Raw genomic sequence first — 114213 nt, forward strand, 5'->3', positions numbered from 1 at the left:
CTGTATGTGCGTTATTTGCATGATCTGTCATTTGGCCTTCATGCAGAATGCCTGTATTTTCCAAGACCTCGATGCAAACGCCTGAGCCGTCATGAACCCCGAAAAACTCGAACTGCTGATCACCCGCGAAATGCCCTTCGGCAAGTACAAGGGACGGATCATCGCCGACCTGCCCGGCCCCTACCTGAACTGGTTCGCCCGCGAAGGTTTCCCCCACGGTGAGCTGGGCGGGTTGCTGGCATTGATGCAGGAAATCGACCACAACGGCCTGTCTGAACTGCTGGAACCACTGCGCGCCAAGCACGGCAAACCCGCGCCTCGTCACTAGGAACCCGCACCATGCCATGCAATGCAGCCAACGAAGCGCACTGGCAGGCCATCGCCGACCGCTATGCACTGGAGCCAGGCCCGATCAACCTGGAAAACGGCTACTTCGGGCGCATGAGCCGCGTGGTGCAAGCGCAGTACCTCGAGCACGTCGCGTTTATCAACCGCAGTAACGCGGTGCATGTGCGCCAGCGTTTCGAGCAGGGCGAAAACGTCGAGATCCGCCGCCAACTGGCCGAACTGATCGACGCCGACCCCGAATCGGTCGCCTTCACCCGCAACGCCACCGAAGCCTTGCAGTCGCTGATCCGCAACTACAACCTGTTTACCACTACCCGCAGTGGAGCGGCGTTCGGCACCTGTATCCGGGTGACACCGGGGTTGGCGACATCAACCGCAGATATCCATGCACTGATCAACGCCATCACCGCACTCAGCGCGGACTGAAAAATGTGGGAGGGGGCTTGCTCCCGATTGCAGAGTGTCAGTCAGCGAAAATATCGGCTGATACACCGTTATCGGGAGCAAGCTCCCTCCCACATTTGAAGATGTGTGGGTCTCAAGGTTTTGCGCAGGCAAAAAAAAGCGGTCCGCCGACCAAGCGCACCGCAAAAATGCCGTTAAGCACAGCAACAACGATTCGATGAATCAGCTCAGTCCAGCAGCGCCAGTGCCTCGGCGGTGACTTCCTGGATACGCGCCCAGTCGCCGTTCTTGACCCATTCCGGGTCGAGCATCCAGCTACCGCCCACGCACATCACGTTTTTCAACGCCATGTAGCTCTTGATATTGGCCGGGCCGACGCCGCCGGTCGGGCAGAATTTCACTTCGCCAAACGGGCCGCCCAGGGCTTTGATGGCTGCGACGCCGCCGCTGACTTCGGCCGGGAACAGTTTGAAGCGGCGATAACCCAGGCTATAGCCTTCCATGATTCCGGAGGCATTGCTGATGCCCGGCAGCAGTGGGATCGGGCTGTGGACCGAAGCTTCAAGCAGGTCGCGGGTAATGCCGGGGGTGACGATAAATTGCGAGCCGGCAACCTCCGCGGCTTCGAGCATATGCCGATCGAGCACGGTGCCGGCGCCGGTACACAACTCCGGGCGTTGCTCGCGCAGGACCTGAATGGCCTTGAGGCCGAACTCGGAACGCAGGGTCACTTCCAATGCGGTCAAACCACCGGCTGCCAGGGCGTCGGCCAGTGGCAGGATGTCTTGTTCACGGGCGATGGTGATCACCGGCAGGATCCGCGCCTTGGCGCAGAGGCTGTCGATCAGGGCAACTTTATCCGCCATGGACACGGTCGATTGAGGGCTTTTCATAGCGGCTGATCCTTGGCTCATGGGCACCAGTAAATCTCTAATGTAGGTTGCAAAAATGCGCGAATCGGCATGGCAGCAACGTCGTTGCTGGCCAGCGCGGCGCTCAACGTGGTCAATTTCGAACTGCCGGAGATCGACAGTACGGTGTAGTTCGCCGTAGCCAGCAGCGCGCGACTCATGGTCAGGCGCTGGCGTGGCACGGTCGGCGCGAGCATCGGCCAGCAACGGCGGGTACCGTCGGCCTGCAGGGCTTCGCTCAGGTTCGGACTGTTGGGGAACAACGACGCGGTGTGGCCGTCGTCGCCCATGCCCAGTACCAGCACATCAATGGCTGGCAGTTCGGCCAGCAGGCGATCGGCCTGCTCGGCGGCATCTTCAAGATTGGCGGCGGCGCTGTACAGGCTGAGGAACTTGGCCTTGGCTGCCGGGCCTTGCAACAGGTACTTCTTCAACAGGCCGGCATTGCTGTCGACGTGCTCCACCGGCACCCAGCGCTCATCGGCCAGGCTGACGGTGACCTTGGACCAGTCCAGACCCTGCTTGGCCAGGTTCTGGAAAAACGCCACGGGGCTGCGGCCGCCGGACACCACCAGGGTCGCTTCGCCACGGGCACTGATGGCCGCGCGCAGTTGTTCGGCCACGTCGTTGGCCAGGCCATCGGCCAGCAACGCCGGCGAACGGTACTCATGGGCAGTGACGCCCTGAGGCAGTTTCAATTCAGATATCGCCATACCACGACCTCCCATCCCGCGTGATCAGTGCAATCGAGCTCATCGGCCCCCAGGAACCCGCCGCATACGGCTTGGGCGCATCACCGGATTTTTTCCACCCGGCGATCAACTGGTCACACCACTTCCACGCGGCTTCGATTTCATCTTTGCGAACAAACAGATTCTGATTGCCGCGCATCACTTCCAGCAACAACCGCTCGTAGGCATCGGGAATCCGCGCGCTGCGATAGGTGTCGGAAAAATTCAGTTGCAGCGGACCGCTGCGCAGTTGCATGCCCTTGTCCAGGCCCTGCTCCTTGGTCATCACGCGCAAGGAAATACCTTCGTCCGGTTGCAGGCGGATAATCAGTTTGTTGCTGATCTGCAAGCGCTGCTCGGGGGCGAAGATGTAGTGGGACGGTTCCTTGAAGTGGATGACGATCTGCGACAGCTTTTGCGGCATGCGCTTGCCGGTGCGCAGGTAGAACGGCACCCCAGCCCAGCGCCAGTTGCGGATATCGGCGCGCAGGGCGACGAAGGTTTCGGTATCGCTCTGGGTGTTGGAATTCTCTTCTTCCAGGTAACCCGGCACCGGCTTGCCGGCGCTGTAGCCGGCGATGTACTGGCCGCGTACCACCTGGGTGGTCAGGCCGTCCGGAGTGATCGGCGCCAGGGCCTTGAGCACCTTGACCTTCTCGTCGCGGATGCTGTCGGCGGACAGGTCGGCCGGCGGGTCCATGGCGATCAGGCACAGCAGCTGCAGCAGGTGATTCTGGATCATGTCCCGCAGTTGCCCGGCCTTGTCGAAGTAACCCCAGCGGCCTTCGATGCCGACCTGCTCGGCCACGGTGATTTCCACGTGGGAAATGTAGTTCTGGTTCCACTGGGTCTCGAACAGGCTGTTGGCGAAACGCAGGGCGATCAGGTTCTGAACGGTTTCTTTGCCCAGGTAATGGTCGATGCGGTACGTGCGGTTTTCCGGGAAAAACTGTGCGACAGCGTCGTTGACCTTGCGCGAAGATTCCAGGTCCGAGCCGATGGGTTTTTCCAGCACCACGCGGGTATTGTCCGCCAGGCCGACCTTGGACAGGTTTTCGCAGATCGCCCCGTACACCGCCGCAGGCGTGGCGAAGTAGGCGATCAGGCGCTGCCCGGTGCCGGCTTTTTCAGCCAGGACCACGTAGTCATCGGCGTTCATGAAATCGACGTGAACATACGTCAGGCGCGCCAGGAAACGCTGGGCGATGGCTTCGTCCAGTTCCTTGCCGACGTATTTGCGCAGTTCTGTTTCAATATGCGCCAGGTGCTGTTGCTCGGAACCGGCTTCGCGGGCCAGGGCCAGGATGCGCGTGTCGTCGTGCAAGAGCCCGGCACCATCGAGTTGATAGAGGGCAGGAAATAACTTGCGCAGCGCCAGATCACCCAACGCGCCAAACAGGGCAAAGGTGCAGGGTTCTACCGTTATCGAAGGCATGATGTTTGTTCTTTTATCAAGTTAAGCTACAAATACCTTTTTTCAAGGCATCACTCAAGGAAAAATGTAGTAATAACCACAACATTTTCCCGAAATACGCATTCCGAGTGGTGGTGTTCAGCTACCCTAAGTAGGATAGGCCACCGCAAAGGGCCACTCGTCGATTGGTGACCACCCTTTATTTGCATCGTCGCCCCAAGGAAACACTGTATGGACCGCGTGCGAAATCTTCTGGAACAGATCCGGAACCGCCTCGAAGAATTGAACAAGGCCGAGAAAAAAGTCGCCGAGGTCATCCTGCTCAACCCACAGCAGGCGACCCGCTTCTCGATCGCAGCCCTCGCCCAAGCCGCCTCGGTCAGTGAACCGACGGTCAACCGTTTCTGCCGTTCGTTCGGCGTCAGCGGTTACCCTGAACTCAAATTGCAACTGGCGCAAAGCCTGGCCAGCGGCGCGGCGTATGTCAGCCGTGCGGTGGAGGCCGATGATGACCCCGAGGCCTACACCCAAAAGATCTTCGGCAGCGCCATTGCCTCTCTGGACAGCGCCTGCCAGGCCCTCGACCCGAACCTGATCAGCAAGGCCGTGGACCTGTTGATCCAGGCGCGCCAGATCCACTTCTTCGGCCTCGGCGCGTCCGCCCCGGTGGCCATGGATGCGTTGCACAAGTTTTTCCGCTTCAACCTGTCGGTGACCGCCCATGCCGACGTGCTGATGCAGCGCATGATTGCTTCGGTGGCGCACACCGGCGAGCTGTTCGTGATCATCTCCTACACCGGGCGTACCCGCGAGCTGGTGGAAGTGGCGCGGATTGCCCGGGAAAACGGCGCATCGGTGCTGGGTGTGACCGCCGAGAACTCGCCGCTGGCCAAGGTCAGCACCGTGAGCCTGAACATTCCGCTGCCGGAAGACACCGACATCTATATGCCGATGACCTCGCGGATCATCCAACTGACGGTGCTGGATGTACTGGCAACCGGCATGACCTTGCGCCGTGGCGTGGACTTCCAGCCGCACCTGCGCAAGATCAAAGAGAGCTTGAATGACAGCCGGTATCCGGTTGGCGACGAGTTCAACTGAGGCAGACAATGCCTCCAGCAGTCCCGGCCTCTTCGCGAGCCAGCCCGCGCCCACATTTTGACGAGTCCTACCTTGGAATACGCTTCAAATGTGGGAGCGGGCTGGCTCGCGAAGACGGTATCAGCAACAGCGCTAAACCCCAGCCCTGGCCTGCAAACTCAGATGCGCCCGCTCCCCCGGCGCCAGGCTGGCCCCGGCCATCGCCGACTCCACGCATACAAACCCCGACGCCTCATTAAAACTGACGCCCAACAGCGGCCGGCTGCCCGGGTGCCACACCACGGTGTCGGCGCTGTCGCCGGTGTCGATGCACAATTCGCGCTGCCAGGCGTGGTCCTTGAGGTGTAGCTCGCCCTCATGCTGGAACACGCGCTGACACCCGCCTTCCACGCGCAACTCGCCTTCCTGCTGGCAAGCCTGGCGATTGAGCTGGTCATAACCTTGCGCCCCGTCGAGCCCAGACAGCGCTATCTCACCGACATTGCCAATCCGCCAGTAAGCGTGCAACGCATGGCTCAGTTGGCACGGCAGCTCATCCTGATGCTCGGTACACAAGCGCAACTCCAGGGTTTCGCCCAGGTGCGCGTGCAAGTCCACCTGCCAGTCGCACAACTGCAACTGCCAGTGCAGGCGCACGCCGTCGTCGTCGGTGTTGCTGTCGAGCAGTTTCCAATCGATCAGCCGCGCCCAGCCATGGGACGGCCACGCATTCTCGCTGGGATGCCGGCCATACCACGGCCAGCACACCGGCACGCCGCCGCGAATGGCACCGACTTGTGGCCATTTGGCTGCGCACCACAACCAGGGTTTCTGCCCACGGGGCTGAAAATGCAGCAATTGCGCGCCCTGGCGGCTGAATACCGCCTGGCACAACGGATGGTCGATCACCAACACATCGCGCGTCTGGAAGCGCTCCCAGGCGAACACCGGACGCTCGCGCAGGGATTTGAAAAAGCGTTGCAGCGGATGCTCATGCATGTGCCACGGTCCTGAATATCTTCACAGTGCAACCCAAAAAAAAGCGGATAGCCATGGCTACCCGCAAATGCGCACAGAGAGAAGGAGCTTATCGCAACAGCGTTAGAACACCGACTGAATTTTCAGACCGGCCACCAGCGCGTTGTCGACTTTATCCACGCCGCCCGGGTGGACGACGTATTGCAGGTTGGGACGCACGGTCAGCCAGTTGGTGACGTGGAAACCGTAGTTGATTTCGTAGTTGTACTCGGTGCTGCGCAGCGGTGCGTACAGTGGGTTGTCGTAGTCGCTCACGCCATTGGCAACGTTGAGCAGCTCGGCGTTTTTCTTCACGTCATCGTTGACGTGCAGACGAGCGGCACCAATCCCCACATCGTCTTTTGGACGTGCGTCGAAAGGCCCTTTGTACACCAACATGATCGACTGGTAGTTATCGACGGTGTTGGTGTCCTTGTCGTGGAACGTGGCGTTGGCCGCGATGTTCAGACCACGGGACGCGTCGCCGTTATGGGTAGTGAGTTGCTGTTGTGCAACGAACCAATAGCCTTTTTTGCTGCTGTGGGTACGGTAGGCCGCGCCGGTGGTGGCAGCATCGTTGCCGTTGACGTCTTCACGGACGTCGCTGGCGTCGGCGGCGCTCTTGTAGTAACCCACACGGTATTCGCCCGGCAGGTTATTGACCTTCGGCGACCAGACCAATTCCACCGGGATCACGGTGCCCTTGGTGCCACTGCCGCTGAGTTTGAAGCCGTTGCCGTGCTCCAACTGCGACGGGTTCTGGTTGTACGCACCGATCTGCGCATACAGCTCAGGCGTGATGTGGTACTTCACGCGGATCGCGGCCTGGGCGACCGGCCAGTTGTACCAGGTGCTGACGTAGTTGCCGACCTGGGAGCCGCAGAACGACAGGTTCTGGAAGTCGCACGGGAAGGTGTTGAAGTCTTCGCCTTCACCGAAGTAACCGAGCTTCACGTCCAGCTTGTTGTCGAACATCTGGTGCTGAATCCAGAACTGGGTCAGACGCACCATGTGGCCACGGCCGTACACTTCTTGAGACGAGCTCAAGGTGCCGGCACGCGGATCACCGATACGGTCGTTGGAGATGTTCTGGCCGTTACGGTTGGTCAGCTGGATCTTGGCCTGGGTGTTATCCCAGCCCCACAACTTTTGCAGATCCAATGCCACGCCCAGACCGAACTGGTCAGCGTAACGCGCCGTTTTGTCGTTGTTGTAGCCGCCGCTCAGGTTGCCACCGACTTCGCCGACGTAGTCAGCCTTGATATCGATACCTTGCTCGATCAGCTTGGTCCGCTCGCCGCCCCAATCGCCGGTCATCCATTTGGAATCGGCGCTGAACGCGTCGTCCGCCATCGCATTGGCGGACAGGACCAGGGCTGCCACTGCTGACAATTGGCAGATCAGCCGGGTGTTGTTGTGTTGCTTTTTCATCCCTACATCCTCGTCTTTATTGTTATTAAACTGTTTTTATCTAACGCGGGTTACATTTTTTTTAATAAAAACAACAACTTACCTAATTCAGCGACCCTTGAACTGGGCCACGTTGTCGGCACGATCCTGTGCCGGCAGCGACGCAGCGGTGCCCAGGCGCTCGCCGGTCTTGGCATCGAACAGCAACACTTTGGCCGGATCGAATTGCAGGGTCAGGGTCTCGCCCACCTGCGGCGCCACATCGGGCGCCAGGCGGCAGCAGACCTTGGTGTCATTGAGCTGCACGAACACCAGGGTGTCCGGGCCGGTCGGCTCGGTGACCTGGACTTCGGCACGAATACTCGACGAACCGTTGCCCTCCCCCGTCGCCAGCACGATTTGCTCCGGGCGCAGGCCGAGGATCACGTCACGGTCTTCCAGGCCGGCGTTGCTCATGCTCAGCGGCAGCTCGCAACGCGCCTGGCCGCTGTCGAGCAGCGCTACCAGGCCGCCGTCCTTGCGCTGCAGGCGTAGAGGAATGAAGTTCATCGGCGGCGAACCGATAAAGCTCGCCACGAACAGGTGGGCCGGATCGTTGTAGATCTCTTTCGGCGTGCCGAACTGCTGGATGATGCCGTCCTTCATCACCGCCACTTTGTCGCCCAGGGTCATCGCTTCGATCTGGTCGTGGGTGACGTAGACGGTGGTGGTTTTCAGACGCTGGTGCATCAGTTTCATTTCGGTACGCATCTCGACGCGCAGCTTGGCGTCGAGGTTGGACAGCGGTTCGTCGAACAGGTAGATCTTCGGCCGACGCGCCAGGGCCCGGCCCATGGCCACGCGCTGTTGCTGGCCGCCGGAGAGTTGGCCCGGCTTGCGGTTGAGCAGGTGTTCGATCTGCAGCAGCTTGGCCACCCGCGCCACTTCGGCGTCGATATCGGCCTGGGGCATCTTGCGAATCTTCAGGCCGAACTCGATGTTTTCACGCACGCTCATGGTCGGGTACAGCGCGTAGGACTGGAACACCATGGCGATGTCACGATCCTTGGGGCTCATGCCGCTGACGTCCTGGTCGCCGATCATGATCGCGCCGCCGGTGATGGTCTCAAGGCCCGCGATGCAGTTCATCAGCGTGGACTTGCCGCACCCCGACGGGCCGACCAGGATCAGGAACTCGCCTTCCTTGATCGACAGTTCGATGTTCTTCAAGGTGTCGGGCAGGCCGGCGCCATAGGTCTTGTTTACATTGCGAAGTTCAAGCGTAGCCATGATTACCCCTTGACCGCGCCGGCCGTGAGGCCGCGCACGAAATACTTGCCTGCGATCACATAGACCAGCAGGGTCGGCAGCCCGGCGATCATCGCCGCCGCCATATCCACGTTATATTCCTTGGCCCCGGTGCTGGTGTTGACCAGGTTGTTCAGCGCCACCGTGATGGGCTGCGAGTCGCCGCTGGAGAACACCACGCCGAACAGGAAGTCGTTCCAGATCTGAGTGAACTGCCAGATCAGGCAGACCATGATGATCGGGGTCGACATCGGCAGGATGATCAGACGGAAGATGGTGAAGAAACCTGCACCGTCCAGGCGCGCCGCCTTGATCAACGCATCCGGAATGCTCACGTAGTAGTTACGGAAAAACAGCGTAGTGAACGCCAGGCCGTAGACCACATGGATAAACACCAGGCCGGTGGTGGTGCTGGCCAGGCCCATCTTGCCGAGGGTGAACGACGCGGGCAGCAGCACGGTCTGGAACGGCAGGAAGCAGCCGAACAGCAACAGGCCGAAGAACAACTGCGAACCACGGAAGCGCCAGAACGACAGCACATAGCCGTTCAACGCACCGATGGCGGTGGAAATCAGCACGGCCGGCACGGTGATCTTGATCGAGTTCCAGAAGTAGCCATCCACCGTGGCCCAGGCCTTGACCCAGCCGATGCCGGTGACCACGGTCGGCCAGCTCAACAGGTTGCCGGTGCTGATGTCTTCCGGGGTCTTGAAGCTGGTGAGCAACATCACCACCAGCGGCACCAGGTACAGCAGCACCGCTAAGATCAGCACCGCGTAGATCGCGATGCGGCTCAGGCTGATGGCAGGTTTTGCGGCAAGACTAGTCATTACGCTTGGTCCTCAGCTCGGAGTACAGGTACGGCACGATGATCGCGAGGATCGCACCGAGCATCAGGATTGCACTGGCCGAACCCATGCCCATCTGGCCGCGACTGAAGGTGAACGAGTACATGAACATCGCCGGCAGGTCGGACGAGTAGCCCGGTCCGCCAGCGGTCATCGCCGCCACCAGGTCGAAGCTCTTGATCGCGATGTGCGCCAGGATCATCACCGCACTGAAGAACACCGGGCGCAGGCTCGGCAGCACCACGCTCCAGTAGATGCGCGGCAGGCTTGCGCCGTCGATCTGCGCGGCACGGATGATCGATTGATCGACGCCACGCAGGCCGGCCAGGAACATCGCCATGATGAAACCGGAGGCTTGCCACACGGCAGCGATCACCAGGCAATAGACCACGCGGTCCGGGTCGATCAGCCAGTCGAGACGGAAGCCTTGCCAGCCCCAGTCCCGCAGAAGTTTGTCCAGGCCCATGCCCGGGTTGAGCAGCCATTTCCAGGCCGTACCGGTGACGATCATCGAGAGCGCCATCGGGTACAGGTAAATGGTGCGGATAAAGCCTTCACGACGGATTTTCTGGTCGAGGAAAATCGCCAGCGTCACACCGATCACCAGGGTGATACCGATGAACATCCCGCCGAACAGCGCCAGGTTCTTGCTCGCGACCCACCAGCGATCGTTGTCGAACAACCGCTCGTACTGCGCAAGGCCCGCCCATTTGTAGCTCGGCAGGAACGTCGACGTGGTGAACGACAGCACAAACGTCCACAGGATGTAACCGTAGAAGCCCACCAACACGATGAACATGCTTGGCGCCAGCACCAGTTTGGGTAGCCAGCGCTGCAGGGCATCGAACGGCGAGGCTTTGCTGAACACAGCAACAGAGCTCATGGGAAAATCCAATACAGAGGAAAAGGACTACAGGAACGTGCCGGATGGGGGCCAGGGCTCCCCCATCCGGTCAACCGTTACTTGGCCGACTTGATCGCAGCGCCGAGTTTCTTGGCGGTGTCGGCCGGATCGGCTTTCGGGTCGTTGATGTAGTTGGTCACGACGTCAAAGAACGCACCTTGCACGGCCAGCGTGGTGGCCATGTTGTGCGCCATGCTTGGCTGCAGGCCGCCGCTCTTGGCGTCAGCCAGGAAGTCTTTGGCCGCGGTCTGGGCGCAGGAGTCGAAACCGTAGGATTCCATTTTGTTCAGCATGTCGTTGCGCACAGGGATCGAACCCTTGTTGATGCTGAACACTTTCTGGAAGTTTTCACCCAGCACGACTCTGGCGATGTCCTGCTGACCGGCTGCAGTGCCTTTGTCTTTCTGCTTGAACACCGCCAGGGAGTCGATGTTGTAGGTGAAGGCTTTGTCGGTGCCCGGGAAGGCTACGCACTCGTAGTCTTTGCCGGCGACTTTCTTCGCGGCGGTCCACTCGGACTTGGCCCAGTCACCCATGATCTGCATACCGGCCTTGCCGTTGATGACTTTGCCGGCTTCGAGGTTCCAGTCCTGGCCTTTGCCGTCGACGTCCATGTAGGTCGCGACTTTCTTCAGCTCGGTCAGCGCCTTGACCATTTGCGGGCCAGTCAGCGCGCCGTTGTCCAGGTCAACCAGGGCTTTCTTGTAGCCATCGGCGCCCATCACCGACAGAACGACCGCTTCGAACACGGTGCTGTCCTGCCAAGGCTGGCCACCATGGGCGAGCGCGATGAAGCCAGCGGCCTTGAGCTTGTCGCCGGCGGCGTAGAATTCTTCGAGGGTGGTCGGGTTCTTGGTGATACCGGCTTTCTTGAAGACTTCCGGGTTGATCCACAGCCAGTTCACGCGGTGGATATTCACCGGAACGGCAACGTAGTCACCGTCGTACTTCACGGTATCGGAGACTTTCTTGTCGAGCAGGGAGTCCCATTTTTCTTCTTTGGCCACGTCTTTGAGGACGTCGGTGTCGAGCAAGCCGGTGGATGCCCATTCCTGGATGTCCGGGCCTTTGATCTGGGCTACGCCGGGTGGGTTGCCGGCGACCGCGCGGCTTTTCAGCACGGTCATGGCCGTGGCGCCACCGCCACCTGCGACAGCACCGTCTTTCCAGGTGAAGCCGTCTTTTTCAACTTGGGCCTTCAGGACATCTACAGCCGCTTTTTCACCGCCCGAGGTCCACCAATGCACAACTTCAACCGTCCCTTTCGAGTCGGCGGCAAATGCACTGAGGGGAAACAACGAGGCAATGGAAATAGCGACGGCGAGGCGATTAATCGCGTTCATCTGAGTACCTTTTCTTGTTGTTATGCATGCAAGTCTGGAGCTTGCGCTGCACGGAGTTTAAACAGGGAATTTTTAAGCGCAGGTAACAAAGGGATGCACAAATGTCACCACTTGGTGACATAGCACCCGGAACCCAACGCACTGGCCATGCTCGGCGCCAACGGCAGCGCCGGCAGCAGGACCGCTTGCCAGGCATGGTACAGGTCCGGTTTGCCGCCCCAGATCTTGCTGCTGGGCTGGTTGTGCGGACTGAGTTCGTGGTGCCAGCTGCCGTGGGTACGGTCGATGAAATGGCTGTCGCAAAACTCCCAGAAGCGCCGGTACCAGGTTTCGTAATGCGGCTCGAAGGTGCGTTTGAGCAAGGCCTGCGCGGCGGCGCTGGCTTCGGCGTGGGTCCAGTGCAGGCGTTCGCGCACTACCGGGCGCTGGTTCCAGTCCAGGGTGTAGACGATGCCGGGGGCGCCATCCACGGCCCAGGCGCTGTCGCAGGCGCTGGCGAACAGGCCTTTGGCGTCGGTCACCAGCCAGTCCGGCGTGGCCAGCCCGGCCCGCAGGCGCGCAGCCTCCAGGTGCAATAGCAGCCGCGCCCACTCGAAGCCGTGGCCGGGGGTCACGCCATAGGGGCGGAAGCCGTCGGCGGGGTTGTCTTCGTTGTAACCGCGCAAGGGTGTCCACTGGGCGTCGAAGTGCTCGATCACCATGAACTGGTTGCCGGCGGCGTGGGTGTGGATCACGCGCTCGACGATGCGCAGCGCGCGGTCCAGCCAGCGTGTGTCGGCGGTGACGTCGGCCAGGGCGAGGAACGCTTCCGTCGCGTGCATGTTGCTGTTGGCGCCGCGATAGGCTTCGACGCCGCTCCAGTCCTGGGCAAAGGATTCGAGCATGACGCCCTCCTCCTCGCTCCAGAAAAACTGCTCGATGATCTGGATCGCGTCGTTCAACAGGGCTTGTGCGCCGGGTGCGCCCGCGACCAGCGCAGAACTGGCGGCCAGGGCGACAAAAGCGTGCAGGTAGGCAGCCTTGCCGGTATTGCCATCCACAGCGTGGGGCGCGGCGAACCAGCCACCGTGCGCGTTATCGCGCAGCGCGCCGCTGAGGGCGGCCACCCCATGCTCGACCAGCCCGGCATAACCGGGCAACCCCATCGCGTGAGCCATGGCGAAGCTATGGGTCATGCGCGCGGTGTTCATGGTCTCGGCAACGGCATCGGCCGGCAACTGGCCTTTATCGTCCAGGTTGCCGAACCCGTCGGGCAGGCGCGAAGCCTTGGCGAATGACAGCAGGCGCTGGCCTTCGCTGGCGAGCCAGGCGTGGTGGGCAGGTGCGTTCAGCCAACTGCTGGCAGGCAGTGGTTGGGTGGTCATGGGGAGCCCTTATTATTGTTTGTGGGATGACCGGAGTCTAAACAAGGGCGAGGTGAGCACATGTAACGAAGGACCAGGGAAATGTCACCAGATAGTGACATTTGCCCAAACCCTTTACTGACCGATCGGCGTGACCGCGGCCGGCGCATTGAGGCGCTGGTTCAGGTTCTGCATCTGGCTCTGCAAGGTGGTGATATTGCGGGTGGTCTGGATGCGAAACACATCGAACTCTTTATTGGTCGGCGCGTCGCTATTGCCCGGCTGGTTGTCCTGCGCGCTCTTTAGCACCACCAGGTCTTGTTCAAGACGGGCGATGGCTGCACTCGGGTTGCCCTGTTTCTTCAGGGCCGCCACGTCGGCGACCAGTTCCCTGATCTCGGCATCGCGCTTGGCGGCCTCACCTTGTGCCGCCTTGAGGCTGGCCACGGCGTCGGTCAACGCCTGCACCTGGCCTTGCAGCTTGGCGTTGGCGTTGGACAGGTCGGTGGTGCTGGCGGTCATCTGGGCCAGGCGCTTATCCAGTTCGGTGGCCTGGCCGGCCACGCCGACTTGCTGCTTGCCCTGCTCCAGCAACTGGGTTTCCAGCTGCTTGATCTGCAGTTTCAGCGCTTCGCTGCCGTTGTTCACGCTGGCCTCACTGGCCACGAACTTGCCGGAAATATCCTGCAGGCGCCCCGCCGCTTCTTCGCTGATGCGTGCAAAACTTTCCTGGGTGGCAACCAGTTGCTGGCCCATCAGGGAGATCTGCTGGAAGCTCCACCAGGCCAGGCCGGCAAAGGCGATCAGCAGCGCGCCGACCAAGGCCCACAGCGGCCCGGTACTGGCGCTCTTGACCTTGACCACAGGGGTATTGCGCGAACGCACGGAGGTGGCGGCGGTCGGCACGAAATCATCATCGTCCAAGGAGTCGGCCCGCAGGCTGGGAACATTGTCGAAATCGTCGTTGGCATCGTTACGCATGAATCAACCCTGAATCGGTGAGATAGCTATCTGAAAAGCCGAGCGGCGGCAGTATAAACCGCTGTCCTACCGCACTGATCGACCTGGAACCCTGAATTCGGTTCCCGATGTGTTGCTGCTTGTGAGCTTACTTCAGCCCCGGTTCCTGGGCCTTCCACCAGCTGCAGAACTCGTCGAGCGCGGTCCACAGGCTGACCTTGGGGTCATAGTCTAGATAATGCCTTGCGCGGCTGATGTCGAGGGTGAAATCTTTGTTCATCACCTGCATGCCCAGGCGCGACAACGCCGGCTCCGGGCGCCCGGGCCACAGCGCGCAGAATGCCTCGTTCAACGCGGCGATACTGTAGGACAAACCGTAGGACCGATACCGCGTCACCTGGGGCAAGTCCATCTGGCGCATCACGTAGTTCACCACATCCCACACCGGCACCGGGGTGCCGTTGCTGATGTTGTAGGCTTTGCCCAGCGCCGAGCCGGTGGCGAGCAGACTGCTGAGCAGCGCTTCGTTGAGGTTGTGGACGCTGGTGAAGTCGACCTTGTTCAGGCCGTCGCCGACGATGGCCAGGCGGTTCTTGCGCTGCATTTTCAGCAGACGCGGGAAGATGCTCATGTCGCCGGCGCCGGTGACAAAACGCGGGCGCAGGGCCAGGACTTCGAGGCCGAATTCCTGGGCACCGAACACCTTTTGCTCGGCCAGGTACTTGGTGGCGGCATAAGGATGCTTGAAGCGCTTGGGCACTTGGTCCTCGGTCAGCCCCAGGTGGTCGCGGCCGTCGAAATAGATCGACGGCGACGACAAGTGAACCAGGCGCCCGACCCGTTGCTTGAGGCAGGCTTCGACAACGTTCTCGGTCACCAGCACATTGCCTCGATGGAAATCCTGAGCGCGCGCCCACAGCCCGACAGCGCCGGCGCAATGCACCACGGCTTCGACATCGCGGCACAGTTCGCGCACCAGGTCGGCATCATTCAAATCACCCTGGATAAACTCGGCACCGCGCCGTACCAGGTGTTCCACACCTTCGGCGCGCCGCCCGTTGACCCGCACGTCCAGGCCCTGCTCCAGGGCGAAACGCGCAAAGCGCCCGCCGATGAAGCCGCTTGCGCCGGTGACCAGAATCTTCATGTATTACTCCGTGTTCTTTCGTTTTTCATCGCTGTTGCCTTGACGCCCGCCATCAGTCCAACGGCACCAACCATTGACCACAGGCCTGGGCCAGATGGTCGGTCAACAAACCCAACAGTTGCCCGCCACTGCGCCAATGATGCCAGTACAGCGGCACATCGATGGGCTTATCTGGCAATAACTCGACCAATACGCCTCTTTGCAGCTGGTCGCCGACCTGCAGTTCGGGCACCAGGCCCCAACCGAGCCCAGCTTCCGCCAAGCGGATAAACCCTTCGGACGACGGGCACAAATGGTGCTCGAAACCGCCGTCCACCCCGAGCGCGGCCAGGTAGCGGTGTTGCAGGAAATCGTCCGGGCCGAATACCAAGGCCGGCGTGCGCGCCAGTTGATCGGCGCGCACACCGTTGGGGAAGTACCGTGCGATAAACGCCGGACTCGCCAGCGCCCGATAGCGCATGGCGCCCAGCAACAGGCTGCGCGCCCCGGCCACCGGGCGTTCACTGGCGCAGATACAGGCCGCCACTTCACCGGCGCGCATGCGCTTGAGGCCGACGGTCTGGTCTTCCACCACCAGGTCCAGCAGCAAATGCTGCTCGGCGCAAAAGTCGCTGACGGCCTCGGCCCACCAGGTGGCGAGGCTGTCGGCATTCAACGCGATGCGCAGGCGTTCGGGCATGCCTTCTTCATCCAGCGCCGGCACCTGGCTTTGCAAGTCGCGCTCCAGCAGCCGTACCTGTTGCACATGGTTGAGCAGGCGCCGGCCGATATCGGTCGGCGTCGGCGGTGTGGCCCGCACCAGCACCGGCTGGCCGATCCGTGCTTCCAGCAGCTTGATACGCTGGGAGATCGCCGATTGCGACAACCCCAGCACCTGGGCACCGCGCTCGAAGCCGGCTTGTTCCACCACCGCCGCCAGGGCGGAGAGCAATTTATAGTCGAACATCAGTTTCTCTAATGAGCGATCAGCAATATTGGTTTTTCTTATACAGCTATGCCAGGGAAGATAGCCAGCATCGTTTCGGCTTGAGCAAGGATCTTCAACTATGTGGCAAAGCTATATGAACGGCCTGCTGGTCGCGTTGGGGCTGATCATGGCCATCGGCAGCCAGAACGCCTTTGTGCTCGCGCAAAGCCTGCGTCGTGAACACCACCTGCCGGTGGCGGCCCTGTGTGTGGTCTGCGATGCGCTGCTGGTGGCCGCCGGGGTATTCGGCCTGGCGACGATACTGGCGCAAAGCCCGATCCTGCTGGGGATTGCCCGCTGGGGCGGTGCCGCGTTCCTGCTGTGGTACGGCGCCTGCGCGCTGCGGCGGGCCTGTTCGAAACAGAGCCTCGACCAAGGCGACGCCCTCAAGGTGCGCTCATTGCGCGCCGTGTTGCTCAGCGCGTTGGCGGTGACGTTGCTCAACCCCCACGTTTACTTGGACACCGTGCTGCTGATTGGCTCGCTGGGCGCCCAGCAGACCGAACCCGGCGCCTATGTGGCCGGCGCGGCCAGCGCTTCGTTCCTGTGGTTCGCCACGCTGGCGCTCGGCGCCGCCTGGTTGGCCCCGTGGCTAGCACGTCCGGCGACGTGGCGTCTGCTCGACCTTCTGGTGGCGGGGATGATGTTCAGCGTGGCCTATCAATTGATCAGTGCATGATGAATATTCCAAAACGCTCTGGAACCTCTATCCCACACAGTTGTTGCGTGGTTTTGCCACACCCCGAGTGCTATGATCCGGACCCGGCGCCGCAAAGAGTACAAACTCCCCGGCGCTTGTTTGGCCGCCCGTGATCGGCCTTGCGCTCACCGCAACTGACCTGATTAGGAGAATCATCATGGCTTTCGAATTGCCGCCGCTGCCCTACGCACACGATGCCCTGCAGCCGCACATTTCCAAGGAAACCTTGGAATACCACCACGACAAGCACCACAACACCTATGTCGTGAACCTGAACAACCTGGTGCCTGGCACCGAGTTCGAAGGCAAGACCCTGGAAGAAATCGTCAAGTCTTCTTCGGGCGGCATCTTCAACAACGCCGCTCAGGTCTGGAACCACACCTTCTACTGGAACTGCCTGGCGCCAAACGCCGGCGGTCAACCGACCGGCGCACTGGCTGAGGCCATCAACGCTGCGTTCGGCTCGTTCGACAAGTTCAAAGAAGAATTCACCAAGACCTCCGTCGGCACCTTCGGTTCCGGTTGGGGCTGGCTGGTGAAAAAGGCTGACGGTTCCCTGGCCCTGGCCAGCACCATCGGCGCCGGCAACCCGCTGACCAGCGGCGACACCCCGCTGCTGACCTGCGACGTCTGGGAACACGCTTACTACATCGACTACCGCAACGCCCGTCCAAAATATGTGGAAGCGTTCTGGAACCTGGTCAACTGGAAGTTCGTGGCTGAGCAGTTCGAAGGCAAGGCCTTCACTGCCTAAGCACCCCTTGCAGTAAAAAGAGCCCGGCGATTGCCGGGCTTTTTTTGTGCGTTCGACGGCGGCGCCAGCCGGGCATGACGGAACCAACTGCGCGGAAATTGCCACCCAGGCAGTGAGAGGAATGTCCCTTTCATTCAATGTCGGAGAATTAACTTATGATCGCAGGCGCAGCAGGATTAGGAGCAGCAGCCTCCGCAGCCGCAGCACTCGCCCCCGTGCTAATGCCGTTGGCTGAACAGGCCGCCGGTATGGCCATGAATGTCGCAAAAGACCTTCTGAAAAACGCAACGAGTGCTGCCGGCAGCGCAACGAATCAACAGCAGCAAATCAAATTCTGATTGGGAAAGCGTGAACGGTGGCGGAGCAAAATCAGTCCGCCATCACTTGAATTCCCCCCTCGCCTGACGACCCCGCCTGCAACAGACCGGCCCACCATGGCGTCATGGAGCATCGCGCCGCAATGTTCCTTTGACTGCCATCACCAGATTGCCAATACTCATGGCATATTGAAGGCCACCCGCATGAGACAAGGAATGCCCCTTTGAAGCTGGAACTCAAAAACAGCTTGTCGGTGAAGTTGCTACGGGTTGTGCTGCTGTCGGCATTGATCGTGGGCGTGGCGCTGAGCGTGGCGCAGATCGTTTTCGATGCCTACAAGACGCGCCAGGCCGTGGCCGATGATGCCCAGCGCATCCTCGACATGTTTCGCGACCCCTCGACCCAGGCCGTCTACAGCCTGGACCGCGAGATGGGCATGCAGGTGATCGAAGGTCTGTTTCAGGACGACGCGGTCCGCATGGCCTCCATCGGCCATCCCAACGAAACCATGCTCGCGGAAAAAAACCGCGCCTTGCAGCAATCCTCCAGCCGCTGGTTGACCGACCTGATTCTCGGCCAGGAGCGCACGTTCACCACCGCCCTGGTCGGCAAAGGCCCCTATAGCGAGTATTACGGCGACCTGAGCATCACGCTCGACACGGCCACCTACGGCAAGGGTTTCATTGTCAGCTCGGTGATCATTTTTATTTCCGGGGTGCTGCGCGCACTGGCCATGGGCCTGGTGCTGTACCTGGTGTATCACTGGCTGCTGACCAAGCCGCTGTCGCGGATTATCGAGCACCTGACCTCGATCAACCCCGACCGCCCCAGCGAACACAAGATCCCCCAGCTCAAGGGCCACGAACGCAATGAACTGGGGCTGTGGATCAATACGGCCAACCAGTTGCTCGAATCCATCGAACGCAACACCCACCTGCGCCATGAAGCGGAATCCAGCCTGCTGCGCATGGCCCAGTACGACTTTCTCACCGGCCTGCCGAACCGCCAGAAACTGCAGGAGCAACTGGACAAGATCTTGATCGACGCCGGCCGTCGGCAGCGCCGCGTCGCCGTGTTGTGCGTGGGCCTGGATGACTTCAAAAGCGTCAACGAGCAGTTCACCTACCAGGCCGGCGACAAACTGCTGCTGGCCCTGGCCGATCGCCTGCGCGCCCACAGCGGCCGCCTCGGCGCCCTCGCCCGCCTCGGCGGCGACCAGTTCGCCCTGGTGCAGGCCGATATCGACCAGCCCTACGAAGCCGCCGAGCTGGCGCAAAGCATCCTCGATGACCTGGAAGCGGAGTTTGCCCTCGACAGCGAGCAGATTCGCCTGCGCGCCACCATCGGCATCACCTTGTTCCCGGAAGACGGCGACAGCACCGAGAAACTGCTGCAAAAAGCCGAACAGACCATGACCCTGGCCAAGAGCCGCTCGCGCAACCGCTATCAGTTCTATATCGCCAGTGTCGACAGTGAAATGCGCCGACGCCGCGAACTGGAGAAAGACCTGCGCGACGCCTTGAGCCGCAACCAGTTTTACCTGGTGTACCAACCGCAGATCAGCTACCGCGACCACCGTGTGGTCGGCGTCGAAGCGTTGATCCGTTGGCAGCACCCGGAACACGGCCTGGTGCCGCCAGACTTGTTCATCCCCCTGGCGGAACAGAACGGCACGATTATCGCGATCGGTGAATGGGTGCTCGACCAGGCCTGTCGACAATTGCGCGAATGGCACGACCAAGGCTTCACCGAGCTGCGCATGGCGGTCAACCTGTCCACCGTGCAACTGCACCACACCGAATTGCCACGGGTGGTGAATAACCTGATGCAGATCTATCGCTTGCCACCGCGCAGCCTGGAACTGGAAGTGACCGAGACCGGCCTGATGGAAGACATCAGCACCGCCGCCCAGCACCTGCTGAGCCTGCGCCGCTCCGGTGCGCTGATCGCCATCGATGACTTCGGCACCGGCTATTCATCCTTGAGCTATCTGAAAAGCCTGCCACTGGACAAGATCAAGATCGACAAGAGCTTCGTGCAGGACCTGCTCGACGATGACGACGACGCCACCATCGTGCGCGCGATTATCCAATTGGGTAAAAGCCTGGGCATGCAGGTGATCGCCGAAGGCGTGGAAACCGCGGAACAGGAGGCTTACATCATCTCCGAGGGCTGCCATGAAGGTCAGGGCTACCACTACAGCAAACCGTTGCCGGCACGGGAATTGGCGGCGTATTTGAAGCAGGCCGAACGCAATAACGCAGCCATTCTCTGACACGACCAAACGATAGTTGAGATTTCCCTCGTATAACCCTTTACAGAAAATGCAAATCTTTCGCATTATGTTGCAGTTTTGCGCGGCCCCCGCGCGCCCTATCAACGACCGATGCAGGATGTTCGCCATGATTCGTATGCCCCTGGCCACCGCCAGTCTGTTGGCCATTGCCATTTCGCTCGCCGGTTGCGGCGAAGGTAAAGACAAGGCCGCCGCGCCCCAGGCGCCGACCCCGGCCACCAGCACTGCCGCTCCGGCGGCTGCCACCCCTGCCGGCCAGGTCGACGAAACCGCCGCCAAGGCCGTGGTCGCGCATTACGCTGACATGGTGTTCGCGGTGTACAGCGATGCCGAGTCCACCGCGAAAACCCTGCAAACCGCGATCGACACCTTCCTCGCCAACCCGAACGACGAGACCCTCAAAGCCGCCCGTACCGCCTGGGTCGCCGCGCGCGTGCCGTACCTGCAGAGCGAAGTGTTCCGCTTCGGCAACACCATCATCGACGACTGGGAAGGCCAAGTGAACGCCTGGCCCCTGGACGAAGGCCTGATCGACTACACCGACAAATCCTACGAGCACGCGCTAGGCAACCCTGGCGCCACGGCCAACATCATCGCCAACACCGAGATCCAGGTCGGCGAAGACAAGGTCGACGTCAAGGACATCACCGCGGAAAAACTCGCCAGCCTCAATGAGCTGGGCGGTTCCGAAGCCAACGTCGCCACCGGCTACCACGCCATCGAATTTCTGCTGTGGGGCCAGGACCTGAACGGCACTGGCCCGGGCGCCGGCAACCGTCCTGCGTCGGACTACATGACCGGCGACGGTGCCACCGGTGGCCACAACGAGCGCCGCCGCACGTACCTGCGCGCCGTGACGCAGTTGCTGGTCAGCGACCTGGAAGAAATGGTCGGCAACTGGAAACCCAACGTCGAAGACAACTACCGCGCCACCCTGGAGGCCGAACCGGCCACCGACGGCCTGCGCAAAATGCTGTTCGGCATGGGCAGCCTGTCGCTCGGCGAACTGGCCGGTGAGCGCATGAAGGTGTCCCTGGAAGCCAACTCGCCGGAAGACGAGCAGGACTGTTTCAGCGACAACACCCACAACTCGCACTTCTACGACGCCAAGGGCATCCGCAACGTCTACCTGGGCGAATACACCCGCACTGACGGCAGCAAAATGACCGGCGCCAGCCTGTCATCCCTGGTGGCCAAGGCCGACCCGGCCGCCGACGCCGCGTTGAAAGCGGACCTGGCGGCGACCGAAGCGAAGATCCAGGTCATGGTTGACCACGCCAACAAGGGTGAGCACTACGACCAGTTGATCGCTGCGGGTAACGACGCGGGCAACCAGGTCGTGCGGGACGCCATCGCCGCACTGGTCAAGCAGACCGGCTCGATCGAAGCGGCTGCCGGCAAGCTGGGGATCAGTGACCTGAACCCGGATAGCGCTGATCACGAGTTCTGATCACTGCCGACGCCTAAGTGCCATAAAGAATGCCCCGACTCGCTCGGGGCATTTTTTTACGCCCGCAGTCGAAGGCATTACACCCGAATGATAAAAATCTGCGGCGACGCGATGGGCGTCGTCAGTTGGATGCCGCCGATCAGCGGTACCAGGTTATGACTGGCCTCAGCCTGGGCGACCAGGGTTCGCGTCGGCTCATCCATCAAGCTGCGGTAGGGCGCAACCTGCGCGTCGGCGGCAATCCGCTCACCGACCACACGCCGCGTTCTCAACCAATACAGCCTGACATCCCCCGCACGCCGGAACAGCAGCTCGCCGGCAACGTCATAGCCGCCAAGCACGCCGTAGCGACAGCGGCTCACCACCTCGCTCATCAAGCTCCGCAACCAGCCGGCCGAGCCGGGCGGGAGCGCGTTGAACAGCGGCACCGCGACGGGCTCCGGACGAAAGTCCAGGCGGCGGTAATGCCCGGGCGCGGTCGGTAACAGCCAACTGCCGTCGCTGAGCGTGTGGGTGGGCGGCAGCAACGAAAACGGATCGGCCAACCGCCCCTGCGCCGTGGGCAGCCAGAACTGCCAGTCCCGCAGGGTGCGTATCAGCGAGCGTAGGCCCAGTTGGGTCAAGCCCCCCGGGTTGGCCCGATTGAACAGGATCTGGGCGAGTTCGACTTGGCTGCGGGTGGTCAACAGCGCAAACGCCTCGCGCACATAGGCGGTGACCAGTTTTTTCAAGGGCACGCCACTGGCGACGACCCACAGCCCGTCACCGGTGGCAAACTTCACCTGTCGGGGCTGATTGTAAATGCCGGAGAGCAGCAGGTTTTCCAGATCCAGGAAATGCATGGCCGGCCGCCTCGGGTCACGAATCAATACGTCGTTGGGCGCGCTGGGGTCGCGGGGCAAAATCGCGAAATAGCGCTGGTCCATCTTGATGTATTCCTGCCCCAGCCACTGCGGATCACCGGCAACCCGCCGATAGATGCCCCGCGTCGCATCCACCACCTCGAGTTCGGCCACGTCGAGGGTTCTGCCCCACTCGATGAATTGTTCGTTTGCAGGACGCACCACCGTGGCCTCGGGCGCCGCGACACGGGTACTGGCGCGTGGTGGCGTCGGTAGGCTCGGTGGCAGCTCGGCGGGCGGCGGATGGCGGGTCGCCACCACCGGTAGGTCTGGCAGATCAATCCCGTCCAGACGCCACTGAAACCGCAGAAGCGGTACGTTCAGATAGGTCTCGAAGGCCGCCGTGGAGAGCCTCAGCCGCAGGTTTTCGACCAGGGCCAGCCGATATTCGATTTCGCGCCCCGCCGGGAAGTTGAACGACTCAAACACGCGTCTGGCCTGCACCTCATCCAGCCGAGGGTAAAGGTCCCTGAGGGCACGCTCCGGCGCGTTGCCGCCCTTGAGTCCGGCTAGCGGATGGGAACCTATTTCCCACTGCCCCGACGCATTCCGCCGAATCGGCGCGTAGTGATATTGCGTCAGCTTGCGTGCGTCCCTGAGCCGCCAGGCGGCTTTGTCGCCGTCATCGAGGATCGAGTACCAACGCCCACCGTCATTGAGGAAGTAGTGCTGGGCACCCGCGGCGTTCGAGGGCGCGTGATACACGCCCTGGCCTTCCCATCCGGCCAACGGCGCCACGCCGTCGGGCTTTTTCCCCAGCGCCATCTCCGCCGGCAACGCCCTTGGCCGGGAGCCCGCCACCGGTGCGCGGGCGCCGACCGCGCCGTCCACCAGCGCACCGACCAGCTCGCCCAGCGAGCGCACGAACGACTGTGCGGCACCGGCGCGGTCGCCCAGGTCCAGCGCCTCGACAGCGTTGAACACCGAAAACAGGCTGCGCGCCAAGCCGATCGGCAACATGATCCTGACCGGCAGCACCATGGACAGCACGTCGAAGGCCACGGTGGCGACGTTCAGGCCGGTTTCGATGTCGACTTGCCGGGTGCTCTTCGCTTGCGCCGCGGCGTCGTTGATCACGCAGTTCGCTTCAGCCTCATAAGCCTCCTCGAAGAAGTCGTCGGCAATCCGGCTCAGGCTCACCATCGACACGTCGCCGCGGCCCCTGAGCACGGCGCGGACGTGAGGCTCGAAGGCCCGCTCCACGCGCCCCAGCAGGTAGGCGCGCCAGCTGCTGTTGATGATGAAGTCGCTCATCAGGCGGTCTTTGGCGTACTCGTGGAACACGCGACCGTCAGGCGCCTGCGGGGTGTACACCACGATCGAGCCGACCCCGGCGGCGGCCGTGCCGAACAGCAGTACCCCGCGCACGCGCTGACCGCGCAGTTTCAAGTGCTGCACGAGAATCCGATGCCCGTCGACGCGCTCGCGCCGATCACTGTCGACGGGGGCATCGAGCACCGCCCGCACCCAATTGAAGCCACGGGCCAGACGGTCCGGGAGGAAGTCGCCGTGGATCTTGGCCTCGATGGCGTCGAGACGCAGTTGCCGCCGCATGACTTGGCCATACGTGTGTTTTTGCGCGAGCGCAGCCGGCGAGGTGATAAGGCGGTCCTTCAGAAAGGCGTCGTAGCCTTGTCCGACATTGACCGCGCGCACCAGATCCTTGACCTGTTGCAGGGTCAGCCCGTCATAGGCCGGGGCCGCTTCCAGATCTTCGGGGAGCAGTGCTTCATCAGGCTTTTTGCGCGTGTTTTCACTGAGCCTGGAAAAGTGCGTGAAGTTGAAATCCAGCCCGCCGAGATTCTCCAGGGCCAGTTCGGTCAGCGTGCGGCTTCGCTGCCGGAACAACGCTGTACCGGGCTCGCGCGGCGCCGGAGCAGGCGCGCCCGGAACCACGACAGTCGCCGGCACGAACGGTTCTTTGGTGTGTACGCGGACAGTGTCGGGGTCGATGTCCAGTGCATAGTCAGCCTTGAGGCGAATGCGCAGCTGTTGGTTGGCGTATGCCAGCAGCGTCGGTTTATCACTGAATTGCGCCAGCGACGGCAAGCCCTCGGCGTCCGGCAGACGCGACAGCAGCTCGTAATAATCGGCCATCGCGGCGCGCCACGCCTGTTTATCGGCGGGGGATGCGTCGTGCAGAAAGGTTCGGAGCTGCGCCTGCCCGCGCTTGATTTCGCGGCCCCACAACACCCCGCCGGCACTGAAAAGGCGAGCGGGGTCCGTGACCCGGTCCAGCACCTGCGGCAGCTCGGCCACTTCGATGGCGTCGACCGGTGACGGGTAGCGCGACAGGGTTGAGGTGAAGTTGTCGAGCATCAACCGGCATTGCGCCTCGACACTCTCAACGAACGGCGACTCGAGCTGTTCATGGTAGACCACCTGCCCCGTGGCCTTGAGCTGACGATGCAGGGCCAAGCCTTGCGCCTGGTCCGCCACCGCCAGGCCAGCGAGCACCGCGGCGAATTCGACGGGGTGGTTCAAACGCCGATGCAGCTCCCGATCCAGGCTGGCCAGGGAGTCAAACGCTTCAAGCCCGGAGTCCGGCAGAAACAGCAGCAGCGTGCCGACGTTCATGCTTGGGTCCACGGGGCGCACCCGAGCCGGCTCGACCGCCTCCTGCGCCCTCACCACGGCTTGTTCCGGGTCTCTGGAGGTCAGCACAAAGGCGCCGCGCAAGGTCAGGTCCGCAGCGCCGGGAGCTCCCTTGAGGGCAACCGCGTAGACACACGGCCGGTCAGCGCGCAGCGCCTGTCGTGCCTGGGCGTGCGGGTGACGCAGCACCAGGGCGAACAGGTCCTGGTCGGCAGGGCTGAGCAGGCGGTCGGCAGCCAGTAGCGCCACTTCGGTTTTCAGCAGTTCGATACGGTTTTGCACCAACCATTGTTTCTGCGTGCGCGCATCGGTCAGGCTGCGCGCGCGCGTCCAGAAGGCTTGCACGAAAGCGCTGTAAGAAGCGCTCAGCCCGGCGGCCAGGCGGTCGAGGAATTTATCCAGCCCGGCCGGAGTGATACCGCTCAAGGGCAGCAGCGCTTCGCCCGTCGCCGGCAGCCGATGCAGGGTCGCCATGCGCCCCGCATAACTCGCTGGCTGGCCAGCGGTGATACGTTGCACCACCGCATCGAACAGCGTGGGCAGCAACTCGGCCTCGGTGGGCGGTTGCGCCTCTGACGTCGCTGGCGGGATGGGCGTCTCCGGCAGTCGGATGAAGGCGTGGCGCACATCGAGGCTGGGCGTCAAGGTCGGGAATGCTTGCTCGAACGCATGCTGCACAAATGAATGGAACGTCGGTGGCGACTGAAACTGCTCGGCGATCTGGCGGTCGAGCGCCATTAACTGTTCGCGCAACGCAACCTGTTGCGGTGCGTCCTTGACAGTTGGCGGTGCAGATAACAATAAATCAGACGGCATGGTGGCCTCTCGAATAGGAAACATACCGACCCATCGTGCCTAAGCCCCCCCTGAACCATGCGCTACATAGCTACGCGCCGCCGATCGGCGGCCAAGGTTTACATGCCCTGCACCCCAGGTAGAATGGCGCCCTTCCCCTGTCACCCGAGCAGACTTCATGGCGTTGCCGACCCTTCGCATCATTGGCTTCATCATCGGCATCTTCCTGATCACCCTCGCGATCGCCATGGTCGTTCCGATGGTCATCCTGGTGATCTTCGAACGCACCAGCGACCTGCCGTCGTTCCTGTGGGCCAGCCTGATTACCTTTATCGCCGGCCTGGCCCTGGTGATTCCCGGTCGCCCGGAACATATCCACCTGCGTCCCAGGGACATGTACCTGCTGACGGTGAGCAGTTGGGTGGTGGTGTGCATCTTCGCCGCGCTGCCGTTTTTCCTGACGCAGAACATCAGCTACACCGACTCGTTTTTTGAAAGCATGTCCGGCATCACCGCCACCGGTTCCACGGTGTTGAGCGGGCTGGACACCATGTCGCCCGGCATTTTGATGTGGCGTTCGCTGCTGCACTGGCTCGGCGGGATCGGCTTTATCGGCATGGCGGTGGCGATCCTGCCGCTGCTGCGCATCGGTGGCATGCGCCTGTTCCAGACCGAGTCCTCGGACCGCTCGGAAAAGGTCATGCCGCGTTCGCACATGGTGGCGCGGCTGATCGTGGCGGCGTATGTGGGCATCACCATCCTCGGCAGCCTGGCGTTCTGGTGGGCCGGGATGGGCTTGTTCGATGCGATCAACCATGCGATGTCGGCGATTTCCACCGGCGGGTTTTCCACCTCCGATGAGTCCCTGGCGCACTGGAAACAACCGGCGGTGCATTGGGTAGCGGTGGTGGTGATGATCCTCGGCAGCCTGCCGTTCACCCTGTACGTCGCCACGTTGCGCGGCAACCGTCGGGCGTTGATCAAGGATCAGCAGGTGCAGGGTTTGCTCGCCTTGCTGTTGATGACCTGGCTGGTGCTCGGCACCTGGTACTGGTGGACCACCAACCTGCACTGGCTGGATGCGCTGCGCCATGTGGCCCTGAACGTGACGTCGGTGGTGACGACGACCGGTTTTGCACTGGGGGACTACAGCCTGTGGGGCAATTTCTCACTGATGCTGTTTTTCTACCTGGGTTTTATCGGCGGTTGCTCGGGGTCAACGGCGGGCGGGATCAAGATCTTCCGCTTCCAAGTCGCCTATATCCTGCTCAAGGCCAACTTGAACCAGTTGATTCACCCGCGCGCGGTGATCAAGCAGAAGTACAACGGCCACCGCCTCGACGAAGAGATCGTGCGTTCGATCCTGACCTTCTCGTTTTTCTTCGCCATCACCATTTGCATGATCGCCCTGGCCTTGTCGCTGCTCGGCCTGGACTGGATGACCGCGCTGACCGGCGCCGCCAGCACGGTGTCCGGGGTCGGCCCGGGCCTGGGCGAAACCATCGGCCCGGCCGGCAACTTCGCCAGCCTGCCGGACGCGGCCAAGTGGATCCTGGCGCTGGGCATGCTGCTCGGCCGGCTGGAAATCATTACAGTCTTTGTTCTGTGCATCCCGGCGTTCTGGCGTCACTGACCGTCGACGTATCCAGCAACCGCGCGCGGTACTCGCCGGGCGTGGCGTCGAACCAGCGGCGGAAGGCGCGGAAGAAGTTGCTCGGGTCGGCAAAGCCCAGCAGGTAGGCGATCTCCAGCAGGGTCATGCTCGGCTGCGCCAGGTATTGCTCGGCCAGTTCGCGGCGGGTGTCGTCCAGCAGGGTCTGGAAACTGGTGCCCTCTTCCTGCAGACGCCGCTGCAACGTGCGTTGGGACAGGTGCAGGGTCTGGGCCACCACTTCGCGCTTGGGTTCGCCCTGGGGCAACAGGCGGCACAGCACCTGCCGCGCCTTGTGGGTCACGCGGCTTTCGGAGAAGCGCGCCAGGTATTCACCGGCAAACCGGTCGTGCAGCAGCGCCATTGCCTCATTGGCGGTGGGCAGCGGCGCCTCCATGTCGGCGCGCTCGAAAATCAGCGCGTCATAGGCCGCGTTGAATTCCAGGGGCGCATGGAACGCCTGTTTGTAGGGCGCGAGGTCGGCGGGTTGCTCACCTTGCAGCAGCACCTTGCGCGGTTGCAGGGTACGCCCGGTCAACCAGCCGCACAGCGCCAGCGCACAGGCCAGCGAGGCTTCGGCGCTTTGCCGGGTGGGCGGCAGGTGATCGCCATGTACTGTCAGAATCAGCGCATAGCCTTCGGGTAATAATTGGAAACTCAGGTCAGCGCTTTCGGCGATGATCCGCTGGTAGCGCACCAGGCGCATAAAGCCTTCCGCCAATGTGTTGCTGGACATCAGCGCGTAACCGGTCACGTGAAACGACGCCGGGCGCACCACTTTGCCCATGTTCAGGCCAATCGCGGGGTTGCCCGACAATTCCACGGCACGCTGCCACAGCCGCGTCATGGAGTCTTGCGGAAAGCGCGCATCGGGGTCGTTGAGGGCGGCATAGTCCAGGCCCAATTGTTTGAACAACACCTGGCAATCCAGGCCGTCCATTTCCAGTGCCTTGACTATCCCCATCGCCCAGCTTGCAGAAGTTGTTCGTTCGCTCATGGCGTCTTCTTAATAAAGCAGGCTGAAACCGCAGCCAGGAAGGCAAGGATACTAAAGTGGCATCTAATGTCACTGGCTGTTACCACTGATCACTCTAGACTTAAATAAGCTCCCCGCCGAACAACTGTTCGACGGCATAACAATCAGAGGGCCGACCACCGTGGGAAATACCAAGCAATTCAATAGCTTCGCCGAGTTTTACCCGTATTACCTGAAAGAACACGGCAACAGCACCTGCCGGCGCCTGCACTTTATCGGCACCACGCTGGTGATTGGGCTTCTGGCGTATGTGCTGGGCAAAGGCGCCCTCGGCCTGCTGATTGCGGTGCCCATCGCCGGCTACGGCTTCGCCTGGGTGGGCCACTTCTTCTTCGAAAAGAACCGCCCGGCGACCTTCCAGCATCCGTTCTACAGCCTGCTCGGGGATTTCGTGATGTACCGCGACATGATCCTGGGCAAAGTGCCGTTCTAGCCGTGCGACGTCTGGTCACTTGTGCTTTAACGATGACGCTTTGTCCGTCCGTCGATATAAAAGTCTTTTTGTCATTTACAGTGCTGTATCCTGCCAAGGCTTTTTGAGAGCGCGGAATCACCTGCGATTGAAAAAACAGACTTTGCGAGGAGCGACGACGATGCACGAGATACCTAATCTCCCCTTCCCAAGCCTGCACCCAACAGAGCAGCCAACACCGCAGCAGGCCGGCGACAAGCAGCCTGAGGCCAAAGAAGCAAAACCAGTCGACCGCGAAAGCCAGGACTGACGCCGTACCAGACCGTGTGGAAAGCGCACCTTTGAGCGCTTTCCACACTGCCTGAAATTCCCGAGATACCCGCCATGACCGACAACCACTCCGATAGCCCCAACGCCGCCATACTCGACACTGCCCTGCAGATGGTCGACGTATGGAACCGTCTCAACGCGGACAAACAGGCCCTGCTGCTCAAGCGCTTCGGCACCCAGGAAAACGCCTTGGCCGCCCTGGTCACCACGCAATTGCTCGCCCCTGCCCGGTCCTGACGCGGTTTAGACCGACGTTTTGGCTTTTTACTGCCCTGCGCGGGCCAAAGCATCGGTATCATTAGCAGCCTATCTTTACCTGCTGCGACAGTGGACCCTTCCCATGCCAGATACCCAGCGCCCCATGGCGGTCACGCTGCAAGTTGTTTCCATCGTGTTGTTCACCTTTATCGGCTACCTGAATATCGGCATTCCCCTGGCCGTGTTGCCGGGCTATGTCCACAGTGAGCTGGGCTTTGGCGCGGTGATCGCCGGGCTGGTGATCAGTGTGCAATACCTCGCCACCCTGCTGAGCCGGCCGTATGCCGGGCGCGTCATCGATAACCTGGGCAGCAAGCGCGCTGTGCTGATCGGCCTGGCGGGCTGCGGCCTGAGCGGCGTGTTCATGTTGCTCGCGGCGTGGTTTTCCAGCCTGCCGGCGCTGAGCCTGGGCAGCCTGCTCATCGGCCGCCTGGTGCTGGGCAGTGCCGAAAGCCTGGTAGGTTCGGGCGCCATCGGCTGGGGCATTGGCCGGGTGGGGGCGGCGAACACGGCGAAGGTCATCTCGTGGAACGGCATCGCCAGCTATGGCGCCCTGGCGGTCGGCGCGCCGTTGGGGGTGCTGCTGGTGCGTCACCTCGGCTTGTGGAGCATGGGCGTGAGTATCCTGCTGCTGGCGGCGGTGGGCCTGCTGCTGGCGTGGCGCAAAGAGCCGGCACCAATTGTCGCCGGGGTGCGCCTGCCTTTCATGAATGTGCTGGGCCGGGTATTGCCCCACGGTTGCGCACTGGCGCTGGGCTCCATCGGCTTTGGCACCATCGCCACCTTCATCACCTTGTATTACACCACCCAGCATTGGGATAACGCGGTGTGGGCACTGAGCCTGTTCGGCGCCAGTTTTATCGGCGCGCGCCTGTTGTTCGGCAATTTGATCAACCGCATCGGCGGCTTTCGCGTGGCGATCGCCTGCCTGTCGGTGGAGGTGCTGGGCTTGCTGTTGCTGTGGCTGGCGCCGGATGCGCCGTGGGCACTGGCGGGCGCGGCGTTGAGCGGCTTCGGTTTTTCTTTGGTGTTTCCGGCGCTGGGAGTGGAGGCGGTCAATCTGGTGCCTGCGTCCAGCCGGGGTTCGGCGGTGGGCGCGTACTCGCTGTTCATCGACCTGTCGCTGGGGATCACCGGCCCGCTGGCCGGGGCCGTGGCGGCCGGCTTTGGCTTTGCGTCGATCTTCCTGTTCGCCGCCCTCGCCGCTTTGGTCGGGTTGCTGCTGAGTGTCTACCTGTACCGGCAAGCCCCCAAGGCCCGCGAGGCGCGCGACGCCTAGAAGTCGACCTTGCCGCGCCCGGCCTTGATGCTGCCGCGCTTGGTCTTGGATTCGAGGCGGCGTTTCTTCGAGCCCAGGGTCGGTTTGGTCGGGCGGCGTTTCTTCTCCACCTTGGTGGCGCTGAGGATCAACTCCACCAGGCGCTCCAGCGCATCGGCGCGGTTCTGTTCCTGGGTGCGGTATTGCTGGGCCTTGAGCACCAGCACGCCGTCGCTGGTAATCCGACTGTCGCGCAGTGCCAGCAAGCGCTCCTTATAGAATTCCGGCAACGACGAGGCCGGAATATCAAAGCGCAGATGCACCGCGCTCGACACCTTGTTGACGTTCTGCCCGCCGGCGCCCTGGGCGCGAATGGCGGTCAGCTCGATCTCGGCGTCGGGCAAGTGGACGTTGTTGGAAATCACCAGCATGAGCAACGGGTTCCTCTAAGGGGAGCCCAAGGATACGCGAATGCGCCCCGCCCATCCCTTCAAACGACAAACCCGGCACGCGGCCGGGTTTGCTCAACAGCATCGAAGGGTTACTCCAGCGCGGCCATCGCCAGACGCTGATCCGCGCGGCGCTTGTTCTTGATCCAGTAACACAGCCCCATGAACGCCACCCACACCGGGATCGCATACACCGAGACCTGAATCCCCGGAATCATCAGCATGATCACCAGGATAAACACCACGAACGCCAGGCACAGGTAATTACCATACGGATACCACAGCGCCTTGAACAACGGCACCTGGCCGGTGCGGTTCATGTGCTGGCGGAACTTGAAGTGGGAGAAGCTGATCATCGCCCAGTTGATCACCAGCGTGGCCACCACCAGCGACATCAGCAGTTCCAGCGCGTGTTGCGGGATCAGGTAATTCATCAGCACCGCCACCAGGGTGATCGCCGCCGAGGCGAGGATCGAGCGCACCGGCACACCGCGCTTGTCGATCTTCGCCAACACCCGCGGCGCGTCGCCCTGCTCGGCCATGCCCAGCAGCATGCGGCTGTTGCAGTAGGTGCCGCTGTTGTACACCGACAGCGCGGCGGTCAGCACCACAAAGTTGAGGATATGCGCGGCAGTGTTGCTGCCGAGCATCGAGAACACCTGCACGAATGGGCTGCCGCTATAGGCATCGCCGGACGCATTGAGGGTCGCCAGCAGGCTGTCCCACGGCGTCAGCGACAACAGCACCACCAGGGCGCCGATGTAGAAGATCAGGATGCGGTAGATCACCTGATTGATCGCCTTGGGGATCACGGTGCGTGGCTGGTCGGCTTCGGCCGCGGTAAAGCCGAGCATTTCCAGGCCGCCGAAAGAGAACATGATGAGCGCCATGGCCATCACCAACCCACCGACACCATGGGGGAAGAAGCCGCCGTGTTCCCACAGATTACTCACCGAGGCTTGCGGGCCGCCGCTGCCGCTGACCAGCAGGTAGCTGCCCAGGGCGATCATGCCGACGATGGCCACCACCTTGATGATGGCGAACCAGAACTCAGCCTCGCCGAAGACTTTGACGTTGGCCAGGTTGATCAGGTTGATCAACACGAAAAACGCCGCCGCCGACACCCAGGTCGGAATCTCCGGCCACCAGTAATGCACATATTTGCCGACAGCCGTCAGCTCCGACATACCCACCAGGATGTACAGAATCCAGCAGTTCCAGCCCGACAGGAAGCCAGCGAAACCGCCCCAGTATTTGTGGGCAAAGTGGCTGAAGGAGCCGGCTACCGGCTCTTCGACGATCATTTCGCCGAGTTGGCGCATGATCATGAAGGCAATGAAGCCGCAGATGGCATAGCCCAGGATCATCGACGGGCCGGCGGATTTGAGCACCCCGGCCGAGCCCAGGAACAGGCCGGTGCCGATGGCGCCACCGAGGGCGATCAACTGGATATGACGGTTTTTCAGGCCACGTTTCAGTTCGCCTGAAGAGGAATCGGGTCCACTCATGAAAAGGCTCTCACGCAAGGTTTGATGATGTTGAATGCAGGTTGCTGCCTTGTTGTTCGACTCAAGCAGCGCCGCTCAAACCCCAGCGCAGGCACCAGGAATACAGCGTCGTTCTATCGGTCATGCGTCACCTGTTTGTTTTTATCTGTGACGAAATCGAACCCGTCTGGCTCGTGGCCAGGCGGAGTGATCAGGGTGGATTAACCCTGAGGTCTTGGCCTTTTGCGCGGTTACGCAAGGGGGTCACAGTAAAACGCGGCGCATTGTACACCGCTCGACCGCTTGCGGACGGCCCTCGCGAGCCTCCGCGACAATCTGTCAGGTATTCCTTACAGCACGGTGCTGGCCCGATACCGCAGGCCTTTTGCGTAAATCAATCGTTACAACGCGGAAAATCGGCGTTACACCCAGCCAGTATCTGTCAGTTCACAAAAAATTGGCGGTAGGACATATCCGAACACTCGCCTGCCCCAGTGCGCTGTTTTGCATGGGGAAAAAATGGCGCGCTAAAAACAGAACAAAAAATCCAAATGAGACCGTGTCAATAAAATTTTTGCATTCCGAAACACTCTCACCTAGGTTCTTTCACTTGCCCAGCGAAGCCCGCGGGTAAGCCGTTCTCAAACAACGTCCTCTAGGAGATACACCATGCAAGCACTGGAAAACGACCTGGAAACCGAACTGCAACTCGACGATTGGTTTGAAGCGCCGACCCATGAGGCCGCCGTTGAAATGATGCAAGCCGATGCCGTGGTGCCTTTTGGCACCGCGATATGGCCGTTCTAACCCCCGGCAGGCATCCGGCAGGCGCAGTGCGCTGCGCCTGCCCCCTTACCCAAGGCACACAAGGACACCCGTCATGGACAAGGCCCGCGCCGTCGAACACTTTCTCTACTACCTCGCCCACCATCCGGCCCTCAGCGGCTTGAGCCGGCCGACTGTGCTGCTGGGCCATACCGAACGCTACGAGGCGATTGCCCAGGCGATCAGCCTCGGCAGCGCCGCCCGCTTCAACTTCCAGGTGCAGCGCCTGGACCTGGCCGCCAGCGACACCCTGGCCGAAGCCATCGAAACCTGCGACCTGTACCTGTTTTTCTACGACGCCTCGACCCTGCCCAACCCCCGCGCCGAAGGCCCGGACTTTATCCGCGCCTTGCATGGCGTAATGGCCGAGCACTGGAAAAAATCCCTGCTGTTCAAGGACTACGGCGACTACTTCTACGACACCTTCAGCGTCGAGCCGCAACGCATCGCCGACCTCAACGCCACGCTGATCCGGAGCATGTCCCAGGCCTCGGTGCTGAGCTTCAGCGATCGGCACGGCTCACGCCTGCGAGCACCGCTGAGCAGCATCAAGAAGTGGACCAATATCAACGGCATCGGCAACCACGACCTGGCCCCCGGCGAGATCGCCACCCACAGCGAAGCCATCAACGGCCAGGTGCGGTTTGTCGGCACCTTCCTCAGCACGATCCCCTTCGCCCGTAAATATGGCGTGCTGCAATCACCGCTGGAGCTGTGGATCGAAAACTCGACCATCTGCAGTGTCGCCAGCGACGTCCCGGGGCTGGCGGACGATTTCAACAAGTACCTGAACGCCAACCCATCGAACCGCCGCGTGGAGGAACTGGGGATCGGTACCAATGAAGGGGTCAAGGATCTGTATGCGCGCAACGCCGGGTTCGAAGAGCGTCACTGCGGCCTGCACCTTGGGTTGGGTGGCGGGCAGAAAGGCAGTCATCACCTGGATTTGATCTTCGCCAGCGGGGTGTTGGCGCTGGATGACAAGCCGGTGTTCGATGGTACCTTTGCGTTCTGATCAGATCCAACTGTGGGAGGGGCTTGCTCCCTCCCACAGTTGATGGCATTGCAAATGCAGATCCAAAAAAAACGCCAACCCGAGGGTTGGCGTTTTTATGCAGCCGTTACATCACTGCGGTTTCTTGCGACCAAAACCCGGGCGTTGACCGGAACCGGCCGGCGCGCCACGGCGCTTGCCCGAGGGCTCGTCCGCCACCAGTTTCAGGCCTGGGCGCTTGTTCGGCGCGGGCTTGGCTGGGCGCTTGGTGCTGGCGTTGTCGGCCGGGCGACCTGCGGGCGCACCGCGACCGGCTTCACCGCGATTACCGCGACCACCGCTTGGCGCTTCGCCACGGCCGGCAGGACGCGGCGTGCGTGGCGCACGTTCGCCTTCCTGACGCGATGGCGCGGTTGGACGACGCTCGCCTTCAATGTGCGGCTCACGGGAAATCCGCCCGCCGGTAGCCGGTGCATCCAGCGCTGGGCGCAGGGTGCGGGCAACGCGTTCGGTGCGGGCCACCGGGCGCGACGATTTACGCTGCATGCGTTCGAGCTTGTCTTTGCTCTTGGCGTTCATCTGCGGCATCGCGACCGGCGTCAGGCCGACTTCGGCGCTGAGGATGTCGACTTCGTACTGGCTCATTTCGCGCCAGCGGCCCATCGGCAGGTCGGAGTTGAGAAACACCGGACCGAAGCGCACGCGCTTCAGGCGGCTGACCACCAGGCCCTGGGATTCCCACAGGCGACGCACTTCACGGTTGCGACCTTCCATCACCACGCAGTGGTACCAGTGGTTGAAACCTTCGCCGCCGGGTGCTTGCTTGATGTCGGTGAACTTGGCCGGGCCGTCTTCGAGGACGACGCCCGCTTTCAAGCGTTCGATCATCTCGTCATCGACTTCACCACGCACACGCACGGCGTATTCGCGGTCCATCTCGTAGGACGGGTGCATCAGGCGGTTGGCCAGCTCACCGTCGGTGGTGAACATCAGCAAGCCGGTGGTGTTGATGTCGAGACGGCCGATGTTGATCCAACGGCCTTCTTTGGGCTTTGGCATCTTGTCGAACACGGTCGGACGGCCTTCCGGGTCGTCACGGGTGCAGATCTCGCCATCGGGCTTGTTGTACATGATCACGCGGCGCACCGATTCGGCGGCCTCTTCACGCTTGATGACCTTGCCATCAATGGTGATTGCATCGTGCAGGTCGACGCGCTGGCCAAGGGTGGCCTCGACGCCGTTGACCTTGATGCGCTTCTGGGTGATCCAGGCTTCGACGTCGCGGCGCGAGCCCACGCCGATACGCGCCAGCACCTTTTGCAGTTTTTCGCCTGCTGGGCCGATTTCCTGGCTGTCGTTCTGGTCTTTATCGTTCATCTTAAGCACCTCCCGGTGGGTCGATTCAGGCGTGGCCTGAAGAGTGTTGAAAGCGGGGCTTTGGCCGAATACATCGGCAAAGGGTCGCGAATCATACGCGCATGGCGCGCGTTGCGCATCAGAGGCTAGTCGATAAGTGCCGAGTCGGTGGTTTTTCCGCCGACCGGTGGTGCCCACCGGCTGTAGGAGCGAGCTTGCTCGCGAAAATCGTCAACGATAACGCGGGGAATCTGGTTGTCGGCGGTGCTCTTGGTTTTTTCGCGAGCAAGCTCGCTCCTACAAGGTGGGCGTCAGTCGTCGAGCTGACGGCGCTCGGCCTCGATCGCTTCGGCCAGGGCACGGGCTTCGTCCTCTTCGTCGCTCAGCGGCGGCTGTTCGAGGGCGGCGACGGCAGCCAGGAGTTTTTCGCGGGCTTGGGCGACGCCGAGAATGTCTTCCTCAGGTTCCGCTTCGGGCTCTGGCTCGACTTCAACATTCACCTGGCTTTCGGGCTCGGCCGCGCCATCACGCAGCAAGTCATCGAAGTCGGTCTTGATCCCCTGCTCCATGTCGTCCAGTTCCAGCAACAAGGTATGGAAACTGGTTTCGTCCTTCGGTTCTTCCGGCTCGGCCGTGGCATCGGCCAGTTCCTGCAGGCTCGCCGGGACCGGGGCGTCGTCGAAGTCGAGTTCCGGCTCGGTTTCCATCTCGCGCAATTCGGCCAAGGGCGGCAGGTCGTCGAGGTTTTTCAGGTTGAAGTGGTCGAGGAACACCTTGGTGGTGGCGAACATCGCCGGTTTGCCGGGCACGTCGCGGTAACCGACGATGCGAATCCACTCGCGCTCCAGCAACGTCTTGACGATATGGCTGTTGACCGCCACGCCGCGCACGTCCTCGATTTCACCGCGAGTGATCGGCTGGCGATAGGCGATCAGTGCCATGGTTTCCAGCATCGCCCGGGAATAACGCTGCGGGCGTTCTTCCCACAAGCGGCCGACCCATGGGGAAAACTTCTCACGTATCTGCAGGCGATAACCCGACGCCACTTCGCGCAGTTCAAAGGCGCGGCCGTCGCAGGACTTGCGCAGGATCTCCAGGGCTTTCTTGAAGACCGGCGGTTCAGGACGTTCGGCCTCTTCAAAGAGTTCGAACAGGCGCTCCAGGGATTGCGGCTTACCCGAGGCCAGAAGAAAGGCCTCCAGCAGCGGGGCCAGTTCGCGGGGTTCAGTCAGATTCATCGATTCAGCTCGTTATTCGGCTCGCGCCCGCACGTGGATAGCCGCAAAAGGCTCATTCTGGACCAGCTCGACCAAGGATTCCTTGACCAGCTCAAGGATCGCCATAAAGGTCACCACCACCCCCAGGCGCCCCTCTTCGGCGGTGAACAGCTCGACAAACGGCACAAAACCGCCGCCTTTGAGGCGTTCGAGCACATCGCTCATGCGCTCGCGAGTCGACAACGCCTCGCGGCTGACCTGGTGGTGTTCAAACATGTCGCCACGGCGCAGTACCTCGGCCATCGACATCAGCAACTCTTCCAGGCTCACGTCCGGCAACAGCTTGCGCGCCCGGGCTTCCGGCGCATCGAGCTTGGGCACCACCACATCGCGGCCCACGCGGCTGAGGCCGTCGATGCCTTCGGCGGCGGCCTTGAAGCGTTCGTACTCCTGCAGGCGTCGGATCAGTTCGGCGCGCGGGTCGTCCTCTTCGGCCTCGATCGTCTCCGAGCGCGGCAACAGCATGCGCGACTTGATCTCGGCGAGCATCGCGGCCATCACCAGGTACTCGGCGGCCAGTTCCAGGCGCACCGACTGCATCAGCTCGACATAGCCCATGTACTGGCGGGTGATTTCCGCCCCCGGGGTGTCAAGGATGTTGATGTTCTGCTTGCGGATCAGGTACAGCAGCAAGTCCAGCGGGCCTTCGAAGGCCTCGAGGAACACTTCAAGGGCATCCGGCGGGATGTACAGGTCCAGCGGCATTTCCATGACCGCCTGGCCATACACCATGGCAAACGGCAGTTCCTGCTGGGCGCCGGCCTGGCTGTCGACGGTTTCCACGGCCGACATTCAGGCCTCGGCCATAAACGGCGCAGGGTCGCCGCAGCCGACGCGGATCACTTCGGGGTCGCCGTCGGCCAGGTTGATCACGGTGGATGCCTTGCCGCCGCCGAAACCACCGTCGATGATCAGGTCGACGTGTTTTTCCAACAGTTGGCGCATTTCGTAAGGGTCTTCCAGCGGTTCGGTGGCGCCGGGCATGATCAGCGACACGCTCATCAGCGGCTCGCCCAACTCGGCCAGCAGCGCCAGGGCAATCGGGTGTTCCGGCACGCGCAGGCCGATGGTGCGCTTCTTCGGATGCAGCAGCAGGCGCGGCACTTCGCGGGTGGCGTTGAGAATAAAGGTGTACGGCCCCGGCGTGTGGGCCTTGAGCAGGCGGAAGGTGCCGGTGTCGACCTTGGCGAACAGGCCCAGTTGGGACAGGTCGCTGCAGATCAGCGCGAAGTTGTGCTTGTCGTCCAACTGACGCAGGCGTCTGACACGCTCGACTGCGTTTTTGTCGCCGATCTGACAACCGATGGCGTAGGACGAATCCGTTGGATAGATCACCACGCCACCGGCGCGAATGATCTCCACGGCCTGTTTGATCAGGCGTGGCTGAGGGTTTTCCGGATGAATCTGGAAGAATTGACTCACGTGCTCTACCTGTTCAGACGGTGGCAATAATGGGGTCATGCTTGAATCGCCCCCACAAAAGCGGCAAGTCTTCCGGGACCGGGCGATATTCGCCGATCTCGGACCAGCCGCCTGGGCCATGAAAGTCACTGCCGGCGCTGACCAGCAGACCAAATTCACGGGCAAGAATCGCCAGGCTGCCGACCTGTTCGGCGGGTTGATGCCCGTTGACCACTTCAATTGCGTGGCCGCCCGCACCAATATAGTCGCCAATCAGCTTGCGACGCTTGCTGCGGGTGAAATCGTAATGCCAGGGATGTGCCAGGCTGACCCAGGCCCCGGAGGCCCGCAGGGTCTCGACGGTGTCGTCCAAGGTCGGCCAGTGCTGCTTGACGTCGCCCAGCTTGCCGGCGCCCAGCCATTTGCGAAAGGCTTCGGCGCGGTCCCGGACAAACCCTTCGCGCACCATCCAATCGGCGAAATGCGGCCGGGCCGGTGCGTTGCCGCTGTCGCCCAGTTCCTGCTGGATGGCCCGGGCGCCGTCGAGGGCGTTGGACATGCCTTTGAGGCCGAGCTTGCGGCTTATTTCTTCGGAGCGCAGCCAGCGGCCATCGCGCAATTGGGCGACGGCCTCCACCAGCGGCGGGGCTTTTTGGTCGAAACCGTAGCCAAGCACATGAATGGTGGCGCCACCCCAGGTGCAGGACAATTCCACGCCGTTGACCAGTTGCATACCCAGGGCCTGGGCGGCTTCGCGCGCTTCGTCGAGGCCTTCGAGGGTATCGTGGTCGGTCAACGACAGGACTCGCACGCCTTTTTCAAACGCACGCGCAACCAGCACCGCGGGCGCCAGGGCGCCATCGGAGGCCGTGCTGTGGCAGTGCAAATCAACATTCACGGAAGTGTGTAACCTCAAGTCAGGTGGCGCTTTCGCTACCAAGGATGTTTGTTATTATGCCGCCACATCCAGCTTCTGGCTCTTACTGTGAAACAATTCATCGACTTCATCCCGCTGTTGCTGTTTTTCATCGTTTACAAACTCGACCCCAGGGTCATCGATCTCGCCGGCCATGAACTGACCTTCGGAGGCATCTACAGCGCCACCGCCGTGCTGATCATCAGCTCCATCGTGGTCTACGGCGCCATCTTCATCTCCCAGCGCAAACTCGAAAAAAGCCAATGGCTGACCCTGGTCGCCTGCCTGGTCTTCGGCAGCCTGACCCTGGCTTTCCACAGCGAAACCTTCCTTAAATGGAAAGCCCCGGTGGTGAACTGGCTGTTCGCCCTGGCATTTATCGGCAGCCACTTCATTGGCGACCGCCTGTTGATCAAGCGGATCATGGGCCACGCCCTGACCCTGCCGGAGCCGGTATGGACCCGCCTGAACATGGCCTGGATCGTGTTTTTCCTGTTCTGCGGCGCCGCCAACCTGTTCGTGGCCTTCACCTTCCAGGACTACTGGGTCGACTTCAAGGTGTTCGGCAGTCTGGGCATGACCTTATTGTTCCTGGTCGGCCAAGGCATCTACCTGTCGCGCCACCTGCATGACACCGAACCCACTTCGCCGAAAACCGAGGACTGACATGCTCTACGCCATCATTGCCACCGACGTTGCCAACTCGCTGGAAAAACGCCTCTCCGCGCGCCCGGCCCACGTCGAGCGCCTGAAAGTACTGCAGGCCGAAGGCCGCATCGTGTTGGCCGGCCCGCTCCCGGCGATCGACAGCAACGACCCGGGCGACGCCGGTTTCACCGGTAGCCTGATCGTTGCCGAGTTCGCGTCCCTGGCCGATGCCCAGGCCTGGGCCAAGGCCGATCCGTATGTAGCGGCCGGCGTCTACGCGGACGTGGTGATCAAACCGTTCAAGCAAGTCCTGCCTTGACCCCGGTTGCGCCGAACCAATTCGGTTCGGCGCACTCCTAATTGCTCATTATTCTGGGTAACCTGCCGACAACGTTCTGAATATTCGTGTGGAATCAGGAGTTCCGATGCGCTTACGTCAGTTGTGTCTGTTGGCAGTGTTAATGATCGGGGCTACGGCCCACGCTGAAGAAACCTCAAGCACCGGCAGTTCTACGCCCCTGTCCTTGAGCGCCGGCAGCCAGATCACCGAATTGCAGCAACGCTTGAAAGAAAGCGAACGGCTGCGTGAAGAACTGAGCAAGCAACTGCAAACCACGGATTCTGCGCGTGAAAGTGCCCAGTTGAGTCGCTTGCGCCAAGAGAACCAACGCCTGGCCCAGCAACTCAAAGAGGCACAGGGCGGCGGCTTGACCCGATGGCTGACCGAGCAGCAGCAGTGGTTTGTCACCGGCGCGGCCGTCGCGCTGATCGCCTTGCTGTGCGGGATCTTCGCCAGCGGTGGGCACCGTCGCCGTCGACAATGGCTAAATTGAGTGAGTCATGAGCGAGCTGTTACTGATAGATGATGACCAGGAGCTCTGCGAGCTGCTGACCAGTTGGTTGGGCCAGGAAGGCTTCCAGGTGCGCGCCTGCCACGACGGCTTGAGCGCCCGCAAAGCCTTGGCCGACAGCGCCCCGGCGGCCGTGGTGCTCGACGTGATGTTGCCCGACGGCAGCGGCCTGGAGCTGCTCAAGCAATTGCGCAACGACCATCCGGAGTTGCCGGTGCTGATGCTGTCGGCCCGGGGCGAGCCGCTGGACCGCATCCTCGGCCTGGAACTGGGCGCCGACGATTACCTGGCCAAGCCCTGTGACCCGCGGGAACTGACTGCCCGCCTGCGCGCGGTGCTGCGTCGCAGCCACCCGGCTGCCGTGTCGACCCAGCTGGAACTGGGCGACCTGTGCTTCAGCCCGGTGCGCGGCGTGGTCAGCATCGACAATCAGGAATTCACCCTCACCGTCTCCGAAAGCCGCCTGCTCGAAGCCTTGCTGCGCCAGCCCGGCGAACCGCTGGATAAACAGGAACTGGCGCAGATCGCCCTCGGCCGCAAGTTGACCCTCTACGATCGCAGCCTCGACATGCACGTCAGCAACCTGCGCAAGAAGATCGGCCCGCACCCGGATGGCCGGCCACGGATCGTGGCGCTGCGCAGCCGCGGCTACTACTACAGCCTCTGAACCCCGCGCCACACTGATCCCACCGTTGATCTGCTCGTTTCCAAGGGTTTTGTCAGCCGCCGCCAAAACCCTCTTTACCCAAGCTTTACCCACACCTGACCGCCGCTGACCTTGATCTCCGTAATCTACTCACATCCGGACTCACCGGAATAGAGACAGGAGAATCACCATGCGCAAGACCCTAATCGCTCTGATGTTCGCCGCTGCCCTGCCCACCGTTGCCATGGCGGCAATGCCCGAAGGCCCAGGCCCGATGGGCGGCCCAGAAGGCCACATGATGATGGGTGGCCCAGGCCACGGCGGTGAACACGGTCCGCGTGGCAAAGGTGGCCCGCTCAGCCAGCTGGACTTGAGCAAGGAACAGCGCGAGCAAATTGGCAAGCTGATGGGTGGCCAATGGCAGGCTCGCAAAGACCTGGTCAAAAAGTATCTGGACAAACTCCCGGCTGCTGACCAGAAAGCCATGCAAGATGAAATCGCCGCCGGCAAGCAGAAAACCCAGGCCGATATCCGTGCCGTACTCAAGCCTGACCAGCAGAAGAAATTCGACGAGATCGTCAAGAAACAGGAACAACGCCGCGCCGAATGGAAGGAATTCCAGGCCTGGAAAGCGCAGCAGCCGCAAAAAGCGCAATAATGCGTTAGCTTCACTGCCCCAGCCCAGCGGTTCGCGCCGCTGGGCTTTTCCTGTTTGAGGGTTTCCTGTGCGTTCATTGTTCTGGCGCATCCTGGCCAGTTTCTGGCTGGCTATCGCCTTGGTTGCCGGGCTGTCGATCCTGCTTGGGCATATGCTCAACCAGGACGCCTGGATTCTCAGCCGCCACCCCGGTCTCAATAACCTGGCCGAAGAGTGGACCCAACTCTACGAAACCCAGGGCGAGGACGCCGCCCAAGACTTGCTGCAACAGCGCAAGCGTCAGTATCACATTGACGTGCAAGTACTCAACGAAAGCGGCGAGCCCGTGGTACGCGGCACCTTTCCGCGCCGCGCCGCCGCCTTCGAAGCCCGGCAGAACGACAGCAAGGACGGCCACCTGCCCTGGCGGCGCCTGACCGCCGAGTACACCAGCGAAAAGACCGGCGACACCTACCTGCTGATCTATCGCATCCCCCACCCGGAGCTGGACGCCTGGCACCGCAGCAGCCTGATGTGGCCGTTGAGCGCATTGGCGATTGCCCTGGTGGTGCTGACCCTGTTCAGCCTGCTGGTGACACTGTCCATCACCCGCCCCTTAAGCCGCCTGCGTGGCGCGGTACACGACCTCGGCCAGGCCACCTACCAGCAGAACAGCCTGGCGCAACTGGCCAACCGCCGCGATGAGTTCGGCGTACTCGCCACCGACTTCAACCGCATGGGCGCACGCTTGCAGAGCCTGATCGGCAGCCAGCGCCAGCTGCTGCGAGACGTGTCCCACGAACTGCGCTCGCCCCTGGCCCGCCTGCGTATCGCCCTGGCCCTGGCCGAGCGGGCCGGCCCCGAGGAACGGGAAAGACTCTGGCCGCGCCTGACCCGCGAGTGCGACCGCCTGGAAGCACTGATCAGCGAAATCCTGGTGCTGGCCCGGGTCGATGCCGACAACGCCAGTGCCGAAGACGTCGACCTCATCCCGCTGCTCAAGACCCTGCAAAAGGACGCTCAGCTCAGCGCGCCGGACCAAGTGGTGCAACTGAGCGCCGATCCCGACCTGCGCCTCAAAGGCTGGCCGACCATGATCGAACGCGCCGTGGATAACCTGTTGCGCAATGCCCAGCGCTTCAACCCGCCCGGCCAACCGATCGAGTTGCAGGCGCGCCGCCTGGGCGAACGCATTCTGATCAGCGTACGCGACCACGGCCCCGGCGTCGAAGCCGAGCACCTGAGCCAACTGGGCGAGCCGTTCTACCGCGCCCCCGGCCAAACGGCGCAGGGCCACGGCCTGGGCCTGGCGATTGCACGGCGCGCAGCGGAACGGCATGGCGGCAACCTGATCCTGGCCAATCATCCCGATGGCGGTTTCAGCGCCAGTATCGAGCTGCCATTGACGCCGGGAGTTGTCACACCGGTGTGATGATCTTCTATAGTGGCCCTTCTCTTATGGAGGGCCTTCGATGACTGACCTGCTGACTCCCATCCAAGCCGCACTCGATCTACCGCGCACCCCGCTGACCTCGACCGGGGCCGGCGCCCTGCCGTCGATCTTCGCCGTGAGCGACCTGGCCTGCGCCAGCATCGGCGCCGCCGGCCAGGCAGTTGCCCAACTCATCCTGCAACAGACCGGGCGCTTGCCCAGCGTGAGCGTGGACCGACGCCTCGCGTCTTTCTGGTTCTCGTCTTCGATCCGCCCCACAGGCTGGCAAGTACCGCCACTGTGGGACCCGGTGGCCGGCGACTATGCCAGCGCCGACGGCTGGATTCGCTTGCACACCAACGCGCCGCATCACCGTGCTGCTGCCGAGCGGGTGCTGGGCCACGTCGCTGACCGTGCCGGGATGGCGAGCAAGGTCGTCGCGTGGAACGCTGCCGAGCTGGAGCAGGCGATTGTCGATGCCGGCGGTTGTGCCGCGCAGATGCGGTCGTGGCAGGCCTGGCAGCAACATCCCCAAGGCTTGGCGGTGAATGCCGAGCACCTGGTTCAGCGCCAAACCTTTGAACCCACCGCCAACAGGCTCTGGCGCGGCTCGGCGGCTCGCCCGCTGGCCGGCCTCAAAGTGCTGGACCTGACCCGCGTGCTGGCCGGCCCCGTGGCCAGTCGTTTTCTCGCCGGGTTGGGCGCGGACGTGTTGCGCATCGACTCGCCGACCTGGAACGAGCCGGGCGTAGTGCCGGAAATGACCCTGGGCAAACGCTGTGCGCGCCTGGACCTGAAAACCGCCGCAGACCGCCAGGTTTTCGAAGGGTTGCTCAAAGACACCGACATCCTGTTCCACGGTTACCGCGCCGATGCCCTCGAGCAATTGGGCTACACCGCCCACGCATTGCAACAGCTCGCCCCCGGCCTGATCGACGTGAGCCTCAACGCCTATGGCTGGAGCGGCCCGTGGCGCAATCGCCGGGGCTTCGACAGCCTGGTGCAGATGAGCTGCGGCATCGCCGACGCGGGCATGGCCTGGAAACACACGGATAAACCTGTGCCGCTGCCGTTGCAGGCGCTGGATCACGCCACCGGCTACTTGATGGCGGCCAGCGCGATCCAGGCCCTGCGCGAGCGCTTGGCGTCCGGCCGTGGCGGCTCGGCGCGATTATCGTTGGCGCGCACGGCAAAATGCTTGATGGAGGCCGGGCCGGTTCCGGAGCAACCGGCATTGCGGGCCGAAGCCCTCGAAGACCAGGGGCTGGTGGTGGAGCAAACCGCCTGGGGACCGGCGCACCGATTGCTCGCGCCGCTGACCATCAGCGGCACACCGTTGCAGTGGGATTTGCCGGCAGGGGAATTGGGGTCGCACCGGCCTCGCTGGTGACCTGAGACCGCCATCGCGGGCGTGCCCGCGATGAGGCCCACACGATCAAGCCACCCGGCTCATAACGACAACACTCCGCTATACAGCCCATACGCCGCCAACCCCGCGCCCGCAATCACACAGGCGAAAATGCCTTTTTCCACATGGGTAAACAACGGCAGGCCCTGCTCGCGCTTGGCCAGGGCAAACAGCACCACGCCCGGCGCATACAGCAACGCCGACAGCAGCAAGTACTTCAGGCCCCCGGCGTACAGCAGCCACACCGCGTAGCCCAATGCAATCAAGCCCACCAGCAGATCTTTCAGACGCTGGCGCTGGGCACCTTCGTAGGTTTCCCCGCGCCCGCTCAACAACACCGCGTAGGCTGCCGACCACAGGTAAGGCACCAGGATCATGGATGAAGCCAGGTAAATCAGGGTGGTGTAGGTGCTTTCGGAAAACAGCGTGATCACCAGGAATATCTGGATCATCACATTGGTCAGCCACAGCGCATTGACCGGCACCTGATTGGCGTTTTCCTTTTTCAGGAAGGCCGGCATGGTCTTGTCATGGGCCGTGGCGTAGAGGATTTCCGCGCAGAGCAGCGCCCATGACAACAACGCGCCCAGCAGCGATACCGCCAAACCGATACTGATCAGCAGCGCGCCCCAGGGACCGACGATGTGCTCCAGCACGCCGGCCAGGGACGGGTTCTGCAATTGCGCCAGTTCCGCCTGGCTCATGATCCCCAGGGACAGCAGATTCACCAGCACCAGCAGCGCCAGCACACCGAGAAACCCGATCACCGTGGCCCGGCCCACGTCCGAGCGTTTCTGCGCCCGCGCCGAGTACACGCTGGCGCCCTCGATGCCGATGAATACGAACACCGTGACCAGCATCATGTTGCGCACCTGATTCATCACACTGCCGAAATGCGGCTTGCCCAGGCCCCAGATGTCGGCGGTGAAGACATCGGCCTTGAACGCCACGCCGGCGATGACCACGAACATCAACAGCGGCACGAGCTTGGCCACGGTGGTGATCTGGTTGATGAACGCCGCCTCCTTGATCCCGCGCATCACCAGAAAATGCACGGCCCACAGCAACACCGAGGCGCAGCCGATGGCCACTGGCGTATTGCCCTCACCGAATACCGGGAAAAAATAGCCAAGGGTGCTGAACAGCAACACGAAGTAGCCGACGTTGCCCATCCACGCACTGATCCAGTAACCCCAGGCAGACGAGAAGCCCATGTAGTCGCCAAAACCGGCCTTGGCGTAGGCATACACCCCGGAATCCAGCTCGGGTTTGCGGTTGGCCAGGGTCTGGAACACAAATGCCAGGGTCAGCATGCCCACGGCGGTGATCGCCCAGCCGATCAATACCGCGCCGACTTCCGCGCGCGCGGCCATGTTTTGTGGCAGGGAAAAAATCCCGCCGCCGATCATGGAGCCCACCACCAGGGCGATCAAGGCGCTGAGTCGAAGCTTTTCAGACGATTGCGACATGAATTCTCCAGAATTAAAAGAACCACCGTGTACTCAACTAATTTACGCAGGCGCGTTAGCGTTTATCAGATATCGCGAATAAAACGCAGGCTCTAATAACCCAAAGGCATGTCAAACAACAGAGTTTAGTCAAATTTATAAATTAAATAAGTATTGAACTTTAAGGTTTTGAGCGTCTTGCCAAGCCGGCCCGGAAAAAGTTTGCACATTCACCAAAAGGGACTAGCTTGAAACGTCCCGGCAATTGGGAAACCTTAATAATAAAAAAGCGCATAGAGGCTCTACGACGAGCGCCTTGGCGGCACTATCGCGCGCACGGAATTTTCACTCTAAGTCATTAATTCACAATGGAATGTGCCAATGATGTGATCTAAGTCAGCTGTTTGATTAGCGCACGGAATTATTCTGTGGTCTCTCTTCTCCTGCATTGGAGTCATGCAATGTCTGAATCTGCCGGAAAACTTCGACTTGGCGCACTGGTTGCACTTGTCGTGGGTTCAATGATTGGCGGCGGGATCTTCTCTCTGCCGCAAAACATGGCGGCCAGCGCCGATGTCGGCGCCGTCCTGATTGGCTGGGTGATTACGGCTGTAGGCATGTTGACCCTGGCGTTTGTGTTCCAGACCCTGGCTAACCGCAAACCCGATCTCGACGGCGGCGTATATGCCTACGCCAAGGCCGGCTTCGGCGACTACATGGGCTTCTCGTCCGCCTGGGGTTACTGGATCAGCGCCTGGCTGGGCAACGTCGGCTACTTCGTGCTCTTGTTCAGCACCCTCGGCTACTTCTTCCCGATCTTTGGCGAGGGCAACACCCCGGCCGCGGTGATTGGCGCTTCGGTGCTGCTGTGGGCCGTGCATTTCCTGGTATTGCGCGGGATCAAGGAAGCGGCGTTCATCAACCTGGTGACCACCGTCGCCAAGGTCGTGCCGCTGGTGCTGTTCGTGCTGATCGCCGTATTCGCGTTCAAGCTGGATATCTTCACCGCTGACATCTGGGGCCTGAAAAACCCGGACCTGGGCAGCGTGATGAACCAAGTGCGCAACATGATGCTGGTCACCGTGTGGGTGTTCATCGGCATCGAAGGCGCAAGCATCTTCTCGGCGCGGGCCGAAAAACGCAGCGACGTGGGCAAGGCCACTGTGATCGGCTTTATCACCGTGTTGCTGTTCCTGATGCTGGTTAACGTGCTGTCCCTGGGCATCATGACCCAACCGGAACTGGCCAAGCTGCAGAACCCGTCGATGGCTGCCGTGCTGGAGCACGTCGTGGGCCACTGGGGCGCCGTGTTGATCAGCGTCGGCCTGGTCATCTCGCTGCTCGGCGCGCTGCTGTCGTGGGTGTTGCTGTGTGCGGAGATCATGTTCGCCGCCGCCAAGGACCACACCATGCCGGAGTTCCTGCGCCGCGAGAACGCCAACCACGTGCCGGCCAATGCCCTGTGGCTGACCAACGCTCTGGTCCAGGTGTTCCTGGTGATTACCCTGTTTTCCGCCAGCACGTACCTGTCGCTGATCTACCTCGCCACCTCGATGATCCTGGTGCCTTACCTGTGGTCGGCAGCTTATGCGCTGCTGCTGGCGGTACGTGGCGAGACCTACGAAAACGCCCCGGCCGAGCGCAGAAAGGACCTGATCATCGGCGCGATCGCGCTGATCTATGCGGTCTGGCTGCTCTACGCCGGCGGTACCAAATACCTGCTGCTCTCCGCCCTGCTCTATGCCCCTGGCGCGATTCTGTTCGCCAAGGCCAAGCATGAACTGGGCAAACCGATTTTCACCAACGTCGAGAAGCTGATTTTCGCTGCGGTGGTCGTTGGCGCCCTGGTGGCTGCCTATGGCCTCTACGCCGGCTTCCTGACTATGTAATTGTTGCTCACTGGAGGATCTGTAATGACCACGGAAAAAGTGAAGTACGGCGTACATTCCGAAGCCGGCAAACTGCGTAAAGTCATGGTGTGCTCCCCAGGTTTGGCCCACCAGCGGCTGACCCCCAACAACTGCGATGAACTGCTGTTCGATGATGTGCTGTGGGTGGCCCAGGCCAAGCGCGACCATTTCGACTTTGTCACCAAGATGCGCGAACGGGACATTGATGTGCTGGAAATGCACAACCTGTTGACCGATATCGTCGCCATCCCCGAAGCCCTGGACTGGATTCTGGAACGCAAGATCACCGCCAACCAGGTCGGCCTCGGCCTGATCAACGAAGTCGGCTCGTGGCTGCGCAGCCTGGAGCCGCGCAAAATCGCCGAGTTCCTGATCGGTGGCGTGTCGGCCGATGACCTGCCGGACAGCTTCGGTGGCAAGACCATCGAGATGTTCCGCGATTTCCTCGGCCACTCCAGCTTCATCCTGCCGCCGCTGCCGAACACCCAGTTCACCCGCGACACCACCTGCTGGATCTTTGGCGGCGTGACGCTGAACCCGATGTACTGGCCGGCGCGACGCCAGGAAACCCTGCTGGCCAGCGCCATCTACAAATTCCACCCCGAGTTCACCAACGCCGACTTCCAGATCTGGTACGGCGACCCGGACCAGGACCATGGCAACGCCACCCTCGAGGGCGGTGACGTCATGCCACTCGGCAACGGCGTGGTGTTGATCGGCATGGGCGAGCGTTCGTCGCGCCAGGCCATCGGCCAACTGGCGCTGAACCTGTTCAAGCACAAAGCCGTCGAGCGCGTCATCGTCGCCGGCCTGCCGAAATCCCGCGCCGCGATGCACTTGGATACCGTGTTCAGCTTCTGCGACCGCGACCTGGTCACCATCTTCCCCGAAGTGGTCAGCCAGATCGTCGCCTTCAGCCTGCGCCCGGACGACAGCAAGCCCGGTGGCATCGATGTGCGCCGTGAAGACGCAAGCTTCCTCGACGTGGTCGCCACCGCCCTCAAGCTCAAAACCCTGCGTGTGGTCGAAACCGGCGGCAACAGCTTCGCCGCCGAGCGCGAGCAGTGGGACGACGGCAACAACGTCGTGGCCCTGGAGCCTGGCGTAGTGATCGGCTACGACCGCAACACCTACACCAACACCCTGCTGCGCAAGTCCGGCGTGGAAGTCATCACCATCAGTGCCGGTGAACTCGGCCGTGGCCGTGGCGGCGGCCACTGCATGACCTGCCCGATCATCCGCGACCCTATCGACTATTAATTTCCAGGCCTTGGCCGCCGCCCACAAGGCGTCGGCCAAGGGGATAACCTGAACACAAGGAGATCCACCATGGCTTTCAATATGCGCAACCGCAGCCTGCTGTCGCTGATGCACCACACCAACCGCGAGCTGCACTACCTGCTGGACCTGTCCCGCGACCTCAAACGCGCCAAATACACCGGCACCGAGCGCGCGCACCTCAAGGGCAAGAACATCGCGCTGATCTTCGAAAAAACCTCGACCCGCACCCGCTGCGCCTTCGAAGTCGCGGCCCACGACCAGGGTGCCCACGTCACCTACATCGACCCGGTGTCGTCGCAGATCGGCCACAAAGAAAGCATGAAAGACACCGCCCGCGTCCTCGGTCGGATGTTCGACGCCATTGAATACCGTGGCTTCGAGCAGGAAATCGTCGAAGAACTGGCCAAGTTCGCCGGTGTGCCGGTGTTCAACGGCCTGACCGCCGAATTCCACCCGACCCAAATGATCGCCGACACCCTGACCATGCGCGAACACAGCGACAAGCCGCTGCATGACATCAGCTACGCCTACCTGGGCGACGCGCGCTACAACATGGGCAACTCGCTGCTGATGATCGGCGCCAAGCTGGGCATGGACGTGCGTATCGGCGCGCCGAAAGCCCTGTGGCCCCACGAAGACTTCATCAAACAGTGCCAGGCCTTTGCCGAAGAAAGCGGCGCGCGCATCACCATCACCGCAGACCCTCTTGAAGCGGTGAAGGGCGTGGACTTCATCCACACCGATATCTGGGTGTCCATGGGTGAGCCAGTGGAAGCGTGGGACGAGCGTATCGAGCAACTGCTGCCGTACCAGGTCAACGCCAAGATGATGAAAGCCTCGGGCAACCCCCGGGTGAAGTTCATGCACTGCCTGCCGGCGTTCCATAACAGCGAAACCAAGGTCGGCAAGGACATCGCCACGCGTTATCCGAACCTGGCCAATGGCGTGGAAGTGACCGAAGAGGTGTTTGAATCCCCGGCCAACATTGCCTTTGAACAGGCGGAAAACCGCATGCATACCATCAAGGCGATCCTGGTGTCGGCGTTGGCGGATATCTGATTTCGACACAACGCCTACTGTAGGAACACGGTCAAAATGTGGGAGGGGCGGTGCGACGATTCGACTTGCCCCCGATAGCGGTGTATCAGTCGACACAAGTATTGAATGTTAGCCCGCCATCGGGAGCAAGCGCCCTCCCACACTTAGTCCTGTGTTCACACGCTGAACTCTAGAAGGATTGCATTATGCGTATCGTCGTTGCACTGGGCGGTAACGCCCTGCTCCGCCGTGGTGAACCCATGACAGCGGACAACCAACGCGCCAATATCCGAATCGCCACCGAACAGATCGCCAAAATCCATTCCGGCAACGAACTGGTGATCGCCCACGGCAATGGCCCGCAAGTCGGCCTGCTGTCGTTGCAGGCAGCGGCCTACACCAGCGTCTCGCCGTACCCGCTGGACGTGCTCGGTGCCGAAACCGAAGGCATGATCGGTTACATCATCGAACAGGAACTGGGCAACCTGCTGGACTTCGAAGTCCCGTTTGCCACCCTGCTCACCCAGGTCGAAGTGGACGCCAACGACCCGGCCTTCAAAAAACCCAGCAAACCGATCGGCCCGGTGTACTCCCAGGCCGAAGCCGAGAAACTCGCCGCGGAGAAAGGCTGGACCATTGCCCCGGATGGCGATAAATACCGCCGCGTGGTGGCCAGCCCGCGGCCGAAACGCATCTTTGAAATTCGCCCGATCCAATGGCTGCTGGAGAAAGGCAGCATCGTGATCTGCGCCGGCGGTGGCGGTATCCCGACGATGTATGGCGAAGACGGCAAACTGCGCGGCATTGAAGCGGTCATCGACAAAGACCTGTGCTCATCGCTGCTGGCTTCGCAACTGGAAGCCGATTTGCTGGTGATCGCCACCGACGTCAACGCGGCGTTTATCGACTACGGCAAACCCACCCAGAAGGCTATCAGCCAGGCCCACCCGGACGACATGGAAAAACTCGGTTTCGCCGCCGGTTCCATGGGGCCCAAGGTCCAAGCGGCCTGCGAGTTCGCCCGCCAGACTGGCAAAACCGCAGTGATCGGTTCACTCTCGGACATCGAAGCCATCGTCCAGGGCACCGCCGGCACCCGTGTCAGCACAGCGACCCCTGGCATCCGTTATCTGTGAAGTTGAGGAGAAATGCCTATGGCTACCTTTGAACCCGGGCACTTGCACATCGAACGTCACGCGCTGAACGACAGCGACTACAGCTACAACCTGTGCATCGACTATGAAATCAGCCAGCACCCCAAGGAAGGCCAGGGGATGCTGTTCACCCTGCATGGTTCTGTGGAGGGCAAGGACCTCAAGGAAGAATTCTTCCTGCCCAAGGACCAGGCCTTCGACTTTGCCCGGCACGCGATGAATATCGCGCAGAAGTACGGGATGCCGAAGATCGCGACACTCAATGGCGAGATGCACAAGCAGTACGACTTGATGTTCGAAGATGTGCGGCATCAGTTGAATGTGAAGCCCGGCGACCCCGTCAACCCCGAACACCTTGCATAACTCGGTCCAAATGTGGGAGGGGCAAGTCGAATCGTCGCACCGCCCCTCCCCCATTTTTGATCTCCCCCCCTGTCTGGCATACTTGCCGCCTCTCGCTCCCCAGAATTGTCAGCCGCCCCATGCGTATCCACGTCAGCTTCATCGACCGCGTCGGCATTACCCAGGAAGTCCTGGCCTTGCTCGGTGGGCGCAATCTCAACCTGGACGCGGTCGAGATGGTGCCGCCCAACGTCTACATCGACGCGCCGACCCTGAGCGCCGAAGTCCTCGAAGAGCTGCGGGACGCGCTGTTCAGCGTCAACGGTGTGCAGGCAGTGACCGTGGTGGACATCCTCCCCGGCCAACGCCGCCACCTGCAACTCGACGCCCTGCTGGCGGCCATGACCGACCCGGTGCTGGCCCTGGACAGCGCGGGCAAGATCCTGCTGGCCAACCCGGCGTTGATCGCCTTGTACGGTCGCGAACCGGCCGGAGAAAGCATCAGCGAACTGTTCAACGATCCGGCCTTGCTCGACACCTTGCTGGAGCAAGGCTTTCGCTTGCCTCTGCGCGAGATCAGCGTCAACGGCCAGACCTTGCTGCTGGAGGCGACACCGATCACCGATGCCGGTGCCCTGCTCAGCCTCTACCAGCCCAACCGCATCGGCGAACAATTGTCGGCGCTGCACCACGACCATGCCGAAGGTTTCGATGCGCTGCTCGGCGAGTCGCCGGCGATCCGCACCCTCAAGGCGCGCGCGCAGCGTGTCGCGGTACTCGATGCGCCGCTGTTGATCCAGGGCGAGACCGGCACCGGCAAAGAGCTGGTGGCGCGGGCCTGCCACGCCATCAGCGCACGCTGCAGTGCGCCGTTCCTGGCGTTGAACTGCGCGGCGCTGCCGGAAAACCTCGCCGAAAGCGAACTGTTCGGCTACGCCCCCGGCGCCTTTACCGGGGCCCAGCGCGGCGGTAAGCCGGGGCTGATGGAACTGGCCAACCAGGGCACGGTGTTCCTCGATGAGATCGGCGAAATGTCGCCGTACCTGCAGGCCAAGCTGCTGCGCTTTCTCAACGACGGCAGCTTTCGCCGGGTAGGCGGCGACCGCGAAGTGAAGGTGAACGTGCGTATCCTCAGCGCCACCCACCGCGACCTGGAGAAGATGGTCGCCGAGGGCACCTTTCGCGAAGACCTGTTCTACCGCCTCAACGTCCTCAATGTCGAAGTGCCGCCCCTGCGCGAGCGCGGCCAGGACATCCTGCTGCTGGCGCGCTACTTCATGCAGCAGGCCTGCGCGCAGATCCAGCGCCCGGTCTGCCGCCTGGCCCCCGGCACTTACCCGGCCTTGCTCGGCAACCGCTGGCCGGGCAACGTGCGACAGTTGCAGAACGTGATCTTCCGCGCCGCCGCCATCTGCGAAAGCAGCCTGGTGGACATCGGCGACCTGGACATCGCCGGCACCTCGGTCGCACGTCAGAGCGACAGCGAAATCACCAGCCTGGAACAGGCCGTGGAAGACTTCGAACGCAGCCTGCTGGAGAAGCTCTACGCCAGCTACCCCTCGACCCGCCAGTTGGCAAGCCGCCTGCAAACCTCCCACACCGCTATCGCCCATCGCCTGCGCAAATACGGCATCCCCAACAAACCCTGATCTGGGCGCTGTCCACTGTAGGAGCGAGCTTGCTCGCGAAAAACCCAAGGGCACCGCGTTCATCCAGGCTTCCCACATCATCGTTGACGATCTTCGCGAGCAAGCTCGCGCCTACAGGGCTCGCATTCCCAATTGGGTCTGAGAACGACATCAACTGTACTGAAAGCGCTACAGCGTAACGATATCGCTACAACCCTGCTTTTTGCGCGCCATGCAAGGCTTTGATCCACATAGGCTTTTTTTCAAGCACCGAACTGTAGCGAAATCGCTACAGCTTCAGCCGACAACGTCCACCAGACGAATCTGGCCCCGAGGAGTTTCCATGAGCGAGTTGCGTTTCACTGAAGATCACGAATGGCTGCGCGCCGAAGCTGACGGCAGCGTCACCGTGGGTATCACCGCATTCGCGCAAAATGCGCTGGGTGATGTGGTTTTCGTGCAACTGCCAGAGTTGCAGGCTTACGAAAAAGGCGCCGAGGCGTCCACCGTCGAGTCAGTCAAAGCCGCCAGCGGCGTGTACATGCCCCTGGACGGTGAAGTGCTCGAAGTGAACGCCGAGCTGGAGGGCCGCCCGGAACTGGTCAACGAAGACCCGATGGGCGAAGGCTGGTTCTTCCGCTTTAAACCCGCCGATGCCGACGCAGTGACTACGCTGTTGGATCAGGATGCGTATGACCGCCTGATCAAAGCCAACGCCGAAGCCTGAGGAGCGCGCCATGACGATCAACTTGAGCACCGCCAACGAATTCATCGCCCGCCACATCGGCCCGCGCCAGGAAGATGAGCAGCAGATGCTCGCCAGCCTGGGCTTCGACTCCCTGGAAGCCCTGAGCGCCAGTGTGATCCCGGAAAGCATCAAGGGCACCAGCGTGCTCGGCCTGGAAGATGGCTTGAGCGAAGCCGAGGCCCTGGCCAGGATCAAGGCCATCGCCAGCCAGAACCAACTGTTCAAGACCTACATCGGCCAGGGCTACTACAACTGCCACACGCCGTCGCCGATCCTGCGCAACCTCCTCGAAAACCCGGCCTGGTACACCGCCTACACGCCGTACCAACCGGAAATTTCCCAGGGCCGCCTGGAAGCGCTGCTGAATTTCCAGACCCTGATCAGCGACCTCACCGGCCTGCCGATCGCCAACGCCTCGCTGCTCGACGAAGCCACCGCCGCCGCCGAAGCCATGACCTTCTGCAAGCGCCTGAGCAAGAACAAGGCCAGCACTGCCTTCTTCGCCTCGATCCACAGCCACCCGCAGACCCTCGACGTGCTGCGCACCCGTGCCGAGCCGCTGGGTATCGACGTGGTGGTGGGCGATGAACGCGAACTGAGTGATGTCAGCCCGTTCTTCGGCGCCCTGCTGCAATACCCGGCCAGCAACGGCGACGTGTTCGACTATCGCGAGCTGACCGAACGCTTCCACGCCGCCAACGCCCTGGTGGCCGTGGCCGCCGACCTGCTGGCCCTGACCGTGCTGACCCCACCGGGTGAGTTCGGCGCCGACGTGGCCATCGGCAGCGCGCAACGCTTCGGCGTCCCGCTGGGCTTCGGCGGCCCGCACGCGGCGTACTTCTCCACCAGGGATGCGTTCAAGCGCGACATGCCGGGCCGCCTGGTCGGTGTTTCGGTCGACCGCTTCGGCAAGCCGGCCTTGCGCCTGGCCATGCAGACCCGCGAGCAACATATCCGCCGCGAGAAAGCCACCAGCAACATCTGCACCGCCCAGGTCCTGCTCGCCAACATCGCCAGCATGTACGCCGTGTACCACGGCCCCAAAGGCCTGACCCAGATCGCCCAGCGCATTCACCAGTTGACCGCGATCCTGGCCAACGGCCTGCGCGCCCTGGGCCTGAAAGTCGAGCAAGAACACTTCTTCGACACGCTGACCCTCAACACCGGCGCCCGCACCGCCGCCCTGCACGACCAGGCCCGCGCCCAGCGCATCAACCTGCGTGTGGTCGACGCCGAACGTCTCGGCCTGTCGGTCGACGAAACCACCACCCAGGCCGATATCGAAACCTTGTGGGCACTGTTTGCCGACGGTAAAGCCCTGCCGGACTTCGCCGCCAAGGTCGAAGGCAGCCTGCCGGCCGCGCTGCTGCGTCAGTCGCCGATCCTGACCCACCCGGTGTTCAACCGTTATCACTCGGAAACCGAGCTGATGCGCTACCTGCGCAAGCTGGCCGACAAGGACCTGGCGCTGGACCGCACCATGATCCCGCTGGGCTCCTGCACCATGAAGCTCAACGCCGCCAGCGAAATGATCCCGGTGACCTGGGCCGAATTCGGTGCCCTGCACCCATTCGCCCCAGCCGAACAAAGTGCCGGCTACCTGCAATTGACCTCCGACCTGGAAGCCATGCTCTGCGCGGCCACCGGCTATGACGCCATCTCGCTGCAACCGAACGCCGGTTCCCAGGGCGAATACGCGGGCTTGTTGGCGATTCGCGCCTATCACCAGAGCCGTGGCGATCAGCACCGCGACATCTGCCTGATCCCGTCGTCGGCCCACGGCACCAACCCGGCCACCGCCCACATGGCCGGCATGCGCGTGGTGGTGACCGCTTGCGACGCGCGCGGCAACGTCGACATCGAAGACCTGCGCGCCAAAGCCATCGAGCACCGCGACCACCTCGCCGCGCTGATGATCACCTACCCGTCGACCCACGGCGTGTTCGAAGAAGGTATCCGCGAGATCTGCGGGATCATTCACGACAACGGCGGCCAGGTGTACATCGACGGCGCCAACATGAACGCCATGGTCGGCCTGTGCGCGCCGGGCAAGTTCGGCGGCGACGTCTCGCACCTGAACCTGCACAAGACCTTCTGCATCCCCCACGGCGGCGGCGGCCCGGGCGTTGGCCCGATCGGCGTCAAATCCCACCTGGCCCCATTCCTGCCCGGCCACGCGGCCATGGCACGCAAGGACGGCGCGGTGTGCGCGGCGCCGTTCGGCAGCGCGAGCATCCTGCCGATCACCTGGATGTACATCAGCATGATGGGCGGCGCGGGCCTCAAGCGCGCTTCGCAGTTGGCGATCCTGAATGCCAACTACATTTCCCGTCGCCTGGAAGAGCACTACCCAGTGCTCTACACCGGCAGCAACGGCCTGGTGGCGCATGAATGCATCCTGGACTTGCGCCCGTTGAAAGACAGCAGCGGCATCAGCGTGGATGACGTGGCCAAGCGCCTGATCGACTTCGGCTTCCACGCGCCGACCATGTCGTTCCCGGTGGCCGGCACCTTGATGATCGAGCCGACCGAAAGCGAATCCAGGGAAGAACTGGACCGCTTCTGCGACGCGATGATCGCTATCCGCGAAGAAATCCGCGCGGTGGAAAACGGCACCTTGGACAAGGACGACAACCCGCTGAAAAACGCCCCGCACACTGCGGCGGAACTGGTGGGCGAATGGAGCCACCCTTACAGCCGTGAACAAGCGGTGTACCCGCTGGCGTCGTTGATCGACGGCAAGTACTGGCCGCCGGTCGGCCGGGTCGACAACGTGTTCGGCGATCGCAACCTCGTGTGCGCCTGCCCTTCGATCGAGAGCTACGCATAACCTGGTCAAGAATGTGGGAGGGGGCTTGCTCCCGATGGCAGAGTGTCAGTTGATAAATCTGGTGACTGACACCCCCTCATCGGGGGCAAGTCGAATCGTCGCACCGCCCCTCCCACACTTGACCGCGTATGACCTCAAGAATAATAAGAACCTGGAGAACAACTCATGTCGTTAAGCGTGTTCGACCTGTTCAAGATTGGCATCGGCCCCTCCAGCTCCCACACCGTCGGCCCGATGCGCGCCGCCGCGCGCTTTGTCGAGGGCTTGCGCCGTGACGACCTGCTGAGCGCCACCACCTGCGTCAAGGTGGAACTCTACGGCTCACTCGGCGCCACCGGCAAAGGCCACGGCAGCGACAAGGCCGTGTTGCTCGGCCTGGAAGGCGAACACCCGGACACCGTGAACACAGAAACCGTCGCCACGCGCCTGGCACAGATGCGCAGCGCCGGCCGTTTGAACCTGCTCGGCGAACACAGCATTGTGTTCAACGAGAAAGAACACCTGGCGATGATTCGCAAACCCCTCGCCTATCACCCCAACGGCATGATCTTCCGTGCCTTCGACGCCGCCGGCATCCAGATCCGCAGCCGCGAGTACTACTCGGTGGGCGGTGGCTTTGTGGTAGATGAAGACGCTGCCGGCGCCGACCGGATCGTCGAAGACGCCACGCCGCTGACCTTCCCGTTCAAGAGCGCCAAGGACTTGCTCGGTCATTGCGCCACCTACGGGCTGTCCATCAGCCAGGTGATGCTGACCAATGAAAGTGCCTGGCGCCCCGAAGCCGAAACCCGCAACGGCCTGCTGAAGATCTGGCAGGTGATGCAGGACTGTGTGGACGCTGGCTGTCGCAATGAAGGGATCTTGCCGGGCGGCTTGAAGGTCAAGCGTCGTGCCGCCGCCCTGCATCGCCAGCTGTGCAAGAACCCGGAGTCGGCCCTGCGCGACCCGTTGTCGGTACTCGATTGGGTCAACCTGTACGCGTTGGCGGTCAACGAAGAAAACGCCAACGGCGGGCGCGTGGTCACCGCGCCCACCAACGGTGCGGCCGGGATTGTGCCGGCGGTGCTGCATTACTACATGCGTTTTATCCCCGGCGCGAGTGAAGACGGCGTAGTGCGCTTTCTGCTCACCGCCGCCGCGATCGGGATTCTGTACAAGGAAAACGCGTCGATCTCCGGTGCCGAGGTTGGCTGCCAGGGTGAAGTCGGCGTGGCCTGCTCGATGGCCGCCGGTGCGCTGTGCGAAGTGTTGGGCGGCAGCGTGTCCCAGGTCGAAAACGCCGCCGAGATCGGCATGGAACACAACCTCGGCCTGACGTGCGACCCGATCGGCGGCCTGGTGCAAGTGCCCTGCATCGAGCGCAATGCCATGGGCTCGGTCAAAGCCATCAACGCAGTGCGTATGGCCTTGCGCGGCGATGGGCAGCATTTTGTATCCCTCGACAAGGTCATCCGCACCATGCGCCAGACCGGCGCTGACATGAAAAGCAAATACAAGGAAACCGCCCGTGGCGGTTTGGCGGTCAACATTATCGAGTGCTGACGCTTAGAAGCGCGTCCGCACGTTTTTCAGGAGCTGAATATGTCCACCGAAACCCTGTTGAAAACCCCGTTGCACGCGCTGCATATCGAACTCGGCGCGCGCATGGTGCCCTTCGCCGGCTACGACATGCCGGTGCAATACCCATTGGGCGTGATGAAAGAACACCTGCACACCCGTGATCAGGCCGGGCTGTTCGACGTGTCTCACATGGGCCAGATCCGCCTGACCGGCGCCAATGCCGCCAAGGCCCTGGAAACCCTGGTGCCGGTGGATATCATCGACCTGCCCGTAGGCATGCAGCGCTATGCCATGTTCACCAACGAGCAGGGCGGTATTCTCGACGACCTGATGGTGGCCAACCTGGGGAACGACGAGCTGTTCCTGGTGGTCAACGCGGCCTGCAAGGACCAGGACCTGGCGCACCTGCGTGCCAGGATTGGCGACCAGTGCAGCATCGAGCCGCTGTTCGAAGAACGCGCCCTGCTCGCCCTGCAAGGCCCGGCAGCGGTAAAAGTGCTGGCACGCCTGGCCCCTGAAGTGACCAAGATGACCTTCATGCAATTCACGTCTCTGCGCCTGCTGGGCGTGGACTGCTACGTCAGCCGCTCCGGCTACACCGGTGAAGACGGCTTTGAAATCTCGGTGCCCGCCGCCCACGCCGAAAGCCTGGCCCGCAGCCTGCTGGCCGAGACCGAAGTCCAGGCCATCGGCCTGGGCGCCCGCGACTCGCTGCGCCTGGAAGCCGGCCTGTGCCTGTATGGCCATGACATGAACACCGACACCACCCCGATCGAAGCCAGCCTGCTCTGGGCGATCTCCAAGGCCCGTCGCGCCGACGGCGCTCGTGCCGGTGGCTTTCCCGGCGCCGACCGGATCTTTACCCAGCAGCAAGCCGGTGTGAGCCGCAAACGTGTCGGCCTGCTGACTCAGGAGCGCACACCCGTGCGTGAAGGTGCGGAAATCGTCGACGAACACGGCACCGTGATCGGCAGCGTCTGCAGCGGCGGCTTTGGCCCGAGCCTCGGCGGCCCGTTGGCGATGGCCTACCTGGACAGCGCGTTCACTGCGTTGGATACCGAAGTTTCTGCACTGGTGCGTGGGAAAAAGGTGCCACTTCGTGTAAGTAAAATGCCATTTGTGCCGCAACGGTACTACCGCGGCTGATTGATTGTTTCTATAAGTAACGCGGTTGCGTTAACGCGCACTAATCTGTAACGCAACCGCCATAAAACAGTGCATTGACGATAGTCATTGTTATAGGGGTCAACCTATAACAAGTGACCATTTCTATCGAATAAGTCGTCCGCCCATTGTTCCCCCAAGTGCCACAAAGCCGAGCAAAACCTGGGCTTTGCGCAGGGCTTGTTTTTTCTCCATTAGTTGACGTAGAGTTTGCTCACTGTGTTTGCATGGGTCGCTTGGAACCTGGACCTGGGCAGTAGCCAAAGTTTGCTACAACCCGTTCGACGTCTCTTACTTTCCTGCAACCCAGCCCAGTACTCTTTCATACGAAAGGGGCTGTCATTCATTTTTAGCGTCAAGGAAATAAGAAAATGTCGGATAAACGTCAGAGCGGTACCGTCAAGTGGTTTAACGACGAGAAAGGGTTTGGTTTTATCACTCCAGAAAGCGGTCCGGATCTGTTCGTGCATTTCCGCGCTATTCAGGGCAACGGCTTCAAGAGCCTGAAAGAAGGCCAGAAAGTGTCTTTCGTCGCCGTGCAAGGCCAGAAAGGCATGCAGGCTGACGAAGTGATCGCCGAAGGCTGATCCCTCCTGCGACAAAAAGCCCCTGATGGTGACATCAGGGGCTTTTTTATGGGCGCGGTAAGGGCATTGCGCCGTAAAATGCTTTTTTTCTTCAGAGAGCCGGCCATGTCCAAACCCCTGCTGAGCCCCCAAGGCGACTTCCCCGCCGTTGGCCTGGGCCGTCGTCTGGCAGCGATGTTCTATGACTTCCTCCTCTGCACGGCGCTACTGATTGTCACGGCCTTTCTCTACAAGCTGGTGTGGATAGCGTTCGTGGGCGAAGCCAAAATGCGTACCCTCACCGAATCCGGCGCGCTGGACGGCGACCCGCTGCTGTCGACGATTCTGTTCTTCGTGCTGTTTGGCTTCTTCGCCAAGTTCTGGACCCATTCCGGGCAGACCCTGGGCATGCAGGTGTGGGGCGTGCGCGTACAGAACGCCGACGGCTCGCGGATCAGCCTGTGGCAGGCGCTGTTGCGCTTTGTGGTGTCGATTGCATCGTGGTTGTGCGTGGGGCTGGGCTTTATCTGGTCACTGTTCGACAAGCAGAAACGCAGTTGGCACGACATCTACTCCGACACGCAGTTGGTGCAGGTTCCGAAGCGGAAAAAATAACGCCCTGCTAGTGCGGATCAAAATGTGGGAGGGGGCTTGCCCCCGATAGCGGTAAATCAGTCGATGTATCTGGTGACTGACACTACGCTATCGGGAGCAAGCCCCCTCCCACATGTTCGACCGGGTCAGGCGTTGCCGGCCAGCTTCAGGCGCGCAGCCTGAGTGAAGTCCAACATGCGCTTGAGCGGGCGCACCGCCTGCGGGATCACCGAAGGCTCGACGAAGATCTCGTTGCTGCCCTCACGCAGGCACTGCAGCGTGCGCTCCAGCGTATTCATCGCCATCCACGGGCAGTGCGCGCAACTGCGGCACGCCGCGCCGTTGCCGGCGGTAGGCGCTTCGACGAAGACCTTGTCCGGGCACAACTGCTGCATCTTGTAGAAAATGCCGCGGTCGGTGGCGACAATGAACGTTTTGTTCGGTAAACGCTGAGCGGCGGCAATCAGTTGGCTGGTGGAACCCACTGCATCCGCCAGTTCGATCACCGAGGTCGGGGATTCCGGGTGGACCAGGATCGCCGCGTCCGGGTACAGCGCCCTCATGTCTTCCAACTGCTTGGACTTGAACTCTTCGTGGACGATGCACGCACCGTCCCACAGCAGCATGTCGGCACCGGTCTGGCGCTGAATGTAAGTACCCAGGTGCTTGTCCGGCCCCCAGATAATGGTCTCGCCGTTGTCCATCAGGCTTTCGACGATTTCCAGCGCGCAGCTGGAAGTCACCACCCAGTCCGCCCGCGCCTTGACCGCCGCCGAGGTGTTGGCATACACCACCACCGTGCGTTCGGGGTGTTGATCGCAGAACGCAGAAAACTCCTCCACCGGACAGCCCAGGTCAAGCGAGCACGTGGCTTCCAGGGTCGGCATCAGGATGCGTTTTTCGGGGGTGAGGATTTTGGCCGTCTCGCCCATGAAACGCACACCGGCGACCAGTACGGTCTTGGCCGGGTGAGCAGCGCCGAAGCGTGCCATTTCAAGGGAGTCGGAGACACAGCCGCCGGTTTCTTCGGCCAGGGCCTGAATCACCGGGTCGCAATAGAAGTGGGCGACCAGCACCGCGTCCTGAGCTTTGAGCTCGGCGGCGATGGCGGTACGCAGGCTAGCCTCTTCCTCGGCACTGAGGGCCTTGGGCTGCTTGGCATCGAGGTGGGCTTGAACCAGAAGGCGTTCGGAAATTTGCGTCATGTTCGCAAGACCTGCAGGCGCCGTTGCGCGAAAGTCGAGTGTACCACCGGCTCTGGAGCCCTTCAGGCGCCGCCGGACGAAGTGATGATGTCATCAAGCACGGGTTAAGGTGAAGCTGCGCAAGGCTACAGAATATCGAATGGATTCAAAAGCCTAATCTGGCATGGCGCGACGCATCTGTCGGGCAAAAAAACGCGAAGGCGCATCACTGGGCCTTCGCGCGTTGACCACGATGAACCTCAGCGCATCAGCACATCCGGATCATCCTGCAACAGGACTGAGTCATGCATCTTCGCCAATGCATCCTTCAACGTCGACTGCTCCAGCGCATCCTTGGATTTTTTGCTTTCCCTGCCCGCGTGTTCGAGCAGCGCCAGGTAGTCACGCTTGGATGAGCCTTCCTTCGGCACCACGGTGTCTTCTACCAGGTTGGCCATCACATACTTCTGCGTGTGGGTATTCTGGGAAGCCGACTGTGTGACGGAAGCACGGGTCAATTGGCTGTCTTTATAGGCAAAGCTCGCGGTGCTGCTGGCCCTGTCCTGTACTTGCACATACAGGTAATTCTGCGATTCGCGACTGCCATCAAACACCGGCGGTTTCCCACCATCAAGGCCTTTGTGGAAGCTCGCCGAAAGCACCGATTGCTGGTTCTGGGTGACGCTGCGATCCGCGCTGCTGCGACCATTAACCTGGGTTTTTTGCGACACGTTGTAAGAAAAGCTGTCGACCTCTGAAGGGCGCATCGGGTTGGAGCTGTCTACGGCCTGCTTGATGGAAGCCTTGAAGTCCGCCAGACCGGTCAGCAAGCCTTTGTCGCTCGGATTGTTGCTCAAGGCTTCCACGGCGCCAGCGCCTTGTGGATAGTTACTGTTCATGACGCTGAACGCGTCTTTGAACATCGCCATCAAGTCAGCGTTGGCACTCCCTCGCTTTTCCACCCGGTCGAACTGGGCGAGGTAGGTTTTCAGCGCGTTGGCCTGCTGTTTGGCATCGCCGAGGATCGCCGCGTTTTTCAGGTCCACCGCCAGGTCAATGCTACCCGCCGGGCCACTCATGCGTGTGGTGCGGCTCTGGCTATCGGCGTGAAAGGCCAGAGTCAGGTCATCGCGACCCTGGGACGTCACCTTGGCATTAAGGTCTACGGACGCGAGCACCTTTGAATCAAACTGAGTCAATTGGCTTAGGTCGAGTTTTGGCGGCACAGCGGTCAGTCCATCAACCGAGGCTTGGAAGGCACTGCCCAGTTGACCGACGGCCTTGAGCTCGTCAGCACTCAAATCGCCCCCCTCCACCGTGGCCTGCACGCCCAGGCCATCTTTCTGGCTGGACAGGCTGAAGGTGACGGTCTTGCCGCTGGCGGTCTTGATGCTGAGGCTGACCTGATTCTCGGCCTTATTGTGCAGCACGGTCTGGTCGGCCTTGATCGCACCGGCGTCCCCGGCCCGGTCGGCCGTGATGTTGAGCACCGACTGTGAAATATCCGCGCCGCCGCCTTTGGCGAACTGCGCCACCAATGCTGCCCCCAAGCCGCTGTAGCGACTGGCCGTGGAGGTCGAGTTAAAGCGGGTGTTGATGATCTTGCTGACTGCGTCCTGGCTGTTATTTTCCCAGGCCCGCACATTTTCCCGACCCGGCATCTGCCCGTCTCGGGAGTAGATATCAACGACATCGGCAGCCGGATTACCGAGGCTGACCACCGACGCAGGTCGCACCGGCGAGACATCGACAGTGTTCGCCGAAATGGCGAGCGGTGTGGCTGCAGCGCGAACAATGAGGGGATTGCTAGCGATGATCGGATTTAGCGTAGTCATGACAGTCCGTGTCTTAAAGCTTAGCCTCTAATCTAGCCAAGATACGCCGCGATTGACAGCATAAAAGCCGAAATAAGTGGCAAAGAGCCACGTCAAAAACTGCCTCTTTGCCGCATCGCGCAGACTCAGGTGCTGTAAGTCAACGCAACACATACCGCGCGATCGCTCGTAGGAATATGTACAGAACGTGCCGGCATTATCCAATGCCTTCCCACAGCAAAAGCAGTGCAGTGCGTAAGGAAGTCGCTGGTGGGGGGAGGTATCTTAATGACATGATGAAGGCCATTTAACCCGCTCGGCCAAACTCAAATGAATAGCACCGTCGGGATGGGCTCTGAGGTCAGCGAGCTGGCCACCTCCGGCCTGAGCCAAAACGAAGCGTTCACCGAGCGCGTACTGGCCAGCATCAACGATTGCATCCAAGTACTCGATCTCGATGCCCGCCTCACGTTCATGAGCGAAGGCGGCCAAAAAATCATGGAGGTCAGTGACCTCAACACCATCCGTGGCTGCTCCTGGCCCGATTTCTGGCAGGATCAAGGCAACCTAGACGCCAAGGCCGCCGTACAGGCCGCCAGAAACGGCGAAAGCGCCAGCTTTATCGGCCCGGCCCAGACCCTGGCCGGTAACCTGAAGTGGTGGCATGTACAGGTGAGCCCGATCCTGGGCAGTAACGGCCGACCGGAACAGATCCTCTGTGTATCCCGCGACATCACGGCCCTGCGTGAAGCCGAAGAAGCACTGCGCAAGCTCAACGAGTCCCTGGAACAACGGGTGGTGGAACGCACCCGCGACCGCGACCGCATCTGGCGCCTGTCCCCCGACCTGATGCTGGTGGCCCAACTCGACGGCGTGATCTCCGCCGTCAACCCAGCCTGGACTCGCATGCTCGGCCACGCCGAACACGACCTGGTGGGCAGCCAGTTGCTGGCCCTGGTCCACCCGGACGACTTGGCCGACTCCGCATCGGCAGTCAGCCGCCTGGGAGACGGCAAGAACTTCCCCAACTTCAAGAACCGTTACCGCCACCAGGATGGCAGCTATCGCATGATCGCCTGGACCGCCGTACCCGACAGCGACTACATCCATGCGGTGGGCCGGGATATCCAGGCCGAAGAAGAAGCCAAGGACGCCCTGCGCCTGTCGGAAGATGCCTTGCGCCAATCCCAGAAACTGGAAACCATTGGCCAACTCACCGGCGGCGTCGCACACGACTTCAATAACCTGCTGACGGTAATCAAATCCTGCACCGACCTGCTCAAGACCCCATCCCTGAGCGAAGTGCGGCGCATCAAATACATCGATGCCATCGCCAGCACCGTCGACCGCGCCGCCCGCCTGACCGCGCAACTGCTGACCTTCGCCCGCCGCCAGGCCCTGCGCCCGGAAGTATTCAATGTCGGCGACAGCGTGTTGCGGGTGGGCGAGATGATGGACAGCCTGACTGGCTCGCGGATCAAGGTCACCATCGAAGTGCCGGATGAGCCCTGCTTTATAAACGCCGATGAAAGCCAGTTCGATACCGCGCTGGTGAACATGGTGGTCAATGCGCGGGATGCCATGGCCGGCAATGGCCACTTGACCATCCAGGTCGCGACAGCCGCCTGGCTGCCGTCGGTGCGCGCCCACCCGGGGCGGGTCGCCGACTACGTGACCATCGCATTGAGCGACACCGGATCAGGCATTGCGCCGGAAAAACTCGACGCCATCTTCGAACCCTTCTACACCACCAAAGGCATCGGCCAAGGCACCGGGCTGGGCTTGTCGCAAGTGTTCGGCTTTGCCAAACAGTCGGGCGGGGAGATTCTGGTGCAGAGCGAACGCGGCAAGGGCAGCCAGTTTATGTTGTACCTGCCCAAGGTCGAGGCCAGCACGATCCCGACCGCCCAGGACAACCATCGCGTACCGATCATCTCGAACTTGTGCGTGCTGATGGTCGAGGACAATGCTGACGTTGGCCTCTACACCTCGCAGACCCTGGAACAGATGGGCTTTCACGTGTTATGGGTGCCGAACGCCAAGAGCGCACTGGAAGCCCTGGCCCCCAACCCGGAAAGTTTCCAGGTGGTGTTCTCCGACATCTCTATGCCCGGCATGAGCGGCCTGGAACTGCTCGACGCGATCGAGGCGCTCTATCCATGGCTGCCGGTGGTACTCACCACCGGCTACAACGACGAATACGCGCGCATTGCCCAAGAAGAAGCCAAGCGTTTTGTACTGCTGCAGAAACCCTATGCCACCGAGACGCTGGCCTTGCTCCTGCAAAAGGTCGTCAAGGGCCGTCTGGGCGGCTTGATGGGGGTGGAGTAGGTCGACGCGACTTTAGGATCAGCACGCTGTCGCCTTTCAGCATCGGAAGGCGGGTTGCATGTGGTGGGGCTTGGCAGCTTGCGCGGGCTTTTCACAAGGCAAAAAAAAACCCGGAAATCCTCACTTGCGTGGGCCTTCCGGATTTTCTAAACCGCCAAAAATGGTGGGTCGTGTGGGATTCGAACCTACGACCAATTGGTTAAAAGCCAACTGCTCTACCAACTGAGCTAACGACCCGCTGTGTTGTGGCGCGTATAATACTGATTTCTAAGGATTATTCAACACCTTATTTTAAATAAATCAAAAATAACGCGTTGGGTCCGTAATTCCGGCCATTTTGAAGCCTTCTGCACGCAGTCGGCAGCTGTCGCATTTCCCACAAGCACGGCCGTCATCGTCTGCCTGATAGCAGGAAACAGTCAGCGAATAATCGACGCCAAGCCCTACGCCAGCCTTCACGATATCGGCCTTGCTGAGGTTTTGCAGCGGCGCCAGGATACGGAAGCCCTGCCCCTCTACCCCGGCCTTGGTCGCCAGGTTGGCCATGCGTTCGAACGACTCGATGAACTCTGGGCGGCAATCCGGGTAGCCGGAATAATCCACTGCGTTGACGCCGATGAAGATATCGCGGGCATTCAGCACTTCCGCCCAGCCGAGGGCCAGGGACAGGAACACGGTGTTGCGCGCCGGGACGTAGGTGATCGGGATGCCTTCGCTGGGGGCTTCCGGCACGTCGATGCTGCTGTCGGTGAGCGCCGAGCCGCCAATGCCGTTGAGATTCAGGCCAATGACCTTGTGCTCGGCCACACCCATGTCGCGGGCGACGCGGGCAGCGGCGTTCAGCTCGGCGCGATGGCGCTGGCCGTAGTCGAAGCTCATGGTGTAGCAGGTGTAGCCTTCAGCCTGCGCCATGGCCACCACCGTGGCGGAGTCGAGGCCGCCGGACAACAGGATTACCGCACGTTTTTGATCAATCGATTGTTCAGTCATTTCAGCGTCCTGGCTCGTCGTTCCAAAGGTATTTATGCAGTTGCAGTTGCAGACGGACCGGTAGGTTATCAGCCACCACCCAGTCGGCCAGGTCGCGTGCGTTCAGGTCGTGATGGCTTGGAGAGAACAGCACCTCGCCCGCGCGGCGGTCCAGGCCATACTGGATCAGCTTGGAGCTCGCCCAGTCGTAATCGTCGCGGGAACAGATCACGAACTTGACCTGGTCGTTGGCCGTCAGCAGGTCCAGGTTCTCGTAGAGGTTGCGATGTGCCTCTTTGGAACCGGGGGTCTTGAGATCGACCACTCGGCTTACACGCGGGTCCACCGCGGAAATATCCAGGGCGCCGCTGGTTTCCAGGGACACCTCGTAACCGGCGTCACACAGCTGCTTGAGCAAAGGGATGGCGTTGGGTTGCGCCAACGGCTCACCGCCGGTCACGCAGACGTAGCGCGGCCGGTAACCGGCAACCTGTTCAAGGATGTCTTCAAGGGTTCGCACGGTGCCGCCACTGAAGGCGTAGGCGCTGTCACAGTACTGGCAACGCAAGGGGCAACCGGTCAGGCGCACAAATACTGTGGGCAGGCCGGCCGTTCGCGTTTCACCCTGTAACGAGTAAAAAACTTCGGTGATGCGTAATGTGTCTTGCATAGTCGCCACGGGCGTAACAGCTAAACAGGCTGTCCGCCTCCGTCAGGCACTTCAAGAAATTCCGCCAACGCGTAAACCCCAGGAAGCGTGTTTCATAAAAGGGCGTGGATTCTAACGAAAAAACCCGCGCCAGGCGCGGGTTTCTTCTAAACGGACAGCATCGCTTACAAGCGCTGCAGGTCGCGTTGAGCCAACTGGGCAGCGGAAGTCCCCGGATACTGGGCAACGACCTGCTGCAGAATGCCTTTGACCTTGTCGGTGTGACCCAGGCGGCGTTCTACGTCAGCGAGTTTGTACAGCGAATCCGGCACTTTGGCGTGCTTGGGGTACAGCTGGCTGACCTTGGCAAATGCCTGGCCGGCTCCCTGCAGATCACCCTTTGCCAGGTTTACCTCACCCAGCCAGTACTGGGCGTTGCCCGCGTACTGACTGTTTGGGTAACGACCGAGGAATGCGGTGAAGGCCTTGCTGGCCTTGTCGAAATCCTTGGCCTTGATCAGGTCGAAGGCTGCATCGTAATACAGTTTTTCCTTCGCCGGATCACCCGGTTCGCTGCTGGCGGCAGGGGCGGCGGCGGCGGCCCCTGCTGCTGCACCACCGGCAGCGGCACTTGGCGCGCCACCGGCAGAAGAATTATCAGGAGTAGCGGCAGGTGTAACGCCGGCTCCTATGCGTCGATCAAGATCCTGGTATCGCTCCAGGCCTTCTTGCTTCAGCTGGTTCACTTGATTCTGCAGAACTTCAATGGCGCCTTGTTGTTGCGACAATTGATCCTGCATGCGTTGCAACTGGTTGAACAGTTCGCCCTGTGCCGAGGGTGCGGACGTAGCCGCCCCCCCAGCATAGGCGCCGTTCGTGCCATAACCTGCTGGCGGATAACTGCTCCCGCTATTGTTATAGCCTGAGTTGCTATCTTCCACAGGAACCGCAGCCCACACCGCAAGCGGCGCGAGGCTGAGAGCCAATACAGTTAGAGCACGACGGCACGTTCGCATGACGAATTACTTACGCAGTTCGACGCGACGGTTTTGAGCCCAGGACTGCTCGTCGTGGCCAGTAGCAACTGGACGCTCTTTACCGTAGGAAACCAGTTCCAGTTGGCCTGGAGCAACACCTTGCAGTACCAGATAGCGCTGAACGGCTTTCGCACGACGCTCGCCCAGTGCCATGTTGTACTCGCGAGTACCACGTTCGTCGGTGTTACCTTCCAGAACAACGCGAGCGCCGTTAGCTTTCAGGTCCTTCGCGTGAACGTCCAGAGCGCGCATGGCTTCTGGTTTCAGGTCCGAACTGTCGTATTCGAAGTAGAAAGTGGTGATTGCGCGCAGAGCAGCTTCTTCGCTCAGGGAGCCGTCAACTGCACCAGTGTTGGCGCCATAACCAGCGTTTGGATCAACAGCTGCGCCTTCACCGGCATTGTCGCCGCCTTTAGACGAGCAACCAACGGCTACGGACAGAGCCAGAGCCAGAGCAGCAAACTTACCAAACTTCAGCATTTCCATCGTGAAACTCCTAATGAACCCCAGTGTGTTAAGCAAATCATGTAGCGCCGCGTCAGTTCAGGTAAGGGGACCAGGATGGTTCTCTGACTTCGCCTTGTGCGGTAGGAAGCGGGAGCCTTACGCGTCCATTAATGGACACGAGCATCAAGACTCCCCGGCCCTGCTGGCGGGTGGCGTAGATTACCATGGTGCCGTTGGGCGCAACAGTGGCTGACTCATCTAGGTTGGTATCTGTAAGGATTTTTACGGTGCCGCGCTGCAAATCCTGGGCCGCAACCCGGAAATTAGTGAAACCATCCTGACGGTGAATCATCACCAACGTCTTTTCGTCAGCCGAAAGCTTAGGGTTGGCGTTGTAGTTACCAATAAAGGTCACGCGTTCCGCGCCACCGCCACCCACGCTCGTTTTATAAATTTGAGGCTTGCCGCCACGGTCGGAGGTGAAATAGATGGTCGAACCATCTTTACCCCAGAACGGTTCGGTGTTGATACCAGGACCGCTGGTCACGCGGCTGATCTGGCGCGAAGCCATGTTCATCACGTAGATATCCGGGTTGCCGTCCTTGGACAGCACGAAAGCCAGGCGCGAACCATCCGGCGACCAGGCTGGCGCACCGTTGAGGCCTTCGAAGTTGGTGATCTGCTCACGACGGCCAGTGTCGATGTGCTGGACGAAGATGCGCGGACGCTTCTGCTCGAAGGACACGTAGGCAATGCGCTTGCCGTCCGGCGCGAAGCGCGGCGACAGGATTGGTTCACGCGATTGCAGCAAGGTCACAGCGCGCGCGCCGTCATAGTCGGAACGCTGCAGCGTGTAGCGCGTGTTGTCTACGGAGAAACGCTCGGCCGTTACATACAGCAGACGTGTCGAGAAAGCCCCCTTGATACCGGTGAGCTTTTCAAACGACTGGTCCGAGATGTAGTGGGCCATGTCGCGCAGTTGTTCGGCGGTGCCCGATACGCTGCCGGTCAAGACCTGCTGCTCGGTCGCCACGTTGAACAAAGCGTACTGGATCTGCAGGCGACCGCCGGCCGGCACGATGCTGCCGACCATCAGGTACTGGGCGCCCACGGCTTTCCAGTCACGGAAGATGACTTCGCTGGCCTGGGTCGGCTGGCTGATCATGTTGCCTTTGGGAATCGGCGCGTAGTAACCGGAGTTGCGCAGGTCGTCGCTGACGATCTGGGCCATGTCGTCCGGCAACACGCTGCCGCCTTGCCAGCCGAACGGTACAACGGCAATCGGGGTGGCCCGATCGCTACCGCTGGTGACCAGGATGTTCTTTTCATCCGCCGCCGCTATGCCTGTCATACAGCAAATAACGACAAGCAATCCTCGAAGAAGGTTTCTCACAAGGCTAAATCCTCAGGTGTGAATGTCATCTTGAATGAACGATAGGGAGCGAAGTCACTTGGTTTCATTCCCTGCATCTCGGTCAACCGGCCAATATTCTTGACCGCCGCGACCGCCGAACTGTCGAACGAACCGTCACCACTGGACTTGGCCACGCTGACCGAAGTCACCGTGCCGTCCGGCAACATGCCGATCTGCAGCACTACTGTCATGCCTTTACGTGCCGAAGGTGGACGTGTCCAGCCTTCTGCTGCCCGCGCCCGAATCAGGTCGTCGAAACTGCCCGCGACTTCATCGCCACGTTCATCGGCCAAGGCTTGCTGACGCTGCGGCGTGTCGGAGAGCAAATCTGCCAAGGCCTGGGCCTTTTTCTCTTCGGCGGATTTACGCGCTGCTTCCTGGGCCTTTTTCTTGGTGGCATCGGCGGCAGCTTTCTTCTTCGCGTCGTCGGCGATTTTCTTTTTCGCCTCGTCTGCTTCAGCTTTTTTCTTGGCGTCTTCGGCGGCTTTCTTCTTCGCGTCTTCGACTATCTTTTTCTTGGCGTCTTCAGCGGCCTTTTTCTTGGCCTCTTCTTCGGCAGCTTTTTTGGCTTCTTCTTCAGATTTTTTCTTGGCTATATCAGCCAATTGTTTCTCTTCGGCTTTTTTAGCTTCGGCAGCTTTCTCGGCTTTCTTGGCTTCATCAGCCTTTTTCGCCTCGTCAGCCTTCTTCGCTTCGTCAGCCTTTTTCGATTCCTCGGCCTTTTGAGCCGCCTCTTCTTTCTTTTGTTCCGCAGCAGCCTTCACTGCTTCCTGCTCGACCTTCTTCTGTTCCATCTGCTCGACTTCAGTCTGGCGCGCAGCCGACTTCTGGGCCTCACCCGCAATCTTCTGATTGGTCTGGGTCGTGGCCTGACTTTTCGATTTCAGCTGATACAGGGTCGCCTGCACGATCGGCTTGGCTGGCGGCAGGTCCGGGGTCATGGCAAAGCTGACGAACAGCATGCCAAACACCAGGACGTGCAGGGCAATTGCCCAGACGCTAGGCCAGAAGTAGCTTTCCGAGGCGGACGGCTCTCGCTGTTGGTGCATCAGGGCGCCTCGGTAATCAAGCCAACGTTACCGACGCCGGCCTTCTGCAGCCCGCCCATGGCGCCCATGACGGAACCGTAGTCGACCGACTTGTCGCCGCGGATGAACACCTGGGTGTGCTTGCCGCCTTCGTTGCCGGAGCGAATGATCTTGGTCACCGCATCGGTCATCGCCGGCAAGGTCAGGGCCTTGTCCTGTTGTTTCTGCGTATCGACTTCGCTGCCAAGGTTCCAGTAGTAGGTCTTGTCCGCCTTGATCGAAATCGTCAGCACCTGGGTGTTGTTGTCCTGGGGCAAGGCTTCGCTGGAAACCTTGGGCAGATCAACCTTCACACCCTGGTTGAGCATCGGCGCGGTCACCATGAAGATCACCAGCAGCACCAGCATCACGTCGATGTAAGGCACTACGTTCATCTCGGCGACCGGCTTGCGCTTGGTTCGTGCTCGAGTGATTAAAGCCATCGGGGAGTACCTGCTTATTCTTCGCTGGTGTGCACTTTACGGTGCAGGATCGCCTGGAATTCGTCGGCGAAGGTGTAGTAACGGCTGATCAGGGTCTCACCGCGCGCGGCGAAGCGGTTGTAGGCGATAACCGCCGGGATCGCAGCGAACAGGCCGATCGCGGTGGCGACCAGGGCTTCGGCGATACCCGGGGCCACGGTGGCCAGGGTCGCTTGCTGGGCCTGGGCCAGGCCGCGGAAGGAGTTCATGATCCCCCACACGGTACCGAACAGGCCGATGTACGGGCTGACGGAACCCACGGTGGCGAGGAACGGCAGGCTCTGCTCCAGCTTCTCTTCTTCGCGGGAGATGGCCACGCGCATGGCACGGGCCACGCCTTCCATGACCGCTTCCGGATCGACGCCCGGCTGCTGGCGCAGGCGCGAGAACTCCTTGAAGCCGGCACGGAAGATCTGCTCGACGCCCGAATCCGGGTCAGGGTTGCTACCGGCCTGGCGATACAGTTTGGACAGGTCGATACCCGACCAGAAGCGCTCTTCGAAGCTCTCCAGGGCACGTCGACCGGCACGCAGCAGGTTGCTGCGCTGAAAAATCATGACCCAGGATGTAACCGATGCGGCTAACAGGATCAGCATCACCAGTTGAACCACAACACTGGCATTACTGACCAGGCTCCACATGGAGGAATGGTCGACGACGGTAGGTTCCACGCTAAATCTCCTGCTTTGATTGTTTACCCGCGCCGCTCACGGCGGCAAAGGCCGCACGTAGAGTTTCGGGAATGGCCCGAGGTTTCAAACTATTGGTGCGCACACACGCCACCAGGAACTGCCCCTCACAGAGCAGCGTTGCATCCGCAGCCCGCCTGACCTGCTGTTTAAAGCGCAGGCTGGCACGGTTCAATTCGATTACTTCAGCGCTGACCAGCAGCTCATCGTCCAATCGCGCCGGCGCGTAATAACGCGCCTCGCTGGAATGCACGACAAACAACAGGTCCTCCCCTGCCAGCTGGGATTGGGCAAAGCCCAGCTCCCGTAGCCGCTCGGTTCGAGCCCGCTCCATGAACTTGAGGTAATTGACGTAATACACGATGCCGCCAGCATCGGTGTCCTCGTAATAAACGCGACAGCGATGTGCGAACGACTGATCCCCGTTTTGCGCGCGCATACTCTAGTGCTTACTCCTCAGGTTGCCAATCCGGCTGGGCAACTGTTTTTTCATTCTATGAAACATTTCTAACGACTGAATGACGACGCCAGCCACTAGGACAGCACAAACCTTGAATAAATCGACCCGAGTGACCTTTTTAATCGTCCACTGCATCGAGGAATTCGTCTAGCACGGGCATCTCGCCCAATCGTGACGGAATGTTTAGCCCAAAGTGCAAATAGGCATGGCGGGTAACCACCCGGCCCCTTGGTGTACGCATGATGTAGCCCTGCTGGATCAGGTACGGCTCCAGCACGTCCTCAATGGTATGGCGCTCTTCACTGATGGCCGCTGCCAGGCTGTCCACGCCCACTGGGCCACCGTCGAATTTCTCGATCATGGTCAACAGTAGCCGTCGATCCTGGTGATCGAAGCCGTGTTCATCCACGTCCAGCAGGTTCAACGCCAGGTCGGCCACGGCCTTGGTGATATGCCCCTTGGCCCGCACTTCGGCAAAATCGCGCACGCGTCGCAGCAAGCGGTTGGCGATCCGTGGCGTGCCCCGCGCCCGCCGGGCGATTTCAAACGCGCCTTCGGGGTCCAGGGGCAAGCCGAGAATGCCGGCCGAACGGCTGACGATGGTCGCCAGGTCTGCGGTGCTATAGAACTCTAGACGTTGGACGATGCCGAAACGGTCTCGCAACGGGTTGGTCAGCATGCCCGCGCGCGTGGTCGCGCCCACCAGGGTGAACGGCGGCAGGTCGAGCTTGATCGAGCGGGCCGCGGGGCCTTCACCGATCATGATGTCGAGCTGGAAGTCTTCCATCGCCGGGTACAGCACTTCCTCGACGATGGGCGACAGCCGGTGGATTTCGTCGATGAACAGCACGTCGTGCGGTTCGAGGTTGGTCAGCAGCGCCGCGAGGTCGCCCGGACGCTCCAGCACCGGGCCGGAGGTGGACTTGATCGACACCCCCATTTCCTGGGCGATGATGTTGGCCAGGGTGGTTTTACCCAACCCCGGCGGGCCGAAGATCAAGGTGTGGTCCAGGGATTCACTGCGCCCACGCGCAGCCTGGATGAACAACTCCATCTGCTCGCGCACGGTGGGCTGGCCGATGTAGTCGGCCAGGCTCAGGGGGCGGATGGCACGGTCCTGGACTTCTTCACGGTCACGGGGGCCGGTGGCCGCGATCAGACGATCAGCTTCAATCACTTAAATCATTCCCTTCAGGGCTCGGCGGATCATGTCTTCGCTGCTCAGGTTCTTGTCCTTGATGGCCGACACCGCTTTGCTGGCTTCCTGCGGCTTGTAGCCCAGGGAAATCAGCGCGCTGACCGCATCGCTTTCGGCACTGGCCACCTGGGCCGCCGGCTGGTTCGGCTGGTTCGGCACCAGGGCGAACATGCTCGGCACGACTTCCCAGGCTTTGAAACGGTCCTTGAGCTCCACCAGCAGGCGTTCGGCGGTTTTCTTGCCGACCCCCGGCACCTTGGTCAGCGCCGAGGTGTCCTGGGCCGACACCGCGCGTACCAGTTCATCCACTTCCAGGCTCGACATCAGCGCCAGGGCCAGTTTCGGCCCTACGCCATTGAGGCGAATCAATTCGCGGAAGAAGTCGCGGTCACGCTTGCCAATGAAGCCATAGAGCAGTTGCGCATCTTCGCGCACCACAAGGTGAGTATGCAGGGTCAATGGCTCGCCAACCGACGGAAGGCGATACAGGGTGGTCATGGGCACTTCCAGCTCATACCCCAGCCCGTTGACATCCAGAATCAGGTGCGGCGGCTGTTTTTCAGCCAGGGTGCCGCGCAAGCGTCCAATCACGGTTCAGATCCTTAAAGCTTGGGGGTCAGATCGAGGCCTGACCGCAAATAACGATTGCGCCGATGCTATCAGAGACGCAGCCGCCCGCCACGACTACGTGCCGCCCCCAGGCCGTGAGGCAGCAGGCTGGAACGGGTATGCGCGTGGCAAATGGCGATGGCCAGGGCGTCGGAGGCGTCGATCTGCGGCTTGGAGGTGAGTTTGAGCATGTGCATGACCATCATCTGCACCTGCTCTTTATTGGCCGCGCCGGTGCCGACCACGGCCTGCTTGACCTGGGTGGCGGTGTACTCGGCGATTTCCATGGCCTCCTCGGCACCGGCGACGATGGCGGCGCCACGGGCCTGGCCGAGTTTGAGGGCCGAGTCGGCGTTTTTGGCCATGAACACCTTTTCGATCCCCATGGTCACCGGCTTGTAGGTCTGGATCACTTCACGCACGCCGCGATAGACGATCTGCAGGCGTTCGGCCAACTCGCCCGCGCCGGTGCGGATGCAGCCCGAGGCGACATACACGCAGCCGCGCGGGGTGTGTTGCACCACACCAAAACCGGTGATGCGCGAACCGGGGTCGATACCTAGAATTAAAGTCATAACGCCTGCAGGTCGGGTAAACACAATTTTTGATACAGGTAAAATCCAATGTGGGAGGGGGCTTGCTCCCGATTACGGTGGTTCAGTCGACTCATAAATGACTGACACACCGCCATCGGGAGCAAGCCCCCTCTCACATTTAGATCCACATCGCCCGTCAGCCTAGCTGCTCGGCGACCGACTCTGGAATGTCAGCATTCGAGTAGACGTTCTGCACGTCATCCAGGTCCTCGAGCATATCCAGCATCTTCAGCACTTTCTGCGCGCCGTCCAGGTCCAGTTCGGCGCTGGTGGTCGGCAGCATCACGATTTCTGCGTCGGTGCCTTTGAAACCAGCGGTTTCCAGCGCGTTACGCACCGCATAGAACCCGGCGAACGAGGTGAACACATCGATCGAGCCGTCTTCATTGGTCACCACGTCATCGGCATCCGCTTCCATCGCGGCTTCCATCAACGCGTCTTCATCCACGCCCGGCGCGAAGGAAATCTGGCCCTTGCGCTCGAACAGGTAGGCCACCGAGCCGTCCGTGCCGAGGTTGCCACCGCACTTGCTGAACGCATGACGCACCGCCGCGGCGGTACGGTTGCGGTTATCGGTCATGCACTCGACCATCACCGCCACGCCGCCCGGGCCGTAGCCTTCGTAGGTCAGCTCGACCATGTCGTCGGTATCGGCCGCACCGGCGCCACGGGCCACGGCGCGGTCGATGATGTCGCGACTCATGTTGGCGCCGAGGGCCTTGTCCAGCGCCAGGCGCAGACGCGGGTTGGAGCCTGGGTCACCGCCGCCCTGGCGGGCGGCAACGGTCAGTTCGCGAATCCACTTGGTGAAGATCTTGCCTTTCTTGGCATCCTGACGCTCTTTGCGGTGCTTGATGTTCGCCCACTTGGAATGGCCAGCCATAACACAACTCCGAAATTCTCTAGAAACCTTATCAACCCCGCCCCAGGCGGGATACAACCCTTGTAACGCAAAGGCGCATCCGAAGATGCGCCTTTTTGACTGCGTAAAACCTTATCGCGCTTTCACGCAGCGGCCTTACTCAGCCTTTGGCGCCTCGCGCAGGCGGATATGCAGCTCGCGCAGTGCCTTGGCATCCACGACACCCGGCGCCTGGGTCATGACGTCCGCAGCGCTCTGGGTTTTCGGGAAGGCGATCACTTCACGGATCGACTGGGCGCCGGTCATCAGCATCACCAGACGGTCCAGGCCGAAGGCCAGGCCGCCGTGGGGCGGTGCGCCGTACTTCAGGGCGTCGAGCAGGAAGCCGAATTTCTCTTCCTGTTCGGCTTCGTTGATGCCCAGCAGACGGAATACCGCTTGCTGCATTTCCTTGCGGTGGATACGGATCGAACCGCCACCCAGCTCAGTGCCGTTCAAGACCATGTCGTAGGCCCGGGACAGAGCGCCCGCCGGGTTGGCTTCGAGCTCTTCCGGCGAGCACTTCGGCGCGGTGAACGGGTGGTGCAAGGCGCTGAAGCTGCCGTCGTCGTTCTCTTCGAACATCGGGAAGTCGACGACCCACATCGGTGCCCACTTGCAGGTCAGCAGGTTCAGGTCGTGGCCCAGCTTGATCCGCAGCGCGCCCAGGGCTTCGCTGACGATCTTGGCCTTGTCGGCACCGAAGAACACGATGTCACCGTCGACTGCGCCCACGCGATCGAGGATCACATTGAGGTTGGCTTCCGGGATGTTTTTCACGATCGGCGACTGCAGACCGTCAACGCCCTTGGCACGCTCGTTGACCTTGATGTACGCCAGGCCCTTGGCACCGTAGATGCCGACGAACTTGGTGTAGTCGTCGATCTGCTTGCGCGGCATGCTCGCGCCGCCAGGCACGCGCAGGGCGGCGATGCGGCATTTCGGGTCGTTGGCCGGGCCGCTGAACACCTTGAAGTCGACGTCCTTGAGTTGGTCGGCCACGTCCACCAGTTCCAGCGGGATACGCAGGTCAGGCTTGTCGGAACCGTAGCGGCGCATGGCTTCTTCGAAGGTCATGTGCGGGAATTCGCCGAATTCCAGGTCCAGCACTTCCTTGAACAGGTTGCGGATCATTTGTTCGGTGATGCCCATGATCTCTTTTTCATCGAGGAAGCTGGTCTCGATGTCGATCTGGGTGAATTCAGGCTGGCGATCGGCGCGCAGGTCTTCGTCACGGAAGCACTTGGCGATCTGGTAGTAACGGTCGAAGCCGGCCACCATCAGCAGTTGCTTGAACAGCTGCGGCGATTGCGGCAGGGCGAAGAAACTGCCGGCGTGGGTACGGCTCGGCACCAGATAGTCACGCGCGCCTTCCGGGGTGGCACGGGTGAGGATCGGCGTTTCAACGTCGAGGAAGCCGTTTTCATCGAGGAAGCGACGGATGCTGGTGGTCATGCGCGAGCGCAGACGCAGCTTCTCGGCCATTTCCGGGCGACGCAGGTCCAGGAAGCGATAACGCAGGCGGGTTTCTTCGCCAACATCGGAATATTCGTTCAGTGGGAACGGCGGGGTTTCCGACTCGTTCAGCACTTCCAGCTCGTAGCCCAGCACTTCGATCGCGCCGGACGCCATGTTCGGGTTCACCGCACCGGCCGGACGCAGGCGCACCTTGCCGGTGATCTTCACTACGTATTCGCTGCGCACGCGGTCGGCGGCGGCGAAGCTCTCGGCGCGGTCCGGGTCGAACACCACCTGGGCCAGACCATCACGATCACGGATATCGAGGAAGATCACCCCGCCGTGGTCGCGGCGACGGTGAACCCATCCGCAAAGGGTGATTTCCTGACCTTCCAGGGTCTCGTTCAGTTGGCCGCAATAATGGCTGCGCATCATGGTAGTGGTTTCACTTCTCGTAATTCGAAATTCGGTGGCAGGCTTGGCCTCAGTCACCGTACATAAGTCAGGGGACGGATAATGCAGGAGCCTGCGCGTAGAGTTCAACTCAGTCTGCTTTGTCGCCGCCCGCCAGATTCTTCTTCGAGCCGGTCTTGAAGTCGGTCTCGTACCAGCCGCTGCCGCTCAGGCGGAAGCCCGGCATGGACAACATCTTTTTAAGCTCAGGCGCCTTGCAGGCTGGGCAATCGACCAGCGGCGCGTCGCTGATCTTCTGGATGGCTTCCAACTGATGACCACAGGAAGCGCATTGATAGTCGTACATGGGCATGGAGATGTCTCGGCGATCAGATCGTTACTGTGCCGCGCCGGCCTCCGGATAGAGGCCACTGCGCAGAAAGCGCCTGCAGCGGCAAAGCGCGGGATTATATCTGGTAAATCGAGGCAGCGCAGCCGGCTTTCTGCCCGAGGCCCGGCCCGCCTGAACGCCGGGCCAGCCCCGGAACCCCCGGATTACTCGGGATTGGACAGGCAAGCGCGGCCTTTCAATACGTGAACCACGCAGACCACCCTGACCAGCCCGCTGAAGTTCTTCACGCCGCCATAGCGCAAATGCACTTCCCGATCGACATAAGACAACAGCGCACTGACTGAACAGGCATTGAGCCTGGCTATTTCCGTGAGGATATTCCAGTAGATCTGTTCCAGCCGCAGGCAAGTGGAAAACCCATTGAGCCTTACCGATCGGGACAACGGCCGCGCCAGCCCCATATCGAACCCTTTGACAAAGGGGTCGACGTTTATCTTATGAAAACCACAGGTCTCCATCACTCTACTACCCACTCCACGCGACATACACCTGACACTCCATTGCCAAACAGCAGTCCATGGGCTTCTCCCATTGGACAGTGGGCCTATCAAACAGCAGGACGACGGGGGGCAGCCAGAAGACGGGGAGTTGATAGTCGTAGGACAACGCCAGGAAGCACGGAGAAACAAGCGGGCGGCGCCAGGACAGCGCCGCCCGAGGTCGGTGTTTACTTGCTTTCGAGTAGGGAACGCAGCATCCACGCAGTTTTTTCGTGAACTTGCATACGCTGGGTCAACAGGTCGGCCGTCGGTTCGTCGCTGACCTTATCGAGCAGCGGAAAAATACCGCGCGCGGTACGCGTAACCGCCTCCTGGCCCGCCACCAACTGCTTGATCATCTCTTCAGCGCTGGGCACGCCCTCTTCTTCCTTGATCGAAGAAAGACGCGCATAGATCGAATAGGCGCCCGGCGCCGGGAAGCCCAGGGCACGAATGCGCTCGGCAATCAGGTCCACCGCCAGCGCCAGCTCGTTGTACTGCTCTTCGAACATCAAGTGCAGCGTGCGGAACATGGGGCCCGTGACGTTCCAGTGGAAATTGTGGGTCTTCAGGTACAGTACATAGGTATCGGAAAGCAGACGCGAAAGCCCGTCGACGATGGATTTGCGATCTTCTTCACTGATACCGATATCGATTGCCATGTTTATCCCCTTCAATTGAACAGCATTCATTGATCAGGTGCCGGATCACTCTAGCAAGAGTACCCAATGTGTGCAGCCCGACGCACCGAGGCGACGTGCGGCAAATCGCCCTGCGCGGCCTCGCTGGCCCGCGACGGTGAAGGCTTTAGGCGCGACAGAAAGTTTCCCCGACAGCAGGCAAAACGCCTGCAACTGTCTAGGACAAGCGTTTGACGCAGAAATGCCCGCGTCCCTTGCAACGCCCGGAAATGCTTGATTTGAGTAGGCACAGCCTTTGCTGTTAAATAGGCAGCGTGTCGCTGCCGTTATTTTCTTCGGCCAGCGCATAGGCTGATACCCGCGCACGTGCCCAACGCCTCCCATTGTTCAGAAGCGAACCGTGCCAGTCAGCTCTTCCTTGTGATCCGTCTTAACGTGAGTTAATCAAAATGTTGAAAATCGTCCACCTGCTAACGGGCGTTGCAGCTTTGCTGCTGTCCTTTATCCCGAGCCTGCAGCCTGAAAGCCTGCCCTACCTGCAACAACATGACGCTCTGTACCTGGCCTTGTTCGGCCTTCTTAACCTGACGCTGGCGCCAGTGATCCCTTACTGGAACAAAGGCACGCGTCATCAACTGCAAAACCTGGTCAGCGCGCTGCTGGTGCTGACTGTTGTCGTACAAACCCTCACCCTCCTGGCACCCATGCCTGAAGTCGGCGGCCACCCGGCCATCCTGCTCAGCCTGGTGATTGCGCTGGTCGCCATCGTTCTTCACCTGGCCATCAGCTTCTACCGTTCGTCCCCTGCGGCCGCGTCGCAAAACTACGACATGACCAATCGGGATACCGGGACCGTCAAGTGGTTCAACACGTCCAAGGGCTTCGGCTTTATTTCCCGCGATTCGGGCGACGATATCTTCGTCCACTTCCGGGCCATCCGTGGCGAAGGCCATCGCGTCCTGGTCGAAGGCCAGCGTGTGGAATTCTCCGTCATGAACCGCGACAAAGGCCTGCAAGCCGAAGATGTGATCGCCGCGTTGCCGCGTCGCTGATTCCAAGCCAGGCAAAAAAACCGCGATCCGGCACAAGCTGGATCGCGGTTTTTTATTGCGCGGCTATTAATAGTGAGGCGGCGGCGCTTCTTCTTCGGACGACTCGAACTGGCCGCCCATTTCTTCCTGGCGCTTGAGCAGCGCGGTCATCTGCAGCTGCAGGCGTTCGACCGCCCGCTGCTGGGTGACCAGGATGTCGTTGAGGGTTTCGATGGTGTCGTCCTGAAAGGCCAGGCGGCTTTCCAGGTCGGTCACGCGGTCTTGCAGATCCATGGTTCAGTCCTGGCTAAAGATGAAGTCGGCAGGTGACAGCTCGCGCAACCGCGCACGGATCGCTGCCACCTGTTCTTCAGTATACGGCCGGGCCGGATGCTTGCCCCAGACCGGCGCAGGCCAGGCCATGTCATCGCGCTTGCGCACGATCACATGCACATGCAACTGGCTGACAACGTTCCCCAGCGCGCCGATATTCATCTTGTCGGCGCCGAAACCTTCACTCAGCAATTGCGCAAGGGTTGTCGTTTCATTCCACAGTTTTTGTTGATCTATGACAGACAATTGAAAAACTTCGCTGATACCGTTTATGCGCGGTACCAGAATAAACCAAGGGTAATTCGAGTCATTGGACAGCAGCAGGCGGCACAACGGGAAGTCCCCGATGGTCAGTGTGTCTTGTTGCAGGCGTTGATCTAAGGCGAACACCGCGGGCACTCCGTTCGGCAGGTCAGATTCTGGCGCCCAGCATACCTTCGAACGCCGGCGGCTTCACTTCGAATACAGACGCCAACGCGCATCCCGATAAAAAACCTGCCCCTTTTCGAGGCAGGCGAATAATTGAGCTACGCTGAATCGGGACTCATCGGAGTGCACCAAAATGACCCACTTGTGCGTCAAAGAGATCCGCCAAGTACCCACCCATGAGGGTGAACCGGTAACGTTTCGCGCTGGTACAGGATTCATGCACCACCGAATCAACGGAATGCATGGCCGTCAAGGACAAACTGAACGGCTTGAGAGGCCCGTGTTTATGCGGTTTTTACACTGCAGTGAGGCTTTTCACGAAAAAATGACATTCAGTTACCGGTTTGGGCGCGCTTGTTGCATTCACACCCACATCGTCGGCAACGGCACCCATCGGGAAGCGGGTGTTTCGCGATAAGAACACTAGCGAGTCAATGTGTATCAAGGATGCATTCAAACTTAGAAAAGGGTTTGAAAACAGCATTGAAGTTGTCAGTTCGGTAACATTCGGACTGTGAATTTGCGACATGGACCTAGCAATTCACGACAGCCTCGTAAAGAAGCTGAAAGGAAAGATGGGTAAGTATCGTCATTAGAGTCAGCGTGATATAACTTTACGCGGACACAAAAAAAGAAAGAGCCGCCCAGATAAAAATACAGGTGGGACGGCAGTACTCTTCCTAAAACCAAAGGAGCAAATCACGATGCGCGTGATGAAGTGGAGCATGATCGCCCTGGCTGTTTCAGCAGGCACCTCGCAGTTCGCAATGGCGTCTGCCCAAGACGATGCCAAGGGCTTCGTTGAAGACAGCACTTTCAGTATCAATACCCGTGCGCTGTATTTCAGCCGCGACTTCCGCAACGAGCCACTCGGTGGCTACGATAAGGTCAACGGCAAGAACAAGAGCCGCGCCGAAGAAACCGGTCTGGGCTTCAATGCCCTGTACGAATCAGGCTTCACCCAAGGCACCATCGGTGTCGGTGTTGACGTGATCGGCCTGATGGGCGTTAAGCTCGACAGCGGCAAGGGTCGTGCCGGTACCGGTTTGTTCCCAAGTGGTTCTGATGGTCGCTCGCAAGACGATTACTCTAAAGGCGGCGCGGCGGTTAAGTTCCGCCTCTCCAATACCGTTCTGAAAATCGGCGACCAGTACACTACCGCTCCTGTGTTCGCCTCTGACGACAGCCGTTTGCTGCCAGAGCTGCCACAAGGTATCTCGCTCACCAGTAACGAGATCAAGGGCCTGAAACTGGAAGGCGGTCACTTCACCTCCAGCGTCGCGCAGAACCAGACCTACCATGACAGCCTGGGCCTGACGAAGACCGACTTTGTCGGCGGCGTCTACTCCTTCACCCCAGAGTTCACCGGCAGCCTGTACTACGCGAAAACCGAAGATTACTTCCGCAAGTACTACAGCAACCTGAACTGGACCCATGCGCTGAGCGAGGATCAATCCTTCGCACTGGACTTCAATATCTACGACACGAAAAGTGACGGTGAAGGCAAGCAACGCGCTTACTACGACAAAACCATCAAGCTTGATAACCGTGCATTCAGCTTGCAAGGTGCGTACACCATCGGCGCTCACACCTTCACCCTGGCAGCCCAGAAGGTTACCGGCGACGGCGACTACGGCTACGGCGTAGACGGAGGCGGCACGGTTTTCCTGGCTAACTCCATTGCCCGTTCCGACTTCAACGCCGAAGGTGAGAAGTCCTACCAGGCACGTTACGACATCAACATGGCACCCTTCGGCATTCCTGGCCTGAGCTTCATGACTCGTTACGTAACCGGTAGCGGCGCGAAAACCGCCACCACGTCGAACGGTAAAGAGTGGGAACGCGACATCGAAGCCAAGTACGTGATCCAGAGCGGCCCAGCGAAAGACCTGAGCCTGCGTGTACGCCAAGCGACTTATCGCTCGGCTGACGGCGTGTACTACGGTTCGCCGTCGATCGACGAACTGCGTCTGATCGCGAATTATCCGTTGAACATCTTGTAATTAGCTGTTTGATTACAACGATGACTTAAGGCTTCGGCCTTAAATTAAAAGCCGCTCCCCTGCATGCAAGGGAGCGGCTTTTTTATTGCAGTATTATTTCATCAGCAAAATAACTAGCAAGCTAACTAACGAGATTGACGCGCCCGCACTAAACCTGACCTTTCAGCCAAGTTGAGTGCCAGTGTTTCCCATTACTTCGCCGCTGTTTCCTGCATCACCCGAATAACCCGCTGCGGAAATGGAATATCGATCCCCGCCGCTTTCAAGCGATCACGTGCCAGTTCATTGAACATGAACATCACGTCCCAATAATCCGCCGTCTTGGTCCAGCACCGCAAAGACACTGTGATCGAACTGTCGCCCAAGGTCGAAACCACGGCCACTGCCGCCGGGTCAGCCAATACACGCGGGTCTTTTGCCAGTTCCAGCAACACTTCGCGGGCTTTCTGCAGGTCGGCCTCGTAGTCCACCCCCACATCAAACACCACCTTGCGGGTAGGCTGACGGTTGGTGTTGGTGATGATGCCGTTGGAGAGGATGCCGTTCGGCACGATCACGGTCTTGTTGTCGCCGGTGCGCAGCACGGTGTGGAAGATCTGGATGCTGTCGACGGTACCGGACGTACCTTGGGCTTCGATCCAGTCGCCGATGCGGAACGGGCGGAACAACAGAATCAGCACGCCGCCGGCGAAGTTGGCCAGGCTGCCCTGCAAGGCCAGGCCGATGGCCAGGGTCGCGGCACCGATGGCGGCGACGAACGAGGTGGTTTCCACGCCGATCATCGAGGCCACGCTGACGATCAGCATGACCTTCAGCACGATGTTCGCCAGGCTGGTGATGAAGTGCTGCAGCGCCAGGTCCGCGTTACGGATGGCCAGCAAACGCCCCACTCTGTGGGTCAGGCGGTTGATCAGCCACCAGCCGATGGCCAGGGTAATCACGGCGAGCAATACCCGGCTGCCGTATTCCATGATCATCGGGATCCACGACTGGGAGGTCTTGATCAGGTGATCCACTTCAGCGTTCAAATCCATCTACATTCTCCTGTTTGCCGGATGTACGGCGTTTTTTGTGCCCACTAACGCAATTGAGCCCCGAAGGGCTCAATGGCAGGCGCAGGTTCTGGGGCGTGGGACGTCAAAAACGGCCGCAGGTTCCCCAAAGTGCCATCAGTCGCGGAAGTTATTGAACTGCAGCGGCATCTCGAAGGTCTTGGCGCGCAGGGCAGCGATGGCCTCTTGCAGGTCGTCACGTTTCTTGCCGGTGACGCGTACCTGCTCACCCTGGATGGCGGCCTGGACTTTCAGCTTGGCGTCCTTGATATGCGCCACGATCTTCTTCGCCAGTTCCTTGTCGATGCCTTCCTTGAGGACGGCTTCCTGCTTCATCAGCTTGCCGGACGCGTAGGCATCCTTGACTTCAAGGCACTGCACGTCGATCTTGCGCTTGACCAGGGCGAGCTTGAGGATCTCGATCATCGCTTCCAGCTGGAAATCGGCTTCAGCGGTCAGGTTGACGGTCAGTTCCTTTTCCTTGAATTCGAAACTGCCCTTGCCTTTCAAGTCATAGCGACGGTCCAGTTCCTTGACGGCGTTCTCGACGGCGTTGGTGACTTCGTGTTTGTCCAGTTCGGATACCACGTCGAACGAAGGCATGTCATTTCTCCAATATAAGGGGCGGGCTCAGTAGAGATGGAGCGCGCCCAAGCTAAAATGCCGGGGCATTATAGCGGTTCTTTCGCCCCATTCGCTGTGAGCGACCCTACGGAGCACAAACTGATGTCGACCACCTGGCATATTCTCGGCGCCGGCAGCCTCGGCACGCTGTGGGCCACCCGCCTGGCCCGCGCCGGCCTGCCGGTGAAGCTGATCCTGCGCGATGCGGCACGCCTGGCCAGCTATCAGGCGGCCGACGGGCTGACCCTGGTGGAGCACGGCGTAGCGCACACTTACCCGGTACTCGGCGAAACGCCTGACAGCCCTGAGCCGATCCATCGCCTGCTGGTGGCGTGCAAAGCCTACGACGCCCAAAGCGCCGTCGCACACCTGCAATCGCGTCTCGCGCCCGGCGTCGAATTGATCCTGCTGCAGAACGGCCTGGGCAGCCAGGACGCCGTCGCCGCGCAATATCCCCAGGCCCGCTGCATTTTTGCCTCCAGCACCGAAGGCGCGTTTCGCGACGGCGATTGGCGCGTGGTGTTTGCCGGCCACGGCTACACCTGGCTGGGGGACGCCAGTCACCCCACGGCCCCGGTGTGGCTGGACGACTTGCGCGCCGCCGGCATCCCTCACGAATGGAGCAGCGACATTCTTACGCGCCTGTGGCGCAAGCTCGCACTCAATTGCGCCATCAACCCGCTGACCGTGCTGTACCAATGCCGCAATGGCGGCCTGCAAGCCCATCAGTGCGAAGTCGCAACCTTGTGCGCCGAACTCACCGAGCTGCTGCAATGCTGCGGCCAACCGGCAGCGGCGCAGGACCTGCAGACGGAAGTGGAACGGGTGATCCAGGCCACGGCGGCCAATTACTCTTCGATGTACCAGGACGTGGCCAGCGCGCGGCGCACCGAAATCAGCTACCTGCTGGGCTACGCCTGCCAGGCCGCCGCTCGGCATCGGCTGACGCTGCCGCATCTGCAACAGGTGTACACGCGCCTCGTCGACCAGCTGGTTGCACGCGGATTGCCCCGCGACTGAGGCACGCGCTACCCTGCCCACTCGTCTATTACCTGTGAAACCCCTGATGCCACTGCGCCAGCGTCTTGAAAACCTACCGGTAGGGCAGAAACTGCTGGCCGCCCTGCTGGTGCTGCTGACCACTGTGTTACTGGTGGCCAACCTGACTTTTATCAGCGCCGCTTACTGGATCTCCCAGGAGAGCATGGCACCCCAGGCGCTGCAGGCGATTGGCCGGCTGGTGTCCAACCCGGCGCTTGCCGCCGAAGCCCTTGAGTCTCCGGCCAAGGCCGACGCCCTGCTCAATGAGCTGACCAGCTATTCGCCGCTGCGCGCAGCCGCGTTGTACGACGCCGAGGGCAACCGCCTGGCGCAGATGCAACACGGCGACCGCCTGCACCTGCCGGGCAACTACCGGGATATCGAAGCCTGGCGCCTCACCGAGTTTCGCAGTAACCAAGTCATCACCCTGCCCCGCCCCGGCCAGCCTTCCGGGCATTTGTTGCTGGTGGCCAGCAGTGAGCTACCGGTGGCGTTCTATACCGGCACACTGACGGCGAGCCTGGGCATCCTGATTTTCAGCGTGCTGCTGTGGCTGGTCATCGCCCGGCAGATCAAGCGCCTGATCACCCGGCCGATCCATGAGCTGGAAGAGCTGTCGCGCCAGGTCACCCGCGAAGAGAACTACGCCCTGCGCGCCGGCCGTGGCAACCATGACGAGATCGGCAGCCTGGCCGAAGCCTTCAACACCATGCTGTCGCGCATCGAGGCCCGCGAGCAGCAGCTCAAGCGCGCGCGCGATGAGTCCCAGGCGGCTTACGACCAGGCACAGGGCCTGGCCGAAGAAACCCGCCATACCAACCGCAAGCTGGAGCTGGAAGTCCAGGTGCGCAGCAAGATCGAGAAAAAACTCACCGGTTTCCAGAACTATCTCAACAGCATCATCGACTCGATGCCCTCGGCGCTGATCGCCCTGGATGAACAGCTCTATGTCACCCAGTGGAACCAGGAAGCCACCGCACTTTCCGGCACGCGCCTGGATGAAGCGCTGAACCAGCCGATCTACCTCGCTTTCCAGCCGCTCAAACCCTACCTGCCGCAGATCAAGGCCACGGTCGAGCAACACACGGTGGAGCGCATCGAGCGTGTCACCTGGGTCAAGGACGATGAATCCAAGCATTACGCCCTGACGTTCTATCCACTGATGGGCGGCGCCGGGCGCGGGGTGGTGATCCGGATCGATGACATTACCCAGCGCCTGTCCCTGGAAGAAATGATGGTGCAGTCGGAGAAGATGCTCTCCGTCGGCGGCCTTGCTGCGGGTATGGCCCATGAAATCAACAACCCGTTGGGGGCGATCCTGCATAACGTGCAGAACATCCGCCGCCGGCTGTCCCCCGACCTGCCCAAGAACCTGGAACACGCCGAACAAGTGGGCATCGAACTGCAGACGGTCAACCGCTACCTGCAAAGCCGCGAAGTCCCACAATTGCTCGACGGTATCCAGCAGGCCGGCGCGCGGGCGGCGAAAATCGTCACCCACATGCTCAGTTTCAGCCGGCGCAGCAATCGGCAGATGGCACCGTGTGATTTGCCGGCGCTGATCGACCAGGCGGTGGAAATCGCCGGCAATGACTTTGACCTGGCGATCGGCTTCGACTTCAAGGGCCAGGCGATCATCCGCCAGTTCGACCCGCAGCTCGGCCCGGTGCCCGGCACCGCCAACGAGTTGGAACAGGTGCTGCTCAACCTGCTGAAAAACGCGGCGCAGGCCATTCACCAGCGCGAAGACGACCGCGAGCCGGGGCGCATCATCCTGCGCACCCGCCTCAACCCGCCCTGGGCGGAGATCCAGGTCGAAGACAACGGCATCGGCATGAGCGAGAACGTGCGCAAACGCACCTTCGAGCCATTCTTCACCACCAAGGAAATCGGCCAGGGCACCGGGCTGGGGTTGTCGGTGTCGTACTTCATCATCACCAATAACCACAAAGGGCAGATGGAAGTGCATTCCACCCTGGGCCAAGGCACCTGCTTCACGTTGCGCCTGCCCCTGGCCGGCAGCCAATTGTCCCCCGCTGAACTTACCCAACTGGAGCACTGATCATGGGCTTTCGCCTGTCGAAGATTTACACCCGTACCGGCGACCAGGGTGAAACCGGGCTCGGCGACGGTCGCCGCGTGCCCAAGGACCACCCGCGGGTGGAAGCCATCGGCGAAGTCGACACGTTGAACAGTCAGCTGGGCTTGTTGCTGGCCGGCCTTGAAGAGCAAAGCGGCAAGCATCCGCATCTGAAGGATGTGATCGAAGTGCTGACGCCTTGCCAGCATCGTCTGTTCGACCTCGGCGGCGAGCTGGCGATGCCGGTGTACAAAGCGCTGAACGCGGCGGAGGTGAATCGGCTGGAGGCAGCGATTGATCGCTGGAACGAAGAGGTCGGGGCGCTGGAGAACTTCATCTTGCCCGGTGGCTCAGCGCTGATCGCCCAGGCCCACGTGTGCCGCAGCGCAGCACGCAGTGCCGAGCGCCGCTGTCAGCACCTGAATGCGGTTGAACCGTTGGAGGGGGTGGCTTTGGCGTATATCAACCGGCTGTCGGATTTGCTGTTTGTGGCGGCGCGGGTAATTGCCAAGCGCCAGGGTGTGGCGGAGATTTTGTGGCAGGCGGCGGCCAAACCCCACTGATTATCAGGTGTCTGGTCTGGCGCCATCGCGGGCAAGCCCACTCCCACATTTGGATTTGTGAACACCTTCCAATGTGGGAGTGGGCTTGCCCGCGATGAGGCCAGCAAACGCTAGATCAATCTTGCGGCCAGAACGCCCGAATCCCTGCCACACCTTGGGCGCCGACATCCCATGCCTGCTCGCGCTCAGCAGGCCCAACGCCACCCAACAGATACACCGGCTTGCTGAACCCGCGGATCAGCTCTGCCGCCTGTTCCCAACCCAACGGTTGGGCATCGGGATGGGTCTGGGTCGGCTGCACCGGCGACAGCGTGACAAAATCCACGTCCATCAATTCCGCCAGCGCCAGTTCCTCAGCATTATGACAAGACGCCGCCAACCAGCGATCCTTCGGCAGCGGTCGGCCCTTGCTTGCGTATTTGCGCAGTTGTGCCGAGGTCATGTGCCAACCGGCTGCGGGAAAATCCCCCAGCCATTCGAACGGGCCCTTGAGCATCAGTTGCGCCTTGCCGGCACACAGGCCCACGGCGTCTACCGCCAGGTCACGGTACTTGGGGTCGTAACCGTTAGGGGCGCGCAGTTGCACCAGCTTGATGCCGCCCGCGATGGCTTTCTGGATACCGCGCAACAGCGGCGCGGTTTCCAGCTCGCCCGGTGTGATCAGGTAGTCGCCGGGCAACCGTGCGGCGGCAACGATCGGCGCATTGGCCGCCGGGAACTCATAGTTGAGCAGGTCACGCGCCGCGACCCATTCCAGGGGTTGACCTTCGGCGCCGTGTGGCTCGCCGGTAAAGGCCGAGACTTCCCAGACATCCAGCAACACCTGCTTATCCGGGTAATCATGCTGCACCTTGATCAACGGTCGCGCCGTGGTGACCTGGATGCCCAGCTCTTCCTGCAACTCGCGGGACAGCGCCGTGGCGACCGACTCGTCGGCCTCCACCTTGCCGCCGGGAAACTCCCAGAGGCCGCCCTGATGCTGGGTATCGGCACGGCGCGCCAGCAGGATTCTGCCGTCGACGCCGCGGATCACCGCTGCTGCTACATGCACTCGTTTCACCGCGTTTATCCTCCGGGCTTCAGGTACGGTATTCCGCGTTGATCTTCACGTACTCGTGGGACAGGTCCGTGGTCCAGATGGTTTCGCTGCACTCGCCGCGACCCAGCTCGATGCGGATGGTGATTTCTTCCTGCTGCATCACCGCCGAACCCTGGGCTTCGGTGTAGCTCTCGGCGCGGGCGCCACGGCTGGCGATGCACACGTCACCGAGGAACACGTCGATCTTGCTCACGTCCAGGTCCGGCACGCCGGCACGGCCGACGGCGGCGAGGATACGGCCCCAGTTCGGGTCGGAGGCGAACAACGCGGTCTTGATCAGCGGCGAGTGCGCCACGGTGTAACCGACATCCAGGCATTCCTGGTGGTTGCCGCCGCCGTTGACTTCAACCGTGACGAACTTGGTGGCGCCCTCGCCGTCACGCACGATGGCCTGGGCCACATCCATGCACACTTCGAACACCGCTTGCTTCAACGCGGCGAACAGCGGGCCGCTGGTGGAGGTGATTTCGGGCAGGTTGGCCTGGCCGGTAGCGATCAGCATGCAGCAATCGTTGGTGGAGGTGTCGCCGTCGATGGTGATGCGGTTGAACGACTTGTTGGCGCCGTCCAGCATCAAGCGCTGCAGCACGTCGCGGGAGACTTTGGCGTCGGTGGCGATGTAGCCAAGCATGGTGGCCATGTTCGGGCGGATCATGCCCGCGCCCTTGCTGATGCCGGTGACGGTGATGGTCACGCCGTCATGTACAAACTGACGGCTCGCGCCCTTGGGCAAGGTGTCGGTGGTCATGATGCCGGTGGCGGCGGCCGCCCAGTTATCCACAGACAGGTCATCCAGCGCGGCTTGCAGGGCGCCTTCGATTTTTTCCACCGGCAGCGGCTCACCGATCACACCGGTGGAGTACGGCAGCACCTGGCTGGCGTCGACGCCGGCCAGTTGTGCCAGTTTGGCGCAGGTCCGCGCGGCGGCGACCAGGCCAGGCTCGCCGGTGCCGGCGTTGGCATTGCCGGTGTTGGTCAGCAGGTAACGAATCGGACCGGCCACGCGCTGCTTGGCCAGGATCACCGGCGCGGCGCAGAAGGCGTTGAGGGTGAACACACCGGCGACGGTCGAGCCTTCAGCACAGCGCATCACCACGACATCCTTGCGCCCCAGGCGTTTGATGCCGGCCGAAGCGATACCGAGTTCAAAACCGGCAACCGGGTGCAATGTGGGCAAAGGACCAAGACCAACAGCCATGAATGCGCTCCTTAAAAATAGATGATGTCTGTGCCGTCGCGTTCGACGGTGGGAATTAATGGCAAAACGCCGCGACGGCTGATGCCGGTCGCGGCGCGGGGTGTTGCAGCGTCAGGCGAAAATCTTAGTTGATTTCGCCGTGGCAGTGTTTGAACTTCTTGCCCGAACCGCACCAGCACAGCTCGTTACGGCCCAGCTTCTGCTCGTTGCGCACTGGAGTTTGAGCCAAGGCCACATCGACCTCTTCGCCCAAGACCTCAGGTGCCTCAAGACCTGGCGCTTCCTCATGCTGGAACTGCATGCGCGCCGCCAGTGCCTCGGCTTCCTCACGCAGGCGCGCTTCTTCCTCGACCGGGTCTTCGCGACGCACCTGAACGTGGGACAGCACGCGAATCGAATCGCGCTTGATCGAATCCAGCAGTTCGGAGAACAGCGTGAACGACTCGCGCTTGTACTCCTGCTTCGGGTTCTTCTGGGCGTAGCCACGCAAGTGGATACCGTGACGCAGGTGATCCATGGTCGACAGGTGGTCTTTCCACAGGTCGTCCAGCACGCGCAATACGATTTGTTTCTCGAAGGTGCGCAGCGCTTCGGCACTCGCCTGCTCTTCTTTCTCGTTGTACGCGGCCAGCAGCTCGGTCATCAGCTTCTCGCGCAGGGTTTCTTCGTACAGGTGATCGTCTTCGTCCAGCCACTGCTGAACCGGCAAGTCGACACCGAAGTCGCTCTTCAACGCGGCTTCCAGGCCGGCAACATCCCATTGTTCTGGCAGGGACTGTGGCGGAATATGCGCGCTGACGGTGGCGTTGAGCACGTCCTGACGGAAATCGGCGATGGTCTCGCCAATGTTGTCGGCGGCCAGCAACGTGTTACGCATGTGATAGATCACTTTACGCTGTTCGTTGTTGACGTCATCGAACTCGAGCAGTTGCTTACGAATGTCGAAGTTGCGGCCTTCGACCTTGCGCTGGGCCTTCTCGATGGCGTTGGTCACCATGCGGTGCTCGATCGCCTCACCGGACTGCATGCCCAGGGCTTTCATGAAGTTCTTCACCCGATCCGAGGCGAAGATACGCATCAGGCTGTCTTCCAGGGACAGGTAGAAACGGCTGGAACCGGCGTCACCCTGACGACCGGCACGACCACGCAGCTGGTTGTCGATACGGCGCGATTCGTGACGCTCGGACGCGATCACCTGCAGGCCGCCGGACTCCAGCACCGCCTGGTGGCGTTTCTGCCAGTCGGCTTTGATCTGGGCGATCTGCTCGGGAGTCGGGTTGTCCAGGGAAGCCACTTCCACTTCCCAGTTGCCGCCCAACAGGATGTCGGTACCACGACCGGCCATGTTGGTAGCGATGGTCAGCGCGCCGGGGCGACCGGCCTGGGCGATGATCTCGGCTTCTTTTTCGTGGAACTTGGCGTTGAGGACCTTGTGCTCGATGCCTTCCTTGTTGAGCAGGTTGGACACGTGCTCAGACGTTTCGATCGTCGCGGTACCCACCAGGATCGGACGCCCCTGGGCCATGCCGTCCTTGATGTCGTTGATGATCGCCGCGTATTTCTCTTCGGCGGTCAGGAACACCAGGTCGTTGAAGTCTTTACGCGCCAGCGGCTTGTTCGGCGGGATGACCACAACCGACAGACCGTAGATCTGGTGGAATTCGAACGCTTCGGTGTCGGCCGTACCGGTCATGCCGGACAGTTTGTTGTACAGACGGAAGTAGTTCTGGAAGGTGGTGGAAGCCAACGTCTGGCTTTCGGCCTGGATGTTGAGCACTTCCTTGGCTTCGATGGCCTGGTGCAGGCCTTCGGACAGACGACGACCCGGCATGGTACGCCCGGTGTGTTCGTCAACCAGGACGACCTGGCCGTCCTGGACGATGTATTCGACGTTGCGATGGAACAGCTTGTGCGCGCGCAGACCGGCATACACGTGGGTCAGCAGGCCCAGGTTGTGGGCCGAGTACAGGCTTTCGCCCTCGGCCAGCAGGCCGATCTGGGTCAGCATGTCTTCGACGAACTGGTGACCGGCTTCGTTGAGTTCGACCTGACGGGTCTTCTCGTCGATGGTGAAGTGACCTTCTTTGGTCACCACGCCTTCCACTTCCTCGATGTGCTGCTCCAGGCGCGGGATCAACTTGTTGATCTCGGTGTACAGGCGCGAGCTGTCTTCGGCCTGGCCGGAGATGATCAGCGGGGTACGGGCTTCGTCGATGAGGATGGAGTCGACTTCGTCGATCACGGCAAAGTTGAGTTCGCGCTGGAATTTTTCTTCCATGCTGAACGCCATGTTGTCGCGCAGGTAGTCGAAACCGAATTCGTTGTTGGTGCCGTAGGTGATGTCGGCAGCGTAGGCCGCACGCTTCTCTTCCGGCGGCTGGAACGGCGTCACGACGCCGACGGTCAGGCCGAGGAATTCATACAGCGGGCGCATCCAGTTGGCGTCACGGCGGGCCAGGTAGTCGTTCACCGTCACAACGTGCACGCCCTTGCCGGACAGCGCGTTGAGGTAAACACCCAGGGTCGCCACCAGGGTCTTGCCTTCACCGGTACGCATTTCGGCAATCATGCCTTCATGCAAGGTCATGCCGCCGATCAGCTGGACGTCGAAGTGGCGCATGCCCATGACACGCTTACCGGCTTCACGGGCGACCGCGAAGGCTTCGGGAAGCAACTTGTCGAGGGTTTCACCTTTGGCTATGCGGGCCTTGAACTCTTCGGTCTTGGCGCGCAATTGCTCGTCCGAAAGGGCAACCATCTGCTCTTCGAAGGCATTGACCAGCTGCACCGTCTTGAGCATGCGTTTGACTTCGCGCTCATTCTTGCTTCCAAAAAGTTTCTTTAACAAAGGCGCAAACATATCGGCAGGTTCTTCCACACATAGGGATGGAGGGCGCACCGTGAGTGGCCCGAGCGGCCCTCACGGGCGCATGCGAACGCGCATTCTACCCGGAATCGTGGGTGAGGAAAGTGGCGTTGTTCCCCAATGCAGGCATGAGCCCGTGAGAGGGCCCATTTAAAATAAGGGCTTTTACCGGAACTTCAACCCATGGAGTGCATTGATTTCGCAGATAAAGCCCCGCCAATGCATTGCCTGGGGGTCCACAGGCGCTTTCTGCTAAGATGGCGGCTCTGTTACTTAAGGTGTCTGATCATGGCGTTTCGCCCTCTTACAGCCCGCGCGCCCAGCGTGTTGCTTCGCGAAGCCAAGCCGTTGAAAGCCATCTTCAGCCATGCGCAACGCCTGGGCCACCTGCAACGCCTGGTTGAAAGCCAATTGCAACCGGCAGCGCGGGAACATTGCCATGTCGCCTCGTGGCGCGAGGGCAACCTGCTGCTTATTGTCACAGACGGCCATTGGGCGACACGCTTGCGCTATCAGCAAAAACGCTTGCAGCGACAATTGATGGCGTTTGACGAATTTGCCAGCCTGACGCGTATCCAATTCAAGGTGCAACCGCCGACCGTTCCGCAAGGCGCGGCGGGGCACACCATGGATTTATCGGCGAATGCGGCCGAAACCATTCAGGCAACGGCCGACGGCATCAGCGATCCGGGTTTACGTGCGGCGCTGGAACGCCTCGCCGCGCACGCCAAGCCCAAAGCCTGATCGGCTATCTACGCTTGCTGCCGCCCAGCAACGACCCCAGCAAGCCCCGCACCAATTGGCGCCCCACCTGATTGGCGGCCTGTTGCATGGCTGACTTGAGCGCCTTGCCGGCCGCAGTCCCGAGGAATGCCCCGGCTCTGTCGGTAAAGCTCGGCTCTTCGCTCACCGGCTTGGCTTCTTCGGCTTCGGCCGGGCCCAACGCCTTGCGCGCCATCAGCACTTCATAGGCCGATTCGCGGTCAATCGGCTTGTCATAGCGGCCCTGCAACGGCGAACTGGCAATCAGGGCGGCGCGTTCGGCGTCGCTGAGCGGGCCGATCCGCGATTGCGGTGGCGCGACCAGCACGCGCTGGACGACTTCCGGCGTGCCCTTTTCCTGCAAAGTGCCCACCAGTGCCTCACCGGTGCCCAGCTCTGTCAGGACCGACAACGCATCAAATGTCGGATTGGGCCGAAAACCGTCCGCCACCGCGCGCAGTGATTTCTGCTCTTTGGTGGTGAATGCGCGCAGGCCATGCTGGATACGCAAGCCAAGTTGCGCCAACACGCTGTCAGGCAAGTCCCCGGGCGATTGCGTGACGAAATACACACCCACGCCTTTCGAGCGAATCAACCGCACCACCTGTTCGAGGCGGTCCTGCAAGGCCTTGGGCGTATCGGCAAACAATAAGTGCGCTTCGTCGAAAAACAGCGCCAGCAGCGGTTTATCGGCATCGCCGCGTTCGGGCAACTGCTCGAACAGTTCAGCCAGCAGCCATAAAAGGAAGGTTGCGTACACCTTGGGGGCTTCGTGGACCAGGCGGCTGGCGTCGAGCAGGTGGATACGCCCGCGACCATCGCTGGCGGGGTGCAAAATATCCTCGAGCTGCAGCGCCGGCTCGCCGAACAACGCTTCCGCGCCCTGCTGCTCCAGCACCGCCAGGCGCCGCAACAGCGCCTGGCTGGAGCCGGTGGTCATCAGCGCCGCATCTTCACCCAGCAGTTCCGGGTGGTAGCGCAAGTGATTGAGCAGCGCCTTGAGGTCCTTCAAATCCAGCAGTAACAGGCCTTCGCGGTCCGCCACCTTGAAGGCGGCATACAACGCTGACTGCTGGCTGTCGGTGAGCTCCAGCAGGCTGCCGAGCAGCAACGGCCCCATTTCACTGATGGTGGTACGCAATGGATGACCGGACTGACCGTGAATATCCCACAGCGTGACCGGATACGCCTTGGCCGTGTAATTCAGGAAAGGCATGCCGGCGATGCGCTCGGCCACCTTGCCCTGGGGGTTGGCCGCAGCGCCGAGACCACAAAGGTCGCCCTTGATATCCGCGGCGAATACCGCCACGCCCGCATCGCTGAACGCTTCTGCCAGGCGTTGCAGGGTGACGGTCTTGCCAGTGCCCGTGGCACCGGCAACCAACCCGTGACGATTGGCCAGGCGCATGGCCTGGGCGATGGGCTGGCCATCGAGGCCGGCGCCGATAAGGAGTTGCGTGGAGTCAGGCATTTCGTCACCTATGGTTAATCTTTCGTGCCGCAAGGTCGATACACATCAATGTAAGACCCACAAAGTCTAAAAACAGATCAGACAGCTCCTACAGGGACCTCACAGGGCTATCGCCAGAAATATCACACCTTTTTTGACGCTACCATTCTGCGCATCCTATAAGGACGCATTTTGGATATTAAGACCTTAGCGGACCCTTCAGGCCATGAATAAAAACCTGCGTTTCAGCCACAAAATCCTGCTTGCTGCCTCCCTTATCGTCATCGCCGCCTTCGCGCTGTTTACGCTTTATAACGACTACCTGCAACGCAACGCAATTCGCGAAGATCTCAACAATTACCTGCATGAAATGGGTGATGTCACTGCCAGCAACATTCAAACCTGGCTCACCGGACGCATTGTCCTGGTGGAAAACGCGGCACAAAATATTGCGATCAATCCCGACCCCAAGGTGGTCGCCAGCCTGCTGGAACAGAAAGCCCTGACCTCCTCGTTCATGGCAACCTACGTGGGCGACAGCCAGGGCGCGTTCACTATCCGCCCCGACACCAAGATGCCGGACGGTTTCGACCCACGCGTTCGTCCTTGGTACAAAGGCGCCCAGAGCAGCAATGGTTCGACCCTGACCGAACCCTATATCGATGCCGCGACGGGGCAATTGATCATTTCCATCGCGACCCCCAGCGCCCAGGGCAGCCAGAGCATCGGCGTGGTCGGCGGCGACCTGAGCCTGCAAACCCTGGTGGACAACATCGGCGCGCTGAACTTCGGCGGCATGGGCTATGCGTTCCTGGTCAGCGCCGACGGCAAGGTGCTGGTACACCCGGACAAAAACCTGGTGATGAAAACCCTGGCCGACGTCTACCCGAAACACACGCCGAAGATCAGCGGCGACTTCAGTGAAGTCGAGGCCAACGGCAAGGACAACATCGTGACCTTTACACCGATCAAGGGCCTGCCGTCGGTGAACTGGTACCTCGGTATTTCCGTGGATAAAGCCACCTCCTTCGCCATGCTCAGCGAATTCCGCACCTCGGCGATCATCGCCACGATCATTGCCGTGGTAATCATCATCGCCTTGCTCGGCATGCTGATCCGAGTGCTGATGCAACCGCTGCACGTGATGACTCGCGCCATGCAGGACATCGCCGATGGCGAGGGCGACCTGACCCGTCGCCTGACCATCCAGAATCACGACGAATTCGGCATCCTGGGTAATGCGTTCAACCGCTTCGTGGAGCGGATTCATACGTCGATCCGCGAAGTGTCCTCGGCCACCGGGCAGGTCAATGAAGTCGCCCTGCGGGTGGTCAGCGCGTCCAACTCGTCGATGATCAACTCCGACGAGCAGGCCAACCGCACCAACAGCGTCGCCGCGGCCATCAACCAATTGGGGGCCGCCGCCCAGGAAATCGCGCGTAACGCCGCACAAGCCTCGAACCAGGCCAGCGATGCGCGGCACTTGGCCGAAGACGGTCAGCAGGTGGTTGAACGCAATATCAAGGCAATGACCCAGTTGTCCGCGATGATCAGCGCTTCCAGCAGCAACATCGAAGCACTTAACAGCAAAACGGTGAATATCGGGCAAATCCTCGAAGTGATCACCAGCATCTCTCAGCAAACCAACCTGCTGGCGCTCAACGCCGCCATCGAGGCGGCGCGCGCCGGGGAAGCCGGACGTGGGTTTGCGGTGGTGGCCGACGAAGTGCGTAACCTGGCGCACCGCACCCAGGAATCGGCACAACAGGTGCAAACGATGATCGAGGAGCTGCAAGTCGGCGCCCGGGATTCGGTCAGTACCATGAGCGAAAGCCAGCGCCACAGCCTCGACAGCGTGGAAATCGCCAACCTGGCCGGCGAACGCTTGAACAGCGTGACCCAGCGCATCGGCGAGATCGATGGGATGAACCAGTCGGTCGCCACCGCCACCGAGGAGCAGACCTCGGTGGTCGAGTCGATCAACATGGACATCACCGAAATCAACACGCTCAATCAAGAAGGCGTGGAAAACCTGCAATCGACCCTGCGCGCCTGCGCCGACCTGGAACAGCAGGCGGCACGGCTGAAGCATCTGGTGGGCAGTTTCCGTATCTGACTGACACCACAGAACCTTGTGGGAGCACAGGTCCGCCTTGCGCCCACATTGACCTTTATCAACTTGAGCGCGCGCGCCCCCAATTCCGATCGAACATCTATCATTACCTCAGGTCCACGTAAGGAGAGCTACGGATCGGAGGAATGTTCATCGTGCATATCGCGGACATCACCATGTTCTACGCCCCCGCCAGCGGTGGCGTACGCACTTATCTCGACGCCAAGCACCGGCGTCTGACGCTCAAACCCGGCATTCGCCACAGCCTGTTGGTCCCCGGCGCGCACTTGAGCGAACGGGATGGGATATTCAAGGTGCCGGCCCCCGCCCTCCCCTTCGGCAAGGGCTACCGCTTCCCCCTTCGGCTCGCGCCTTGGCGAAATGTCCTGCACGATTTACAGCCCGATCTGATCGAAGTCGGCGACCCCTACCTGACCGCCTGGGCGGCGCTGGATGCACGACGCCAACTGGATGTGCCCGTCATTGGTTTTTATCACTCGGATCTGCCGCTGCTGGTGAGTAACCGCATGGGGTCGTGGTTTACCCCGAACGCTGAAGCCTACGTCAGCAAACTCTATGGGAATTTCGACCGGGTACTGGCGCCCAGCCAAGTGATGGCTGACAAGCTCATCGGGCTTGGGGTGAATAATGTCTTCGTGCAGCCGCTGGGGGTCGACCTGCAGACGTTCTGCCCGGACGTCCGCGACCCGGGCTTGCGCGCCGAACTGGGGATCGGCGCGGATACCCGGCTGCTGATCTTCGCCGGGCGCGGTTCCAAGGAAAAAAACCTGCCGCTGCTGCTCAACTGCATGAAACGCCTGGGGGACAACTACCACTTGCTGTTGGTGGGCTCCGGCATGCCGGCCAGCGTGCCGGACAACGTCACCGTAATCGATGGGTTCCGCCCCGCCCAGCATGTCGCCCGGCTGATGGCCAGCGCCGACGCGCTGCTGCATGGCGGCGATCAGGAAACCTTCGGCCTGGTAATACTGGAGGCCATGGCCTGCGGCATACCGGTGGTCGCCGTGGCGGCCGGCGCATTTACCGAGATCATTGACGAGCGCTGCGGCCTGCTGTGTACGCCCAATAATCCACGGGCCATGGCCGATGCGGTGCGCGAACTGTTCGGTGCCGACAGCCGTCGCCTGGGCGCGCAGGCTCGGCGTCATGTCGAACAGCATTACGCCTGGGAGACGGTCGTCGACAGCCTGTTGACGCACTATTATGCGGTGCTGGGCAGCCACAAGCCGATGCTCGCCCATGGATGAGCGCTCGGTACTGCTGGTGCTGCACGATGTAGCGCCGCAGACCTGGGCCGACTACCGCCCATTCGTCGCAGCCGTCGACGCGTTGGGCGGCGTGCCCATCACCTGGCTGGTGGTGCCGGAGTTTCATCATCATGACCCCCTGACCACCCATGGCGACTTTCGCCGTCTGCTGGACAGCCGCGTGGCCAAGGGCGATGAGCTGACCTTGCACGGCTACTACCATTGCGACGATCAACCGGCTCCGCGCACCCCCAAAGCCTGGTTCATGCGGCGCCTGTATACCCATGAGGGTGAGTTCTACCAACTGCGCCAGGATCAGGCGCTGCAGCGTATCAGCGATGGCATCGAGGTATTCCGTCGCTACGACTGGCCGCTGCAAGGCTTTGTCGCTCCCGCCTGGCTGATGAGCCGCGGCACCCGCGAGGCACTGCGCCAATTGCCGCTGACCTACACCAGCGACCCGCAGCATTTGTACCGGCTACCCGACTTCACGCCGGTCAACGCCCCGGGGCTGGTGTGGAGTGCGCGCAGTGCCTGGCGCCGAGGTCTGTCCAAGTGTCTCAGCGATCGACGGGAACAGCGCTGGCAGGCGGCCCCGGTGATTCGCCTGGGACTGCACCCGGTGGACATGCGCCACGATTTTTCCCGCCGCTACTGGCTTGAAACCCTACAACGCCTGCTCAATGCCGGACGCACACCACTGACCAAGGCCGCTTGGCTGGCCACCCAGCCATGAGCCGGGTGATCTGGCTGCTGCTGGGCCTGCTGCTGGCGCTGGCGATCCCCGTGTGGCTGGGAGGTGGCGAAACCGTTACGCGCCTGAAGCAATTCCCGCTGCCTCAACTGTCGCTGATGTTCGGCATGATTATCCTGTGCTGGCTGATCAACAGCGTGCGTATCCGCTTATTACTGGGCGAGCAACGCGGCCAACTGGGGCGACTCAACAGCCTGGGCGTGGTGATATCGACCGAATTCGCCATGTGCGCCACGCCCGGAGGTAGCGGCGGGCCACTGACACTGATGGTCCTGCTGGCGCGCAACGGCATACGTCCGGCCCATGGCAGCGCGGTGTTCGCCATGGATCAGTTGAGCGACTTGCTGTTTTTTTTCTGCGCACTGGTGGGGATCGCGTTGTACGCAGTGTTCCACAGCCTCAGCCCACGCCTGGAGTGGCTGTTGGGGCTCAGTGCGGCATCGATGGTGGGCGCAGTGTTCAGCGCTGTGCTGCTGGTGCGCTTTCATCGCCGCCTGATACGCCTGAGCGGCACCTTGCTCCAGCGATGCAAGGTAAGCGCCGCGACTCGCCGGCGCTGGGCGCGCAAAGTGTTGCGCTTCCTGGCGGCATTTACCCAAACGCTGAAATTGCCGTGGCGCACCCTGTCCGCCGTGTTTGCCTTGACCAGCCTGCATTGGATACTGCGCTACAGCGTGCTTTACCTTGCGGTACAAGGGTTGGGAGGCGATGTGCAGTGGGCCTGGAGTTTCCTGATCCAGATGCTGTCGTTGACGGCGGGCCAGTTCAGCCTTATGCCCGGCGGGGCCGGTGCGGCGGAGTTGACGTCAGCGGCCTTGCTCGCGCCCTGGCTGGGCAAATCCAGCGCAGCGGCGGCGATTCTGATCTGGCGGGCGGTGACCTACTATTTCTATCTGCTGGCCGGTGGGCCGGTGTTTCTGCTGATGCTCGGCAGGCCGCTGCTCAAGCGTCTGTTTCAGGGGACGCCGGCCGTTTCTGCAACTCGTCCCACAATTGGGCTGCCCCAGGAAAGTCAGTACCATCCTCGGCCTCCAGCTCATCCGGGTCATAGCGACTCAGACACCCCTCGCCCAACGTAGCGGGCGCCCTGGACGTAGCTTTATCGAGTGGATCGGTCATGGGCTTGTCCTGCTGGGCAGATCAATGAAAAAAGGCCTGGGACGATTTAACGCCCAGGCCCTTCATTCTTCAATCAAAACGCGTTGATCAGAACACGACTGTTTTGTTGCCGTGTACCAGCACGCGGTCTTCCAAGTGATAGCGCAGGCCACGGGCCAGGACCATTTTCTCGACGTCACGGCCGAAGCGCACCATGTCATCAATGCTGTCGCTGTGGCTGACACGCACCACGTCCTGCTCGATGATCGGGCCGGCGTCCAGTTCTTCGGTGACGTAATGGCACGTTGCGCCAATCAACTTCACGCCACGCAGGGAAGCCTGGTGGTACGGTTTGGCACCGACAAACGACGGCAGGAAGCTGTGGTGAATGTTGATCACCTTGCCGGCGTATTCGCGGCAGAGTTCCGGCGGCAGGATCTGCATGTAGCGCGCCAGCACCACGACGTCGGTTTCATGCTGCTTGACCAGGCGGGACACCTCGGCGAACGCCGGTTCCTTGTCCTGCGGGTTGACCGGCACATGGTAGTACGGGATGCCATGCCACTCGACCATGCTACGCAGGTCGTCATGGTTGGAGATCACGCAGGCGATCTCACAGTCCAGCTCGTCGCTGTGCCAGCGGTGCAGCAAGTCCGCCAGGCAGTGCGATTCACGGCTGGCCATCAACACCACACGTTTTTTCTGCTCGGTATCGCTGATGTGCCAGATCATCGAAAACTCTTCGGCGATCGGCGCAAACGCCTCGCGAAACGCCTCAAGGCCAAAGGGCAGCGTATCGGCACGGATTTCGTGGCGCATGAAGAACCAACCGCTGAGATTGTCCGAGTGATGGCTCGCCTCGGTGATCCAGCCGTTGTGGGAGGCCAGAAAGTTACTGACTTTGGCAACGATGCCAACCCGGTCCGGGCAAGCGATCACCAGCCGAAAAGTGTGCATTAGGGGAAAACTCCAGAACTTCGCAAAGGCGGTCATTCTAGCGATTACGCAGAAAAACTGCAGTATCCGTTGACGCTTATTCTGCCCTCGCCTTGACCACACCCCTTAATAACGTAGGGTTTTACCACCGCTATATGCATGTGCATCGGCACGCTCAGGCAGTTAGCGGAAATTAAGCAGGTAGTCTTTGCCCATACCCGCTACTAATTAACTCGTTTGCATAGATTTGCCACAAACATTCAAAGTAATTCACATAAATGTTCCCTTAAATGTTTACTTGGGGAAATAGCCTGACTATTATTGGGCCACTATCCCTGTCAATCAGCGCTCTACATAAGGTAGTCCACATGTCCCTGATCAACGAATACCGTGCCACCGAAGAAGCTATCAAAGAGCTGCAAGCCCGTTTGAAGAATCTGTCCCAAGACGACAAACTGCAAACCGAGCTGGAATTCGAAGGCAAACTGCGTACCCTGATGGGTGAATACTCCAAATCCCTGCGTGACATCATCGCGCTGCTGGATCCAGAGTCTAAAGTTAAAGCACCGCGCGGCGCAGTGAAAACTACCGGCACCAAGCGTGCCCGCAAGGTCAAGCAATACAAAAACCCGCACAACGGCGAAGTGATTGAAACCAAAGGCGGCAACCACAAGACGCTGAAAGAGTGGAAAGCCAAGTGGGGCGGTGACGTGGTTGAAGGCTGGGCTACCCTGCTGGGCTAAGCCTCGCCAGGCTCTTGCCTGATACGCGACAGACGAAAAACGCCAGCTTGCTGGCGTTTTTTATTGTCTGAATAATCTGCAATTGCCTGATTACAGATTGAACCGAACGGCTAAAGAGTCAGCATACTCCTGCCATTGATCCAGCACCTGACGCTGAAACGGCGTGGCACTAACAGCCAATTCAATACGAGCACGTTTAAATGCCTCCAAGGTATTGGGTGCCCCCCATTCGCCATCTGACAAGCGTTGCTGACAGAAAAGTTTCCAGCGTTGTTGCTCCTCGCTGTTCAAGGTTGCAGGAAAGTTGCGCGCACGGTAGCGAAATAATAATTCCGGCAAACGCTGATCATCAAAGGGCCACTGCTGCCGCGCCAATTGCGCCGGCTCTGCCGCGCGGACTTGTTCGCACAAACGACGGTCGCGGTCACCGATAAAACCATCATAGAGCTGCTGCTCCGGGTCCGAACTCGGTGCAAAATCTTCCTCGGCATAAATCTCCGCCAACTTGTCGCGCCAAACTTCCTGTGCGTCAGTTAGCCGCAGCGCCCGCGCCTGATAAGCGTCCATATCCAATTGCAGTCGTTCACGGTCTTGCGCCCGCAGCACATTCAATGGCGCCACCACCGGGCAGCGGTTGATATGCAACAACTTGAGCGGTACCGGTAACTCGCCTGCGGCCAGGTCATCACGACGGGTGTAGAGGCGCTGACGCAAGGTATTGGCGTCGAGGTCCAGCAGCCCTTGCGGATCAAGGCCCAGGTCACAGACGATCAATGCGTTGCGATTGCGCGGGTGCCAGGCCAGGGGCAGTACGACGCCGAGGAAATGGCGCTCGGCCGAAAAACGCCCGGAGATATGCACCATCGGTTGCAGCAGCCGCACCTGGTCCATCACCCGTTGCTTGCTGCGCAATTGGAATAGCCAGTCGTACAACCTGGGCTGTTTTTCACGGACCAATCGGGCCAGGGCAATGGTCGCGCGCACGTCGGACAACGCATCGTGGGCCTGGCCATGGGCGATCCCGTTGGCCTCGGTCAAACGCTCCAGCTTGAGGGTGACACGCCCATCCTGCTCGGGCCAGACGATTCCCTCCGGGCGCAGCGCGTAGGCGGTACGCATCACATCGATCAAGTCCCAGCGGCTGTTACCGCCCTGCCATTCACGCGCGTAAGGGTCGAAGAAATTGCGATAGAGGCTGTAACGGGTCATTTCATCGTCAAACCGCAGGGTGTTGTAACCCACCCCACAGGTACCGGGAGCCGCCAGTTCGGCATGCACCCGCGTCATGAAATCGGCTTCGGCCAAGCCTTTTTCCGCCAGCATGCGCGGGGTGATGCCGGTAATCGCACAGGCGGCCGGATGGGGCAGGATATCGTCGCTGGGTTGGCAATACAGGTTGACCGGCGGGCCAACCTCGTTGAGGTCGACATCGGTGCGAATACCGGCGACCTGGAGGGGACGATCGCTGCGCGGGTTGATGCCGGTGGTTTCATAGTCGTACCAGAAAAGAGTGGTCACGGGCTATTCCTGTGCTGAAGATCGACAAAGTCTAGGCGCTGGAAGGTGCCTGAGGCCAGCGCCAGATCAACTGTATAAACATCCAGCAAAACCTTGAATGGTTGCTTCCATCGCCGACACTGCTAGCATCCGTGTCTTCCAACCGCTCTGCGCTGCCAAGGATCGCGATGCCATCAGCTCCATTGGATACCCGTTACCAGATCGAGACCCCAGAGGGCATCGACCTGCCCTTGCGCCCGGCCGGCCTGCTGCCACGTGCGCTGGCTTTCGCCTTCGACCTGGGCGTGCGCGGGTTGCTCATGGGCATCCTGCTGGTTCCGTTGGCCCTGCTCGGCAACATCGGCATAGGGCTGGGCTCGTTGCTGCTGTTCCTGGTCAGTTGGTGGTACATGGTGCTGTTTGAAGTACTCAACCAGGGCTGCTCGCCGGGCAAGCAGGTCATGGGGATGCGCGTGGTACAGGATGACGGCACGCCCATCGGCTGGTCGGCCTCACTCATCCGCAACCTGCTGCGCTTTGTCGATATGCTGCCGTTCGGCTACTTTCTCGGCGCCATCAGTTGCCTGCAGCACCCTAACTTCAAACGGCTCGGTGATCTGGCGGCCGGCACGCTGGTGGTCTACCGCGAACTGCCATTGGCACGTCCCAAGGTGCCGCAGGCCCCTGCCCTGCGCCTGCCATTTGCCCTGGACCTGAGCGAACAGCGCGCCATCCTCAATTTCGCCGAGCGCCAGGGCGAACTGTCCGCCGAGCGAGTACAGGAACTGGCCTCGATCCTCGCCACGCCCCTGCAGGTGTCCCCGGCTCGCGCTGTCGAGCAGCTCAACGGCGTGGCCCGTGGCTTGCTGGGGCCGACATGAAACAGAGCCTGTTCGAAAGCCGTCATCAGCCCCAATGGCAAGCATTCGCCGAACAACTGACGCAGTTGGAACAAGGCAAGGCCAAGGCCGCTGAGCTGGCTGATTTCCCTCATCAGTATCGACGCCTGTGCCAGCACCTGGCCATGGCCCAGGAGCGCGGCTACAGCAGTTACCTGGTGGACCCGCTGCAACAACTCGCCCTGCGCGGCCACCAACAGCTGTATCGCCACCGCAGCCAATTGGGTGCGAACGTATTGGCTTTCCTGCTGGCCGGTTTCCCCCGGCTGGTGCGTGAACAGTGGCGCTTCGTGCTGATCGCCAGCCTGCTGTTCTTCGGCAGCCTGTTGGGTATTGCACTGCTGGTGTACCTGTTTCCCGAACTGATCTACAGCGTCGTCAGCCCCCAGCAGGTGGCCGAGATGCATAGCATGTACGACCCGGACGCCAGTCGCCTGGGCCGCGTCGCCGAACGTGCATCCAGTGAAGACTGGATGATGTTCGGCTACTACGTGATGCACAACATCGGCATCGCCTTCCAGACCTTTGCCGCGGGCTTGCTGTTCGGCCTGGGCAGCGTGTTCTTTCTGATATTCAACGGCCTGATCATCGGTGCGATCTCCGGGCACCTCACTGAAATCGGCTACGGCCAGACCTTCTGGTCGTTTGTCATCGGCCACGGTGCCTTCGAACTCAGCGCAATTGCCCTGGCTGGCGCGGCAGGCTTGCAGTTGGGCTGGGCGTTGATCGCCCCGGGGCACCTGACACGCGGTGAATCCCTGCGGCTGGCGGCACGTAAAAGCGTGCAGATGCTCTGCGGCGTCATGCTGTTCCTGCTGATCGCAGCATTTATCGAAGCCTACTGGTCTTCCACCACCGCGATCGCGCCTTGGATCAAATACCTGGTGGGCGCGGGGCTCTGGCTACTGGTGGCCGCCTACCTGACCCTTGCCGGACGGACTCGCCATGCGCCTGAGTGATGCCAGCGTAGTGATTCGCCCGCGAACATCATGGGAAGCCATGGACCTGGGCGTGTTAATGGCCCAGGAACATCGACTACTGCTGATGGCCAGTTGGGCGCTGGTGAGCCTGCCGATATTCATCGCGCTTAGCGTTCTGTTGTGGCAATACCCGTCCACGGCCTTGTTTGTGTTCTGGTGGTTGAAGCCGGCCTTCGACCGGCTGCCCCTGTATATCCTGTCCAAGGCCCTGTTTGGCGAGACGCCCAGCCTGAAACAGGCCGTGCGTCACTGGCCGCGCCTGCTCAAGGGCCAACTCCTGGCCAGCCTGACCTGGCGGCGACTGAGCCTGAGCCGCAGCTTTTTGATGCCGGTCAGTCAACTCGAGGGCCTGGATGGTCAGGCGCGCCAAAAACGCCTGGGCGTGCTGCAGCAACACAACGCCGGCACAGCGCACTGGTTGACCACGCTCGGTGTACACCTGGAAATCGGCCTGTGGTTCGGCTGCATGGCGCTGTTCTATCTGTTCATCCCCCAGCAGGTTGAACTGGATTGGGACTGGCAACGGCTGGCCCTGGCAACCGGCCCGGAGGGGTTGTGGCTGGAACACCTGAGCAACGCTTTCTACGCGCTGGTCCTGGTGTTCTGGGAACCGATCTACGTCGCCTGTGGTTTCAGCCTCTACCTCAACCGTCGCACCGTGCTGGAAGCGTGGGACCTTGAGCTGGTTTTTCGCCGCCTGCGCCAGCGCCTGAGCAGCGCGGCCCCGTTACTACTGCTGGTGATCGGGCTGATGCTGCTGCCGCTGGGCCGACCCGCGATGGCCGATGACTCGCCCCCCACCCGGCAAGTCACCCCCCAATCCGCCAGCCAATCGATCAAGGCGCTGCTGGACAAGCCTCCGTTCAAAAATCCGGAAACCGTCACGCGCTATCGCTTTGCTGACGAAAAACCCAACACCAAGCCCCAGGCACGCGGTGAGGGCAAACTACCGGCCTGGCTGCAAGCACTGCTGGACAACTTCAACAGCGACGCCTTCAAGCACCTCGCCCAAGGCCTGGAGGTGCTGCTGTGGAGTCTGTTGGCGGGCGGCGTGGCGTTGCTCGCCTGGCGTTATCGCGAGTGGCTGCGCACCTTTGTCAGCCGGCGCGGGCCACGCCAACCCAAGCTCGCCAAACCGACACCCACCCAACTGTTCGGCCTGGAGCTGGGCGCCGAAACCCTGCCCGATGACATTGCCAGCGCCGCCGAGCGACTATGGCCCAACCACCCCAGGGAAGCCCTGGGCCTGTTGTATCGCGGGCTGCTCAGCCGGTTACTGCACGACTTCAACCTGCCACTGAAAACCGCCGACACCGAAGGCCAGGTCCTGGAACGCGTTCAACGCTTGCAACTACCACAATTGCTGGCATTCAGCGACGAATTGACCCGGCACTGGCAAAACCTCGCCTATGGGCACCGCCTTCCGCCCACGGTGGTACAGCAGCAGTTGTGCAACGATTGGCGCACTCTGTTCAGCTCGGGAGTCGCCCGATGAAGCGGCCATTGCTGTGGGTGGGGTTGCTGCTTGCTTGCCTGCTGGGGGCGAGCGGCCTGTATGTGTGGCACAAGGCAATTCCTTATGACGAAGTGGTGGATCGCGGCCCTTCACCCGAAGTATTGGGCAATCCCTACCTGGCGGCCGAACACTTTCTGCGCCAGCAAGGCCTGGCGGTGGAACGTGCCAGCGGCCTTGAACGGCTCTCCGATCTGCCCCCCAATGGCCGCAGCCTGTTGCTGCTGGGCGAACGCGACAACATGACCCCGCGCCAGGTGGATCAACTGCTGAACTGGGCAAAGTCCGGTGGCCACCTGCTGGTGGTGGCCGAAGCGCTGTGGGATGAAGAAACCGCTAAAAGCGGCGACCTGCTGCTCGACAGCCTGCATATCCAGCAGACCTTGAGCGACGAATCCGAGCAACCCGCTCCGGCACGCAAACAGAAAAAACCGGACCTGACCAAGCTCTATGTCGACAATGAAACCGCCCCGGCGTATTTCAGCTTCGATACCGACTTCAATCTCACCGACCCCAAGCACCTGGCCCAGTTTTCCGCCAACAGCGCCAGGTCCAGCCACCTGATGCAACTCAATCTCGGGCAAGGCCGTGTGACAGTCGTCACCGACAGCGACTTATGGAAAACCCCGGGAATCGGCCAACACGATAACGCCTGGCTGCTGTGGTACCTCAACCAGGGCACCGACGTGAGCCTGCTGTTCAACAGCGACGTGGACGACCTGTTCACCTTGTTGATGCGCTATTTCCCCCAGGCGCTGGTGGCGCTCGCCGCGCTGATCGCCCTGGCGCTCTGGCAGGCCGGCATGCGCCAAGGCCCGATCCAGGCGCCAGCGCCCAAAGCACGCCGACAACTGCAGGAACACTTGCAGGCCAGCGCCGACTTCCTGCTGCGCCGCAGCGGCCAGGGCACCCTGTTGCACGCCTTGCAGCGCGATATCCTGCGCGCCGCAAGGCGGCGCCACCCTGGCTTTGAACACCTAAACACCGCAGACCAGTGGCAGGTGCTTGAACACCTGACGCGCCAACCCTCTCACGTGATCAGCCAGGCCCTTGGCCCCCTTGCGGCAAAACGGCTTTCCAGCGCCGATTTCAGCCGCCAGGTGGCGTGCCTGCAAACGCTCAGGAATGCACTATGACCCCGCGTTCTGTGACGAAGGTGCGTGGTACAACGCCAGCAAGAGGGCGCTGCGCCTCGACTCTGAGGTTCAGCGCCTCGTGAGATCCACACCCAGAGTGAGAACCAACCTGGAGTGCCTGATCCGTCGCCTGATTGCCCCGGCCGAGTCTCTGGACGCACAAGCCCCGGCAGACCTCAAAGGCCGCGTTTGGTTATATCGCATTTGTGCGGCAAGACTGTCGGTCGAGTTTCGTCGTTGAATCCAAACACGTTAACTAAAGCGACAAGTAAGCCCGCCTGTTTAGAAGATATTCAACGGGTACTCAGTAATCAGACGCGTCTGCACCAAATGCCCCCCGGTAGAAGCATCGCCATCGTGCCAGGCCTCCCGCAGGTGAACAGTCAGTTTCTTGGCCGGGCCACTCTGTACGACGTATTTCACTTCGGCGTCGGTTTCGTGTTCCTGGTCGTTGGCGCCATAGGCCCCGGCGTAGGCCGAGTTACTGGCAGTATGCGTACCGTCGATGCCAGAACCGCGAATATGACGAGCCATGAAGCTCAGGCCCGGGACGCCAAAGGAACTCATGTCCAAGTCATAGCGCATCTGCCAGGACTTCTCGCCCGGGCCGTTGAAGTCGGAGTACTGCACCGAATCAGCGAGGTTGATCGAGTTACCGTAGCGGCCGGCACCGACACCGGCGTTGGTCTCCCCAAAGCCGACATAGTCGAACGGCTCGTCACCATGGATCTTCTGTCCGGCCAGGGTGAAGGTGTGCGCGCCCAGGGTGTAGGCAGCCGCCAGCGAGGCTGCAGTGGTGTCGATGGTACCGGCCTTGGCGCTGCCGTCGTCCAATGTGCGATAGAGGTTGAAATCCAGTGCGACGGATTGGTCAACGGCCAATGGATGAACAAGGTTCAAGTTGACGTAGTACTGGTTCCAAACGTCTTCCAGGCGCGCTCCGTACAGCGACGCGGTGAATTCCTTACTGAACTGGTACTTGCCACCCGCGAAGCTGGCCGACGCCGCTTCCACACCCGCATAGCTGGCGAGAATGTCGCCGCTGCGCGACGTGGTGGTGTTACCGGTACCGGCGGTGTAATGACCGGCCTCCAGGTTCAGGCCCGTGATTTCATGACTGTCGATCTGGAAGCCCGATGCCGTCTGTGGCATCAGGTAGTTATCAGCGGTGGCAAACACCGGCGACGTGGGCTGCAAGTCGCCGACCTTGAGCGTGGTATTGGAAACACGGAACTTGACGTCACCGCCGGCCTTCGCGAGGCCGTGATCCGGATGGCCATTGGCATCGGATGGAATGTTCGGGCCTCCGGCACGGTCGGTGCTCCCGTCGATGCGCAACGCCAGGTCGGCAAACGCATCAATGCCGACGCCGATGGTGCCTTGGGTGAAGCCCGAGCTGAAGGTCGCCATCAGCGCTTGACTCCAGTCACGGGTGTGGGTGCCGCTGCCGTTCTGGTTCCAGAACATGTTGCGATTCAGAATATTTAAACTGCTGTCCGCGACAAACCCCTTGGAATCGGACTGATCGCTGGCATAGCTCATGGCCGGCAAGGCAAATGCCAGCGCCACGGCCAAGGTATTGAGTTGAAGTGCCGATTGGCGTTTTTTCATTATTTTTGCTCCAGTGCACGATGTCGTGTTGGAGCATTAAGGCGATAGCCCAGACGATCAACAAATGAAACCAGATGAATATTCTGATATTAAACTTGGCGGCTAAACAAGCCAGCTTGTTACTCGAGAGCGGCTGCTTTTGCCCAACGCTGTTGAAAAAGTGGCTCTCCTGCCGCCCTATAACGAGCTGCCCGTTGCAGCCGGAGAGGCGAGAGAGCCTCTTATTGAGGTTTACAAAGCATAGCCAGTCTGTAGTGTCTTCTCTTGAGCGGCCACACTTCCATTGCCCTTGGCATCAGGGGATGATCCGGAAGGCAGTGCCACTGGCGCCTGGAGGCATCCCTCCAAACCGAAGCGGGTCATTATGGCCGACGCGTCGTCTGTCGAGCACCCAAAGTCGGGGACTATCATGGAATGAAAGTTGTGCATATCGACCTGATTCCATTCATCCGGCCCATAAAAACCCAACAATAGTTAGATTAGGTAAGTATCTGATTTATGGATAATACAACCAATGTAACAATGAATAAGGCTCCGGAAATCATCAGCGAATTTCCAACACCCACTGCCCTGACCACCGAAACCCTGCAACACGCCAGCCGCCAAGCCCAGGCGTTGCGTGTTGAGCTGCGCAAGGCGGTGATTGGCCAGGACCAGGTGATCGACGACGTCCTCACCGCCTTGATCGCCGGCGGCCACGTGCTGCTTGAAGGCGTACCCGGCCTGGGCAAGACCTTGTTGGTTCGGGCCCTGGCCCGTTGCTTCGGCGGCGACTTCGCGCGCATCCAGTTCACGCCGGACCTGATGCCCAGCGATGTCACCGGGCACGCCGTGTACGACCTGCACACCGAGCAGTTCAAGCTGCGCAAGGGGCCGTTGTTTACCCACCTGTTGCTGGCCGACGAGATCAACCGCGCGCCAGCCAAGACCCAGGCCGCCTTGCTCGAGGCCATGCAGGAGCGCCAAGTGACCCTTGAGGGCGAAGCGCTGCCCATCGGCCAACCGTTCATGGTGCTGGCCACCCAGAACCCCATCGAGCAGGAAGGCACCTACCCGCTGCCCGAGGCCGAACTGGACCGTTTCATGCTCAAGGTGCGGATGGACTACCCCGACTCCCAACAAGAGCTGGAGATGGTTCGCGAAGTCACGCGCTCATCCCGGGCCGACATGCTCGACGTACAACCCCTGCGCACCGTGCTGCAAGCCGAGGACGTGTTGCAACTGCAACAGATCGCCAGCGAACTGGCGCTGGATGAGCAAGTACTCGACTACGCCGTGCGCCTGGCACGGGCCACCCGCAGTTGGCCGGGGCTGACCATCGGTGCCGGCCCACGCGCATCCATTGCCCTGGTGCGCGGCGCCCGTGCCCGCGCCTTGCTGCGCGGGGGCGAGTTCGTCACCCCGGACGACATCAAGGGCTGCGCCCTGGCGGTGCTGCGTCATCGCGTTCGCATCGCCCCCGAGCTGGATATCGACGGACTGGAAGTGGACCAGGTCCTCCAGCAACTGCTGGACCAGATTTCGGCACCTCGGCAATGACCCATCCATGAAGCCGACCCGTCTGCTGTTGATCTGGCTCGGCGTGCTGCTGGGCCTGAATATATTGCTGGGCGCCGCACAGGCGTTGCAGCTCCCGGTGCCCGACAGCCTGCATTCGGTGGCCTGGGGTCTGCTGCTCGCGCTGTTGTTGCTGGCGCTATTGGACGCGATGCGCCTGCGCCGTCGTCCGTCCGCGCGAATACAACGGCAGATGCCCGGCAGCCTGGCATTGGGGCGCTGGGGCGAAGTACGCCTGACGCTTGAACACGATTACCCACAACCGCTGACGGTGCAGGTGTTCGATCACGTCCCCGACGGCCTGAGCCTGGAACACATGCCGCAGTCGATCGAACTGCGCCCCGGCGAACGCAGCGAACTGGGCTATCGGCTGCGCCCCCTGCGGCGTGGGCACTTCAGTTTCAGTCGCTGCGAGCTGCACCTGCCCAGCCCCTTGGGGTTGTGGTCCGCGCGGCGCAGTATTGAGGTCAGCGATGCCACCCGGGTCTATCCGGATTTCGCCCGCCTGTATGGCGCGCAGCTCTTGGGTGTGGATAACTGGCTGAGCCAGTTGGGCGTGCGTCAACGCCAGCGCCGGGGGTTGGGGCTGGAGTTTCATCAACTGCGCGAGTTTCGCGAGGGCGACAGCCTGCGGCAGATCGACTGGAAAGCCACCGCACGCCAACGCACGCCGATCGCCCGGGAATACCAGGACGAACGCGACCAGCAGATCGTGTTCATGCTCGATTGTGGTCGGCGCATGCGCAGCCAGGACGCAGAGCTGTCCCACTTCGATCACGCGCTCAATGCCTGCCTGCTGCTCAGTTATGTCGCCTTGCGCCAGGGCGATGCCGTCGGCCTATGCACCTTTGCCTGCGACCAGCCGCGCTACCTGGCGCCCGTCAAGG

At 61.2% G+C, this 114213-nt stretch carries 104 protein-coding genes, 1 tRNA gene and 2 pseudogenes (1 of these 107 only partly in view); 53 read left to right on the plus strand and 54 right to left on the minus strand.

Annotated elements, in window-relative coordinates; translation table 11 throughout:
* Positions 1 to 91: 91 nt before the first annotated feature.
* Both INT12_RS00005 and INT12_RS00010 read left to right on the plus strand, forming a co-directional pair.
* The gene (locus INT12_RS00005; RefSeq protein ID WP_003213031.1) at positions 92 to 328 is read left to right on the plus strand and encodes a DUF3820 family protein; all 237 of its coding nucleotides are present in this window, start codon (positions 92 to 94) and stop codon (positions 326 to 328) included.
* Between the two features lie 11 nt (positions 329 to 339).
* Positions 340 to 648, plus strand: a pseudogene (locus INT12_RS00010) (aminotransferase class V-fold PLP-dependent enzyme); the annotation flags it as partial.
* Positions 649 to 980: 332 nt separating this feature from the next.
* Here the strand turns inward: INT12_RS00010 and INT12_RS00015 are convergent.
* The 3 genes from INT12_RS00015 to zwf are packed head-to-tail and all read right to left on the minus strand — an operon-like array spanning position 981 to position 3830.
* Complete coding sequence (locus tag INT12_RS00015) at positions 981 to 1646, minus strand: bifunctional 4-hydroxy-2-oxoglutarate aldolase/2-dehydro-3-deoxy-phosphogluconate aldolase (protein WP_017847191.1); 666 nt, start codon at positions 1644 to 1646, stop codon at positions 981 to 983.
* A 17-nt stretch (positions 1647 to 1663) separates the two neighbouring features.
* Positions 1664 to 2377, minus strand: coding sequence for a 6-phosphogluconolactonase (gene pgl, locus INT12_RS00020; protein ID WP_046382287.1), 714 nt, complete (start codon positions 2375 to 2377; stop codon positions 1664 to 1666).
* Positions 2364 to 3830 carry a glucose-6-phosphate dehydrogenase gene (gene zwf / locus INT12_RS00025; protein WP_193040304.1) on the minus strand — a complete coding sequence of 489 codons (1467 nt, stop codon included), beginning with the start codon at positions 3828 to 3830 and terminating at the stop codon, positions 2364 to 2366. Before zwf ends, pgl begins: the two co-directional genes overlap by 14 nt.
* A 219-nt stretch (positions 3831 to 4049) precedes the next feature.
* On the opposite strand from zwf, the gene INT12_RS00030 reads away from it, so the two are divergent.
* Positions 4050 to 4910 carry a MurR/RpiR family transcriptional regulator gene (locus INT12_RS00030; protein WP_169850571.1) on the plus strand — a complete coding sequence of 287 codons (861 nt, stop codon included), beginning with the start codon at positions 4050 to 4052 and terminating at the stop codon, positions 4908 to 4910.
* A gap of 132 nt (positions 4911 to 5042) precedes the next feature.
* Here INT12_RS00030 and INT12_RS00035 read toward each other — a convergent pair whose 3' ends face one another.
* The 10 genes from INT12_RS00035 to INT12_RS00080 form a co-directional block, all read right to left on the minus strand.
* A complete protein-coding gene (locus INT12_RS00035; protein ID WP_017847187.1) occupies positions 5043 to 5888 on the minus strand; it encodes a D-hexose-6-phosphate mutarotase in 846 nt (281 codons plus the stop codon).
* 102 nt (positions 5889 to 5990) lie between these two features.
* Entirely contained in the window at positions 5991 to 7337 is a 1347-nt protein-coding gene (locus INT12_RS00040) for a carbohydrate porin (RefSeq protein ID WP_017847186.1), read from the minus strand.
* Positions 7338 to 7424: 87 nt separating this feature from the next.
* Positions 7425 to 8585: an ABC transporter ATP-binding protein gene (locus INT12_RS00045; protein WP_193058735.1), complete on the minus strand. Its 1161-nt coding sequence runs from the start codon at positions 8583 to 8585 to the stop codon at positions 7425 to 7427.
* Between the two features lie 2 nt (positions 8586 to 8587).
* On the minus strand, positions 8588 to 9433 hold the full coding sequence (locus INT12_RS00050) for a carbohydrate ABC transporter permease (protein WP_046382285.1): 846 nt from the start codon (positions 9431 to 9433) through the stop codon (positions 8588 to 8590).
* Positions 9426 to 10334: a carbohydrate ABC transporter permease gene (locus INT12_RS00055; RefSeq protein ID WP_026140056.1), complete on the minus strand. Its 909-nt coding sequence runs from the start codon at positions 10332 to 10334 to the stop codon at positions 9426 to 9428. The genes INT12_RS00050 and INT12_RS00055 overlap by 8 nt, the downstream gene beginning before the upstream one ends.
* A gap of 77 nt (positions 10335 to 10411) precedes the next feature.
* The gene (locus INT12_RS00060) at positions 10412 to 11698 is read right to left on the minus strand and encodes an ABC transporter substrate-binding protein (RefSeq protein WP_017847182.1); all 1287 of its coding nucleotides are present in this window, start codon (positions 11696 to 11698) and stop codon (positions 10412 to 10414) included.
* 104 nt (positions 11699 to 11802) lie between these two features.
* Positions 11803 to 13062 carry an AGE family epimerase/isomerase gene (locus INT12_RS00065; RefSeq protein ID WP_017847181.1) on the minus strand — a complete coding sequence of 420 codons (1260 nt, stop codon included), beginning with the start codon at positions 13060 to 13062 and terminating at the stop codon, positions 11803 to 11805.
* A 114-nt stretch (positions 13063 to 13176) separates the two neighbouring features.
* On the minus strand, positions 13177 to 14022 hold the full coding sequence (locus tag INT12_RS00070; protein WP_017847180.1) for a hypothetical protein: 846 nt from the start codon (positions 14020 to 14022) through the stop codon (positions 13177 to 13179).
* A 127-nt stretch (positions 14023 to 14149) separates the two neighbouring features.
* Entirely contained in the window at positions 14150 to 15148 is a 999-nt protein-coding gene (locus INT12_RS00075; protein WP_017847179.1) for an NAD-dependent epimerase/dehydratase family protein, read from the minus strand.
* 52 nt (positions 15149 to 15200) lie between these two features.
* On the minus strand, positions 15201 to 16094 hold the full coding sequence (locus tag INT12_RS00080; protein ID WP_193040305.1) for a LysR family transcriptional regulator ArgP: 894 nt from the start codon (positions 16092 to 16094) through the stop codon (positions 15201 to 15203).
* Positions 16095 to 16194: 100 nt separating this feature from the next.
* On the opposite strand from INT12_RS00080, the gene INT12_RS00085 reads away from it, so the two are divergent.
* From INT12_RS00085 to INT12_RS00105, 5 genes are all read left to right on the plus strand, one after another.
* Positions 16195 to 16794, plus strand: coding sequence for a LysE/ArgO family amino acid transporter (locus INT12_RS00085; RefSeq protein WP_017847177.1), 600 nt, complete (start codon positions 16195 to 16197; stop codon positions 16792 to 16794).
* A gap of 178 nt (positions 16795 to 16972) precedes the next feature.
* On the plus strand, positions 16973 to 17569 hold the full coding sequence (locus INT12_RS00090) for a superoxide dismutase (protein ID WP_017847176.1): 597 nt from the start codon (positions 16973 to 16975) through the stop codon (positions 17567 to 17569).
* Between the two features lie 155 nt (positions 17570 to 17724).
* On the plus strand, positions 17725 to 17907 hold the full coding sequence (locus INT12_RS00095; protein WP_017847175.1) for a hypothetical protein: 183 nt from the start codon (positions 17725 to 17727) through the stop codon (positions 17905 to 17907).
* A 203-nt stretch (positions 17908 to 18110) separates the two neighbouring features.
* The gene (locus INT12_RS00100) at positions 18111 to 20162 is read left to right on the plus strand and encodes a putative bifunctional diguanylate cyclase/phosphodiesterase (RefSeq protein ID WP_017847174.1); all 2052 of its coding nucleotides are present in this window, start codon (positions 18111 to 18113) and stop codon (positions 20160 to 20162) included.
* Positions 20163 to 20289: 127 nt separating this feature from the next.
* Positions 20290 to 21633 carry an imelysin family protein gene (locus tag INT12_RS00105; protein ID WP_017847173.1) on the plus strand — a complete coding sequence of 448 codons (1344 nt, stop codon included), beginning with the start codon at positions 20290 to 20292 and terminating at the stop codon, positions 21631 to 21633.
* A 77-nt stretch (positions 21634 to 21710) separates the two neighbouring features.
* Here INT12_RS00105 and INT12_RS00110 read toward each other — a convergent pair whose 3' ends face one another.
* Positions 21711 to 25946, minus strand: coding sequence for a dermonecrotic toxin domain-containing protein (locus INT12_RS00110; protein WP_193040432.1), 4236 nt, complete (start codon positions 25944 to 25946; stop codon positions 21711 to 21713).
* Positions 25947 to 26103: 157 nt separating this feature from the next.
* Here INT12_RS00110 and INT12_RS00115 point away from each other — a divergent pair, with 157 nt between their 5' ends.
* On the plus strand, positions 26104 to 27558 hold the full coding sequence (locus INT12_RS00115; RefSeq protein ID WP_017847171.1) for a TrkH family potassium uptake protein: 1455 nt from the start codon (positions 26104 to 26106) through the stop codon (positions 27556 to 27558).
* Here the strand turns inward: INT12_RS00115 and INT12_RS00120 are convergent.
* A complete protein-coding gene (locus INT12_RS00120; RefSeq protein ID WP_102617886.1) occupies positions 27515 to 28573 on the minus strand; it encodes an AraC family transcriptional regulator in 1059 nt (352 codons plus the stop codon). The genes INT12_RS00115 and INT12_RS00120 overlap by 44 nt on opposite strands.
* 160 nt (positions 28574 to 28733) lie before the next feature.
* On the opposite strand from INT12_RS00120, the gene INT12_RS00125 reads away from it, so the two are divergent.
* From INT12_RS00125 to INT12_RS00135, 4 genes are all read left to right on the plus strand, one after another.
* A complete protein-coding gene (locus INT12_RS00125) occupies positions 28734 to 29045 on the plus strand; it encodes a DUF962 domain-containing protein (RefSeq protein ID WP_017847169.1) in 312 nt (103 codons plus the stop codon).
* Between the two features lie 160 nt (positions 29046 to 29205).
* Complete coding sequence (locus INT12_RS31600) at positions 29206 to 29334, plus strand: hypothetical protein (RefSeq protein WP_017847168.1); 129 nt, start codon at positions 29206 to 29208, stop codon at positions 29332 to 29334.
* Between the two features lie 74 nt (positions 29335 to 29408).
* On the plus strand, positions 29409 to 29591 hold the full coding sequence (locus INT12_RS00130) for a hypothetical protein (protein WP_046382277.1): 183 nt from the start codon (positions 29409 to 29411) through the stop codon (positions 29589 to 29591).
* Between the two features lie 103 nt (positions 29592 to 29694).
* Positions 29695 to 30891: an MFS transporter gene (locus INT12_RS00135; RefSeq protein ID WP_104902577.1), complete on the plus strand. Its 1197-nt coding sequence runs from the start codon at positions 29695 to 29697 to the stop codon at positions 30889 to 30891.
* Here INT12_RS00135 and arfB read toward each other — a convergent pair.
* Entirely contained in the window at positions 30888 to 31301 is a 414-nt protein-coding gene (gene arfB, locus INT12_RS00140; protein ID WP_017847165.1) for an alternative ribosome rescue aminoacyl-tRNA hydrolase ArfB, read from the minus strand. The two genes, INT12_RS00135 and arfB, sit on opposite strands and share 4 nt — an antisense overlap.
* 110 nt (positions 31302 to 31411) lie before the next feature.
* Positions 31412 to 32827 carry an amino acid permease gene (locus INT12_RS00145; protein ID WP_102617889.1) on the minus strand — a complete coding sequence of 472 codons (1416 nt, stop codon included), beginning with the start codon at positions 32825 to 32827 and terminating at the stop codon, positions 31412 to 31414.
* A gap of 648 nt (positions 32828 to 33475) precedes the next feature.
* Between INT12_RS00145 and INT12_RS00150 the strand changes: the two genes are divergently transcribed.
* Together INT12_RS00150 and INT12_RS00155 are read left to right on the plus strand one after the other, a co-directional pair.
* Entirely contained in the window at positions 33476 to 33613 is a 138-nt protein-coding gene (locus INT12_RS00150; RefSeq protein WP_193040433.1) for a hypothetical protein, read from the plus strand.
* A 73-nt stretch (positions 33614 to 33686) separates the two neighbouring features.
* Complete coding sequence (locus INT12_RS00155) at positions 33687 to 34646, plus strand: leucyl aminopeptidase (protein WP_193040434.1); 960 nt, start codon at positions 33687 to 33689, stop codon at positions 34644 to 34646.
* A 111-nt stretch (positions 34647 to 34757) separates the two neighbouring features.
* On the opposite strand, the gene rluB is transcribed toward INT12_RS00155, so the two are convergent.
* The 5 genes from rluB to INT12_RS00180 form a co-directional block, all read right to left on the minus strand.
* Positions 34758 to 36002, minus strand: a complete 1245-nt coding sequence (rluB, locus tag INT12_RS00160) for a 23S rRNA pseudouridine(2605) synthase RluB (protein ID WP_017847162.1) — start codon at positions 36000 to 36002, stop codon at positions 34758 to 34760.
* Between the two features lie 290 nt (positions 36003 to 36292).
* Positions 36293 to 37219, minus strand: coding sequence for an SMC-Scp complex subunit ScpB (scpB, locus tag INT12_RS00165; RefSeq protein ID WP_046382275.1), 927 nt, complete (start codon positions 37217 to 37219; stop codon positions 36293 to 36295).
* Positions 37220 to 37231: 12 nt separating this feature from the next.
* Complete coding sequence (locus tag INT12_RS00170) at positions 37232 to 37990, minus strand: segregation and condensation protein A (RefSeq protein WP_193058738.1); 759 nt, start codon at positions 37988 to 37990, stop codon at positions 37232 to 37234.
* Between the two features lie 60 nt (positions 37991 to 38050).
* The gene (locus INT12_RS00175; protein ID WP_017847159.1) at positions 38051 to 38680 is read right to left on the minus strand and encodes an L-threonylcarbamoyladenylate synthase; all 630 of its coding nucleotides are present in this window, start codon (positions 38678 to 38680) and stop codon (positions 38051 to 38053) included.
* A 13-nt stretch (positions 38681 to 38693) separates the two neighbouring features.
* Positions 38694 to 39557, minus strand: coding sequence for a PHP domain-containing protein (locus INT12_RS00180; protein ID WP_026140053.1), 864 nt, complete (start codon positions 39555 to 39557; stop codon positions 38694 to 38696).
* Between the two features lie 87 nt (positions 39558 to 39644).
* Between INT12_RS00180 and INT12_RS00185 the strand changes: the two genes are divergently transcribed.
* The 7 genes from INT12_RS00185 (at position 39645) to INT12_RS00215 (ending at position 45179) form a co-directional block, all read left to right on the plus strand.
* A complete protein-coding gene (locus INT12_RS00185) occupies positions 39645 to 40241 on the plus strand; it encodes a septation protein A (RefSeq protein WP_102617891.1) in 597 nt (198 codons plus the stop codon).
* 1 nt (position 40242) lies between these two features.
* Complete coding sequence (locus INT12_RS00190) at positions 40243 to 40542, plus strand: YciI family protein (RefSeq protein ID WP_046382272.1); 300 nt, start codon at positions 40243 to 40245, stop codon at positions 40540 to 40542.
* A gap of 106 nt (positions 40543 to 40648) precedes the next feature.
* Entirely contained in the window at positions 40649 to 41056 is a 408-nt protein-coding gene (locus INT12_RS00195) for a translation initiation factor 2 (RefSeq protein WP_017847155.1), read from the plus strand.
* Positions 41057 to 41063: 7 nt separating this feature from the next.
* On the plus strand, positions 41064 to 41741 hold the full coding sequence (locus INT12_RS00200) for a response regulator transcription factor (protein WP_046382270.1): 678 nt from the start codon (positions 41064 to 41066) through the stop codon (positions 41739 to 41741).
* A gap of 169 nt (positions 41742 to 41910) precedes the next feature.
* Positions 41911 to 42378: an LTXXQ domain protein gene (locus tag INT12_RS00205; RefSeq protein WP_046490095.1), complete on the plus strand. Its 468-nt coding sequence runs from the start codon at positions 41911 to 41913 to the stop codon at positions 42376 to 42378.
* A gap of 67 nt (positions 42379 to 42445) precedes the next feature.
* Positions 42446 to 43789 carry a sensor histidine kinase gene (locus INT12_RS00210; RefSeq protein WP_169883603.1) on the plus strand — a complete coding sequence of 448 codons (1344 nt, stop codon included), beginning with the start codon at positions 42446 to 42448 and terminating at the stop codon, positions 43787 to 43789.
* 40 nt (positions 43790 to 43829) lie between these two features.
* Entirely contained in the window at positions 43830 to 45179 is a 1350-nt protein-coding gene (locus INT12_RS00215) for a CoA transferase (protein ID WP_193040435.1), read from the plus strand.
* Between the two features lie 59 nt (positions 45180 to 45238).
* On the opposite strand, the gene arcD (INT12_RS00220) is transcribed toward INT12_RS00215, so the two are convergent.
* On the minus strand, positions 45239 to 46666 hold the full coding sequence (arcD, locus tag INT12_RS00220; protein WP_046382266.1) for an arginine-ornithine antiporter: 1428 nt from the start codon (positions 46664 to 46666) through the stop codon (positions 45239 to 45241).
* A 440-nt stretch (positions 46667 to 47106) separates the two neighbouring features.
* Here arcD (INT12_RS00220) and arcD (INT12_RS00225) point away from each other — a divergent pair, with 440 nt between their 5' ends.
* The 12 genes from arcD (INT12_RS00225) (at position 47107) to INT12_RS00280 (ending at position 61481) form a co-directional block, all read left to right on the plus strand.
* Positions 47107 to 48534, plus strand: coding sequence for an arginine-ornithine antiporter (gene arcD, locus INT12_RS00225; protein ID WP_026140052.1), 1428 nt, complete (start codon positions 47107 to 47109; stop codon positions 48532 to 48534).
* 24 nt (positions 48535 to 48558) lie between these two features.
* Positions 48559 to 49815, plus strand: coding sequence for an arginine deiminase (arcA, locus tag INT12_RS00230; protein WP_017847148.1), 1257 nt, complete (start codon positions 48559 to 48561; stop codon positions 49813 to 49815).
* Positions 49816 to 49884: 69 nt separating this feature from the next.
* Entirely contained in the window at positions 49885 to 50895 is a 1011-nt protein-coding gene (locus tag INT12_RS00235) for an ornithine carbamoyltransferase (RefSeq protein ID WP_193041125.1), read from the plus strand.
* 185 nt (positions 50896 to 51080) lie between these two features.
* Positions 51081 to 52010, plus strand: a complete 930-nt coding sequence (gene arcC / locus INT12_RS00240; RefSeq protein WP_017847146.1) for a carbamate kinase — start codon at positions 51081 to 51083, stop codon at positions 52008 to 52010.
* 18 nt (positions 52011 to 52028) lie between these two features.
* Positions 52029 to 52391 carry a DUF5064 family protein gene (locus tag INT12_RS00245; protein ID WP_102617895.1) on the plus strand — a complete coding sequence of 121 codons (363 nt, stop codon included), beginning with the start codon at positions 52029 to 52031 and terminating at the stop codon, positions 52389 to 52391.
* Between the two features lie 119 nt (positions 52392 to 52510).
* The gene (locus tag INT12_RS00250) at positions 52511 to 54019 is read left to right on the plus strand and encodes a sigma-54-dependent transcriptional regulator (protein ID WP_017847144.1); all 1509 of its coding nucleotides are present in this window, start codon (positions 52511 to 52513) and stop codon (positions 54017 to 54019) included.
* 322 nt (positions 54020 to 54341) lie between these two features.
* A complete protein-coding gene (gene gcvH, locus INT12_RS00255; protein WP_017847143.1) occupies positions 54342 to 54725 on the plus strand; it encodes a glycine cleavage system protein GcvH in 384 nt (127 codons plus the stop codon).
* Positions 54726 to 54735: 10 nt separating this feature from the next.
* Positions 54736 to 57576, plus strand: a complete 2841-nt coding sequence (gene gcvP, locus INT12_RS00260; protein ID WP_193041069.1) for an aminomethyl-transferring glycine dehydrogenase — start codon at positions 54736 to 54738, stop codon at positions 57574 to 57576.
* Positions 57577 to 57741: 165 nt separating this feature from the next.
* Positions 57742 to 59118, plus strand: a complete 1377-nt coding sequence (locus INT12_RS00265; protein ID WP_017847141.1) for an L-serine ammonia-lyase — start codon at positions 57742 to 57744, stop codon at positions 59116 to 59118.
* A 39-nt stretch (positions 59119 to 59157) separates the two neighbouring features.
* The gene (gene gcvT / locus INT12_RS00270; protein WP_193058736.1) at positions 59158 to 60282 is read left to right on the plus strand and encodes a glycine cleavage system aminomethyltransferase GcvT; all 1125 of its coding nucleotides are present in this window, start codon (positions 59158 to 59160) and stop codon (positions 60280 to 60282) included.
* A 389-nt stretch (positions 60283 to 60671) separates the two neighbouring features.
* Positions 60672 to 60887, plus strand: coding sequence for a cold-shock protein (locus INT12_RS00275; protein ID WP_017847139.1), 216 nt, complete (start codon positions 60672 to 60674; stop codon positions 60885 to 60887).
* Between the two features lie 105 nt (positions 60888 to 60992).
* Positions 60993 to 61481, plus strand: a complete 489-nt coding sequence (locus INT12_RS00280; protein WP_017847138.1) for an RDD family protein — start codon at positions 60993 to 60995, stop codon at positions 61479 to 61481.
* Between the two features lie 125 nt (positions 61482 to 61606).
* Here INT12_RS00280 and nadA read toward each other — a convergent pair whose 3' ends face one another.
* Positions 61607 to 62665, minus strand: coding sequence for a quinolinate synthase NadA (nadA, locus tag INT12_RS00285; protein ID WP_193039596.1), 1059 nt, complete (start codon positions 62663 to 62665; stop codon positions 61607 to 61609).
* Between the two features lie 239 nt (positions 62666 to 62904).
* Entirely contained in the window at positions 62905 to 64305 is a 1401-nt protein-coding gene (locus INT12_RS00290; protein WP_193039598.1) for a lactate dehydrogenase, read from the minus strand.
* A 483-nt stretch (positions 64306 to 64788) separates the two neighbouring features.
* Here INT12_RS00290 and INT12_RS00295 point away from each other — a divergent pair, with 483 nt between their 5' ends.
* On the plus strand, positions 64789 to 66789 hold the full coding sequence (locus tag INT12_RS00295; protein WP_226925918.1) for a PAS domain-containing sensor histidine kinase: 2001 nt from the start codon (positions 64789 to 64791) through the stop codon (positions 66787 to 66789).
* Between the two features lie 161 nt (positions 66790 to 66950).
* Here INT12_RS00295 and INT12_RS00300 read toward each other — a convergent pair.
* The 18 genes from INT12_RS00300 to INT12_RS00385 all read right to left on the minus strand — a co-directional run bounded on the left by INT12_RS00300 (position 66951) and on the right by INT12_RS00385 (position 80711).
* Positions 66951 to 67026 (minus strand) — tRNA-Lys (locus tag INT12_RS00300).
* Between the two features lie 63 nt (positions 67027 to 67089).
* Positions 67090 to 67764, minus strand: a complete 675-nt coding sequence (gene queC / locus INT12_RS00305) for a 7-cyano-7-deazaguanine synthase QueC (RefSeq protein WP_162231531.1) — start codon at positions 67762 to 67764, stop codon at positions 67090 to 67092.
* Between the two features lie 16 nt (positions 67765 to 67780).
* A complete protein-coding gene (gene queE / locus INT12_RS00310) occupies positions 67781 to 68428 on the minus strand; it encodes a 7-carboxy-7-deazaguanine synthase QueE (protein ID WP_017847133.1) in 648 nt (215 codons plus the stop codon).
* 164 nt (positions 68429 to 68592) lie between these two features.
* Positions 68593 to 69423, minus strand: coding sequence for a tol-pal system protein YbgF (ybgF, locus tag INT12_RS00315; protein WP_046382258.1), 831 nt, complete (start codon positions 69421 to 69423; stop codon positions 68593 to 68595).
* 6 nt (positions 69424 to 69429) lie between these two features.
* Positions 69430 to 69930, minus strand: coding sequence for a peptidoglycan-associated lipoprotein Pal (pal, locus tag INT12_RS00320; protein WP_003209827.1), 501 nt, complete (start codon positions 69928 to 69930; stop codon positions 69430 to 69432).
* Positions 69931 to 69982: 52 nt separating this feature from the next.
* A complete protein-coding gene (tolB, locus tag INT12_RS00325; protein WP_226925923.1) occupies positions 69983 to 71242 on the minus strand; it encodes a Tol-Pal system beta propeller repeat protein TolB in 1260 nt (419 codons plus the stop codon).
* A gap of 38 nt (positions 71243 to 71280) precedes the next feature.
* Entirely contained in the window at positions 71281 to 72354 is a 1074-nt protein-coding gene (gene tolA, locus INT12_RS00330; protein ID WP_017847130.1) for a cell envelope integrity protein TolA, read from the minus strand.
* The gene (tolR, locus tag INT12_RS00335) at positions 72354 to 72806 is read right to left on the minus strand and encodes a protein TolR (RefSeq protein WP_160384999.1); all 453 of its coding nucleotides are present in this window, start codon (positions 72804 to 72806) and stop codon (positions 72354 to 72356) included. Before tolR ends, tolA begins: the two co-directional genes overlap by 1 nt.
* 23 nt (positions 72807 to 72829) lie before the next feature.
* On the minus strand, positions 72830 to 73525 hold the full coding sequence (gene tolQ / locus INT12_RS00340) for a protein TolQ (protein ID WP_017847129.1): 696 nt from the start codon (positions 73523 to 73525) through the stop codon (positions 72830 to 72832).
* A 1-nt stretch (position 73526) separates the two neighbouring features.
* Complete coding sequence (gene ybgC / locus INT12_RS00345; protein WP_017847128.1) at positions 73527 to 73982, minus strand: tol-pal system-associated acyl-CoA thioesterase; 456 nt, start codon at positions 73980 to 73982, stop codon at positions 73527 to 73529.
* A gap of 139 nt (positions 73983 to 74121) precedes the next feature.
* Entirely contained in the window at positions 74122 to 75180 is a 1059-nt protein-coding gene (ruvB, locus tag INT12_RS00350) for a Holliday junction branch migration DNA helicase RuvB (protein ID WP_017847127.1), read from the minus strand.
* On the minus strand, positions 75181 to 75792 hold the full coding sequence (ruvA, locus tag INT12_RS00355; protein WP_017847126.1) for a Holliday junction branch migration protein RuvA: 612 nt from the start codon (positions 75790 to 75792) through the stop codon (positions 75181 to 75183). It lies immediately after the preceding gene.
* Between the two features lie 68 nt (positions 75793 to 75860).
* The gene (ruvC, locus tag INT12_RS00360; protein ID WP_017847125.1) at positions 75861 to 76385 is read right to left on the minus strand and encodes a crossover junction endodeoxyribonuclease RuvC; all 525 of its coding nucleotides are present in this window, start codon (positions 76383 to 76385) and stop codon (positions 75861 to 75863) included.
* 157 nt (positions 76386 to 76542) lie between these two features.
* The gene (locus INT12_RS00365; protein ID WP_017847124.1) at positions 76543 to 77289 is read right to left on the minus strand and encodes a YebC/PmpR family DNA-binding transcriptional regulator; all 747 of its coding nucleotides are present in this window, start codon (positions 77287 to 77289) and stop codon (positions 76543 to 76545) included.
* Positions 77290 to 77424: 135 nt separating this feature from the next.
* On the minus strand, positions 77425 to 79200 hold the full coding sequence (aspS, locus tag INT12_RS00370) for an aspartate--tRNA ligase (RefSeq protein ID WP_017847123.1): 1776 nt from the start codon (positions 79198 to 79200) through the stop codon (positions 77425 to 77427).
* Between the two features lie 109 nt (positions 79201 to 79309).
* A complete protein-coding gene (locus INT12_RS00375) occupies positions 79310 to 79531 on the minus strand; it encodes an FmdB family zinc ribbon protein (protein ID WP_026140049.1) in 222 nt (73 codons plus the stop codon).
* Between the two features lie 182 nt (positions 79532 to 79713).
* The gene (locus INT12_RS00380; RefSeq protein WP_017847121.1) at positions 79714 to 80055 is read right to left on the minus strand and encodes a ribbon-helix-helix domain-containing protein; all 342 of its coding nucleotides are present in this window, start codon (positions 80053 to 80055) and stop codon (positions 79714 to 79716) included.
* Positions 80056 to 80237: 182 nt separating this feature from the next.
* On the minus strand, positions 80238 to 80711 hold the full coding sequence (locus tag INT12_RS00385) for a Dps family protein (RefSeq protein ID WP_104902566.1): 474 nt from the start codon (positions 80709 to 80711) through the stop codon (positions 80238 to 80240).
* 428 nt (positions 80712 to 81139) lie between these two features.
* Here INT12_RS00385 and INT12_RS31745 point away from each other — a divergent pair, with 428 nt between their 5' ends.
* Positions 81140 to 81742 carry a cold-shock protein gene (locus INT12_RS31745; protein WP_010566142.1) on the plus strand — a complete coding sequence of 201 codons (603 nt, stop codon included), beginning with the start codon at positions 81140 to 81142 and terminating at the stop codon, positions 81740 to 81742.
* A 66-nt stretch (positions 81743 to 81808) separates the two neighbouring features.
* On the opposite strand, the gene INT12_RS00395 is transcribed toward INT12_RS31745, so the two are convergent.
* Together INT12_RS00395 and INT12_RS00400 are read right to left on the minus strand one after the other, a co-directional pair.
* Complete coding sequence (locus tag INT12_RS00395; RefSeq protein WP_017847119.1) at positions 81809 to 82015, minus strand: SlyX family protein; 207 nt, start codon at positions 82013 to 82015, stop codon at positions 81809 to 81811.
* 3 nt (positions 82016 to 82018) lie between these two features.
* Complete coding sequence (locus INT12_RS00400) at positions 82019 to 82444, minus strand: HIT domain-containing protein (protein WP_046382253.1); 426 nt, start codon at positions 82442 to 82444, stop codon at positions 82019 to 82021.
* A gap of 743 nt (positions 82445 to 83187) precedes the next feature.
* On the opposite strand from INT12_RS00400, the gene INT12_RS00405 reads away from it, so the two are divergent.
* Positions 83188 to 84486 carry an OprD family porin gene (locus INT12_RS00405; RefSeq protein ID WP_017847117.1) on the plus strand — a complete coding sequence of 433 codons (1299 nt, stop codon included), beginning with the start codon at positions 83188 to 83190 and terminating at the stop codon, positions 84484 to 84486.
* 191 nt (positions 84487 to 84677) lie between these two features.
* On the opposite strand, the gene INT12_RS00410 is transcribed toward INT12_RS00405, so the two are convergent.
* On the minus strand, positions 84678 to 85520 hold the full coding sequence (locus INT12_RS00410; RefSeq protein ID WP_017847116.1) for a mechanosensitive ion channel family protein: 843 nt from the start codon (positions 85518 to 85520) through the stop codon (positions 84678 to 84680).
* A gap of 135 nt (positions 85521 to 85655) precedes the next feature.
* The gene (locus INT12_RS00415) at positions 85656 to 86141 is read right to left on the minus strand and encodes a YajQ family cyclic di-GMP-binding protein (protein WP_017847115.1); all 486 of its coding nucleotides are present in this window, start codon (positions 86139 to 86141) and stop codon (positions 85656 to 85658) included.
* Between the two features lie 123 nt (positions 86142 to 86264).
* On the opposite strand from INT12_RS00415, the gene INT12_RS00420 reads away from it, so the two are divergent.
* Genes INT12_RS00420 through INT12_RS00430 form a run of 3 tightly spaced genes read left to right on the plus strand, consistent with a single transcriptional unit; the run spans position 86265 to position 89846 of the window.
* Positions 86265 to 87182: a putative 2-dehydropantoate 2-reductase gene (locus tag INT12_RS00420; protein ID WP_046490063.1), complete on the plus strand. Its 918-nt coding sequence runs from the start codon at positions 86265 to 86267 to the stop codon at positions 87180 to 87182.
* A 46-nt stretch (positions 87183 to 87228) separates the two neighbouring features.
* Positions 87229 to 89265 carry a sensor histidine kinase gene (locus tag INT12_RS00425; RefSeq protein WP_026140048.1) on the plus strand — a complete coding sequence of 679 codons (2037 nt, stop codon included), beginning with the start codon at positions 87229 to 87231 and terminating at the stop codon, positions 89263 to 89265.
* A gap of 2 nt (positions 89266 to 89267) precedes the next feature.
* Positions 89268 to 89846, plus strand: coding sequence for a cob(I)yrinic acid a,c-diamide adenosyltransferase (locus tag INT12_RS00430; protein WP_017847112.1), 579 nt, complete (start codon positions 89268 to 89270; stop codon positions 89844 to 89846).
* Between the two features lie 115 nt (positions 89847 to 89961).
* Here the strand turns inward: INT12_RS00430 and INT12_RS00435 are convergent, their stop codons facing one another.
* The 3 genes from INT12_RS00435 to secA all read right to left on the minus strand — a co-directional run bounded on the left by INT12_RS00435 (position 89962) and on the right by secA (position 95003).
* Positions 89962 to 90906, minus strand: a complete 945-nt coding sequence (locus tag INT12_RS00435; RefSeq protein ID WP_046490058.1) for a Nudix family hydrolase — start codon at positions 90904 to 90906, stop codon at positions 89962 to 89964.
* A 19-nt stretch (positions 90907 to 90925) separates the two neighbouring features.
* Positions 90926 to 92143 (minus strand): bifunctional glutamate N-acetyltransferase/amino-acid acetyltransferase ArgJ, encoded by a 1218-nt coding sequence (argJ, locus tag INT12_RS00440; protein ID WP_193039594.1) that lies wholly within the window; start codon positions 92141 to 92143, stop codon positions 90926 to 90928.
* 124 nt (positions 92144 to 92267) lie between these two features.
* Positions 92268 to 95003: a preprotein translocase subunit SecA gene (secA, locus tag INT12_RS00445; RefSeq protein ID WP_017847109.1), complete on the minus strand. Its 2736-nt coding sequence runs from the start codon at positions 95001 to 95003 to the stop codon at positions 92268 to 92270.
* A 294-nt stretch (positions 95004 to 95297) separates the two neighbouring features.
* Between secA and INT12_RS00450 the strand changes: the two genes are divergently transcribed.
* The gene (locus INT12_RS00450; RefSeq protein WP_017847108.1) at positions 95298 to 95753 is read left to right on the plus strand and encodes a DUF721 domain-containing protein; all 456 of its coding nucleotides are present in this window, start codon (positions 95298 to 95300) and stop codon (positions 95751 to 95753) included.
* 4 nt (positions 95754 to 95757) lie between these two features.
* Here the strand turns inward: INT12_RS00450 and INT12_RS00455 are convergent, their stop codons facing one another.
* Positions 95758 to 97242, minus strand: coding sequence for a helicase HerA-like domain-containing protein (locus INT12_RS00455; RefSeq protein WP_017847107.1), 1485 nt, complete (start codon positions 97240 to 97242; stop codon positions 95758 to 95760).
* A 205-nt stretch (positions 97243 to 97447) separates the two neighbouring features.
* Here INT12_RS00455 and INT12_RS31845 point away from each other — a divergent pair.
* The 5 genes and pseudogenes from INT12_RS31845 to INT12_RS00475 form a co-directional block, all read left to right on the plus strand.
* Positions 97448 to 98479 (plus strand): annotated as a pseudogene (locus INT12_RS31845) (cache domain-containing protein); the annotation flags it as partial.
* 93 nt (positions 98480 to 98572) lie between these two features.
* On the plus strand, positions 98573 to 99337 hold the full coding sequence (locus INT12_RS31850) for a methyl-accepting chemotaxis protein (RefSeq protein ID WP_370737559.1): 765 nt from the start codon (positions 98573 to 98575) through the stop codon (positions 99335 to 99337).
* Positions 99338 to 99480: 143 nt separating this feature from the next.
* Positions 99481 to 100602 (plus strand): glycosyltransferase family 4 protein, encoded by a 1122-nt coding sequence (locus tag INT12_RS00465; protein ID WP_017847105.1) that lies wholly within the window; start codon positions 99481 to 99483, stop codon positions 100600 to 100602.
* The gene (locus tag INT12_RS00470) at positions 100595 to 101338 is read left to right on the plus strand and encodes a DUF2334 domain-containing protein (RefSeq protein ID WP_193039592.1); all 744 of its coding nucleotides are present in this window, start codon (positions 100595 to 100597) and stop codon (positions 101336 to 101338) included. Before INT12_RS00465 ends, INT12_RS00470 begins: the two co-directional genes overlap by 8 nt.
* The gene (locus tag INT12_RS00475) at positions 101335 to 102435 is read left to right on the plus strand and encodes a lysylphosphatidylglycerol synthase transmembrane domain-containing protein (protein WP_057004534.1); all 1101 of its coding nucleotides are present in this window, start codon (positions 101335 to 101337) and stop codon (positions 102433 to 102435) included. Before INT12_RS00470 ends, INT12_RS00475 begins: the two co-directional genes overlap by 4 nt.
* A gap of 127 nt (positions 102436 to 102562) precedes the next feature.
* On the opposite strand, the gene purU is transcribed toward INT12_RS00475, so the two are convergent.
* On the minus strand, positions 102563 to 103411 hold the full coding sequence (gene purU / locus INT12_RS00480) for a formyltetrahydrofolate deformylase (protein ID WP_017847102.1): 849 nt from the start codon (positions 103409 to 103411) through the stop codon (positions 102563 to 102565).
* 347 nt (positions 103412 to 103758) lie between these two features.
* On the opposite strand from purU, the gene mvaT reads away from it, so the two are divergent.
* The gene (gene mvaT / locus INT12_RS00485; RefSeq protein ID WP_005790963.1) at positions 103759 to 104133 is read left to right on the plus strand and encodes a histone-like nucleoid-structuring protein MvaT; all 375 of its coding nucleotides are present in this window, start codon (positions 103759 to 103761) and stop codon (positions 104131 to 104133) included.
* 90 nt (positions 104134 to 104223) lie between these two features.
* Here the strand turns inward: mvaT and sbcB are convergent, their stop codons facing one another.
* Complete coding sequence (gene sbcB, locus INT12_RS00490) at positions 104224 to 105651, minus strand: exodeoxyribonuclease I (RefSeq protein WP_017846069.1); 1428 nt, start codon at positions 105649 to 105651, stop codon at positions 104224 to 104226.
* Positions 105652 to 105818: 167 nt separating this feature from the next.
* On the opposite strand from sbcB, the gene INT12_RS00495 reads away from it, so the two are divergent.
* From INT12_RS00495 to INT12_RS00510, 4 genes are read left to right on the plus strand one after another with little or no spacing between them, the layout of a single operon-like run.
* Positions 105819 to 106511 carry an RDD family protein gene (locus INT12_RS00495; RefSeq protein WP_026139913.1) on the plus strand — a complete coding sequence of 231 codons (693 nt, stop codon included), beginning with the start codon at positions 105819 to 105821 and terminating at the stop codon, positions 106509 to 106511.
* On the plus strand, positions 106508 to 107488 hold the full coding sequence (locus tag INT12_RS00500; protein WP_193039590.1) for a stage II sporulation protein M: 981 nt from the start codon (positions 106508 to 106510) through the stop codon (positions 107486 to 107488). Before INT12_RS00495 ends, INT12_RS00500 begins: the two co-directional genes overlap by 4 nt.
* Positions 107475 to 109004, plus strand: a complete 1530-nt coding sequence (locus INT12_RS00505; RefSeq protein WP_193039589.1) for a DUF4129 domain-containing protein — start codon at positions 107475 to 107477, stop codon at positions 109002 to 109004. Before INT12_RS00500 ends, INT12_RS00505 begins: the two co-directional genes overlap by 14 nt.
* Positions 109001 to 110158 carry a DUF4350 domain-containing protein gene (locus INT12_RS00510; protein ID WP_193039588.1) on the plus strand — a complete coding sequence of 386 codons (1158 nt, stop codon included), beginning with the start codon at positions 109001 to 109003 and terminating at the stop codon, positions 110156 to 110158. The genes INT12_RS00505 and INT12_RS00510 overlap by 4 nt, the downstream gene beginning before the upstream one ends.
* Positions 110159 to 110440: 282 nt before the next feature.
* On the opposite strand, the gene INT12_RS00515 is transcribed toward INT12_RS00510, so the two are convergent.
* Positions 110441 to 111769, minus strand: coding sequence for an OprD family porin (locus INT12_RS00515; protein ID WP_102617331.1), 1329 nt, complete (start codon positions 111767 to 111769; stop codon positions 110441 to 110443).
* Between the two features lie 498 nt (positions 111770 to 112267).
* Between INT12_RS00515 and INT12_RS00520 the strand changes: the two genes are divergently transcribed.
* On the plus strand, positions 112268 to 113308 hold the full coding sequence (locus INT12_RS00520) for an AAA family ATPase (protein WP_186354534.1): 1041 nt from the start codon (positions 112268 to 112270) through the stop codon (positions 113306 to 113308).
* A 7-nt stretch (positions 113309 to 113315) separates the two neighbouring features.
* Positions 113316 to 114213, plus strand: the 5' portion of a protein-coding gene (locus INT12_RS00525) for a DUF58 domain-containing protein (protein WP_126585440.1). The gene runs 434 nt beyond the window's last position; only the first 898 of its 1332 coding nucleotides appear in the window; its start codon is at positions 113316 to 113318; its stop codon lies beyond the right edge, outside the window.

It is taken from the genome of Pseudomonas sp. K8, from assembly GCF_014889455.1.
GTDB lineage: Bacteria > Pseudomonadota > Gammaproteobacteria > Pseudomonadales > Pseudomonadaceae > Aquipseudomonas > Aquipseudomonas veronii.

Excerpts from the sequence above, each read along its gene's own strand:
- zwf (WP_193040304.1), bottom strand. The coding sequence starts at position 3,830 with ATGCCTTCGATAACGGTAGAACCCTGCACCTTTGCCCTGTTTGGCGCG.
- tolA (WP_017847130.1), bottom strand. The coding sequence starts at position 72,354 with ATGCACCAACAGCGAGAGCCGTCCGCCTCGGAAAGCTACTTCTGGCCT.
- INT12_RS00105 (WP_017847173.1), top strand. The coding sequence starts at position 20,290 with ATGATTCGTATGCCCCTGGCCACCGCCAGTCTGTTGGCCATTGCCATT.
- INT12_RS00280 (WP_017847138.1), top strand. The coding sequence starts at position 60,993 with ATGTCCAAACCCCTGCTGAGCCCCCAAGGCGACTTCCCCGCCGTTGGC.
- INT12_RS00130 (WP_046382277.1), top strand. The coding sequence starts at position 29,409 with ATGACCGACAACCACTCCGATAGCCCCAACGCCGCCATACTCGACACT.
- INT12_RS00510 (WP_193039588.1), top strand. The coding sequence starts at position 109,001 with ATGAAGCGGCCATTGCTGTGGGTGGGGTTGCTGCTTGCTTGCCTGCTG.
- INT12_RS00120 (WP_102617886.1), bottom strand. The coding sequence starts at position 28,573 with ATGAGCGAACGAACAACTTCTGCAAGCTGGGCGATGGGGATAGTCAAG.
- INT12_RS00245 (WP_102617895.1), top strand. The coding sequence starts at position 52,029 with ATGGCTACCTTTGAACCCGGGCACTTGCACATCGAACGTCACGCGCTG.
- rluB (WP_017847162.1), bottom strand. The coding sequence starts at position 36,002 with ATGAACGATAAAGACCAGAACGACAGCCAGGAAATCGGCCCAGCAGGC.
- INT12_RS00195 (WP_017847155.1), top strand. The coding sequence starts at position 40,649 with ATGCGCTTACGTCAGTTGTGTCTGTTGGCAGTGTTAATGATCGGGGCT.
- gcvH (WP_017847143.1), top strand. The coding sequence starts at position 54,342 with ATGAGCGAGTTGCGTTTCACTGAAGATCACGAATGGCTGCGCGCCGAA.
- INT12_RS00080 (WP_193040305.1), bottom strand. The coding sequence starts at position 16,094 with ATGTTCGACTATAAATTGCTCTCCGCCCTGGCGGCGGTGGTGGAACAA.
- INT12_RS00265 (WP_017847141.1), top strand. The coding sequence starts at position 57,742 with ATGTCGTTAAGCGTGTTCGACCTGTTCAAGATTGGCATCGGCCCCTCC.
- INT12_RS00495 (WP_026139913.1), top strand. The coding sequence starts at position 105,819 with ATGCCATCAGCTCCATTGGATACCCGTTACCAGATCGAGACCCCAGAG.
- INT12_RS00410 (WP_017847116.1), bottom strand. The coding sequence starts at position 85,520 with ATGGATTTGAACGCTGAAGTGGATCACCTGATCAAGACCTCCCAGTCG.
- INT12_RS00045 (WP_193058735.1), bottom strand. The coding sequence starts at position 8,585 with ATGGCTACGCTTGAACTTCGCAATGTAAACAAGACCTATGGCGCCGGC.
- INT12_RS00155 (WP_193040434.1), top strand. The coding sequence starts at position 33,687 with ATGGACAAGGCCCGCGCCGTCGAACACTTTCTCTACTACCTCGCCCAC.
- nadA (WP_193039596.1), bottom strand. The coding sequence starts at position 62,665 with ATGACGCAAATTTCCGAACGCCTTCTGGTTCAAGCCCACCTCGATGCC.
- INT12_RS31745 (WP_010566142.1), top strand. The coding sequence starts at position 81,140 with ATGTTGAAAATCGTCCACCTGCTAACGGGCGTTGCAGCTTTGCTGCTG.
- ybgF (WP_046382258.1), bottom strand. The coding sequence starts at position 69,423 with ATGCGAACGTGCCGTCGTGCTCTAACTGTATTGGCTCTCAGCCTCGCG.
- INT12_RS00190 (WP_046382272.1), top strand. The coding sequence starts at position 40,243 with ATGCTCTACGCCATCATTGCCACCGACGTTGCCAACTCGCTGGAAAAA.
- INT12_RS00250 (WP_017847144.1), top strand. The coding sequence starts at position 52,511 with ATGCGTATCCACGTCAGCTTCATCGACCGCGTCGGCATTACCCAGGAA.
- INT12_RS00475 (WP_057004534.1), top strand. The coding sequence starts at position 101,335 with ATGAGCCGGGTGATCTGGCTGCTGCTGGGCCTGCTGCTGGCGCTGGCG.
- INT12_RS00415 (WP_017847115.1), bottom strand. The coding sequence starts at position 86,141 with ATGCCTTCGTTCGACGTGGTATCCGAACTGGACAAACACGAAGTCACC.
- INT12_RS00015 (WP_017847191.1), bottom strand. The coding sequence starts at position 1,646 with ATGAAAAGCCCTCAATCGACCGTGTCCATGGCGGATAAAGTTGCCCTG.
- INT12_RS00470 (WP_193039592.1), top strand. The coding sequence starts at position 100,595 with ATGGATGAGCGCTCGGTACTGCTGGTGCTGCACGATGTAGCGCCGCAG.
- INT12_RS00430 (WP_017847112.1), top strand. The coding sequence starts at position 89,268 with ATGGGCTTTCGCCTGTCGAAGATTTACACCCGTACCGGCGACCAGGGT.
- INT12_RS00420 (WP_046490063.1), top strand. The coding sequence starts at position 86,265 with ATGTCGACCACCTGGCATATTCTCGGCGCCGGCAGCCTCGGCACGCTG.
- INT12_RS00055 (WP_026140056.1), bottom strand. The coding sequence starts at position 10,334 with ATGAGCTCTGTTGCTGTGTTCAGCAAAGCCTCGCCGTTCGATGCCCTG.
- INT12_RS00145 (WP_102617889.1), bottom strand. The coding sequence starts at position 32,827 with ATGAGTGGACCCGATTCCTCTTCAGGCGAACTGAAACGTGGCCTGAAA.
- pal (WP_003209827.1), bottom strand. The coding sequence starts at position 69,930 with ATGGAAATGCTGAAGTTTGGTAAGTTTGCTGCTCTGGCTCTGGCTCTG.
- INT12_RS00205 (WP_046490095.1), top strand. The coding sequence starts at position 41,911 with ATGCGCAAGACCCTAATCGCTCTGATGTTCGCCGCTGCCCTGCCCACC.
- INT12_RS00375 (WP_026140049.1), bottom strand. The coding sequence starts at position 79,531 with ATGCCCATGTACGACTATCAATGCGCTTCCTGTGGTCATCAGTTGGAA.
- INT12_RS31600 (WP_017847168.1), top strand. The coding sequence starts at position 29,206 with ATGCACGAGATACCTAATCTCCCCTTCCCAAGCCTGCACCCAACAGAG.
- secA (WP_017847109.1), bottom strand. The coding sequence starts at position 95,003 with ATGTTTGCGCCTTTGTTAAAGAAACTTTTTGGAAGCAAGAATGAGCGC.
- INT12_RS00275 (WP_017847139.1), top strand. The coding sequence starts at position 60,672 with ATGTCGGATAAACGTCAGAGCGGTACCGTCAAGTGGTTTAACGACGAG.
- argJ (WP_193039594.1), bottom strand. The coding sequence starts at position 92,143 with ATGGCTGTTGGTCTTGGTCCTTTGCCCACATTGCACCCGGTTGCCGGT.
- aspS (WP_017847123.1), bottom strand. The coding sequence starts at position 79,200 with ATGATGCGCAGCCATTATTGCGGCCAACTGAACGAGACCCTGGAAGGT.
- INT12_RS00065 (WP_017847181.1), bottom strand. The coding sequence starts at position 13,062 with ATGACCACCCAACCACTGCCTGCCAGCAGTTGGCTGAACGCACCTGCC.
- INT12_RS00110 (WP_193040432.1), bottom strand. The coding sequence starts at position 25,946 with ATGCCGTCTGATTTATTGTTATCTGCACCGCCAACTGTCAAGGACGCA.
- INT12_RS00085 (WP_017847177.1), top strand. The coding sequence starts at position 16,195 with ATGTGGCAAAGCTATATGAACGGCCTGCTGGTCGCGTTGGGGCTGATC.
- queE (WP_017847133.1), bottom strand. The coding sequence starts at position 68,428 with ATGCAAGACACATTACGCATCACCGAAGTTTTTTACTCGTTACAGGGT.
- arcD (WP_026140052.1), top strand. The coding sequence starts at position 47,107 with ATGTCTGAATCTGCCGGAAAACTTCGACTTGGCGCACTGGTTGCACTT.
- ruvC (WP_017847125.1), bottom strand. The coding sequence starts at position 76,385 with ATGACTTTAATTCTAGGTATCGACCCCGGTTCGCGCATCACCGGTTTT.
- arcC (WP_017847146.1), top strand. The coding sequence starts at position 51,081 with ATGCGTATCGTCGTTGCACTGGGCGGTAACGCCCTGCTCCGCCGTGGT.
- INT12_RS00060 (WP_017847182.1), bottom strand. The coding sequence starts at position 11,698 with ATGAACGCGATTAATCGCCTCGCCGTCGCTATTTCCATTGCCTCGTTG.
- INT12_RS00150 (WP_193040433.1), top strand. The coding sequence starts at position 33,476 with ATGCAAGCACTGGAAAACGACCTGGAAACCGAACTGCAACTCGACGAT.
- INT12_RS00515 (WP_102617331.1), bottom strand. The coding sequence starts at position 111,769 with ATGAAAAAACGCCAATCGGCACTTCAACTCAATACCTTGGCCGTGGCG.
- INT12_RS00365 (WP_017847124.1), bottom strand. The coding sequence starts at position 77,289 with ATGGCTGGCCATTCCAAGTGGGCGAACATCAAGCACCGCAAAGAGCGT.
- INT12_RS00040 (WP_017847186.1), bottom strand. The coding sequence starts at position 7,337 with ATGAAAAAGCAACACAACAACACCCGGCTGATCTGCCAATTGTCAGCA.
- INT12_RS00215 (WP_193040435.1), top strand. The coding sequence starts at position 43,830 with ATGACTGACCTGCTGACTCCCATCCAAGCCGCACTCGATCTACCGCGC.
- pgl (WP_046382287.1), bottom strand. The coding sequence starts at position 2,377 with ATGGCGATATCTGAATTGAAACTGCCTCAGGGCGTCACTGCCCATGAG.
- INT12_RS00035 (WP_017847187.1), bottom strand. The coding sequence starts at position 5,888 with ATGCATGAGCATCCGCTGCAACGCTTTTTCAAATCCCTGCGCGAGCGT.
- ybgC (WP_017847128.1), bottom strand. The coding sequence starts at position 73,982 with ATGCGCGCGCAAAACGGGGATCAGTCGTTCGCACATCGCTGTCGCGTT.
- INT12_RS00050 (WP_046382285.1), bottom strand. The coding sequence starts at position 9,433 with ATGACTAGTCTTGCCGCAAAACCTGCCATCAGCCTGAGCCGCATCGCG.
- INT12_RS00405 (WP_017847117.1), top strand. The coding sequence starts at position 83,188 with ATGCGCGTGATGAAGTGGAGCATGATCGCCCTGGCTGTTTCAGCAGGC.
- INT12_RS00090 (WP_017847176.1), top strand. The coding sequence starts at position 16,973 with ATGGCTTTCGAATTGCCGCCGCTGCCCTACGCACACGATGCCCTGCAG.
- INT12_RS00455 (WP_017847107.1), bottom strand. The coding sequence starts at position 97,242 with ATGCCTGACTCCACGCAACTCCTTATCGGCGCCGGCCTCGATGGCCAG.
- INT12_RS00115 (WP_017847171.1), top strand. The coding sequence starts at position 26,104 with ATGGCGTTGCCGACCCTTCGCATCATTGGCTTCATCATCGGCATCTTC.
- INT12_RS00395 (WP_017847119.1), bottom strand. The coding sequence starts at position 82,015 with ATGGATCTGCAAGACCGCGTGACCGACCTGGAAAGCCGCCTGGCCTTT.
- INT12_RS00095 (WP_017847175.1), top strand. The coding sequence starts at position 17,725 with ATGATCGCAGGCGCAGCAGGATTAGGAGCAGCAGCCTCCGCAGCCGCA.
- INT12_RS00505 (WP_193039589.1), top strand. The coding sequence starts at position 107,475 with ATGCGCCTGAGTGATGCCAGCGTAGTGATTCGCCCGCGAACATCATGG.
- INT12_RS00450 (WP_017847108.1), top strand. The coding sequence starts at position 95,298 with ATGGCGTTTCGCCCTCTTACAGCCCGCGCGCCCAGCGTGTTGCTTCGC.
- tolB (WP_226925923.1), bottom strand. The coding sequence starts at position 71,242 with ATGACAGGCATAGCGGCGGCGGATGAAAAGAACATCCTGGTCACCAGC.
- INT12_RS00070 (WP_017847180.1), bottom strand. The coding sequence starts at position 14,022 with ATGCGTAACGATGCCAACGACGATTTCGACAATGTTCCCAGCCTGCGG.
- INT12_RS00465 (WP_017847105.1), top strand. The coding sequence starts at position 99,481 with ATGTTCATCGTGCATATCGCGGACATCACCATGTTCTACGCCCCCGCC.
- purU (WP_017847102.1), bottom strand. The coding sequence starts at position 103,411 with ATGCACACTTTTCGGCTGGTGATCGCTTGCCCGGACCGGGTTGGCATC.
- mvaT (WP_005790963.1), top strand. The coding sequence starts at position 103,759 with ATGTCCCTGATCAACGAATACCGTGCCACCGAAGAAGCTATCAAAGAG.
- arfB (WP_017847165.1), bottom strand. The coding sequence starts at position 31,301 with ATGCTGGTGATTTCCAACAACGTCCACTTGCCCGACGCCGAGATCGAG.
- gcvP (WP_193041069.1), top strand. The coding sequence starts at position 54,736 with ATGACGATCAACTTGAGCACCGCCAACGAATTCATCGCCCGCCACATC.
- INT12_RS00520 (WP_186354534.1), top strand. The coding sequence starts at position 112,268 with ATGGATAATACAACCAATGTAACAATGAATAAGGCTCCGGAAATCATC.
- INT12_RS00235 (WP_193041125.1), top strand. The coding sequence starts at position 49,885 with ATGGCTTTCAATATGCGCAACCGCAGCCTGCTGTCGCTGATGCACCAC.
- INT12_RS00500 (WP_193039590.1), top strand. The coding sequence starts at position 106,508 with ATGAAACAGAGCCTGTTCGAAAGCCGTCATCAGCCCCAATGGCAAGCA.
- INT12_RS00290 (WP_193039598.1), bottom strand. The coding sequence starts at position 64,305 with ATGCCGGGTCGGGAAAATGTGCGGGCCTGGGAAAATAACAGCCAGGAC.
- INT12_RS00295 (WP_226925918.1), top strand. The coding sequence starts at position 64,789 with ATGAATAGCACCGTCGGGATGGGCTCTGAGGTCAGCGAGCTGGCCACC.
- INT12_RS00380 (WP_017847121.1), bottom strand. The coding sequence starts at position 80,055 with ATGTCGCGTGGAGTGGGTAGTAGAGTGATGGAGACCTGTGGTTTTCAT.
- gcvT (WP_193058736.1), top strand. The coding sequence starts at position 59,158 with ATGTCCACCGAAACCCTGTTGAAAACCCCGTTGCACGCGCTGCATATC.
- scpB (WP_046382275.1), bottom strand. The coding sequence starts at position 37,219 with ATGAATCTGACTGAACCCCGCGAACTGGCCCCGCTGCTGGAGGCCTTT.
- INT12_RS00075 (WP_017847179.1), bottom strand. The coding sequence starts at position 15,148 with ATGAAGATTCTGGTCACCGGCGCAAGCGGCTTCATCGGCGGGCGCTTT.
- arcD (WP_046382266.1), bottom strand. The coding sequence starts at position 46,666 with ATGTCGCAATCGTCTGAAAAGCTTCGACTCAGCGCCTTGATCGCCCTG.
- INT12_RS00135 (WP_104902577.1), top strand. The coding sequence starts at position 29,695 with ATGCCAGATACCCAGCGCCCCATGGCGGTCACGCTGCAAGTTGTTTCC.
- INT12_RS00385 (WP_104902566.1), bottom strand. The coding sequence starts at position 80,711 with ATGGCAATCGATATCGGTATCAGTGAAGAAGATCGCAAATCCATCGTC.
- INT12_RS31850 (WP_370737559.1), top strand. The coding sequence starts at position 98,573 with ATGATCAACTCCGACGAGCAGGCCAACCGCACCAACAGCGTCGCCGCG.
- INT12_RS00425 (WP_026140048.1), top strand. The coding sequence starts at position 87,229 with ATGCCACTGCGCCAGCGTCTTGAAAACCTACCGGTAGGGCAGAAACTG.
- INT12_RS00170 (WP_193058738.1), bottom strand. The coding sequence starts at position 37,990 with ATGGTGTATGGCCAGGCGGTCATGGAAATGCCGCTGGACCTGTACATC.
- INT12_RS00005 (WP_003213031.1), top strand. The coding sequence starts at position 92 with ATGAACCCCGAAAAACTCGAACTGCTGATCACCCGCGAAATGCCCTTC.
- INT12_RS00200 (WP_046382270.1), top strand. The coding sequence starts at position 41,064 with ATGAGCGAGCTGTTACTGATAGATGATGACCAGGAGCTCTGCGAGCTG.
- arcA (WP_017847148.1), top strand. The coding sequence starts at position 48,559 with ATGACCACGGAAAAAGTGAAGTACGGCGTACATTCCGAAGCCGGCAAA.